Raw genomic sequence first — 87337 nt, forward strand, 5'->3', positions numbered from 1 at the left:
GTGATTCCCGTCATCGCCGTCACGGCTTTCGCGATGAAGGGCGATGAGGAGCGGATCCGCCAGGGCGGCTGCGAAGCCTATGTTTCCAAACCGATCTCGGTTCCGAAATTCATCGAGACGATCAAGACCTATCTGGGCGATGCCTGACGCATCGGAAAGACGCTTATGACTGCGCGAATACTGGTGGTTGACGATATTCCGGCCAACGTGAAGCTGCTCGAAGCGCGGCTGCTCGCGGAGTATTTTGACGTGATGACCGCAGCTGATGGCCACGAGGCGCTGGCGATATGCGAGCGCAACCAGGTGGACCTGATCCTGCTCGACATCATGATGCCCGGTATCGACGGTTTCGAGGTCTGCGAGCGGCTGAAAGCCAGTCAGAAGACCGCCCATATTCCCGTCGTCATGGTCACCGCACTCGACCAGCCGGCCGATCGCGTACGCGGTCTGAAGGCCGGCGCCGACGATTTTCTTACCAAACCGGTCAACGATCTGCAGCTGATCTCGCGGGTGAAGAGCCTGCTGCGGCTGAAGACGTTGAGCGACGAGCTGCGCATCCGCGCCGACACCGCTCATACGATGGGCATGGGCGATCTTATGCGGGCAGGCGAGGGCCGTGGCGACGAGGCCGGCCAGGTGTTATTGGTCGATGGCCGCGCTAATTCGCAAGAGCGCATTGTCAGGGCGCTGAAGCCCCTCGCCGATGTGCTTGCCCTCTCCGATCCGCAGGCCGCCCTTTTCGAGGCGGCCGAGAACACCTTCGATCTCGTCATCGTCAATGCCAATTTCGACAATTACGATCCGCTTCGCCTCTGCTCGCAACTGCGTTCGCTGGAGCGCACACGTTTTCTGCCGATCCTGATCATCACCGAGCAGGGCGCCGACGACATGGTTGTCCGCGCGCTTGATCTCGGCGTCAACGACTACATCGTCCGTCCTGTCGATCCCAACGAGCTTGTCGCCCGCGGCCTGACGCAGATCCGTCGCAAGCGCTACAACGACCGTCTGCGCGCCAGCGTCAAGCAGACGATCGAGCTTGCCGTGACCGATCCGCTGACTGGCCTTTACAATAGACGTTACCTCGACAATCACCTGAACGTGCTTTTCAACCGGTCGATGGCGCGGGGGCGGCCGCTTTCGATGCTGATCACCGATATCGACCGTTTCAAGCAGGTGAACGACACCTACGGCCATGATGGCGGCGACGAAGTGCTGCGCGAATTCGCAAACCGCGTACGTTCGACCATCCGCGGCGCTGATCTCGCCTGCCGTTACGGCGGTGAGGAATTCGTCGTGGTAATGCCGGACACCTCGCCGGAAGTTGCCGCCGCTGTCGCCGAGCGCCTGCGCGCGGCAGTCGAAAGCGCTCCCTTCATGCTGAAGCGCTCATGTGAGGCCCTGAGCGTCACCGCGTCCTTCGGCATCGCCTCCCGCATCGGCGCGGTGCTGACCCCGGACCAGCTGATGAAGCAGGCCGATCTTGCTCTTTACGAGGCCAAGAATACCGGCCGTAATCGCGTGGTCGCAGCGGCTGCCTGACGAATCACTTCGGGCCATACGCGCCATTTGCGGGTTTTCCACTGCGGTAAGCGATTTATTACCGATTTTTAACCTTCGCCTGTGCGACGCAGGCCGAAATTTTTGCAGCCCGGTGGCCAAAATGGACTGCCGGCGTTGCTGTGTATATGGTGCGGCGCGACAGTCTCCGGAATGCCGGAGCCCAGCCCAAGATGAAATGACGACTATAAAAAACGCCCGCCGCCAACAGGGTCAAATAAAGTGAGGCGGCATCACCTCACGTAAGGGGAGGGGCTGCCTAAGTTATTAAGTTATATTATCGAACTTCTTCGAGACCGTCGTCATTAGGCTTTGCCGTCAAGCAGAGCCGTCAAATCCTTATATGTTCCAAAACTGGACTTTTAACCATAGACTCAAGCTCAGAAAATTCATCATTAAGAATTTGTTGATTTTCTTTCATTTCTGCGCAAATTATCGGCTCATAAAAGAAGCGCTCCCGCAGAGGAGCTGTCGATACCCCATGATGCTCAGGTCCGCCGCATCTCCTGGGTCGTGGGGTCGGTCGGCTAGTAGGCAAGTCATAACGGTTCCTCGTGCCGTTTTGCATGCTGGCCGACCCCCTTTCAAGAAAACGCCGCCACTTCCCGAAGATGGAAGGGCGGCGTTTGTCTGTTTGCGCTATCATTTTCCAAGGCCATCCTGCGGGCAATAAAAAACGCGCAACCCAGAGGCGCGCGCTTTTTTGAAATCCCTCAGGCCAAGTGATTACTTGATCTTGGTTTCCTTGAACTCGACATGCTTCTTCGCAATCGGGTCATACTTCGTCTTCGTCATCTTGTCCGTCATCGTACGGCTGTTCTTCGTCGTGACGTAGAAGAAACCGGTGTCGGCTGTCGACAGCAGCTTGATCTTGATTGTTGTAGCCTTGGCCATGGTCGTCCTGCCTTTAAGAAAATGAAAGCCGTGGAAGCCGGATGGGCTCCACGGCAAATTCTGGCGCGAAACTACGAATCCCGCCCGAAAAGTCAAGTCCGTTTTCGAACGAACATCAATCTGATGCCGGAAAGTAGGGCATAAAGACCGAAGAAGGCGGCAATCGCCCAGGCAAAACCATTGTTTCCGGCGACGTCGATTGCTGCGCCGATCACCTGTGGCCCAGCCACGGTTCCCATCGCATAACAGAAGACGAAGGCGGCATTGGCCGCAGCCAGATCGGAGCCCGTTAGCCGCGAACCGAGATGGCTGAGGCCGACTGTGTAGAGGCCGGAGACGCAGCCGCCCCAGAAGAGCAGCATCCCGGCCATCAGCAGCCAGTTGTTGACGAGGATCGGCAGCGTCAGCGAGCCGATAAAGCCCATCAGCGCCATTCCTGCCAGAAGCGGTCGCTTGTCGCGGATGCGGTCGGAGAGCAGGCCGAGGGGAATCTGGAAGATGACGTTGCCAACGCCCATCATGGTGAGCAGCAGCGCCGCCTGCGATTCGGTGAAATGGGCGCGCACGGCAAAAATCGGGAAAAGTGACAGCCCGCCGGCTTCGACCGCGCCGAAGATGAAGACGGCCGCCGTCGCCGTCGGCACCAGCAGGACGTAGCGCATGAAATGCAATTCCGGTTTTTCCTCGAGCACCGGGCTCTCGTCACGGGCGATGAAAATCGGAATGGCGGCAAGCAGGATGGCGCCCGCGCCGACCAGGAAGGGAAAGATGCCGTCGCTGCCGAGTATCGAAAAGAGCAGGGGGCCTGCGGCGAATCCGAGGGAAAGCACGGTCGCATAAATGCCGAGCACAAAGCCACGCTTGGATGGCGGCGAGGCGGCGTTGATCCAGAATTCGGAGAGGATGAACAGCGTCGTCGTTGCGCCATGGAAGGCGAAACGCAGCGGAAACCACATCCAGAAATCCTCGGCATAATAGAAACCGAGCGCACTCAGCGCCGAAATCAGCACGGCCCAGAGCATCGTCGGCGCAACGCCGTATTTGTGAGCGAGCTTGGTGGTAACGGGTGCGGCGGCCATCGCCGAGATCCCGGCCATCGCCGTGTTGAGCCCGATCAAAGTGGATGAGATGCCGCGCTTTTCGAGGATGATGCTGAGAAGCGGTAGTCCGAGACCGATTGCTATGCCGACGGCTGAAATGGACGAGATGGCTGCCACCAGAGAAGGCCAATGGATTTCTTCGACATCGCCCGGTGTGCCGGTTCTCGGCTGAGACATTTATCCATCCTTAGAAAGCTGCGCGAGCGAATCGACCTCTCGCCTCACATAGAAGGGACACAGATGTGCCAAATCCAGGTGACGGGCGGCGTTTCGCAGTATTTCCGATGTGATCTGCGGAATGTAAAGCCTGTTCAGACAAGAAAAGCTTACCGTGTCAAGTCGTTGAAGATCGTTGACTCCCGCGTGTCGGTGGTGGTCGGTGGAGCGCTGGCACTACACGCTAAATATGTCTGGAAGGTGAAGGCGCTCAATCCGGCCGGCGGGGAAGTTCGTAATCATCGGGACTATCGCTCTCGCCGCCGAAACCATGCATGCGCAACGCCCATTGCAGGCCGATGACGCCGCCCTTGATCGGCTGGATCGAGGCGAGCGCGGCGATGACCGTGATCGGCGCCCATATGGCAAGATGGACCCATACCGGCAACACGAAGGTCAGATCGGTCAGCATGTAGCCGCCGACGAGGACGTGGCCGAGGACCAGGATGACGATATAGGGCGGCAGGTCGTCGGAGCGATGGTGATGCATCGCCTCGCCGCAGGCGGCGCAATGATCGACCGGTTTCAGGAAGGCGCGGAAGAGCTTGCCGTTGCCGCAGGCCGGGCAGCGGTTCAACAGACCGCGCATGATGGAACGTCCGAGCGGGCGCTCGGCCTCGGGTCCATCGCCGTAGCGGACGACCGGATCGCTCGGTGTGTTCATTGCATCTTCCTCTTTCAGGCAAAAAGCATGAAGCGCCGCAATGGGACCACTGCTGCTTTCGGCACAGCGGCTTAGCGGCGTCCGCGCGGGGGACGCGTTCCCGGTTTCTTGCGGCCCTGGCCCCTGTCGCGGCGGCCGGCCTTATGGAAGGAACGCACCGCCGTCGGCATCTCGCGTCCTTCGCTCAGCATCTCGAAACGCAACGCCCCGGCAAGCGGGATTGCTTCCGCAAGCTTCACTGTGACGCTGTCGCCAAGACGATAGCCGAGGCCCGTCTTTTCACCCGACAGTGCCTGATGCGCCTCGTCATAGATGAAATAATCGGTGCCGAGCGTAGATATAGGGACGAAACCGTCGGCGCCATAGTCCGGCAAGGTAATAAAGAGCCCGGACTTCGTAACTCCGGAGACGCGGCCGGCAAACTCCTCGCCGACGCGGGTGCTCAAATGATGGGCGATCAGCCGGTCGATGGTCTCGCGTTCGGCCGCCATCGCCCGGCGCTCAAAGGTCGAAATCTCGGCGGCGATATCGTCGAGCGAGGCTTCTTCGTCGGGGGTGATGCCGCCTTCGCCGAAGCCGAGCGATCCGACCAGCGCGCGATGCACGATGAGATCGGCGTAGCGGCGGATCGGCGAGGTGAAGTGGGCGTACTTCATCAGGTTGAGACCGAAATGGCCGATATTCTCAGGGCTGTAGATCGCCTGACTCTGCGAACGCAATACCATCTCATTGACCATGGTCTGGTGCGCCGTGCCGTCCGCCTTGGCCAGGATGCCGTTGAAGCTGTTGGCGCGCATATTGCCGCCTTTGGCGAGCGAGATGCCGAGTGTCGCCAGGAATTCGCGCAGGATTTCCTGCTTGGCAAGCGTCGGGCCGTCATGGATGCGGTAGACCAGCGGCTGGCGCTTCTTTTCAAGGGTTTCGGCGGCGCAGACATTCGCCTGGATCATCATCTCTTCGATCAGCTTGTGCGCATCGAGCCGCGGCGGCACGAAGACCCGGTCGACTGTGCCGTCTGATTTCAGCAGGATCTTGCGCTCCGGCATGTCGAGTTCCAGCGGCTGGCGCCGGTCGCGTCCGCGCTTCATCACTCCATAGGCGTGCCAGAGCGGTTTCAGGATCGGCTCGAGCATCGGTCCGGTCTTATCGTCGGGATTTCCGTCGATTGCCGCCTGCGCCTGCTGATAGGAGAGCTTGGCGGCACTCTTCATCATGATGCGATGAAATGTATGGCCGATCTTGCGGCCTTCGCCCGAGAAGCTCATGCGCACGGTGAGCGCCGGGCGGTCAACGCCTTCCTTCAGCGAGCAGAGATCATTGGAGATGCGCTCGGGCAGCATCGGCACGACGCGATCGGGGAAATAGACGGAATTGCCGCGCTTCAGCGCTTCGCGGTCGAGCGGCGAATTGGGGCGGACATACCAGGAGACGTCGGCAATCGCGACGGTGACGATGACGCCGCCAGGATTGTCGGGCGAGGGGTCGAGCTCGGCGTAAACTGCGTCGTCATGGTCCTTGGCGTCGGCCGGATCGATGGTGATCAGCGGCACGTCGCGCCAATCTTCACGATGCGCCATCGTCGCTGGCTTTGCCGCTTCCGCCTCGGCGATCACGGCCGGCGGGAAGATATGCGGGATACCGTGCGCATGGATCGCGATCATCGAGATCGCCTTTTCCGAGCCGACCGAGCCGACAACCGAGAGAACCTTGGCGCTCGGCAGGCCGAAGCGGCCGAGGCGCGCGACTTCAATCTCCACCAGGTCGCCGTCTTTGGCGCCGCCGGTGAAGTCGGGGTCGATCACCATCTCTTCGCCGCGCCGTTCGATCGGCAACAGGCGGCCGCCACCGCCCGGCGCGCTGCGGAAAACGCCCATCGCCGCACCGCGGCGCCTGTCGATCACCTTGATGATACGCGCCGTATAAGCCGGGCCGCCGCGATCGACGGCCGGGAAGATCTTCGCCAGGATTCGGTCGCCGAGCCCGGCGACGGGCGCCTTGCCCTTACCTTGGCGGCCTGCGGGCGATTGCTGGCGGATGGCGACGGCAGGCGCCACCCCCTGCTCCTCCGGCCATTCTGCCGGCCGGCCGATCAGGTCGCCGTCCTTGTCGCGCGTCGTGATATCGAGAACGGTGACGGGCGGAAGAGCGCCGGGACGAATGAGCGACTTGCGGCTCTTTTGCAGCATGCCTTCCTGCTCGAGCTCCTGCAGCATATGCTTGAGCTCGACGCGGCTGTCGCCTTTCAGCCCGAACGCCTTGGCGAGTTCACGCTTGGAAGCCTTCTGCGGATGATCGGCGATGAAACGCAGGATCACATCGCGCGAGGGCAGCGTGCCATGGACGATGTTCAGCGGTTCGACGGCGGAAGCATCCCTGCCGGCGCGGCCGATCTTGCCCGGGCGCTTGCCCGCGAGGTTCGTTCTGTCGCGCGGTGTCCTGCTCACGTCAGCTCTTTTTCGATTTCGCGGGCGCCTTGGCCTTCGCTGCTTTCGGCTTGGCGGCCGTCTTGGTTGTCTTGGCTTCGGCGGCGGCCGCCTTCGGCTTGGCTTTCCCCCTGGCCGTTTTGCCGGCGGGAGCCTTGCCGGCCTTTTCCGTGATCAGCGCAAGCGCCTCCTCGGTGGTGATCGCTTGCGGATCCTTGCCCTTCGGCAGCGTGGCGTTGACCTTGCCCCAGTTGACATAGGGGCCGTATTTGCCGTCGCGAACAGTAATGGCGCCGCCGTCGGGATGATCGCCGAGGGTCTTCAGCGCCGCCGGCGTACCGCGCGCGCCCCGGCCCGGCGCCTTGTTGGCTTTTTCGGCAATCAGCGTCACGGCGCGGTTGAGGCCGACGGAGAAGACATCCTCAACGGTTTCCAGATTGGCATAGGAACCGTCATGCAGGAGGAACGGCCCATAGCGGCCGATGCCCGACGAGATCATCTTGCCCGTTTCGGGGTGTTTGCCGATATCGCGCGGCAGCGAGATCAGCGCCATCGCCTTTTCATAGTCGATATCCTCAGGCTTCCAGCCCTTCGGTAACGAGGCGCGTTTGGCCTCCTTGCCGTCGCCGCGTTGGATATAGGGACCGAAGCGGCCGGAACGGAGCGTCAGTTCCTCGCCTGTCGTCGGGTCGGTGCCGAGGCTCTTCGGTTCGTTGAGCGCGACACCCTCCGCTTCTCCGCCGTTTTCGGAGGAGAGCTGGCGGGTGTAGTTGCATTCCGGATAGTTCGAGCAGCCAACAAAGGCGCCGTATCTGCCAAGCTTCAGCGAAAGGTTGCCGGTGCCGCAGACCTGACAAATTCTGGGATCGCCGCCATCTTCGCGTTTCGGGAAGACGAGCGGCGCCAGCGCCTCGTTCAGCGAATCGAGCACGTTGGTGACGCGCAGTTCCTTCGTGTCTTCGATCTGCGCGAAGAAATCCTTCCAGAAATCGCGCAGCACCTGCTTCCAATTCAATTCGCCGGCGGAAATCCGGTCGAGCTTCTCCTCGAGGTCGGCGGTGAAATCATATTCGACATATTTGGTGAAGAAGCTTTCGAGGAAAGCCGTCACCAGCCGGCCCTTGGCCTGCGGGATGAGTTTACGCTTGTCGATCGTCACATAGTCGCGGTCGCGCAGCGTAGCCAGTGTGGCGGCATAGGTCGAGGGGCGGCCGATGCCGAGCTCTTCCATCTTCTTGATCAGCGAAGCTTCCGAATAGCGCGGCGGCGGCTCGGTGAAATGCTGGGTCGAATTGATCTTCTGCTTGGCGAGCGTCTCGCGCGCATTGATCTCCGGCAGGCGACCATCCTCGTCGCCGTCGTCGCTCTGCTCGCCGTCCTCCTTCTGGTCGGTATAGGCGGCGATGAAGCCGTCGAAGCGGATGACCGAACCGACGGCGCGCAGGCCGGCCTTCTCGCCCTTATTGTCGGCGGTGATTTCAGCTGTCGTGCGCTCGATCTCGGCCGACGCCATCTGGCTGGCGATGCCACGCTTCCAGATCAGCTCGTAGAGCCGGATCTGGTCGGCGTCGAGGAATTTGCGCACGCGGTCAGGAGAGCGGTAGAAATCGGTCGGGCGGATCGCCTCGTGCGCCTCCTGGGCGTTCTTCGCCTTGGTTGAGTAGAAGCGGGCCTTCTCAGGCAGGTAGCGTTCGCCGAACTGGTCGAGGATGGCACGCCGCGCTGCGTCGATTGCCTCCGGCGCCATCTGCACGCCGTCGGTTCGCATATAGGTGATGAGACCGACGGTCTCGCCGCCGATATCGACGCCCTCATAGAGCTTCTGGGCGATCTGCATCGTGCGGGAGGCGGAGAAGCCGAGATTGGAGGAGGCGGCCTGCTGCAGCGTCGAGGTGGTGAACGGCGGTCCCGGATTGCGCTTGACCGGTTTTGCCTCGACCGTATCGACGATATAGCTGGCGCCTTCGAGCAATGCCTTCAGCCGGCCCGCATCCTCGCCGTTGCCGATCGCCCGCGGCTGCAGCCGCTTGCCGTGCGCCGAAACCAGCCTTGCCTCGAACTCGTCGCCGCGCGGCGTCTTCAGCAACGCCGAGATATTCCAGTACTCTTCCGAAATGAAGCGCTCGATTTCGGATTCGCGATCGCAGACCAGACGAAGCGCGACCGACTGGACGCGGCCGGCCGAACGCGCGCCCGGCAGCTTGCGCCACAGCACCGGCGAAAGATTGAAGCCGACGAGATAGTCGAGCGCGCGGCGCGCGAGATAGGCGTCGACCAGCGGCACGTCGATATCGCGCGGATCGGCCATCGCATCGAGGACGGCCTTTTTGGTGATTGCGTTGAAGACGACGCGCTTGACGGACTTGCCGTTCAGCACCCGCTTCTTGTTCAGCATGTCGAGGACGTGCCAGGAAATCGCTTCTCCTTCGCGATCAGGGTCGGTCGCGAGAAACAGTCCGTCGGAGGACTTCACCGCGTCGGCGATGTCCTTCATCCGCTTGGCCGAAGCGCCGTCGACCTCCCAGAGCATTTCGAAATCCTGATCGGGAAGAACGGAGCCGTCCTTGGCAGGCAGATCGCGCACATGGCCGAAGGAGGCGAGCACTTTGTATCCCGAACCCAGATACTTGTTGATCGTCTTGGCCTTGGCAGGCGATTCCACCACTACAACATTCATGATGATTCTCTAAAAAAACAGCTGCGCCGGCGTGGAAGCCAGCGCAACACGCAGCGCAACATTGGATACCGGCCCTCCGACATGGACAGGGAAATCGCTGCGGTCAAGGGGTTTGCAACAATTTTACCTCTTGCACCCGTTGCAATCGAGGCGAGATTCACGGCATAAAACAATTTAAAATCGCGAAATGGCACTTTTCAACGCACCGTTCCGGCAGTTCGCAAAGCCGCTCCCTCGTGCCGGGCAAGCTTCAATCGGAAAGCGAGACGAGACCGCCCTGATGCCGATGCAGCCTGCCTGATATATCGAGTTCCAGAAGGATGAGATAGACGGCGGATGCCGGAAGGCCGGTGTGGCGGATGACATCGTCGATCTCGACAGGCGTCGGCCCGAGCGCGCCGATGATGCGCATCCGGTCCGAATCGCCGGGTGGCATCGTTATTGCCCGGCTCTCGCGTGCCGGCTCCTCCGCCATCGACAAGGGGAAGAGGTCGAGTTGCGCAAGCGGCGCCAGGGCTTCGATGACATCGGCAGGTTCGGTAACGATCGAGGCGCCGTCCTTGAGCAGGCCGTTGGTGCCGTGACAGCGCGGATCGAGCGGCGAGCCGGGCACGGCAAACACCAGGCGGCCGAACTCGCCGGCGAGGCGTGCCGTGATCAGCGAGCCCGAACGCATCGCCGCTTCGATGATCACCACGCCAAGCGCGATGCCGGCAATCAGCCGGTTCCGGCGCGGGAAATCGCGGGCGCGGGGCTCCCAGCCGAAAGGCATTTCGCTCACCGCCAGGCCGTTGCCGCCGGTTATCTCTTCGATGAGGCCGATATTCTCCGGCGGGTAGGGCTTGTCGAGACCGCCGGCAAGGGCGGCGATTGTGCCCGTGCCGAGGCTTGCCCGATGCGCCGCCGTGTCGATGCCGCGCGCCAGGCCGGAGACAACGGTGTAACCCGCCCGGCCGCAGTCGCGCGCCACCATCGCCGCGAATTTGGTGCCTGCGGCCGACGCGTTGCGGGAGCCGACGATGCCGACGGCCGGTCGTTTGGCGGCAGCAAGCGCGCCCTTGACGGCAAGAAGCGGCGGCGCGCCGTCGATCTGTTTCAGCGCCTGCGGATAGTCCGGCTCGCCGATGCCGACGAAGCGGGCGCCGAAACGATGCGCCGCTTCCAGTTCCCGGTGTGCCTCGGCCTCGCTGGCAATGCGGATGGCCCGTGTCGCGCCGCCACGCGCCGAAAGCTCCGGCAGCGCCGCGAGTGCGGCCTCGGCCGAACCGAAATGATTGATGAGATCGCGAAAGGTTGCAGGGCCGACATTGTCGGAACGGATCAGGCGCAGCCAGGCAATCCTCTGCCTTTCGCTCAGCACCGTACCTGTTGATCCCGCGCTCGGCGCGTCCATTATCCCTTCGCCCCGATCTTGCTTTCTGTTCCGCCCATCAGGCGCGAAATATTCGCCTTGTGCTTCCAGTAGGAGATGATCGTCATGATCGCCATGACGGCCGCGACCTTTTCATTGCCCAGAATCAACAGGGCAACCGGAATGACGAGCATGGCGACGAGGGCCGACAGCGAGGAATAGCGGGTGGTGACGGCGACCGCCAGCCAGACGGCGGCGAAGAGCACCACCATGATCGGCGCGACGCCGAGCAGTGTGCCGATATAGGTGGCGACACCCTTGCCGCCCTTAAAGCCGATCCAGACGGGGAAGAGATGGCCGATGAAGGCGAAGAAGCCGGCAATGATCGCCGCCTCCTCACCGAGGAAATAGCCGACGATCCAGGCTGCCGCCGATGCCTTCAGGGCGTCGAGCAGCAGGGTTGCCGCGGCGAGCTTGCGGTTTCCGGTTCTGAGCACATTGGTCGCGCCGATATTGCCGGAGCCGATGCTGCGCACATCGCCGAGGCCGGCCGCGCGGGTGAGGATCAGGCCGAAAGGGATTGAGCCGAAGAGATAGCCGATGACGGCGGCCGCAAGTGCGATCGGCAGCGTGATCTGCCATGACATGAGATTGGATAACATGTGCCCCCTCAGCCCTCCGTGGCTATCCTCAAGTCCGGCCTTTTTCCCCTCTGGGATGAACGGCGATAGTGTCGATTCTAAACTGCGTGGACAAGCTTTCCCGAGACGTAAGTCGCAACCGCTCGCCCGCTGAAGCGCGCATCCTCGAACGGCGTGTTCTTCGAGCGGGAGAGAAGCATGTCTTTGGCGACAAGCCAAGGTTCATCGAGATCGATCAGCGTGATATCGGCCGCAGCACCCGGCTTCAGCGTGCCGGCTTCAAGGCCGAAGATTTGTGCCGGGCGGGTGGACATGGCGTCGATCAGGCGCATCAGGCCGACCTGACCGCCATGGTGAAGCCTGAGGGCCGCTGCCAGCATCGTTTCCAATCCGACCGCGCCATCGGCCGCCTCGCCGAACGGCAGGCGCTTCGTGTCGACGTCCTGCGGGTCGTGCGAGGAGACGATGATGTCGATCGCACCGTTGGCAAGCGCCTCGGCCATGGCGACCCGGTCGTCCTCCGGGCGCAACGGCGGATAGAGCTTGAAGAAGGTGCGGTATTCGCCGATGTCGTTCTCGTTCAGCGCCAGATTGTTGATCGAGATGCCCGAGGTCACCTTGGCGCCGCGGCTGCGGGCGCGTTCGATGGCCTCGACCGATTCAGGCACGGAGATCATCGCGGCGTGATAACGGCCGCGCGTCAGCTCTGCCACCCTAAGATCGCGTTCGAGTGGGATCAGCTCGGCTTCCTTCGGAATGCCGGAGAGCCCCAGCCAGCTGGCGAAAAGTCCCTCATGCATGACGCCATTGGCGCCGAGATATTTGTCGCGGGTCTCACAGGAGATGACGGCGCCGAATTCGCGCGCATAGGTCATGATCCGGCGCAGCACCTGCGTGTTGTGGACGCTGGAATGGGCATCGGTGAAGGCGACGGCGCCCGCCTGCATCAACAGGCCGATCTCCGTCATCTCCTCGCCTGCAAGACCCTTGGTGAGGGCGGCTGCCGGATAGACGTTGACGGCGGCCGTGTCCCGCGCCGTCTTCTTGACGAATTCGACCAGCGCGATGTCGTCGATGACGGGGTCGGTGTCCGGCATCATGATGATGGAGGTGATGCCGCCGGCTGCCGCCGCCCGGCTCGCCGAGGCGATCGTCTCGCGGTGCTCGCCGCCGGGCTCGCCGATATGGACGCGCGCATCGACGAGACCGGGTGTTGCCACGAGGCCGGTGCAGTCGCGCACGACGGCGCCTTCCGGCGCGCCCTGGTTCTGTGCCTCGCTGCCAGCGGCAAGGATCACGCCACTTTTAGCGATGATCGTTCCGATCTCGTCGAGATTGCGTGAGGGATCGACGATGCGGACATTCTTGAGGACGATCGAGTTGCTCATGCCATCATTCCGTCGGTTCGGGGACCTTGGTTCTGCGAGACGAGCAGCGTCTCCATGACGGCCATGCGCACGGCGACCCCCATTTCCACTTGTTCGGCGATCACGCTCTGCGGACCATCGGCCACCTCGGAGGCGATCTCGACACCGCGGTTCATCGGTCCGGGGTGCATGACCAGCGCATCATCCTTCGCCGCTTTCAGCGTTTCGGCGTCGAGTCCGTAGAAGTGATAATACTCGCGCACCGACGGCACGAAGGCTCCGGACATGCGTTCGCGCTGCAGCCGCAGCATCATCACGACGTCGGCGTCCTTCAATCCTTCCTTCATCGAGTGGAACACCTCGACACCCATCTCGGCGATGCCGGCGGGCAGGAGGGTGGCGGGCGCGACGACGCGCACACGCGCGCCCATCGCGTTCAGCAGCAGGATATTGGAGCGCGCCACGCGCGAATGCAGCACGTCGCCGCAGATCGCCACGATGATGCGCGAAAGCTTGCCCTTGGCGCGGCGGATCGTCAGCGCGTCGAGCAGCGCCTGGGTCGGATGTTCGTGCTGCCCGTCGCCGGCGTTGACGACCGAGCAGGAGACCTTCTGGGCGAGAAGCGCGGCCGCACCGGCGCTTGAATGGCGGATCACCAGCACGTCCGGACGCATCGCATTCAGCGTCATCGCCGTATCGATCAGCGTTTCGCCTTTTTTCACCGAGGAATTGCCGACCGACATGTTCATCACGTCGGCGCCAAGCCGCTTGCCGGCAAGCTCGAAGGAGGCCTGTGTGCGGGTCGATGCCTCGAAGAAGAGGTTGATCTGTGTCAGTCCGCGCAGCGTCGACGTCTTCTTTTCTCTCTGGCGGCTGATCTTGACGGCTTCGTCCGCCTTGTCGAGAAGATAGGTGATATCCTGCTCGGTGAGGCCCTTGATGCCGATGAGGTGGCGGTGGGGGAAAAAGACCATGACCCTGCCTCTTGCTGTCTCTTGCGGGTCTATAATGAGTGCCGCCCGCCGGGGCAAGCACGCGCTGTGGGCAAAGGCTTATGTCCCCATGCATTTTCGCCCAAATTCCGATAGAGCAGAATAATGCGAATCATAACTTCCGGTTTTCCTTGCCGGGTTCTTGCACTAGAAGCGAACAATGACCTCCGCAAACCGGACTGACGACAAACTCGCAGAACTCAACCAGCCGAGCCTGTGGTCCGGCATCAATGCCTATCGATCCGATCCGCTGATTGTCGATCTGACGGCGGCCTTGCCGCGCGGCATCCGTGAAGACCTGGAAAATATCGGCCGCTACGTCACCTCGCCGGAGGCACAGGAGTTGGCGCGCATGGCAAACCAGGGGGCGCCACAGCTGCGCACCCATGGTCCGCGCGGCGAGCGTCTCGATGTCGTCGAGTTTCATCCCGCCTGGCACGCGCTGATGCGCCGCTCCATGTCGGTCGGCCTGCATTCCTCCGTTTGGGATCCACAGGCCGATATCGAGGCGAAGGACGCAGGCCACAGAGTCCGCGCCGCGCGGTTTTACCTGACGGCGCAGCTGGAATCCGGCCATCTCTGCCCGCTGACGATGACGAGCGCTTCGGTGGCCGCGCTGTCGGCGTCCCCTACGGTGCAGAAGGACTGGGCGCCGAAGATCCTGTCGCGCAAATATGATTCGTCCAACCGGCCCGCCATGCAGAAGTCTGCGGTGACGATCGGCATGGGCATGACCGAAAAGCAGGGCGGCACCGATGTCAGAGCCAACCGCAGCGCTGCCGAAAAGGTCAGCGAAGGCATCTACCGGCTCTCCGGCCACAAATGGTTCATGTCGGCTCCGATGAGCGATGCCTTCATCATGCTGGCGCAGACGAAGGAGGGCATGGGCTGCTTCCTCGTGCCGCGCCTGCTGGAGGACGGGTCGGCGAACGGACTGCAGTTCCAGCGACTGAAGGATAAGGTCGGCAACCGCTCCAACGCCTCTTCAGAGGTGGAGTTCACCGACACCTTCGGTTTTCTGCTCGGCGGCCCGGATGCCGGCATCCGCACCATCCTCGACATGGTGACGTTGACGCGGCTCGATTGCGCGCTGGCCTCCTCAGGCATCATGCGCGCCTCGCTGGCCGAGGCCGTGCATCACACGCGCGGCCGCAGCGTCTTCGGCAGGATGCTCGTCAACCAGCCGATCATGACGCGCGTGCTCGCCGACATGGCGCTCGATGTCGCAGCCGCCACCGCGCTGTCCTTCCGTCTTGCCGATGCTTTCGACAAGGCGCGCGGCAATGCCGAAGAAGCGGCCTATGCCCGCGTCATGACGCCGGTCGCCAAATACTGGTGCTGCAAGATCGCGCCCGCGCTGATCTATGAGGCGATGGAATGCATCGGCGGCAACGGTTACATCGAGGAGCGCCCGATCGCCCGCCATTACCGCGAGGCCCCCGTCAACGCCATCTGGGAAGGCTCCGGCAACGTGATGGCGCTGGATGTGCTGCGCGTGCTCAACCGTGGCAAGGACCTCTTCGAGACGGTCTTCGCAGGTCTTGCCCGCGACCTCGGCCCTGCCGGCAAGAAGACGATCGACGTATTACGCGCAGCAATCGCGCTTTGCGAACAGGACGAGGGCGCGGCGCGCCTGCTCGTCGAGCAGCTGGCACTTGCCGCCGGCGCGGCGGAACTCTATCGGCTCGGGGCGGGGCGCATCGCCGATGCCTTTATCGAGACACGCCTTGCCGGCGGCTGGCGCTCCACTTACGGCATGCTCGATTCCCGCTTCGACGCCAGCTACATCGTCGATCTGCTCTACCCGCCGGCGGCCTGATTGTCAGCGGGGGAATGACGTATCTCGTCGAGGTCGCCTTCCCAGCCGATCCCTGCGAGATCTGCGATCGCTTTTTTCTAACGGTGCTTGTCGACGAGGCTTCGCAAGGCCTGTTCGATCGTAGCCTTTTTCGTCGCCAATCCCGTGGCGGCCATTGCCACGTCGAGCAAGCCCCTATCGATATCCGGAGTCGTTCGCACGGTCGCGTCCCATGTGTGTGATCTCAACAATACACATACTCGCACTGCCTTGAAAATCGATGCTGAATGCCGCCATAAAAAATCCGGCCGCGTCGCCGCAGCCGGATCTCATCATTTACGTCCGAAAATCAGCGTTCAGAAGAAGCCACGGCGCTGCCACCAGCCGGCTTTCTTCGGCTTGCCTTCGTCGCTTTCGCCATTTTCGGTGCGGGTGGATTTCACCGTCGGCTCTGAGGAAGAAATATTGGATTCGCGGTTGGCGCGAACCGGCTTTGCTTCTTCCTGCGCGGGCGTTGCGAGATCGGCCGAGGCTTCGACCACCTCCGGCTCTGCTTCTACGGCTGGTGCCGCTTCCGCTACCGGTTCTTCGACCGGCGCTGCGGCGGGCTTCCGGCGGCCGCGGCCACGGGCAGGCTTTACTTCTTCGGCGACGACAGCCACGTCCTCGACGGCAGCCGTTGCAGCTTGGCTCTCGCTGGCCTGTTCGGCAACCGTCTCGACAATTGCGGCTTCACCGGGAGCGACGTCATCCGAAGTGCCGTCGTCTTCATCCTCGCTGCCGCTGTCTTCGCCGGCTTCATTCGCCGTCAGCTCGGAGCCGTCCTCCCGGTTGCGGCGACCGCCGCGCTTGCCGCGGCGACGGCGCTTGCGGCGCTGCGATTCCTCGGTTTCGGCGCGGCTCTCGGGTGCAGCGGCGGCGGTTTCGTCGCCGTCAGCGCCCTCGTCGTCGCCGTCTTCCTCTTCGTCGCCGGCTTCGCCTGCAGCGGCTGCCGGCTGCTCGGCATTGCCGTTGCGGCCACGACGGCGGCGGCGGCGCTTGCGCTTGCGGTTGCCTTCACCTTCGCCTTCCGAACGCGCCGCAGCGGGACGTTCGGTCGCGGCAGCCTTTTCCTCGAGTTCTTCGTCTTCGTCCTCGTCAGCCTCGATGACGATGTCGTCGTCCTCATCCTCGGGGATGGCTGCGAAATTGAAGAGGCTTTCGATCTTGACCGGGTTTTCCACGGGCTCGCCGCGGTCGATCGCGAAGTGCTGCGCGCCGACCGAACCGTCGGCATCGATGATGATCGCTACGCCAAAGCGCGCTTCGTAATCGACGATCGTCTGGCGCTTGTGGTTGAGCAGGTAGAGCGCGATGTCAGGCGTGGTGCGCACGGTGATGTTGTGCGTCGTGTTCTTGAGCAGATATTCCTCAATGCCACGCAGCACATGCAGGGCGACGGAGGACTGTGAACGGACGTGGCCGGTGCCGCCGCAATGCGAGCAGACCTGGGTTGTCGATTCGAGAACCGAAGCGCGGATGCGCTGACGCGACATTTCGAGCAGGCCGAAATGCGAGATCCGGCCGACCTGGATGCGGGCGCGGTCGTTCTTCAGGCATTCCTTCAGCTTCTTCTCGACGGCGCGGTTGTTGCGCTTCTCTTCCATGTCGATGAAGTCGATGACGATCAGGCCGGCGAGGTCGCGCAGGCGAAGCTGGCGAGCGATTTCTTCCGCGGCTTCGAGATTCGTCTGCAGCGCGGTGTCCTCGATCGAGTGTTCGCGCGTCGAGCGGCCGGAGTTGACGTCGATCGAAACCAGCGCTTCCGTCTGGTTCATGATCAGGTAGCCGCCGGAACGCAGCGTCACCTGCGGCTGCAGCATGCGGTCGAGCTGGGCCTCGATGCCGGAGCGCGAGAAGATCGGGTGGATGTCGCGATAGGGCTGAACCACCTTGGCATGGCTCGGCATCAGCATCTTCATGAAGTCTTTCGCTTCACGATAGCCTTCCTCGCCGGCAACGATGATCTCGCCGATATCCTTATTGTAGAGGTCGCGGATCGAGCGCTTGATCAGCGAACCTTCCTCATAGACGAGGCAGGGGGCGGTGGAGGCGAGCGTCAGCGTGCGGACGTTCTCCCACAGGCGCATCAAATATTCGAAATCGCGCTTGACCTCGACCTTGGTGCGGTTGGCGCCGGCGGTGCGCAGGATGACGCCCATGCCTTGCGGCACTTCGAGCATGCGGGCGATTTCCTTCAGGCGCTTGCGGTCCTGCGGATTGGTGATCTTGCGGGAAATGCCGCCGCCGCGCGCCGTGTTCGGCATCAGAACCGAATAGCGGCCTGCAAGCGAGAGATAGGTGGTGAGAGCGGCACCCTTGTTGCCGCGCTCCTCCTTGGCGACCTGAACCAGCAGGATCTGGCGGCGCTTGATGACTTCCTGGATGCGATACTGCTTGCGCGGCTTGCGCTGCACGCGGTCCGGCACTTCTTCCATTGCGTCTTCGGCGCCAACGGATTCGATGACTTCCTCTTCGCCGTGATCATCATCGTCATCGTCGTCATCGTGGCGACGCTTGCTGGTGTCGATTTCCTCGGAGATGGCGTCGGTTTCCACCATCGCGGCCATTGTGCCGCCGGCAGGGGCATCATCGTCGTTATCGACACTCGAAGCGCCTTCCGCTTCGACGTCTGTGGGAACAGCATCCTCGGTCGCGGTTGTTTCGGCGACCTTCTTGCGGCTGCGGCGTGGTTTGGCCTTCTTGGCCGGGGCTTCTTCGGCGGCCTCGGGCGAAGCTACGACCTCCGGCGCTGCAGCAACCTCTTCGGTGGCTGCCTCGTCGGCTGCGGCAAGCGGCTCCGGCGCCTCCGCCGGCACGATGCCGACATCCGGCTGGTCCTGGGTCGAAAGGTCGACCATCGGCGCGGTTTCGACGTGCTCGACGTCTTCGTCGCGACGGTGCTCTTCGGCCTCGGCCCGAAGCAGCGCCTGACGGTCGGCGAGCGGAATCTGGTAATAATCAGGATGGATTTCGGCGAAGGCCAGGAAGCCGTGCCGGTTGCCGCCGTAATCGACGAAAGCGGCCTGCAGCGAGGGTTCGACCCTCGTTACCTTTGCAAGATAGATATTGCCGCGGATCTGCTTCTTGTGCTGCGACTCGAAGTCAAATTCTTCTATGCGGTTTCCGCGAACGACAACGACGCGCGTCTCTTCCTCGTGAGACGCATCGATAAGCATTTTGTCTGCCATGTAAGCTGTGCTCCTCGGCGTGGCCGCGAGAGCGCATTCCCGACTGCTGTTGAAACAGAAAGAATGCGGTCCACCGTGGCCGCGCCGGATAATGAAAGTCGCGCTTGACGCGAAGGGAAGAGCAGCAGCCAGACCGCAGCCGGAACCGTTTCGGTCCGGGGCCTGTACACTTCAGATAAAACCTGCTGCGAAACCATCAACAACCAAGCGTGATCGACAAATACGAAGACCCGGTTCGGGTCCGATGAGGTTGCTCCCTGAGAGCGTGGTGGCTGATCCACCAATGAAGTTCCGACAGAAGCCGGAAAATCAGGATCCAGTTCCCGGGTTGAAGCGCATGAGACGGCGGACGATGACCGATGTGGCGCCAGGTCCAGATCTGGCTGGCAGCCTTTGCGGCGACTCTATCCCGTCAACACTTCTACCCTAAAATGCGTTGTATGTTTTCTCTGTCACAATAGCAAGGGAAAAGCCAAATGTGCCATAATATTGATGGATTTCGAATCGCATAGAAACTGGGGGCAGGTGACCGCGATTCGGCAGGTCGCAAGGCGTTTCGCTCTCGGGCGTCCGTTCCGGCCAATCAGGTCCATCGCGGTTATAAATAGGGTGTGGCGGTTTATTGTTTAAGAGGGCTCGGATCGCGGCGCAGTCCGCAACGCGGCGATCGACATTCGCAAGGCGGGTTCAGACGGCGGTGCTCATTGCAGCTTGCCTCCTGCCTGGCCTCGCGGGTTCGGCCGATACGAAGGATCCGCTGCTCGCTTATGGGGCGCGCATCATCGGCGATGACGCCAGGACGCGGATCGTCATCGATTTCGATCGCGAACCGCGTTTCTCCGTCCATTATATCGCTAATCCGGAGCGGATCGTCGTCGATCTGCCGGCCACCGCCTTCGGTTTTCCGGCGAAGGATTTGGCCGCTCGCGGCCTCTTCAAGGATATCCGCTACGGCAAGATGGATGAGGAGAGCGCCCGCATCGTGCTGACAGCGGCAAGGCCGGTGAAGCTCTCGCTCGCCAAGGTGCAGGCCGACGAGGCGGGCAGGGGCCATCGCCTGGTGCTCGACGCCGAAATGATCGATAAGCAGGCCTTTGCCGAACTGGTGAAAACACAATCCTGGGATGATCGGACCGAGGCGGCCCAGACGACGAGCGCCATTCCGGCGCCAGAGAAAGCCACCCCCGGCGATTTCGTCATTGCCGTCGACGCCGGCCATGGCGGCATCGATACCGGCGCAATCGGCGTCGACACGAAGACCGAGGAAAAGCAGGTGACGCTTGCCTTCGCCAGGGCTCTGGCCGACCGGCTGAACAAGGAGCCTGGCATCAAGGCGTTCCTGACGCGCAGCGACGACGAGTTCCTGTCGCTTTCCCAGCGCGTGCTGATCGCCCGCCAGAACCATGCCGGCCTGTTCATTTCACTGCATGCCGATACGCTGAAACAGAAGGATATCCGCGGCGCGACGGTCTATACGATTTCGGACAAGGCCTCCGACAAGCTCGCAGCCGATCTTGCCGAGCGCGAAAACCTTTCCGACCAGATCGCCGGCAAGGAGGTAGTCGCCGAGCCCCCCGAGGTCGCCGACATCCTGCTCGATCTGACGCGGCGCGAGACGCAGGCCTTCTCGATCTCGCTGGCCGAGAGCGTGCTGAATTCCTTCAAGGACCAGGTCGGCACCATCAACAATCCCCACCGCCACGCCGGCTTCCGCGTGCTGCAGGCGCCTGACGTGCCGTCGATCCTGCTCGAGCTCGGGTTCCTGTCGAATGCCGAAGACGAAAAACGGCTGCTCGACGAAACCTGGCGCATCAGGATCGCCGATCTCCTGACCGAGGCGGTAAAGCGATACCGCACCGGCGTCGTGGCGAATGGCGGATGAAACGCCGCCCCAAAATTCTAACGAGTTCGCCAGGCGACATCAATGAAAACAGAGACTTGGACGTATCCGCTGAATCACGTTCTGAGCGGCTTGCTTAGGTTGTCGGCGGGGATGGGCGTTGCTTGGATGTGACAGTCCTGATGAAACGCTGCCGCGGCGGTGATTGCGGCGGGCAGAGCCCTATTTTGCTCACATTCGCGCCGTTACTCCGGCTTATGTTTCCTAGCTTGAGGCGCGGAATCGGCTTGTGGCGGTAGCGCTCATGGAGTAAGCCGCGCGCAACGTGCAAATTGTCTCGATCTGTGCAATCGTTGCGTCTGCGCCGATTGCAGATCGAAGAGACCGGTAGCTGAAAATATGCTTAGACTTCTTGGATATTTCTTCGGAATGGCCTGCGTCCTGTTTCTGGTCGCGGCGGCGGGTATCGCCATCTATCTCGCCAATGTCGCCAGGGATCTTCCGGACTATGCCGTTCTGAACAGCTACGCGCCGCCGGTGACGACCCGCGTCCATGCCGGCAACGGCGCTCTGATGGCCGAATATGCCAAGGAAAAGCGTCTCTTCCTGCCGATCCAGGCCATTCCCGACCGTGTCAAGGCCGCTTTCCTATCAGCCGAGGACAAGAATTTCTACAACCATCCGGGCGTCGACCTTACCGGTCTCGGCCGCGCAATTCTCGTCAACCTGCAAAATTTCGGTTCCGGCCGCCGTCCCGTCGGCGCTTCCACGATCACCCAGCAGGTGGCTAAGAACTTCCTTTTGAGCTCGGACCAGACGATCGACCGCAAGATCAAGGAAGCAATCCTCTCTTTCCGTATCGAGCAGGCCTACAGCAAGGACAAGATTCTCGAACTCTACCTGAACGAGATTTTCTTCGGGATGAATTCCTATGGCATCGCCGGCGCAGCACTGACCTATTTCAATAAGTCGGTCACCGAACTGACCGTCGCGGAGGCCGCCTATCTGGCATCGCTGCCGAAGGGGCCGGCCAATTATCATCCTTTCCGCCATCCTGAGGCGGCGCTCGAGCGTCGCAACTGGGTTATCGATCGCATGGTCGAGAACGGCTATGTCAGCCAGAGCGACGGCGCGGAAGCCAAGAAGCAGCCGCTCGGCGTTACCGCCCGCAGCAATGGTCCGTCGCTCTTCGCGTCCGATTACTTCGCCGAAGCCGTACGCCGCCAGCTAATCGACCAATATGGCGAGAAGGTCCTCTATGAGGGTGGCCTTTCCGTGCGCACATCGCTCGATCCGCAGATGCAGCTCGCCGCCCGCAAGGCGCTGCAGGATGGCCTGGTGACCTATGACGAGCGCCGTGGTTTTCGCGGGGCCATCAAGCAGATCGACCCAAGCGGCGACTGGGGCAAGGCGCTTGCCGATATTCCCGCGCTATCCGACGTTCCGGAATGGCGGCTCGCCGTCGTGCTCGCCGTCTCCGACGACAACGTCGACATAGGCCTGCAGCCGGCCAAGGACGGGAGCGGCAAGGTTGCGGCGGACCGTCTGCGCGGCACCATCGACGCCAAGAACATGCAATGGGCCTATCGTTCGGCGGATGGCTCGCGCAAGACGGCGAAATCGCCGGCCGGTGTCCTGAGCCCGGGCGATGTCATCTATATCGAGAAGCTCGGTGACGACGCGTCGACCTCCTATCGCCTGCGTCAGCCGCCGAAGGTACAGGGCGGCCTCGTCGCCATGGATCCGAAGACCGGCCGCGTGCTCGCGATGGTCGGCGGCTTCTCCTATGGCCAGTCCGAATTCAATCGCGCCACTCAGGCGATGCGCCAGCCGGGCTCCTCCTTCAAGCCCTTCGTCTACGCAGCGGCGATGGACAATGGCTATACGCCGGCCTCCGTCATCATGGATGCGCCGATCGAGATCGTCTCGGGCGGCCAGGTCTGGAAGCCGGAAAACTACGGCGGCGAATTCGGTGGCCCGTCGACGCTACGCTCGGGCATTGAGCATTCGCGCAACCTGATGACGGTGCGCCTCGCCAACGATCTCGGCATGAATATCGTTGCCGAATATGCCGAACGCTTCGGTATCTACGATCACATGCTGCCGGTTCTCTCGATGTCGCTCGGCGCCGGCGACACGACAGTGCTGCGCATGGTCTCGGCCTATTCGGTCATTGCCAATGGCGGCAAGCAGATCAAGCCGACGCTGATCGACCGTATCCAGGACCGCTACGGCAAGACGATCTTCAAGCATGAGGAGCGCCTCTGCGAGGGCTGCAATGCCGGCGACTGGCAGAACCAGGAAGAGCCCAATGTCGTCGACAACCGCGAAACCGTCCTCGACCCGATGACCGCCTACCAGATCACCTCGATGATGCAGGGCGTCATCCAGCGCGGCACCGCCGCCGGCAAGATCGATCTCGGGGGCCGCGACGTCGCCGGAAAGACCGGCACCACCAATGACGAAAAGGATGCCTGGTTCGTCGGTTTCACCCCGGATCTCGTCGCCGGCCTTTATATGGGCTTCGATACTCCGGCCCCGCTTGGCCGCGGCGGTACCGGCGGCGGTCTCTCCGCCCCGATTTTCAACGAATTCATGCAGGCCGCCGTTAAGGACATGCCGGAATCGAAGTTCGTCATTCCGCAGGGCATGAACCTGATCCCGATCGACCGCAAGACCGGCATGGCCGCCGCCGACGGCGATCCGAACACGATCGTCGAAGCCTTCAAGCCCGGTACCGGACCCGCCGACAGCTTCTCCGTCATCGGCATGGACAGCACCATGGCGCCGGAGGAGATCCTGAAAACCTCGCCGCAGGCCAACCAGGCTGTTCAGACCGGCACGCCAGGCCTCTTCTGAGCCTCATCCAATTTTGGAAGCCCGCCCCGGCTCTTTACATCCGCGGCGGGCGTCTCTATGTCACCAGCACTTGAAGAAGACCGTTACAGAGAAGCAGGGAAATGCGAGCCGAAATCGAAAACGTAGTCGATGAAACCAAGCAGGCTATCACCCTGCTGAGGAGGCATCTTTGACTGGGACCAGGCGATAAGACGACTGGACTGGTTGAACAACAAGGCAGAGGATCCGAACCTCTGGAATGACGCTGCCGAAGCTCAGAAGCTGATGCGCGAGCGCCAGCAGCTCGATGACGGCGTTAGCGGCGTCCGGCAGCTGGAACAGCAGCTGAAAGACAATGTCGAGCTGGTCGAGCTTGGCGAGGAAGAAGGCGACGAAGGTGTCGTCAAGGAAGCCGAGGATGCCTTGAAGGCACTGAAGGCCGAGGCCGCGCGCCGGCAGGTGGAGGCGATGCTCTCCGGCGAGGCCGACAGCAACGACACCTATCTCGAAGTCCATTCCGGCGCCGGCGGCACCGAGAGCCAGGACTGGGCGAACATGCTGTTGCGCATGTACACCCGCTGGGCGGAACGCCAGCGCTTCAAGGTCGAGCTTCTCGAAGTCCATGACGGCGAAGAGGCGGGCATCAAGTCCGCGACCCTGCTCGTCAAGGGCCATAATGCCTATGGCTGGCTGAAGACGGAATCGGGCGTGCATCGTCTGGTGCGCATTTCCCCCTACGACAGCAATGCGCGCCGCCATACGTCCTTCTCGTCGATCTGGGTCTATCCGGTCGTCGACGATTCGATCAATATCGACATCAACGAAAGCGATTGCCGCATCGACACCTATCGTTCGTCGGGCGCCGGCGGCCAGCACGTCAACACGACGGACTCGGCCGTGCGCATCACCCATATCCCGACCGGGATCGTGGTGGCCTGTCAGCAGGAACGTTCGCAGCACAAGAACCGCGCCAAGGCCTGGGAAATGCTGCGTGCCCGTATGTACGAAGCAGAGTTGAAGAAGCGCGAGGAGGCCGCGAGCGCCGAAGCCGCTTCCAAGACGGATATCGGCTGGGGTCACCAGATCCGCTCCTACGTGCTGCAACCCTACCAGCTGGTCAAGGACCTGCGCACCGGCGTTGCCAGCACCGCTCCAGACGATGTGCTCGACGGCGATCTGAACGAATTCATGGAAGCGGCCCTTGCGCACCGCATCAGCGGCGCCGCCGATGCGGTCGTCGAGGATGTCGACTGACAGTCAGCATCGTGGAAATCAGAAAGCCCTGGAGACGGGGCTTTCTTTGTTCAGCCTATCGCGCTGGCGTCGCCGTCATGAAACAGCGCTGCCGATAGAGCGGCAATCTCGTCATGAACCGCCCCGCGTTCGATGCCCGGCGGATCGGTGAAGAGCTCGGCGGCAAAGGCAAGGCCGAGCCCCGTGCCCTCCGGCACAAAGATATAATGCCCGAGGCCGCCGCCGAAGATTTTCAGGGCGCTGCCGGTCAGCCGCTCATGCAGCCAGGAAGAACATTCCTCGGCTGGCGCCGCCTTGTCGGCATCGCCGACAAGGATAAGAGCGGGTGCCTCGACAGTTTTCAGGCTTTCTTCGCTGAAACCGAGAATGGAACGACCTGGTGCGCACAGGAGCGCCGCCGTGATCCGGTCGTCCCGGTAGCATTGCGACATGCGGGACCAAGACTCGCGAAACACCTCGCTGGTGCGGAGCAATGACGGGATATGATCGGCAAGGTCGGGAAATTCCCTTGGGCCGCGTGGACCACCCGGCTTCAGCCTTGACGGTTCGAACTGCGAGAACTGGGTGACTGCGCCGAGAAGCAGCATGACGCTATAGGCTCCGGCCGAGAACCCGGCCGCGAATACACGGTCCGGATCGATCCGACCGGCAAGATCGCCAAGCCAGTCGTGTCGGCGGTCGAGCATCAAGCTCAGATCCGGCGCCCGTTCCCAGAGAGAGGCAAAACCTTCAGCGCGATAATCCTCACTGCCGGTATTGCCGTGATGGTCGACGCCGAGCGCTGCAAATCCGCGATTGACCAGGCGTCGCGCCAGCCATTCCAGTCCGGCCGCAGAACCGCCGGTGCCGTGTGACAGCAGGACGAGGGGATAAGGCCTGTCTGAAGGCCGAATCGGTGCATCGCGAGCGACCGCCGCCTTCCGAAACCAGCTTCTCTCCTGGATTTCGAATTCCAGCGCGTTATCGGCAGCCGGATACCATAGCGACCAGCGGACTGGCCTTGGGCCGGCTGCATCCCAATCCGGTCTCCGGTCGTCATAGAGGACGCCCTCGCGAAAGCCGAGTTTCATCTGCGTCGCCTGCGCGAACAGGGTCTCGCTGCTCAATTGGTCGCTTTCTCGATGGTGATGTCGCCCAGTTCGTCGATCAGCACGGTCCAGCCGTCCGGCTCGGCCGCCGGATCAGTCTTCAGATAGATCGTGGCGAAGAGGCCGGGTTGCTTGATGATGCCGCTCGAGTTTTCCGGACGGATATCGGTCACGTAAGGCTTCAGGTCGCTGATCTCCTGCAGCTCGATGGTTGAGGCAATCATCGGACCGGTCTCGGTCTGGGCAATCTGCTGAAGATAGACTTTCGACGTCCTGTCCGGCTGACGCACGGCAAAGAGCTTATAGTAACCATGGCGCTTTTCCTGGGTGTCGGAAACGCTTTCGGCCTTGGTGGGCGCCCGCTCGACATCAGGCGCGTTGCCGTCGTCCTCCCAGTAGCCGGTGCTGGTCGCAAAAATGACAGAAGCCGGCAGGATGACGTCCTGCGTGGGAGCGGCGATCGCGGCCGAGCATCCGACGAGGAAAATCGTGGCCATCAATGTCAGGCGCATTGCCATCATCTCAATCCTTGAACTGCTCGGCGAGAATGCGGTCGGACCAGGAGCGGTCCGGATCGGAGAGGATACGCGCCGTCATATGCTCCGACTGGGCGATGCGGACATGCAGCACCGATTTGACTTCCGTATTGTCTGCCACCGCATTCACCGGCCGCTTCACCGGCTCGAGCACGTCGATATCGACAGTCACCTTGTTCGGAAGCAGGGCGCCCCTCCAGCGCCGCGGTCTGAAAGCGCTGACCGGCGTCATGGCGAGCAGCGGCGCCTCGAGCGGCAGGATGGGGCCATGGGCGGAAAGATTATAGGCCGTCGATCCGGCTGGGGTGGCCACCATCAGCCCGTCGCAGATCAGCTCCTCCAGACGCACGCGCCCGTCGACCACGACCCTCAGGTTGGCGGCCTGATAAGACTGGCGGAAAAGATAGACTTCGTTGATGGCGAGCGCTGTCGAATTGGTACCGTCGGCATTGGCCGTCGTCATCTTCAACGGACGGAAGGCGTTTTCGACGGCGACGCAGATACGCTCTTGAAGCCGTTCCGTGCTGTAATCATTCATCAGAAAGCCGACCGAGCCGCGATTCATGCCGTAGACCAGCTTGCCCGAGTTCATGGTGCTGTGCAGCGTCTGCAGCATGAAGCCATCGCCACCCAGCGCGACGATGACATCAGCCTTGTCCTGCGGCACGTCGCCATAGATGCGAATCAGCTCTTCGCGCGCTGCGAGCGCCTCCATCGTCGGCGAGGCGATAAAGGAAAGCGTCTGGAATGAACGGCCCATGCAATGCCCTTTGTGAAGCTGCTCTAGCTAAAGGATAAATGGCAGTTGCTACAAGGCCGTTTTGCACGACAAGGCGTTTTGGATACACGCCGACTTGTCCGCGCCGGCACGGATTTTTCTTTACAGGATCGCAGAATCTGTTAGTTGGGCAGCTATTGCCCTTGTAGCTCAGTTGGTAGAGCACCTGATTTGTAATCAGGGGGTCGCGGGTTCGAACCCTGCCGGGGGCACCAGCCTGCGCTCTGTAGGCTCGCTCGGCGAGCCGAAGAGCGCGGCCAAGCAAAGGCCGTCGCGCCGTAGTTCCGTTGGGAACAAGGCGGACTGGTTCCGATAATGCTCCGGCGCTTTTCCTTGATGAACCCTATCTGAAGGACTGCTTCAGCAGCAATTCAGCCGTGGTGGCGCAGTGTCTCCTCATCGTCAATGAGGAAGCAGCCATGAAGTTCGCGCATATTTTCCTGACCGCAGCCATTTCTCTCGGTGCGGCCTTTGCTGCCGTTGCGCCCGCCGCCGCCATGTCTGTCGACCGGCCGCCGCTATCCGTGCGAAGCGACGTCGTCGAGATTCATGACAGCTGGCGACGCGACCGCTGGCGTGACGATCGTGACTGGCGTGACGACCGTGACTGGCGGAGTGATCGTGATTGGCGGGATGGCCGCGATTGGCGCCGGTCCGAATGGCGCTATGAACGCCGCCATTGGCGGCCGTGGCGCTGGGAAGAGCGTCGCGAGTGGCGCCAATTTGATCGCGACATGCCGCGGTTCTATCGCAGCTGAGGATAGTCGTTCGGTTGGGGATTAACGCGCAATCGCCGTCCGCGTTTCTCTCGACCTATTGCACCGGCCCCGGCGTCGCGGGGCCGGGCGCCGTCGGCGACAGGGGGTCGGGCTGGTGGACGGGATGCGACGTGTCCACCCAGATGATGCTGAGGATGATTCCCACAAAGACCGCGATGAAGAGGATACCGAAAATCAGCGGTCGAATGGCCATGATGGGAATCGCTCCTTCTTGCTTGTGACCGGTCGTTACGGATCGGTCGCCGCCAGATCATAATGCTCCAGAAGGTCATTCCAAGGCAAAAAGTGGATTTCTCCGGATCGAGCCCTGCGCCGCGATCAGTGGCGCACGAGCGAAAGCGGCTTGCCGCCTTCTTCGCTGGACTTATCGAAATTGCCGTCGGGGCGCATGTCGAAGCTGAGCGACGAGCCATCATGGCTCATCAGCGTCAGCCCGAAACCTTCGATATTCCAGACGGCGAGCTTGAGCCCGGCGACATTGGCGGCGCAGTCTCGGGAAAGCGATAAGGGTGCATGGCCGTCCGTATCGACGGTGCCGTCGAGTGTCACGCTGCAGAGATTTTCGCCGCCCGGTCTTTGCATCGTCCATGTCCCGGCAAGGCTCCTGAAGGTCGGCAGGCGATCGACACTTTCGGGTGCCGAGATCAGCAGGAGCGGTATTTCGTCTTCCGTCTTCATCGGCGAACCCTCGTTCTCGACGAAACGGGCGATGACCTTGCGCATCGCATCGATCAGAATGAGACCGCCATTGCCGTCGAAATTCCAGGCATAGGACTCGGCAAGCGCCGGCAGCGGCTTAGTGCAGGACTCCTGGCCGGAAAGCGAATAGCCGCCGATCGCTGTACCGGTTTCAAGCGTCATCCGGCATCCCGCGCGGCCGTCTTGCGGGGCAAAGAGATAAGTCCCGGCCTGCGCTTTGAGAATATCGGCATCGATCTCCTGTCCCCGGGCCAGGCCACAGGCAAGGAGGGCTGCTGCCGCAGCCGCGAGCCGGACGACGAAACGGATCATGACACTTCCCCCTTGGCGTGATGACTGCGGTCGTTTGAATTGAGCTGGTCGCCTGTTGCCCGCTTATGGCTTCAGATAGAGCCGCGCCGCGTAGAGCGCGATTGCCGCTGCATTCGAGACGTTCAGCGATTTGATCGCGCCGGGCATGTCGAGGCGGGCAAGCGCGTTGACGGTTTCGCGCGTCTTCTGCCTGAGCCCCTTGCCCTCCGAGCCGAGCACCAGCGCCACCTTGTCACCTGAGAAGGTGCCTTCGAGCGGCGCCGGCCCTTCCGAATCGAGGCCGATGGTGGAGAAGCCGAGCTTGTGCAATTCGCCGAGCGCGTCGGCGAGGTTGGTGATCTGTATATAAGGTATCAGTTCCAGCGCGCCGGAGGCGGATTTGGCGAGCACACCTGACTCGGTCGGGCTATGTCTCTGGGTGGTGATAACGGCGCCGGCATTGAAGGCGACGGCCGAGCGCATGATCGCGCCGACATTGTGCGGATCGGTGACCTGGTCGAGCACGAGCAGGAGAGGGCTGTCCTTCAGCGCTTCGAGCCGGCGCACCGGTAGCGGCCGCGTTTCCAGCATGACGCCCTGATGGATCGCCTCGGGACCGAGCACCTTGTCGATCTCGTGCGGCGAGACGATTTCGAAGGGAATGCCGAGCGTCTCGACGTCGATTTCCAGACGCGTGAGCGCATTCTGCGTCGTAAACAGCTTGATCTTCTTGCGCTCCGGATTGTCGAGGGCGGCGCGCACCGTATGCAGGCCGTAGAGATATACCTGGTCGGGCGCGAGCGCCGGCGGCTTCCAGTCCTCAGCCCCACGCCGGCGCTTCTGTGGCTGGGGTGTCGGGATCTCGCCGCGTTCGCGCTTGGCGTCGCGGTGCGCGCGCCTCAGATTGGCGTAGTGCGTATCCTTGGCGGATGGGTCTGTCGCGGCCTTGCCGCCGGATTTATTGTCTTTGCTCATGCGGCTTTATAGCCATGGCGTTCGCTGCCGCATAGGCTTTCTTTCATGTGCCGGCTTTCGGCGGCGAATGAAATTTTTCGTGTTTTTTCCATTGTCATCGTGTTGACAGACGGAAATGCTCCGGTCATATACGCGGCGCAGACGACGGGCGGCAACGCTTCGAAGTCTGACGAACTTGGTCTTCAAGATCCGGACGAAAAACTGGAGAGATGCCCGAGTGGTTAAAGGGGACGGACTGTAAATCCGTTGGCTCAGCCTACGTTGGTTCAAATCCAACTCTCTCCACCATTCGTCATCGGATCTGACCATCCCGCGGGTATAGCTCAATGGTAGAGCAGCAGCCTTCCAAGCTGAATACGCGGGTTCGATTCCCGCTACCCGCTCCAGTCTTCCTTAAAGCCGGTTGATGCGATCGCAGTCGCGATCGTCGCGTGCGCTGTTTCCAGCCGTGGCGGGGACGCCGACCGCTGTTGCCGCAGGCGAGGGATGTCAATACCGGCGGCCGCGGTTATCCTTGGCGATCCGTGCGATTTTCTCTGAGATTCCAGCGATTTTTGGAGGGGCCGCGGCGAATCGCCTTGCAGGCGGCGAATTGTCTCCCATATGCGCTGTCACGCCAAGATTAGCGTCTGCAATTAAGTCTTGCGCAATTTCGCCGAAAGCCTTAAACGGCGGCACTAAACCGGTTCGCCGGGGCCACCATTTCGTTCACAGGAAGCATTCAAATGGCAAAGAGTAAGTTTGAGCGCAACAAGCCGCACGTCAACATTGGCACGATCGGCCACGTTGACCACGGCAAGACGTCTCTGACGGCAGCGATCACGAAGTACTTCGGTGAGTTCAAGGCGTACGATCAGATCGACGCGGCTCCGGAAGAGAAGGCGCGCGGCATCACGATCTCGACGGCGCACGTCGAGTATGAGACGCCGAACCGCCACTACGCGCACGTCGACTGCCCCGGCCACGCCGACTACGTCAAGAACATGATCACCGGTGCGGCGCAGATGGACGGCGCGATCCTGGTTTGCTCGGCTGCTGACGGCCCGATGCCGCAGACGCGCGAACACATCCTGCTCGCCCGCCAGGTCGGCGTTCCGGCGATCGTTGTGTTCCTGAACAAGGTCGACCAGGTTGACGACGCCGAGCTTCTCGAGCTGGTTGAGCTCGAAGTTCGCGAACTTCTGTCGTCCTACGACTTCCCGGGCGACGACATTCCGGTCGTCAAGGGTTCGGCGCTTGCTGCTCTTGAAGATTCCGACAAGAAGATCGGCGAAGACGCCATCCGCGAACTGATGGCAGCGGTCGACGCCTACATCCCGACGCCTGAGCGTCCGGTTGACCAGCCGTTCCTGATGCCGATCGAAGACGTGTTCTCGATCTCGGGCCGTGGTACGGTCGTGACCGGCCGCGTCGAGCGTGGCATCGTCAAGGTCGGTGAAGAAGTCGAGATCGTCGGCATCCGTCCGACCTCGAAGACGACGGTGACCGGCGTTGAAATGTTCCGCAAGCTGCTCGACCAGGGCCAGGCCGGCGACAACATCGGCGCGCTGATCCGCGGTGTGAACCGTGACGGCGTCGAGCGTGGTCAGATCCTGTGCAAGCCGGGCTCGGTCAAGCCGCACAAGAAGTTCAAGGCAGAAGCCTACATCCTGACGAAGGAAGAGGGCGGCCGTCATACGCCGTTCTTCACCAACTACCGTCCGCAGTTCTACTTCCGCACGACGGACGTGACCGGCATCGTGACGCTGCCGGAAGGCACGGAAATGGTCATGCCGGGCGACAACGTCACGGTTGACGTCGAGCTGATCGTTCCGATCGCGATGGAAGAAAAGCTGCGCTTCGCTATCCGCGAAGGCGGCCGCACCGTCGGCGCCGGTATCGTTGCTTCGATCGTCGAGTAACCTTTCAGGTTATCCACAATCAGGAAAACCCCGCTGGAAACAGCGGGGTTTTTCGTTTTTGATGCATCTAAGCCGTTTAACAGGTGTTGTAAAAATATCGTTAAGAATGCCCGTCACAGTATTTTGTTCATCTCACGTTCAGAAAGCAGTTGTGATTGGCTCATTTTAGTCCAGACTCCTCATTGTAAAGAGGAGAGTCGGGATGATTCCAAAGGCCACATTCGTTGCGACGATATTCGCGATGTATGTTTTCACGATGTTTTTCATCGCTGCGATTCCGCAAGAGGTTGTTCAATCGGCCGGAGTGCAGATCAATGAGGTAAGCGTCGTCAAGTGACGAGCTTTCCAGTTCATCGCACGGGGCTGCGGTGACAGGGCAATAATGGCCAGGTACTCCCGGATAGGGTGCTCCTGGCGCGGCGGGGTGAAACCCCTCGCAAGACGCTCGCTTGCTCTTCGCGCGGAAGCGTCTAACTATGCCTCCGGTTTTTATGATGCGGAGGACTTTTCCATGAAAAAGCGGATTCTGTTCACAGGCGGTTCCGGCAAGGCAGGTCGCCATGCCGTGCCATGGCTCGTCAATGCAGGGTATGAGGTTCACAACCTCGATCTCGTGCCTCTGGATAGCCCCGGCGTCACCAATCTCATCGCCGACATCACCGATAGCGGCCAGGTCTTCAACGCGCTGTCGATGCATCGCGATTTTCCCGATCTGGACGCGGGCAGGGGCGTTCAGCCCTTTGATGCGGTCGTGCATTTCGCCGCGATTCCGCGCATCCTGATCAAGCCGGACAACGAGACCTTCCGCATCAACGTGATGGGCACTTACAATGTCATCGAGGCGGCGGTGAAGCTCGGCATTCGGAAGATCATCGTCGCGTCGAGCGAAACGACTTACGGCGTCTGTTTCGCCGAAGGGCATCGCGACTTCCACCAGTTCCCGCTGGAGGAAGATTACGACGTCAATCCGATGGATTCCTACGGCCTTTCCAAGGTCGTCAACGAAAAGACGGCGCGCGCCTTTGCCGAACGGTCGGGTTTCGACATCTATGCGTTGCGCATCGGCAACGTTATCGAGCCTCATGAATATGAGAGGTTCCCGACCTATTTTGCCCATCCCGAGATGCGCAAGCGCATCACTTGGAGCTATATCGACGCTCGCGACCTCGGGCAGATCTGCCATCTCTGCATCGAGAAGGACGGGCTTGGCTACGAGGTCTTCAACGCCGCTAACGACACGGTTTCGGCCAATACGCCGTCGATGGAGCTGGCGAAGCGATTCTTCCCGAATGTGCCCTTCACCCGCGAGATCGGTGAATATGAGGGGCTGCTTTCCAACCGCAAGATTCGCGAGGTGTTGGGCTTCAAGGAAGAACACGACTGGCGGAAATATGTGAAGGTCTGAATGCTCTCCGGTTACGCGATCGAAAAGCGGACGCTCGCAAATGAGCAGAAGGCTTTGAAAATCGAAAATCGTGCTTGCCAATCCGCTGCCGCCGTCTTAAAGGGAGCGCCATGCATTTCGGCAGCGATTTGCGGGTCTTGGCCCGGGCGCTGAAGGACAGGCATGAAGGGGTATAGCTCAGTTGGTAGAGCGGCGGTCTCCAAAACCGCAGGTCGGGGGTTCGAGCCCCTCTGCCCCTGCCATCTTCCCTGATACGGACAGCGCGGCGTTGCTCGCGGCGTTCCGGCTGGGGATTGATCGGTGGCAACTAATTTCGTTAAACTTCGGTTTCCCTCTTGTGCATTCGGAAATCGGTGTTTATTTAGGGTTCAACAGACACGCGGTGCGTGGGGCTGATAGTTTCAGCTTTACGCGCCGTAATTGCGTGGGCAGTCGATGGCATCCAAATCCAATCCGTTTGCGTTTCTGCAGCAGGTTCGCTCCGAGACGTCCAAGGTCACATGGCCGTCGCGCCGCGAGACGATGATCTCGACGGTCATGGTGCTGGTGATGGTGGTTTTTGCCGCGCTGTTTTTCTTTGCCGCTGACCAGCTGATCGGCTGGGCCCTGAGCTTCGTGCTCAATACCGGCAACTGATACGGGTGGAGATGAAAATGGCGGCACGTTGGTACATCGTCCACGCGTACTCGAATTTTGAAAAGAAGGTGGCTGAAGACATCGAGAACAAGGCTCGCCAGAAGGGGCTTGAGCACCTGTTCGAGAAGATTCTTGTGCCGACCGAAAAGGTTGTGGAAGTGCGTCGCGGCCGCAAGGTCGACAGCGAGCGCAAGTTCTTCCCGGGCTATGTCCTGGTCCGCGCCAATCTGACGGACGAGGCTTACCACCTGATCAAGAATACGCCGAAGGTGACGGGTTTCCTCGGCTCCGACAATAAGCCCGTTCCGATTCCGGATTATGAAGCCGAGCGCATTCTCGGCCAGGTTCAGGAGGGCGTCGAGCGGCCGAAGGCGTCTGTTACCTTCGAGATTGGCGAGCAGGTCCGCGTTTCCGACGGTCCTTTCGCCTCGTTCAACGGCACGGTTCAGGACGTGGACGAAGAGCGTTCGCGTCTGAAGGTGGAAGTGTCGATCTTCGGCCGCGCTACGCCGGTCGAGCTGGAATATGCGCAGGTCGAGAAGGTCTGATCGCAAGAGATAGGAAGCTGGTCCTTGTGGCCCGCTTCTTGCGGACTTTATCCGCATCCGCGTGGAAGGTGAGGGGTCTTAGCCGGACCTTAATGATCCGCACCACGCAACCGCAGCCGCCGGAGAAATCCGGCATCACGGGCCGGGCGACCGGCCGTTCATGAAAGGCAGAGAGATATGGCTAAGAAAGTTGCAGGCCAGCTCAAGCTTCAGGTCAAGGCAGGATCGGCGAACCCGTCCCCGCCGATCGGCCCGGCGCTTGGCCAGCGTGGCATTAACATCATGGAATTCTGCAAGGCGTTCAACGCCGCCACGCAGGAAATGGAAAAGGGTATGCCGATTCCGGTCGTCATCACCTATTATCAGGACAAGTCCTTCACCTTCGCGATGAAGCAGCCGCCGGTCAGCTACTGGCTGAAGAAGGAAGCGAAGATCACGTCCGGTTCCAAGACGCCCGGCAAGGGCGCCAAGGCCGGCTCCCTCACCAAGGCTCAGATCAAGTCGATCGCAGAAGCCAAGATGAAGGATCTGAACGCAGCGGATATCGAAGGTGCAATGGCGATGATCGAGGGCTCTGCCCGCGCCATGGGCCTGGAAGTGGTGGGTTAAGATCATGGCTGGTAAGCGCACGCAGAAGATCAACGAAGGTGTTGATCCCACCAAGCTCTACGCTCTCTCCCTGGCCATCGGGATGGTTAAGGAACGGGCTGTCGCCAAGTTCGACGAAACCATCGAAGTCTCGATGAACCTCGGCGTTGACCCGCGCCATGCGGACCAGATGGTTCGCGGCGTCGTCAACCTGCCTAACGGCACCGGCCGTACGGTCCGCGTTGCCGTTTTCGCGCGCGGCGCCAAGGCTGATGAAGCCAAGGCTGCCGGTGCCGATATCGTCGGCGCTGAAGATCTCGTCGAAATTGTCCAGGGCGGCAAGATCGAATTCGATCGCTGCATCGCCACCCCCGACATGATGCCGCTCGTCGGCCGTCTCGGTAAGGTTCTTGGGCCCCGCGGCATGATGCCGAACCCGAAGGTTGGCACCGTCACCATGGACGTCGCCGGAGCCGTCAAGGCGTCCAAGGGCGGCGCCGTCGAGTTCCGCGTCGAAAAGGCTGGCATCGTTCACGCCGGTATCGGCAAGGCTTCTTTCGACGCCAAGGCTCTGGAAGAAAATATCCGCGCCTTTGCCGACGCCGTCATCAAGGCGAAGCCGGCGGGCGCCAAGGGCAACTACGTCAAGCGCGTGGCGATTTCCTCGACCATGGGCCCGGGCGTCAAGATCGAAGTCGGCTCGGTCACCGCAGCTCCGACTGCATAAGTCGATTGCTGGGCTTCGGCCCGGTCACTGAATTTCCGGCCTCGCAAGGGGCCGGAATATTCCGGAGAAATCCGGAATCCTGTCCGAGATTGCAGGTGGTTTTCCCTTAATCACTTCGCCTGCATGAGACGGGTAAGACCCGAATTGCATGAAGTTCACTTCTCGTAACTCGGTTCGAGCCTTGGATGCCTTGTGCCTCTTTAGCCTTAATTGGCGCGGGAGCGCGGGGGGACAGGATCCTCAAGCGTCGCTTGGGATCTCGCATGATCCCAGGAGGCAAAAGGCAACCCGGCGGGCCCGTTTTCGGTCCCGCCAACTGGAGATAGGCAGTGGAAAGAGCGGAAAAACGCGAATTCGTCACGGAACTGAACGAAGTCTTCAAGGCTTCGGGCTCAGTCGTCGTGGCCCACTATGCTGGTGCTACAGTCGCGCAGATGAACGATTTTCGTTCGAAGATGCGTGCAGCTGGCGGTACCGTCAAAGTCGCGAAGAACCGCCTGGCCAAAATTGCCCTTCAGGGTACGGAAGCGGAAGGGATTACCAATCTCTTCAAGGGTCAGACGCTGATTGCATACAGCACCGATCCGATCACCGCTCCGAAGGTCGTCATGGATTTCGCCAAGACCAACGACAAGATCGTTGTTCTGGGTGGCGCCATGGGAACAACCACGCTCAACGCCGATGCAGTCAAGTCGCTTGCGACCCTGCCTTCGCTCGATGAGCTGCGTGCGAAGCTGCTGGGCATGATCCAGACACCGGCTACCCGCATCGCTGGGGTTGTTGCAGCACCGGCAAGCCAGCTTGCCCGCGTGTTTGCGGCCTACGCCAAGAAGGACGAAGCCGCTTAAGGCGGTTTTTCGCTGTTTATAATCAACCGGTTCGAACCGAACAAAAGGAACTAGTAAAATGGCTGATCTCGCAAAGATCGTTGACGACCTCTCCTCGCTGACCGTTCTGGAAGCTGCAGAACTGTCGAAACTTCTCGAAGAAAAGTGGGGCGTTTCCGCTGCTGCTCCGGTAGCTGTTGCTGCCGCTGCTGGTGGTGCAGGCGCTGCTGCTCCGGCTGAAGAAGAAAAGACCGAGTTCGACGTCATCCTCACGGATGCCGGCGCCAACAAGATCAACGTCATCAAGGAAGTCCGCGCCATCACCGGCCTCGGCCTCAAGGAAGCCAAGGACCTCGTCGAAGGCGCTCCGAAGGCTGTCAAGGAAGCCGTTTCCAAGGCTGAAGCCGCTGACATCAAGAAGAAGCTTGAAGACGCAGGCGCAAAGGCCGACGTCAAGTAATCTTGAACTGCACGTGGGAGGCGGCATTTACTGCCTCCCATTTGCCGTTTTCCTGAACGAATTACCCAAAAGCCGCGTGAAAACGGCTTTTGGGTAATGGGTTCTTCAAGAGCATGGTCTCGAACCGAAGCGCCAAGGCAATCCGGCCTGGCTGTTTCGGGAGGTGGGACGAGGTTGAACTACTCATTGATCGGCGGGATCGACTGGCCATCGGTTCCCGTCCGTTGCAGGCCCGGATGCAATTTTTGAAGGAGCGACGATGGCTCAGACCCTTTCGTTCAATGGTCGCAGGCGCGTACGCAAGTTTTTTGGTAAGATCCCCGAAGTCGCAGAAATGCCGAACCTCATCGAGGTTCAGAAGGCGTCCTACGACCAGTTTCTGATGGTTGAAGAGCCGAAGGGCGGTCGCCCTGACGAAGGCCTTCAGGCCGTCTTCAAGTCCGTTTTCCCGATCACCGACTTCTCCGGCGCCTCGATGCTGGAGTTCGTGTCTTACGAATTCGAACCGCCGAAGTTCGACGTTGACGAGTGCCGCCAGCGCGACCTGACCTATGCCGCGCCGCTGAAGGTCACTCTCCGTCTCATCGTGTTCGATATCGACGAGGATACCGGCGCAAAGTCGATCAAGGACATCAAGGAACAGTCCGTGTACATGGGCGACATGCCGCTCATGACCAACAACGGCACGTTCATCGTCAATGGCACCGAGCGCGTCATCGTCTCGCAGATGCACCGTTCGCCGGGCGTCTTCTTCGACCATGACAAGGGCAAGAGCCATTCTTCCGGCAAGCTGCTCTTCGCCGCCCGCGTCATTCCCTATCGCGGCTCCTGGCTCGATATCGAATTCGACGCCAAGGACATCGTCTACGCTCGTATCGACCGCCGCCGTAAGATCCCCGTCACGTCGCTGCTGATGGCGCTCGGCATGGACGGCGAGGAAATCCTCGACACCTTCTACACGAAGTCGCTCTACAAGCGCGACGGCGAAGGCTGGCGCATTCCCTTCAAGCCGGAAACCCTGAAGGGCGCCAAGGCGATCACCGAGATGGTCGACGCCGATACCGGCGAAGTCGTCGTGGAAGCCGGCAAGAAGCTGACGCCGCGCCTGCTGCGCCAGCTCTCCGACAAGGGCCTGAAGGCGCTGAAGGCCGGCGACGACGACCTTTACGGCAACTACCTCGCCGAAGACATCGTCAACTACTCGACGGGTGAGATCTATCTCGAGGCCGGCGACGAAATCGACGAGAAGACGCTCGGCATCATCCTGTCGAACGGTTTCGACGAGATCCCGGTTCTCGGCATCGACCACATCAATGTCGGCGCCTATATCCGCAACACGCTTTCCGCTGACAAGAACGAGAACCGTCAGGACGCACTGTTCGACATCTATCGCGTCATGCGCCCGGGTGAACCGCCGACGATGGAATCGGCCGAAGCCATGTTCAACTCGCTGTTCTTCGATGCGGAGCGTTACGACCTCTCCGCCGTCGGCCGCGTCAAGATGAACATGCGCCTCGACCTCTCCGTCGAGGACACCGTTCGCATCCTGCGCAAGGACGACATCCTGGCCGTGGTCAAGATGCTGGTCGAGTTGCGCGACGGCAAGGGTGAGATCGACGACATCGACAACCTCGGCAACCGCCGCGTCCGCTCGGTCGGCGAGCTGATGGAGAACCAGTACCGTCTCGGCCTGCTCCGCATGGAGCGTGCGATCAAGGAACGCATGTCCTCGATCGAAATCGACACGGTCATGCCGCAGGACCTGATCAACGCCAAGCCGGCTGCCGCAGCCGTCCGCGAATTCTTCGGTTCCTCGCAGCTCTCGCAGTTCATGGACCAGGTCAACCCGCTCTCGGAAATCACCCACAAGCGCCGTCTTTCGGCCCTTGGTCCGGGCGGTCTGACCCGCGAGCGTGCCGGCTTCGAAGTTCGCGACGTGCATCCGACCCACTATGGCCGTATCTGCCCGATCGAAACGCCGGAAGGCCCGAACATCGGTCTGATCAACTCGCTTGCGACCTTTGCCCGCGTCAACAAATACGGCTTCATCGAAAGCCCGTACCGGCGCATCGTCGACGGCAAGGTGACGAACGACGTGCTCTACCTCTCCGCCATGGAAGAGGCCAAGTATTACGTCGCACAGGCCAACGCCGAGTTGAACGTTGACGGTTCCTTCGTCGACGAATTCGTCGTCTGCCGCCACGCGGGTGAAGTTATGCTCGCGCCCCGCGACAGCATGAACCTGATGGACGTTTCGCCGAAGCAGGTCGTTTCGGTCGCAGCGGCACTCATCCCGTTCCTGGAAAACGACGACGCCAACCGCGCCCTCATGGGCTCGAACATGCAGCGTCAGGCCGTGCCGCTGCTGCGTGCCGAAGCTCCGTTCGTCGGCACCGGAATGGAGCCGGTCGTCGCGCGTGACTCCGGTGCCGCCATCGGCGCCCGCCGCGGCGGCGTCGTCGACCAGGTCGACGCGACGCGTATCGTTATCCGCGCCACGGAAGACCTCGAAGCCGGCAAGTCCGGCGTCGATATCTACCGCCTGCAGAAGTTCCAACGTTCGAACCAGAACACCTGCGTCAACCAGCGTCCGCTGGTCACCGTCGGTGACGTCGTCAACCGCGGCGATATTCTCGCCGACGGCCCGTCGACCGATCTCGGCGACCTGGCGCTCGGCCGCAACGCGCTCGTCGCGTTCATGCCCTGGAACGGCTATAACTACGAAGACTCGATCCTGCTCTCCGAGCGCATCGTTGCCGACGACGTGTTCACCTCCATCCACATCGAGGAATTCGAAGTGATGGCGCGCGACACCAAACTCGGCCCGGAGGAAATCACCCGCGATATTCCGAACGTTTCGGAAGAAGCGCTGAAGAACCTCGACGAAGCCGGCATCGTCTACATCGGCGCCGAAGTTCAGCCGGGCGATATCCTCGTCGGCAAGATCACGCCGAAGGGCGAAAGCCCGATGACGCCGGAAGAAAAGCTTCTGCGCGCCATCTTCGGCGAAAAAGCCTCCGACGTGCGCGATACCTCCATGCGCATGCCGCCCGGCACCTACGGCACGATCGTTGAAGTTCGCGTCTTCAACCGCCATGGCGTAGAGAAGGACGAGCGCGCGATGGCGATCGAGCGCGAAGAGATCGAGCGGCTCGCCAAGGATCGCGACGACGAGCAGGCGATCCTCGACCGTAACGTCTACGGCCGTCTGATCGACATGCTGCGCGGCCAGGTCTCGATTGCCGGCCCGAAGGGCTTCAAGAAGGGCACCGAACTTTCGAACGCCGTCGTCTCCGAATATCCCCGCTCGCAGTGGTGGATGTTCGCCGTCGAGGACGAGAAGGTCCAGAGCGAACTCGAAGCCCTCCGCGGCCAGTACGACGAATCCAAGTCGCGCCTTGAACAGCGCTTCATGGACAAGGTCGAGAAGGTCCAGCGCGGCGATGAAATGCCTCCGGGCGTCATGAAGATGGTCAAGGTCTTCGTCGCCGTGAAGCGCAAGATCCAGCCGGGCGACAAGATGGCCGGCCGTCACGGGAACAAGGGCGTGGTCTCGCGCATTGTGCCTGTCGAGGACATGCCGTTCCTTGAAGACGGCACGCATGTCGACGTCGTTCTGAACCCGCTCGGCGTGCCTTCGCGCATGAACGTCGGCCAGATTCTGGAAACGCACCTGGGTTGGGCTTGCGCCGGCATGGGTCGCCAGATCGGCGAATTGATCGAAGCGTATAAGGCCAATGGCAACATCGAGCCGCTGCGCAAGACCATCGGCGATGTCGTTGGGGACGGTCCCAAGGCCGAACAGGTCCAGGACTTCGACGACGAGTCCGTCCTGCGTCTCGCCGACCAGTGGAAACGCGGCGTTTCGATCGCAACGCCGGTCTTCGACGGCGCCAATGAAGGTGACGTCAACGACATGCTGCGTCTGGCGGGTCTCAAGGACACCGGCCAGTCGACGCTCTATGACGGCCGTACTGGCGAGCAGTTCGACCGCCAGGTGACCGTGGGCTACATCTACATGCTGAAGCTCAACCACCTGGTCGATGACAAGATCCATGCCCGCTCGATCGGCCCTTACTCGCTCGTGACCCAGCAGCCGCTGGGCGGCAAGGCGCAGTTCGGCGGTCAGCGCTTCGGCGAAATGGAAGTCTGGGCGCTCGAAGCCTATGGCGCCGCCTATACGCTGCAGGAAATGCTGACGGTGAAGTCGGACGACGTCGCCGGCCGCACCAAGGTCTACGAAGCCATTGTCCGCGGAGACGACACGTTCGAAGCCGGTATTCCGGAAAGCTTCAACGTTCTCGTCAAGGAAATGCGCTCGCTGGGCCTCAGCGTCGAGCTCGAGAACACCAAGCTCGACGAAGCGCAGGCAGCTCAGCTGCCGGACGCGGCCGAGTAAACATTGATAGGGCGTGCGCTGCCAATGCGGCGCACGCCGGTCCCGCCGGGAGCCGCATCCGTGTCGGCCCGGAAGGGAAGTTTCGCCGCATCTTGCGGTTATTCTCGTTTAAGCGAGGGAGGCGGCTCCCGGGAATTGCCGCCGGCCATCGCATTTTGAGGGCGCTTTAGCCCATGAAGGAGACAGGCATGAACCAAGAGGTCATGAATCTTTTCAATCCGCAGGTGCCTGCACAGAATTTCGATTCCATTCGGATTTCGATCGCGTCTCCGGAGAAGATCCTCTCCTGGTCCTACGGTGAGATCAAGAAGCCGGAAACCATCAACTACCGTACGTTCAAGCCGGAACGCGACGGTCTGTTCTGCGCGCGCATCTTCGGCCCGATCAAGGACTACGAATGCTTGTGCGGCAAGTACAAGCGCATGAAGTACAAGGGCATCATCTGCGAAAAGTGCGGCGTCGAAGTCACGCTGTCGCGCGTTCGCCGTGAGCGCATGGGCCATATCGAGCTCGCTGCTCCCGTTGCCCACATCTGGTTCCTGAAGTCGCTGCCGTCGCGCATCTCGACACTGCTCGACATGACGCTGAAGGATGTCGAGCGCGTTCTCTACTTTGAAAACTACATCGTCACCGAGCCGGGCCTGACCGCTCTCAAGGAGCACCAGCTCCTCTCCGAAGAAGAGTACATGCTCGCCGTCGACGAATACGGCGAAGACCAGTTCACCGCGATGATCGGCGCTGAGGCGATCTACGAGATGCTGGCCTCGATGAACCTCGAAAAGATCGCCGGCGATCTGCGCTCCGAGCTTGCCGACACCACGTCGGATCTCAAGCAGAAGAAGCTGATGAAGCGCCTGAAGATCGTCGAGAACTTCATGGAGTCCGGCAACCGCCCGGAATGGATGATCATGAAGGTCGTTCCGGTCATCCCGCCGGATCTGCGCCCGCTCGTTCCGCTTGATGGCGGCCGTTTCGCGACGTCGGATCTGAACGATCTCTATCGCCGCGTCATCAACCGCAACAACCGTCTGAAGCGCCTCATCGAACTGCGCGCTCCGGGCATCATCATCCGCAACGAAAAGCGCATGCTGCAGGAATCTGTCGACGCGCTCTTCGATAACGGCCGCCGCGGCCGCGTCATCACCGGCGCCAACAAGCGTCCGCTAAAGTCGCTGTCCGACATGCTGAAGGGCAAGCAGGGACGCTTCCGTCAGAACCTGCTCGGCAAGCGCGTCGACTATTCCGGCCGTTCGGTCATCGTCACCGGTCCGGAACTGAAGCTGCATCAGTGCGGTCTTCCGAAGAAGATGGCGCTCGAACTCTTCAAGCCGTTCATCTATGCCCGCCTCGACGCCAAGGGTTACTCCTCGACCGTCAAGCAGGCCAAGAAGCTGGTCGAGAAGGAAAAGCCGGAGGTCTGGGATATCCTCGACGAGGTCATCCGCGAACATCCGGTTCTCCTGAACCGCGCACCGACGCTGCACCGCCTGGGCATCCAGGCCTTCGAACCCACCCTGGTCGAAGGCAAGGCCATCCAGCTGCACCCGCTCGTCTGCACGGCCTTCAACGCCGACTTCGACGGCGACCAGATGGCTGTTCACGTGCCGCTGTCGCTCGAAGCCCAGCTCGAAGCCCGCGTGCTGATGATGTCGACCAACAACATCCTGCACCCGGCAAACGGGGCGCCGATCATCGTTCCCTCGCAGGACATGGTTCTCGGCCTGTACTATCTGTCGATTCTGAACCAGAACGAGCCGGGCGAAGGTATGGCCTTCTCCGATCTCGGCGAGCTGCATCACGCGCTGGAAAACAAGGTCGTGACGCTGCACACCAAGATCCGCGGCCGCTTCAAGTCGATCGGCGAGGATGGCAAGCCCTACTCGAAGATCTATGAGACGACGCCCGGCCGTCTGCTCATCGGCGAACTGCTGCCGAAGAACGGCAAGGTGCCCTTCGACATCTGCAACCAGGAAATGACCAAGAAGAACATCTCCAAGATGATCGACACGGTCTACCGCCATTGCGGCCAGAAGGACACGGTCATCTTCTGCGACCGCATCATGCAGCTCGGCTTCGCCCATGCCTGCCGTGCCGGCATTTCGTTCGGCAAGGACGACATGGTCATTCCGGACACGAAGGCCAAGATCGTCAACGACACCGAAAATCTGGTGAAGGAATACGAGCAGCAGTACAATGACGGCCTCATCACCCAGGGCGAAAAGTACAACAAGGTTGTCGACGCCTGGGGCAAGGCGACCGAAAAGGTCGCCGAAGAGATGATGGCGCGCATCAAGGCGGTCGAATTCGACGAGAACACCGGCCGTCAGAAGCCGATGAACTCGATCTACATGATGAGCCACTCCGGCGCCCGCGGTTCTCCGAACCAGATGCGCCAGCTGGGCGGCATGCGCGGCCTGATGGCCAAGCCGTCGGGCGAAATCATCGAGACGCCGATCATCTCGAACTTCAAGGAAGGCCTGACCGTCAACGAGTACTTCAACTCGACGCACGGCGCCCGTAAGGGACTGGCAGACACCGCCTTGAAGACTGCAAACTCCGGTTACCTGACCCGCCGTCTCGTCGACGTCGCGCAGGATTGCATCGTCACGCACGTCGATTGCGGCACCGAAACCGGCCTGACCATGACCGCCATCGTCGATGCCGGCCAGGTCGTCGCCTCGCTCGGCGCCCGTATTCTCGGCCGCACGGCGCTCGACGACATCGATCATCCGGTGACGGGTGAGCGCATCGTCGATGCCGGCAAGATGATCCTCGAGCCCGATGTCATCGAAATCGAAAAGGCCGGTATCCAGTCGATCCGCATCCGCTCGGCGCTGACCTGCGAAATCCAGACGGGCGTCTGCTCGGTCTGCTACGGCCGCGACCTCGCGCGCGGTACGCCGGTCAACATGGGCGAAGCCGTCGGTGTCATCGCCGCTCAGTCGATCGGCGAGCCGGGAACCCAGCTCACCATGCGTACCTTCCACCTTGGCGGTACGGCAACCGTGGTCGACCAGTCGTTCCTGGAAGCCTCGTATGAAGGTACGGTGCAGATCAAGAACCGCAACGTGCTGCGCAACTCCGAAGGCAGCCTCGTTGCTATGGGCCGCAACATGACCGTCCAGATCCTGGACGAGCGTGGCGTCGAGCGCTCTTCGCAGCGTGTCGCCTACGGTTCTAAGCTGCATGTGGACGAAGGTGACAAGGTCAAGCGCGGCCAGCGTCTGGCGGAGTGGGATCCTTACACCCGTCCGATGATGACGGAAGTCGCCGGTACCGTTCAGTTCGAAGACCTCGTCGATGGTCTCTCGGTTCTGGAAGCGACCGACGAATCCACCGGCATCACCAAGCGTCAGGTCATCGACTGGCGTTCGACCCCGCGCGGCTCGGATCTCAAGCCGGCGATCGTCATCAAGGACGCCAGCGGCAATGTCGCGAAGCTGTCGCGTGGTGGTGACGCCCGCTTCCTGCTCTCCGTCGACGCCATCCTGTCGGTCGAGCCGGGCACGAAGGTCTCCCAGGGTGACGTTCTCGCCCGTTCGCCGCTCGAAAGCGCCAAGACCAAGGACATCACCGGCGGTCTGCCGCGTGTTGCCGAACTGTTCGAAGCTCGCCGTCCGAAGGATCACGCCATCATCGCAGAGATCGATGGTACGATCCGCCTCGGCCGCGACTACAAGAACAAGCGTCGCGTCATCATCGAGCCGGCGGAAGACGGTGTCGAGCCTGTCGAATACCTGATCCCGAAGGGCAAGCCCTTCCACCTTCAGGACGGCGACTATATCGAAAAGGGTGACTATATCCTCGACGGTAACCCGGCTCCGCACGACATCCTGGCGATCAAGGGCGTGGAGGCTCTTGCTTCCTATCTCGTCAACGAAATCCAGGAAGTCTACCGCCTGCAGGGCGTCGTCATCAACGACAAGCACATCGAGGTGATCGTCCGTCAGATGCTGCAGAAGGTGGAGATCACCGATGCCGGCGACTCGACCTACATCGTCGGCGACAACGTCGACCGGATCGAGCTGGAGGACGTCAACGACCACCTGATCGAACAGGGCAAGAAGCCCGCCAGCGGCGAGCCGGTTCTTCTCGGCATCACCAAGGCGTCGCTGCAGACCCCGTCCTTCATCTCGGCCGCGTCCTTCCAGGAAACGACCAAGGTGCTGACGGAAGCTGCAATCGCCGGCAAGACCGACGGTCTGCAGGGTCTGAAGGAAAACGTCATCGTCGGCCGCCTCATTCCGGCTGGCACCGGCGGCACCATGACCCAGATCCGCCGCATCGCCACGTCGCGCGACGAGCTCATCCTCGAAGAGCGCCGCAAAGGCACTGGTGCAGCCGTTGCCACCCCGATGCTGCAGGACATGGCCGAAAACGCCCCGGCTGCGGAATAATCCGCAGCTGAGGTCCACGAATTGAAAAACCGCCCGGAGCGATCCGGGCGGTTTTCGTTTGTGCTAGTCTTTGATTGATAGGGGAGGGAAGGCGTTCCCGTCAGTTGAACCGGATGATCGCGACCTCGCCATCGACCGCGCCCTGGTAGGCCGAGGCGTGCGGCTCTTCCGCCGGAATTTCGGTCAGCATGCCGATCTGGTCGAGATCGGCCTCGATGAAACCCTCCTCGGCAAGAGCGTTCAGGGCTTCGCGCACGGCGGTGTCGTCATCGGGCGCCTGCAGCAGGATGTGCAGGTCGATGCCTTCGCTGGCCTCGGACTCATAGCCTTTGCCGATGATGATGAAGATCATCGGCCCGTCGAAATTATTGTCGTTATCAGGTGTCGTGATCATCGCCTGTCCTCGGTTCCTGGAGATTCGCTTTGTCGAATCCGCTGAGAGGACCTAACGCCGCAATTGCTGATTCCTTAACTGCTTTTGCTGCAAGGCCCAAGTTTTTATCTTGGCGCACGTCCCTGAATGCGTCTAGAAGGATGAAAACAGGGCGTTCGGCCCGCATATCAAGGTGATGCGGCCAAGTTTATTTCTTAACCGGCCTTGACGGGAAGGGTGGAAACCAGTAGTACCCGGCCCATCAGATCCCATGTGAGGCTTGGCTGTTCGGGGCGACGCGCCCTGAAATTCACCTCAAACAAGGTTCTAAACGCACGTTGAAGTCATGATGCTGCACGCATGACGCAGTATTTTATGCGTCCTCTGCTCCTTGTGGTCCATCTGCGGAAGCGGATCGGGCCATATTTTGCGCATTGACGGAAAGCATGCGTCATTGCCGGAGACGGCGTGAGTTCAAGCCCGCAAGGGTACTGAGATAAACGTAAGGGATGGTTGAATGCCTACCGTAAACCAGCTGATCCGCAAGCCTCGCCAGGCGAACGTAAAGCGTAATAAGGTTCCCGCTCTCCAGGAGAACCCGCAGAAGCGCGGCGTTTGCACGCGCGTCTACACGACCACGCCGAAGAAGCCGAACTCGGCTCTGCGTAAGGTCGCAAAGATCCGCCTGACCAACGGCTTCGAAGTCATTGGTTACATCCCCGGCGAAGGTCACAACCTTCAGGAACACTCCGTCGTCATGATCCGCGGCGGCCGCGTCAAGGACCTTCCGGGTGTCCGTTATCACATCATCCGCGGCGTTCTCGATACCCAGGGTGTCAAGAACCGCAAGCAGCGTCGCTCCAAGTACGGTGCGAAGCGTCCGAAGTAATTCGGATTTTGAGTAATCCGGCGCTGCGCGAGGTCCTCCGCGTGATGAAGCGCCTTAACGGTTGAAGAGACGAAAAGTATGTCCAGACGTCATAAAGCAGAAAAGCGCGAGATCAATCCGGATCCGAAGTTCGGTGACCTCGTCGTGACCAAGTTCATGAATGCCATCATGCTCGATGGTAAGAAGTCCGTTGCTGAAAACATCGTCTACGGTGCGTTCGACGCCGTCCAGGGCAAGTCGAAGCAGGAGCCGCTTTCGGTTTTCCATTCTGCGCTCGACAACATTGCCCCGCACGTTGAAGTCCGCTCGCGCCGCGTCGGTGGTGCGACCTATCAGGTTCCGGTCGACGTCCGTCCGGAGCGCCGCCAGGCTCTCGCCATTCGCTGGCTGATTGCCGCTGCCCGCAAGCGCAACGAAACCACCATGATCGACCGTCTGTCCGGCGAACTGCTCGATGCGTCCAACAACCGCGGCTCCGCCGTCAAGAAGCGCGAAGACACGCACAAGATGGCTGACGCCAACCGCGCGTTCTCGCACTATCGCTGGTAATTCCGAACGGTATCGAAAGGCAGTCCACAATGGCTCGCGAATATAAGATCGAAGACTACCGCAATTTCGGTATCATGGCGCATATCGACGCCGGCAAGACCACGACCACCGAGCGTATCCTTTATTACACCGGCAAGTCGCACAAGATCGGCGAAGTCCACGACGGCGCAGCCACCATGGACTGGATGGAGCAGGAGCAGGAGCGTGGCATCACGATCACGTCCGCTGCCACCACGACCTTCTGGAAGGGCCGTGACGGCAAGATGCGCCGCTTCAACATCATCGACACTCCCGGCCACGTCGACTTCACCATCGAAGTCGAGCGTTCGCTGCGCGTTCTCGACGGCGCCATCGCGCTGCTCGACGCCAACGCCGGCGTGGAGCCGCAGACGGAAACCGTCTGGCGTCAGGCCGAGAAGTACAATGTTCCGCGGATGATCTTCTGCAACAAGATGGACAAGACGGGTGCGGACTTCTATCGCTCGGTCGAGATGATCAAGACCCGTCTCGGCGCAACGGCTGTCGTCATGCAGCTGCCGATCGGTGCGGAAACCGAATTCAAGGGCGTTATCGACCTCGTCGAAATGAACGCCCTGATCTGGCGTGACGAATCGCTCGGCGCCCAGTGGGACGTCGTCGAGATCCCGGAAGATCTGAAGGCCAAGGCTGAAGAATATCGCGAAAAGCTGATCGAGACCGTTGTCGAGATCGACGAAGCTGCGATGGAAGCCTACCTCGAAGGCAACATGCCCGACAACGATAAGATCCGCGAACTCGTTCGCCGCGGCACCATCGACGTCAAGTTCCATCCGATGTTCTGCGGCACTGCCTTCAAGAACAAGGGTGTGCAGCCGCTGCTCGACGCCGTCGTCGATTACCTGCCGTCGCCGCTCGACATTCCGGCGATCAAGGGCATCGACTTCAAGACCGAAGCCGACATCGAGCGTCATGCAGACGACGCCGAGCCGCTGTCGATGCTGGCGTTCAAGATCATGAACGATCCGTTCGTCGGTTCGCTCACCTTCGCACGCATCTACTCCGGCAAGCTCGAAAAGGGCTCTTCGGTTCTGAACACGGTCAAGGACAAGCGCGAGCGCGTCGGCCGCATGCTGCAGATGCACTCCAACTCGCGTGAAGACATCGAAGAAGCCTTTGCAGGCGACATCGTTGCTCTCGCCGGCCTCAAGGAAACCACCACCGGCGATACGCTCTGCGATCCGCTGAAGCCGGTTATCCTCGAGCGCATGGAATTCCCCGAGCCGGTCATCCAGATCGCCATCGAGCCGAAGTCCAAGGGCGACCAGGAAAAGATGGGCCTCGCGCTCAACCGCCTGGCAGCTGAAGACCCGTCCTTCCGCGTGAAGACGGACCAGGAATCCGGCCAGACGATCATTGCCGGCATGGGCGAACTGCATCTCGACATCATCGTTGACCGCATGCGCCGCGAGTTCAAGGTCGAAGCAAACGTCGGTGCGCCGCAGGTTGCTTACCGCGAAACCATCACGCGCCAGACCGAAGAAGACTACACGCACAAGAAGCAGACCGGTGGTACCGGCCAGTTCGCGCGCGTCAAGATCATCTTCGAACCGAACCCGGAAGGCGAAGACTTCAAGTTCGAATCCAAGATCGTCGGCGGCTCTGTTCCGAAGGAATACATCCCGGGCGTTCAGAAGGGCATCGAAAGCGTCCTGTCCTCCGGTCCGCTGGCTGGCTTCCCGATGCTCGGCGTCAAGGCGACGCTCATCGACGGCGCCTTCCACGACGTCGACTCCTCGGTCCTGGCGTTCGAAATCGCTTCCCGCGCTTGCTTCCGTGAAGCAGCGAAGAAGGCCGGCGCTCAGCTCCTCGAGCCGATGATGAAGGTCGAAGTCGTCACCCCGGAAGATTACGTCGGCGACGTTATCGGCGACCTCAACTCCCGCCGTGGCCAGATCCAGGGTCAGGAAAGCCGTGGCATCGCGGTTGTCATCAGCGCCAACGTTCCGCTGGCCAACATGTTTAAGTACGTCGACAACCTGCGTTCCATGTCGCAGGGCCGCGCTCAGTACACGATGACCTTCGACCACTACGCGCCGGTCCCGTCGAACGTCGCAACCGAAATCCAGGCAAAGTATTCCGGTCAGAAGTGACCGGAATACCAATTGACCGATAACAAGAATTAGCTCCCCTCGGGGACTAGCAAAACGGAGAGCCGAAAATGGCAAAGAGTAAGTTTGAGCGCAACAAGCCGCACGTCAACATTGGCACGATCGGCCACGTTGACCACGGCAAGACGTCTCTGACGGCAGCGATCACGAAGTACTTCGGTGAGTTCAAGGCGTACGACCAGATCGACGCGGCTCCGGAAGAGAAGGCGCGCGGCATCACGATCTCGACGGCGCACGTTGAGTATGAGACGCCGAACCGCCACTATGCGCACGTCGACTGCCCCGGCCACGCCGACTACGTCAAGAACATGATCACCGGTGCGGCGCAGATGGACGGCGCGATCCTGGTTTGCTCGGCTGCTGACGGCCCGATGCCGCAGACGCGCGAACACATCCTGCTCGCCCGCCAGGTCGGCGTTCCGGCGATCGTTGTGTTCCTGAACAAGGTCGACCAGGTTGACGACGCCGAGCTTCTCGAGCTGGTTGAGCTCGAAGTTCGCGAACTTCTGTCGTCCTACGACTTCCCGGGCGACGACATTCCGGTCGTCAAGGGTTCGGCGCTTGCCGCTCTTGAAGATTCCGACAAGAAGATCGGCGAAGACGCCATCCGCGAACTGATGGCAGCGGTCGACGCCTACATCCCGACGCCTGAGCGTCCGGTTGACCAGCCGTTCCTGATGCCGATCGAAGACGTGTTCTCGATCTCGGGCCGTGGTACGGTCGTGACCGGCCGTGTCGAGCGTGGCATCGTCAAGGTTGGTGAAGAAGTCGAGATCGTCGGCATCCGTCCGACCTCGAAGACGACGGTGACCGGCGTTGAAATGTTCCGCAAGCTGCTCGACCAGGGCCAGGCTGGCGACAACATCGGCGCGCTGATCCGCGGTGTGAACCGTGACGGCGTCGAGCGTGGTCAGATCCTGTGCAAGCCGGGCTCGGTCAAGCCGCACAAGAAGTTCAAGGCAGAAGCCTACATCCTGACGAAGGAAGAGGGCGGCCGTCATACGCCGTTCTTCACCAACTACCGTCCGCAGTTCTACTTCCGCACGACGGACGTTACCGGCATCGTGACGCTTCCGGAAGGCACGGAAATGGTCATGCCGGGCGACAACGTCACGGTCGACGTCGAGCTGATCGTTCCGATCGCGATGGAAGAAAAGCTGCGCTTCGCCATCCGCGAAGGCGGCCGCACCGTCGGCGCCGGTATCGTCGCTTCGATCGTCGAGTAATTCCTTCGGCCACTCCGGTGGGGTGGCCGATTCGATGACAATATTATGATACAGGCGGCGCAAGCCGCTTGCTTATTACAAAGAAATGTAGCAAATGGCGCGCGAGCGCGATTTGCGCGCCGCTTTGGATGACGAAGCGGTGACTGAACAAGCAAATAAGGTGGGCTAGAAGGCCCTGAAGACTGGATAGGGACGCCGGCATCGGCGCCCTCTCGATCTTTGAAACCGGTGGTCCGCCTTAGGAAGAAAGAACAACCCGTGTCTTGTTGAGAGACATGCGGAAAACAAACACAAGGATAACGTCGAATGAACGGCCAAAATATCCGCATTCGCCTGAAGGCGTTCGATCACCGGATTCTCGATGCTTCCACGCGCGAGATCGTGTCGACGGCGAAGCGCACCGGTGCAAGCGTCCGGGGCCCCGTTCCGCTTCCGACCCGTATCGAGAAGTTTACGGTCAACCGGTCCCCGCACATCGACAAGAAGAGCCGCGAACAGTTCGAGATGCGCACGCATAAGCGCCTGCTCGACATCGTAGACCCGACCCCGCAGACGGTAGACGCGCTGATGAAGCTTGATCTCGCCGCCGGTGTCGATGTTGAGATCAAGCTCTGAGCTTGCTCGAGCTGAGTTGGAAGGATTGAACCGATGCGTTCAGGTGTGATTGCACAAAAGGTGGGAATGACCCGCGTCTACAACGACGCCGGTGAGCATGTCCCGGTAACGGTACTGCGTATGGACGGCTGCCAGGTCGTTGCCACGCGCACTGTCGAAAAGAATGGCTATACCGCAGTTCAGCTCGGTGCCGGCCAGGCGAAGGTAAAGAACACGTCGAAGGCGATGCGTGGCAATTTTGCCGTCGCCAACGTCGAGCCGAAGGCCAAGCTGCAGGAGTTCCGTGTTTCGGAAGACAACCTGCTCGAGATCGGCACGGAGCTCAAGGCGGGTCACTTTGCAGCCGGTCAGCTCGTCGACGTGACGGGCACGACCATCGGTAAGGGTTTTGCCGGCGCCATGAAGCGCCACGGTTTCGGCGGTTTGCGCGCCACGCACGGTGTGTCGGTTTCGCACCGCTCGCACGGTTCGACCGGCTCGCGCCAGGATCCGGGCAAGGTTTTCAAAAACAAGAAGATGGCTGGTCACATGGGCCAGACGCGCGTCACGACGCAGAACCTGGAAGTGGTTTCGACCGACGAAGATCGCGGTCTGATCCTGATCAAGGGTGCTGTTCCCGGTTCCAAGGGTGCCTGGATCATCGTGCGCGACGCCGTCAAGTCGGCCGCGAAGTAAGGGAGCCAGATCAATGGAATTGAACGTCAAGACCCTCGAGGGAAAAGACGCCGGGAAGGTCTCCCTTTCGGACGAGATTTTCGGCCTCGAGCCCCGCGAAGACATTCTCGCCCGCGTTATTCGCTGGCAGCTTGCCAAGAAGCAGCAGGGCACGCACAAGGCAAAGGGCCGCGCTGAAGTTTCGCGCACCGGTGCCAAGATGTACAAGCAGAAGGGTACGGGCCGCGCTCGTCACCATTCGGCTCGCGCTCCGCAGTTCCGCGGCGGCGGCAAGGCCCATGGCCCGGTCGTTCGCAGCCACGAGCACGACCTTCCGAAGAAGGTTCGCGCACTCGGCCTTCGCCATGCCCTTTCGGCCAAGATCAAGGCTGATGACGTCATCGTCATCGACAACCTTGTCGCAGCTGAAGCCAAGACCAAGGCTCTCGCGTCCGTTTTCGAGACGCTCGGCCTGACCAACGCCCTCTTCATCGGCGGCGCAGAGCTCGACGGCAACTTCAAGCTCGCAGCGCAGAACATCCCGAACATCGATGTTCTGCCGATTCAGGGCATCAACGTTTACGACATCGTGCGCCGCGGCAAGCTCGTGCTTTCCAAGGCTGCGGTTGAAGCGCTAGAGGAGCGATTCAAGTGACCGATCTTCGCCACTACGATGTGATCGTCTCTCCGGCGATCACCGAAAAGTCCACGCTGGTATCCGAAAACAACCAGGTTGTTTTCAATGTCGCCAAGCAGGCGACAAAGCCGGAAATCAAGGCTGCTGTCGAGGCGCTGTTCGGCGTCAAGGTCACGGCCGTCAACACTCTGCTGCGCAAGGGCAAAACCAAGCGGTTTCGCGGTTTCGTCGGCAAGCAGAAGGACGTGAAGAAGGCTGTCGTGACGCTGGCTGAAGGCCAGACGATCGACGTCTCCACCGGTCTCTGAGGAATAAAAAAATGGCATTGAAAACATTCAATCCGACGACCCCGAGCCAGCGTCAGCTGGTCATCGTGGACCGCTCCTCGCTCTACAAGGGCAAGCCGGTCAAGGCGCTGACGGAAGGTCTGACCAAGAGCGGCGGTCGTAACAACCTCGGCCGCATCACGGCTCGCTTCATCGGTGGCGGTCATAAGCGCAGCTACCGACTGGTCGACTTCAAGCGTCGCAAGTTCGATGTCGAAGGCACGGTCGAACGTATCGAATACGATCCGAACCGCACGGCTTTCATCGCGCTGGTGAGCTATTCGGATGGCGAGCAGGCCTACATCATCGCTCCGCAGCGTCTCGCTGCCGGCGACAAGGTCATCGCTTCGGAAAAGGCTGTCGACGTCAAGCCCGGCAACACCATGCCGCTGCAGTACATCCCGGTCGGCTCCATCATCCACAATGTGGAAATGAAGCCGGGCAAGGGCGGTCAGATCGCTCGTTCCGCCGGTTCCTATGCACAGCTCGTCGGCCGTGACCAGGGCATGGCGATCCTTCGCCTGAACTCCGGCGAACAGCGCCTCGTCAGCGGCGTCTGCCTCGCTTCGATCGGCGCCGTGTCCAACCCGGACCACGCCAACATCAACGACGGCAAGGCCGGTCGTACCGTCTGGCGCGGCAAGCGTCCGCATAACCGCGGTGTCGTCATGAACCCGGTCGACCATCCGCACGGCGGTGGTGAAGGCCGCACCTCCGGTGGTCGCCATCCGGTGACACCGTGGGGCAAGCCGACCAAGGGCAAGCGCACCCGGTCGAACAAGTCGACCGATAAGATGATCATGCGCTCGCGTCATCAGCGCAAGAAGTAAGAGAGGAAGTCTCCAATGGCTCGTTCAGTATGGAAAGGTCCGTTCGTTGACGGCTATCTTCTCAAGAAGGCTGAGAAGGTTCGTGAAGGCGGACGTGCAGAAGTGATCAAGATCTGGAGCCGTCGCTCCACGATCCTGCCGCAGTTCGTCGGTCTTACCTTCGGCGTCTACAACGGTAGCAAACATGTCCCGGTCAGCGTCAATGAAGACATGGTCGGTCACAAATTCGGTGAATTCTCTCCGACCCGCACCTACTACGGTCACGGCGCGGACAAGAAGGCGAAGAGGAAGTAACAATGGGCAAGGCAAAAGCCGAACGCCGGCTGAAGGACAACGAGGCGCAAGCAGTCGCCCGCACGCTCCGCGTCAGCCCCCAGAAGCTCAACCTGGTTGCCGCGGCCATCCGCGGCAAGAAGGTCGAGCGTGCACTCGCTGAGCTGGAGTTCTCCCGCAAGCGCATCGCGGGCGCCGTCAGGAAGACGCTCGAATCCGCGATCGCCAACGCCGAGAACAACCACGATCTCGACGTCGACGCACTTGTCGTCGCCGAGGCCTATGTGGGCAAGTCGATCGTCATGAAGCGTTTCCACGCTCGTGGCCGCGGTCGTGCGTCGCGCATCGAAAAGCCCTTCGCGCACCTGACGATCGTCGTTCGTGAAGTGCAGGCAGCAGAGGAGGCCGCATAATGGGTCAGAAAATCAATCCGATCGGTTTCCGTCTCGGCATCAACCGTACCTGGGATAGCCGCTGGTTTGCGGACAATGCCGAGTACGGCCAGCTGCTGCACGAAGACCTGAAGATGCGCAAGTTCGTCATGAGCGAACTGAAGCAGGCAGGCATCTCGAAGGTGGTCATCGAGCGTCCGCACAAGAAGTGCCGCGTCACGATCCACTCGGCCCGTCCGGGCCTGATCATCGGCCGTAAGGGCGCCGACATCGACAAGCTCCGCAAGAAGCTGTCTGATATGACGAATTCGGAAACGCACCTCAACATCGTCGAAGTGCGCAAGCCCGAAGTCGACGCGACGCTGGTCGCTCAGTCGATCGCCCAGCAGCTCGAGCGCCGCGTGGCTTTCCGCCGCGCCATGAAGCGCGCCGTTCAGTCGGCAATGCGTCTTGGCGCCGAAGGCATCAAGATCACCTGCGCCGGCCGTCTCGGCGGTGCTGAAATCGCCCGTACTGAATGGTACCGTGAAGGTCGCGTGCCGCTGCACACGCTGCGCGCCGACATCGATTACGGCACGGCAGAAGCCGAAACCGCATTCGGTATCTGCGGCATCAAGGTCTGGATCTTCAAGGGCGAAATCCTTGAACACGATCCGATGGCTTCCGAACGTCGCGCGCTGGAAGGCGACGCACAGGGTCCGGCAAGCCGCGAACGCGACCGTGGCGATCGTCGCCGCGAACGCGACAACGCGTAATTAGCGCTGGCGAAAGATAAGCTCGGAGAAGTAAGAAAATGTTGCAGCCAAAGCGTACTAAGTACCGCAAGCAGTTCAAGGGCCGCATCAAGGGCGTCGCCAAGGGCGGTTCTGACCTGGCATTCGGCGAATTCGGCCTGAAGGCTCAGGAGCCCAACCGCGTCAACGCACGCGAGATCGAAGCGGCCCGCCGCGCGATCACGCGTTACATGAAGCGCGCCGGCCGTGTATGGATCCGCGTGTTCCCGGACGTTCCGGTAACCGCAAAGCCGACCGAAGTCCGCATGGGTAAAGGTAAGGGCTCCGTTGAGTACTGGGCATGCAAGGTCAAGCCCGGTCGTATGATGTTCGAGATCGACGGCGTCAGCGAAGAGATCGCCCGCGAGGCGCTTCGCCTCGGCTCTGCCAAGCTCTCGGTCAAGACGCGCTTCGTACAGCGCATTGCAGAGTAAGGGATTGAGCTCATGAAAGCCTCAGACGTTCGCGCGCTCAGCGCCGACCAACTCAAGGACGAGCTTGCCAAGCTGAAGAAGGAGCAGTTCAACCTGCGCTTCCAGAAGGCGACCGGCCAGCTCGAAAAGTCCTCGCGCATCAACGAAGTCCGCAAGGACATCGCCCGCGTCAAAACCATTGCCCGCCAGAAGGCGGCAGAAGTTAAGGCCTAAAGGAAGAAAAACATGCCGAAGCGCATCCTGCAGGGCGTCGTCGTTGGCGACAAGAACGAGAAGACGGTAGTGGTTCGTGTTGAGCGTCGATTCGCTCACCCGCTGCTCCAGAAGACCGTTCGTCGTTCCAAGAAGTACAAGGCCCACGACGAAAACAACCAGTACAAGATCGGCGATACCGTATCCATCGAGGAATGCGCGCCGATCTCCAAGGACAAGCGCTGGACGGTGATTACCGCCCAGGGCAAGTAACAGAATTTTGTGCGAGGCCTTGCGTCTCGCCGAAATATCTGTATGAAGCAGCGTCAGAACGCTCGAATGCCGGGCGTTCTTTTGCTTTGAGCGCACGGAAGGTCCCGTTCGGGAAACCACCCTGGCACGATCGACCCCGCGCTATTCAGCTATGCCGTGTTTTTGCCTGCCGTTACGGCAGGCTGGCCGGCGAACATTTTCATAAGCCGGGGTAGGGGGCTTAGGCCCAACCATTCCGGTAAACCAAGAAGGCGACCTGATATGATTCAGATGCAAACAAACCTCGACGTCGCGGATAATTCCGGCGCACGTCGTGTCATGTGCATCAAGGTGCTGGGCGGCTCGAAGCGCAAGTATGCCTCGATCGGCGACGTCATCGTCGTTTCGATCAAGGAAGCGATCCCGCGCGGCCGCGTGAAGAAGGGTGACGTGATGAAGGCGGTTGTCGTTCGCACCGCCAAGGACATCCGTCGTCCGGATGGCTCGGTCATCCGCTTCGACACCAACGCAGCAGTCCTCATCGACAACAAGAAAGAGCCGATCGGCACCCGTATCTTCGGACCGGTTCCGCGCGAACTTCGCGCCAAGAACCACATGAAGATCATCTCGCTGGCTCCCGAAGTACTGTAAGGAGCGGAAGCGATGCAAAAGATTCGTAAAGGCGACAAGGTCGTCATGCTCGCTGGCAAGGACAAGGGCCGCACCGGCGAAGTCGTTCAGGTCATGCCGAAGGAAGATCGTGCCGTCGTCCGTGGCGTCAACGTCGTAAAGCGCCACCAGCGCCAGACGCAGACCCAGGAAGCCGGCATCATCAACAAGGAAGCCCCGGTTCACCTGTCCAACATTGCAATCGTCGACAAGGACGGCAAGCCGACCCGCGTCGGTTTCAAGGTCGTTGACGGCAAGAAGGTCCGCGTGGCCAAGCGTTCTGGAGAAGTGATCGATGGCTGAGGCAAAATACGAGCCGCGGCTCAAGAAGGAATATGTCGAGCGCATCCGCAAGGCGATGCAGGAGAAGTTCTCCTACGCCAACGAGATGATGATCCCGAAGCTCGACAAGATCGTGATCAACATGGGCGTCGGTGAAGCGACCGCTGACTCGAAGAAGCCGACGGTTGCTGCCGCCGACCTCGCAGCGATCGCCGGTCAGAAGCCGGTCATCACCCGCGCACGCAACTCTATCGCAGGCTTCAAGGTCCGCGAAAACATGCCGATCGGCGCAAAGGTCACCCTGCGCGGCGCCCGCATGTACGAGTTCCTGGATCGCCTGGTCAACATCGCGCTCCCGCGCGTTCGCGACTTCCGCGGCCTGAACCCGAAGAGCTTTGACGGCCGTGGCAACTTCGCCATGGGCATCAAGGAGCACATTGTGTTCCCTGAAATCAACTACGACAAGGTTGATCAGATGTGGGGCATGGACATCATCGTTTGCACGACGGCGACGACCGACGACGAAGCACGGACTCTCCTGAAGGAGTTCAGCTTCCCGTTCCGTCAATAACCGTAACGACGAGCGTAGAAAAGGAACCTGACATGGCGAAGACAAGCGCAGTTGAAAAGAACAAGCGCCGCCGTAATACGGTCGCCAACCAGGCCGCAAAGCGGGCTGCGTTGAAGGCGATTATCATGAACCAGGCTCTTCCGATCGAAGAGCGGTTCAAGGCCTCGATCAAGCTGGCATCCCTGCCGCGCGATGGATCGAAGACCCGCATTCGCAACCGTTGCGAAGTATCGGGCCGTCCGCGCGCATACTACCGCAAACTGCGCATGTCGCGTATCGCGCTGCGTGAACTCGGCAATCTCGGCAAGGTGCCGGGCATCGTCAAGTCGAGCTGGTAAGGAGCAGGTTAGATGACAATGACTGATCCGTTGGGCGATATGCTCACCCGTATCCGCAACGGCGCTTCCCGCCGCAAGTCGTCGGTTTCGACGCCTGCGTCCAAGCTCCGTGCGCGTGTTCTCGATGTCCTGCAGTCCGAAGGCTACATCCGTGGCTATTCCGTTGTCGATTTCGGCAATGGCAAGTCGGAGCTCAACATCGAGCTGAAGTACTATGAAGGCGCATCGGTGATCCGTGAGATCGGCCGTGTGTCGAAGCCGGGCCGCCGGGTTTATGTCTCGGTCAAGTCCATTCCGCAGGTCGCGAACGGCCTCGGCATCACCATTCTTTCGACTCCGAAGGGTGTGATGGCCGATCACCAGGCTCGCGAACAGAACGTTGGTGGCGAGGTTCTTTGCTCGGTCTTCTAAGATCGGGCAGGGATCTCCATAGCGAACAGACAGGATTGAAACATGTCTCGTATCGGTAAGAAGCCCGTTCAGGTGCCTGCTGGGATTACGGCTACGGTCGAAGGCCAGAAGGTCACTGCAAAGGGCCCGAAGGGCGAGCTGTTTTTCGTTGCTAACGACGAAATCAGCCTCAAGCTCGAAAACAACGCGGTCGTCGTGACGCCCGTAAACCAGACCAAGGATGCACGTTCGAAGTGGGGCATGTCCCGCACGATGATCGAAGGCATCTTCAAGGGCGTCAAGGACGGCTTCGAGCGCAAGCTCGAAATCAACGGCGTCGGTTACCGCGCCGCCATGCAGGGCAAGAACCTGCAGCTGGCCCTCGGTTTCAGCCACGACGTGGTCTATGAACCGCCGGTCGGCATCTCGATCGCTGTTCCGAAGCCGACTGAAATCATCGTCAGCGGCATAAACAAGCAGCAGGTCGGTCAGGTTGCCGCCGAAATCCGCGAATATCGCGGTCCCGAGCCGTACAAGGGCAAGGGCGTCAAGTATGCCGACGAGCGGATCGTCCGCAAAGAAGGCAAGAAGAAGTAAGGATCACGCGAAATGGCTAGCAGGAAAGAAGCACTTGCACGTCGTGCCAACCGCGTGCGCCGTCATCTCAAGTCGGTGGCCAATGGCCGTCCGCGCCTGTCGGTTCATCGCTCCTCGAAGAACATCTATGCTCAGATCATCGATGATGTGGCCGGCAAGACGCTTGCGTCCGCCTCCACCCTCGACAAGGATCTGCGCGGTTCTCTGAAGACCGGTGCCGATACCGCCGCCGCCGCCGCCGTAGGCAAGCTCGTCGCCGAGCGCGCCTCCAAGGCCGGTGTTACGGACGTCGTATTCGACCGTGGCGCCTTCATCTATCACGGCCGCATCAAGGCTCTCGCCGAAGCGGCCCGCGAAGGCGGTCTGACCTTCTGATCAGTTTCCGGCCGGCGCTGTCGCTCCGGCCGGAGTTTCGCCGGACCGCAGGCACTCCCCGGCAAGAAGGGGAGGCTGATGCGGTCCACATTCATTTGCCGATTGCACCCGGAAAAGAAAAAGGAAGAGGACAATGGCACAGGAAAGAAGGCCGCAGCGGGAAGACCGCCAGAGCCGTGAAGAGCGCGATAGCGAATTCGTCGACAAGCTGGTCGCGATCAACCGCGTCGCCAAGGTCGTCAAGGGCGGCCGTCGTTTTGGTTTCGCAGCACTCGTCGTCGTCGGCGACCAGAAGGGCCGCGTCGGCTTCGGCCATGGCAAGGCGCGCGAAGTGCCGGAAGCCATCCGCAAGGCAACCGAAGCCGCCAAGCGCGAGCTGATCTTCGTACCGCTGCGTGACGGCCGTACGCTGCATCACGACGTCCACGGCCGCCACGGCGCCGGCAAGGTTCTGCTGCGCTCCGCCAAGGTCGGTACCGGCATCATCGCCGGCGGTCCGATGCGCGCCGTATTCGAAACGCTCGGCATGCACGACGTCGTCGCCAAGTCGACCGGTTCGTCGAACCCCTACAACATGGTTCGCGCCACCTTCGACGCTCTGAAGCACCAGGTTCACCCGAAGGACATCGCAGCTCAGCGCGGCATCAAGTATGCAACGCTGCAGGCTCGTCGTAGCGCCTCCGGCAACGCCTCTGAAGAATAAGAGGAGCTGACCAATGGCCAAGGCTACCAAGAAGGCTGAAGCGAAGACTGTGACGATCGAACAGATCGGCAGCCCGATTCGCCGTCCGGACGTCCAGCAGCGCACGCTGATCGGTCTCGGACTGAACAAGATGCACCGTCGCCGCACGCTGGAGGATACTCCTTCCGTTCGCGGCATGATCCGTGCTGTCCAGCATCTCGTTCGCATCGTCGACGAGAAGTGAGACGGAGGAAACGCTCATGAAACTCAATGAAATCAAGGACAACGAAGGCTCGACCCACAGCCGCAAGCGCCTCGGCCGCGGTATCGGTTCGGGCTCCGGCAAGACGGCTGGTCGCGGTGTCAAGGGTCAGAAGTCCCGTTCCGGCGTCGCCATCAACGGCTTCGAAGGCGGCCAGATGCCGATCTATCGTCGCCTGCCGAAGCGCGGCTTCAACAACATTTTCGCTTCCGATTTTGTTGTCGTGTCGCTCGGCCGCATTCAGGCTGCGATCGACGCCGGCAAGCTCGATGCCAAGGCGACTGTTGACGCAGCTGCCCTGAAGGCTGCCGGCGTTATCCGCCGCGCCAAGGATGGCGTTCGCGTTCTCGCCGACGGCGAGCTCAAGGCCAAGATCACCATCGTCGTCGCAGGCGCTTCCAAGCCCGCCGTCGAGAAGATCGAAAAGGCCGGCGGCACAGTGACGCTGCTTTCGGCTCCGGCTGCAGCAGAATAATATCTGATGATATATCGCCCGGGGTGCTTCACACCGGGCGATTTTGCTCCCATATGTGGGCCTCACAAAAACTTGGCTGGCGCGCCCGCGTCATGCCGGTAAGACTGGAAAACAAGGGTGAGGCATGGGGTTGCGCTGCAATCCGTCCAAAGCCCGGTTTTGAATTATTTTCATACTGATTCCGGGGCCGGTATTTCCCCAGGGACGCCGGAATTGGTAGGGCGGAGAATCGCATGGCTTCTGCAGCGGAACAATTGGCATCCAACCTCAATTTTTCGACCTTTGCCAAAGCCGAGGATTTGAAGAAGCGTCTGTGGTTCACACTGGCAGCTCTCCTCGTGTATAGGCTCGGCACCCATATCCCGCTCCCGGGCCTCAATCCCGAAGCTTATGCCCAGGCGTTCCGCGGCCAGGCAGGCGGTATTCTCGGCCTTTTCAACATGTTCTCGGGCGGCGCCGTTCAGCGCATGGCGATCTTTGCGCTCGGTATCATGCCCTATATCTCCGCTTCGATCATCGTGCAGCTGATGACTTCGGTCGTGCCGACGCTTGAAAACCTGAAGAAGGAAGGCGAGCAGGGTCGCAAGATCATCAACCAGTACACCCGCTACGGCACCGTCATTCTGGGTGCGCTTCAGGCTTATGGCATTGCCGCCGGCCTTGAGAGCGGCCAGGGCCTTGTCGTCGATCCGGGCTGGTTCTTCCGGATTTCCACCGTTCTGACGCTGCTCGGCGGCACGATGTTCCTGATGTGGCTCGGCGAGCAGATCACCTCGCGCGGTATCGGCAACGGCATTTCGCTGATCATCTTCGCCGGTATCGCAGCCGGCCTTCCGAGCGCGCTTGCCGGCACGCTCGAACTCGGCCGCACCGGCGCGCTCTCGACCGGTCTCATCCTGCTCGTCATCATTGTCGCGATCGCCGTCATCGGTGTCATCGTCTTCGTAGAGCGCGCCCAGCGCCGGCTGCTGATCCAGTATCCGAAGCGCCAGGTCGGCAACCGTATGTTCCAGGGCGATACGTCGCATCTGCCGCTGAAGCTCAACACGTCGGGCGTGATCCCGGCGATTTTTGCCTCTTCGCTGCTGCTTCTGCCAGCGACAGTCGCGGGCTTTGCCAACACCACGGCGATGCCTGCCTGGGCGACGTCGATCGTTGCCGCCCTCGGCCATGGCCAGCCGCTCTACATGGTGCTCTACGCGGCGCTGATCGCCTTCTTCGCCTTCTTCTATACGGCCATCGTCTTCAATCCGAAGGACACGGCCGACAATCTGAAGAAGCATGGCGGCTTTATTCCCGGCATTCGTCCCGGTGAGCGCACCGCCGAATATATTGACTACGTGCTGACCCGAATCACGGTGATCGGCGCCATCTATCTCGTCTTCGTCTGCATCCTCCCGGAGATTTTGGTGTCGCAAACCGGCATTCCGTTATCCCTTGGTGGGACTTCGCTTTTGATCGTGGTTAGCGTAACTCTTGATACGGTTGCACAGATCCAGGGTCACCTGATCGCGCAGCAATACGAAGGCCTGATCAAGAAATCGAAGTTGCGAGGAGGAAAGAGGGGGCGATGAGACTTATCCTTTTGGGGCCGCCGGGCGCGGGCAAGGGAACCCAGGCCCAGCGGATCGTGGAAAAGCACGGCATTCCGCAGCTTTCCACGGGAGATATGCTGCGGGCGGCGGTCAACGCCGGCACGGAGGTCGGCAAACGCGCCAAGGCGGTCATGGACGCCGGCAAGCTGGTCTCGGATGAGATCGTCATCGCCATCGTCTCGGAGCGAATCGATCAGCCCGATTGCGCCAACGGTTTCATTCTCGATGGCTTCCCCAGGACCCTTGTTCAGGCGGACGCTACGGAAGCGATGCTGAGAGCAAAGGGTCTCGATCTCTCTATCGTCATCGAATTCCGCGTCGACGACGCTGAGCTCGTCCGGCGCGTTGCCGGTCGCTACTCCTGTGCGCAGTGCGGTAGCGTCTATCACGACACGGACAAGGTCCCGGCCAATGAAGGCGTGTGCGACAAGTGCGGCTCTACCCACTTCAAGCGCCGTCCCGACGACAATCCGGAGACCATGACGGCCCGGCTGCAGGTCTACTACAAAGAGACCTCACCGCTGATCGGTTACTACCATGCCAAGGGCAAGCTCAGGTCTGTCGACGGCATGGCTGAAATCGATCAGGTGACTTCCGAGGTCGAAGCCATTCTTTCCAAGCTGTAAGGCTTGAAAATAAACTTGGCGGAAACGGTTGCTTTTCAGCAGTGATTCCGCTAAACACCGCGCCAACTCGCGACATTCCCTGCGATCGGCGCGGATTTCCCAGGGAAGTCCGGGTGCGGTCGTTTTGACATGTTACGGACGTAAATCTGAACGAGCGGTTCCAAAGACCGCATAACGAAGCCCACTTGCCGGATGGCAACTGGAATGCAAGGAGAACAGGCGTGGCACGTATCGCTGGCGTCAACATCCCGACTGCAAAGCGCGTTGTTATCGCGCTGACCTACATTCACGGGATCGGTCCGAAATTCGCACAGGAAATCGTCGAGAAGGTCGGTATCCCGGCTGAACGTCGTGTGCATCAGCTGACGGACGCCGAAGTCCTTCAGATCCGCGAAGCCATTGACCGCGACTATCAGGTCGAGGGCGATCTTCGTCGCGATACCGCGATGAACATCAAGCGTCTGATGGACCTCGGCTGCTATCGCGGCCTGCGTCATCGCCGCGGCCTTCCGGTCCGTGGTCAGCGCACGCACACCAATGCCCGCACCCGCAAGGGCCCGGCAAAGGCAATCGCTGGCAAGAAGAAGTAATTTCCGGGAAACCGGGGTGGGGAGGCTGGCGGTCTGCGCCGGCCTCTTTTGAGTTTGGAGCGGGACCATATAGGCGCCGTTCCGGTGTAGCCGCTGGCATTACGGCGGTGAAGAGATCAACGAAAGGAATACCATGGCTAAGGAAGCCGTCCGCGTTCGCCGTCGTGAGCGCAAGAATATCTCGTCGGGTGTCGCTCACGTCAACTCGACCTTCAACAACACGATGATCACCATCACCGACGCGCAGGGCAATGCGATCGCCTGGTCGTCGGCTGGCGCCAAGGGCTTCAAGGGCTCGCGCAAGTCGACCCCCTTCGCTGCTCAGATCGCTGCCGAAGACTGCGCCAAGAAGGCCCAGGAGCACGGCATGAAGTCGCTGGAAGTCGAAGTCTGCGGTCCGGGTTCGGGCCGTGAATCGGCTCTGCGCGCGCTCCAGGCTGCAGGTTTCATGATCACGTCCATCCGCGATGTGACTCCGATCCCGCACAATGGCTGCCGTCCGCGCAAGAAGCGCCGCGTCTGATCATCGCTCTCGTCACCGGTGAGCGCCTTGGTGCTCCCGGTGGTTTTCAAGCTCGGTTGTCACGATTGGATGGTGGCAACGAACGGAAGGCAAACTCATGATTCAGAAGAACTGGCAGGAACTGATCAAGCCGAACAAGGTGGAGTTCTCCTCGAGCTCGCGCACCAGGGCGACGCTCGTCGCCGAACCGCTTGAGCGCGGCTTCGGCCTCACCCTCGGCAACGCGCTGCGCCGCGTTCTGCTCTCCTCGCTGCGCGGTGCTGCCGTCACGGCGGTGCAGATCGACGGCGTGCTGCACGAATTCTCCTCGATTCCCGGCGTCCGCGAAGACGTAACGGATATCGTGCTCAACATCAAGGAAATCGCCATCAAGATGGATGGCGACGACGCGAAGCGCATGGTCGTCCGTAAGCAGGGTCCTGGCGTTGTCACGGCTGGCGACATTCAGACGGTCGGCGATATCGAAATCCTCAATCCCGAGCATGTGATCTGCACGCTCGACGAGGGCGCCGAAATCCGCATGGAATTCACCGTCAACAACGGCAAGGGCTATGTTCCGGCCGAACGAAATCGTGCGGAAGATGCTCCGATCGGCCTTATCCCGGTCGACAGCCTCTATTCGCCGGTCAAGAAGGTGTCCTACAAGGTTGAAAATACCCGCGAAGGACAGGTTCTCGACTACGACAAGCTGAACATGACCATCGAAACCGATGGCTCGATCACCGGCGAAGACGCCGTCGCTTTCGCGGCGCGCATCCTCCAGGATCAGCTTGGCGTCTTCGTCAACTTCGACGAGCCGCAGAAGGAAACCGAAGAGGAAGCAGTCACCGAACTCGCTTTCAACCCGGCTCTCCTGAAGAAGGTGGACGAACTCGAACTGTCGGTCCGTTCGGCAAACTGCCTGAAGAACGACAACATCGTCTACATCGGCGACCTCATTCAGAAGACCGAAGCAGAAATGCTCCGCACACCGAATTTTGGTCGCAAGTCGCTGAACGAAATCAAGGAAGTTCTCGCTTCCATGGGCCTGCACCTCGGCATGGAAGTGCCCGCATGGCCGCCCGAGAACATCGAAGATCTCGCCAAGCGTTACGAAGACCAGTACTGAGCGGCGTGAGGAAAAGTGTAAAGCGGTTTTCCGCCCGCACGCCGATCGCAAGAACATAACAAAAGGCAGGCTCTTTCGGCTGCCTTTCCCCGTCAAACAGCAGGCCGATCGCCTGCATGTGCCAGGAAACGGCAGGCCCAATTAACGTAAGGGCACCTGCAATAAAGGAGAATAGCAATGCGCCATGGTAAAGCCGGCCGCAAGCTGAATAGAACTGCAAGCCACCGCAAGGCGATGTTCGCCAACATGGCGGCTTCGCTGATTACCCACGAGCAGATCGTCACGACCCTGCCGAAGGCCAAGGAAATCCGTCCGATCGTCGAGAAGCTCGTCACGCTCGGCAAGCGCGGCGACCTGCATGCTCGCCGTCAGGCGATCTCGCAGATCCGCGATGCTGCTGTCGTTTCGAAGCTGTTCGACACGATCGCAACGCGTTACGCCACCCGCAACGGCGGCTACCTGCGCATCATGAAGGCCGGCTTCCGCCAGGGCGACAATGCCGCCATGGCCGTTGTCGAATTCGTTGATCGCGACACCTTCGCCAAGGGCGCAGCCGACAAGGCCCGCGTCGCTGCCGAAGAGCAGGCCGTCGCCGCTTAAGTCTTCCGCTCCTGCGGATAGAAACAGCCGGGCTCACAAAGCCCGGCTGTTTTCGTTTGTGCAGTGGTCATGGACGAAAATGTCAGCGCCGATCTGCGGCGGCAGACAGCACCTCTCGTAATTCGATATCAACGGGTTGATTGATATAGGCCAGGTCCAATTGCGCGAAATCATTCAAACCTACTCTCAAGCGCGGTTCCTTCGCCTCGCAGCTCTATTTGCGGTGATAGTGCTTGGGCTGGCGCTCAGACGGTTCGGATATGCGGTCGATCTGCCTTTCGTCGTCGTCAAATATGGTGGATCGGCGCTCTGGGGGGCGATGGTCTATCTGCTGGTGGCGCTCATCGTTGCACGGTCCCGGCCGGCAGTCCTTGCCATCATCGCGCTGGTCATCGCGATCTCAGTGGAATTGTTCCGGCTCTATCACACGCCATGGCTCGACACGTTTCGGCTGACCACGGCAGGCGCGCTGTTGCTTGGCCGGATATTCTCACTGTGGAATATCTTGGCCTATGCAATCGGCATCGCCGCGGCCTGTGCTTCTGATCCCACGCGCCGTTGACAGCTGGCTTCAGGAAACCGACGCCGCCGCACGATTGCGTTGCCGCCCCTGGCTTTTCTTCCGACTGCGTGCGATCGGCCGCCAGGAGCGGTAAAGGATGAGCGCGATGATCAACCCCACATAAATAAACTGCTCGAGATTGAGGATCTTGGTCGAAAGCGCAAAATGCAGAGCCCCGGAGGCGGCAATGATGTAGACGAGGCGGTGCAGCCAGATCCAGCGATTGCCGAGGCGACGGATCGAGAAATTATTGGATGTCACCGCCAGGGGAATAAGCATCGCAAGGCCAGCCATGCCGAACATGATGAACGGGCGCTTCAGCACGTCGTTGATGACGGCCTGAATATCCATCGCCTGGTCGAGCACCATGTAAACGGTGAAATGCATCAGCGCGTAGTAAAAGGTCAAAAGACCGAGAGCGCGGCGATAGCGGAGATAGTTCCAGCCGAACAACTCGCGGGCAGGGGACACTGCAAGCGTTGCGATCAGGAAGCGGATCGTCCAGATGCCAAGGAAGAGCTCGAAGGTCTTGACCGGATCGGCACCGAGCTGATCGGTTGCGCCGAGATAGAAGGTCCGGACGGCGGGCACGAGCCCGGCGATATAAAGCAGCCAGACGGAGGCAGGCTGCCAGCGCTTCGGGATGGCGAGCGACAGTTCGGCCATCAGAAATTCGCCTTCAGATCCATGCCGGCATAAAGGCTCGCCACCTCATCGGCATAGCCGTTGAAGGGCAGGGTGGGGTGGCGGCTGGCGCCGAAGAAGCCGCTTTCGCCGATGCGTCTTTCTGTGGCCTGACTCCAGCGCGGATGGTCGACGGCAGGATTGACGTTGGCGTAGAAACCGTATTCCTGCGGATTGGTCACCTGCCAGGTGTTCTTCGGCTGCTGGTCGGTGAGCGTGATCCTGACGATCGACTTGATGCCCTTGAAGCCGTATTTCCACGGCACGACAAGGCGGATCGGCGCACCATTCTGGTTCGGCAGCGTTTCGCCATACAGTCCGACGGCAAGCAGCGTCAGCGGGTGGCGCGCCTCGTCCAGCCGCAGCCCCTCGACATAGGGCCAGTCGAGCGACTGAAAGAAGCCCTTCTGCCCCGGCATCTCCTCCGGCCGCACGACGGTTTCGAAGGCGACATATTTGGCGCTGCCGAGCGGTTCCACCTTGTCGAGCAGCGCTGACAGCGGAAACCCGTTCCATGGAATGACCATCGACCACGCCTCGACGCAACGCATCCGATAGGTGCGCTCCTCGATCGGGAATTCCTTCATCAGCGCCTCGACGTCGAAGGTGCCTGGCTTGTTGACCATGCCGTCGACCTTGACCGTCCAGGGCAGCGGCTTGAAATCGCCGGAGAGAGCGGCGGGGTCGCCCTTGTCGAGACCGAACTCATAGAAATTATTGTAAGTCGTGACGTCCTTGATCGGCGTCGTCTTCTCATCGACCTTGTACTTGCTCTCGACGGCGGAAAGGGCGGCCGCGCTCGCCTTGCCGGCGCCATAGAGCGCCATGGCGCCAAGCGTCGCTGCGCCCAGGAATTCACGGCGGCGCAGATAGACCTGGCGCGGAGTGATCTCCGACGACGCGATCTTCGGGTGGCGATAACTTGGCATGTCGAAAACCTCCAGGGCGGATATTCCGAATATAGTCCTTAAACGAACCGCCCGCATGTTCGGATCAATTTCTATGCCTTGAATATTGCTGACAGGAAGCCAATTTTTTGTGTTCGGCTGTGATGGAATAGGGGTGTAACCAAAGGCCCGCCGAACCGTATATATTCGAATGGCGCTCAACGCGCTTCTCCCGGCAGCGTACCGGATTTGGCCTTGCCGGTAGTGACAGCCCCCATCGATTGGATTAGGACAATTCCAAAAAGCGGCGTTCGCCCGGTCCGCAGGCTTCATTGCCGCCCCGGCTTCGCCTGATGTTTCCGATATGTCGAGGAAGACACCGATGCCAGCTTACCGTTCCAGAACCACGACCCACGGCCGCAACATGGCGGGCGCGCGCGGCCTTTGGCGCGCCACGGGCATGAAGGATTCGGATTTCGGCAAGCCGATCATCGCGGTGGTGAATTCCTTCACCCAGTTCGTGCCGGGCCACGTGCATCTGAAGGATCTCGGCCAGCTCGTCGCCCGCGAAATCGAGGCGGCAGGCGGCGTCGCCAAGGAGTTCAATACGATCGCTGTCGACGACGGCATCGCCATGGGCCATGACGGCATGCTCTATTCGCTGCCTTCGCGCGAGTTGATCGCCGACAGCGTCGAATACATGGTCAATGCCCATTGCGCCGACGCCATGGTCTGCATTTCCAACTGCGACAAGATCACCCCCGGCATGCTGATGGCCTCGCTGCGCCTCAACATCCCCACGATCTTCGTCTCCGGCGGTCCGATGGAAGCGGGCAAGGTCGTGCTGCATGGCAAGCAACACGCACTTGATCTCGTCGATGCCATGGTCGCGGCTGCCGACGACAAGATCTCCGATGACGACGTCAAGGTCATCGAGCGTTCGGCCTGTCCGACCTGCGGTTCGTGCTCCGGCATGTTCACGGCAAACTCGATGAACTGCCTGACGGAGGCGCTCGGCCTGTCGCTGCCCGGCAACGGCTCGACGCTTGCCACCCATGCCGATCGTAAGCGCCTCTTCGTCGAGGCCGGCCACCTGATCGTCGATCTCGCCCGCCGCTATTACGAGCAGGATGATGTCAAGGCGCTGCCGCGCACCATCGCCTCCAAGCAGGCCTTCGAGAATGCCATGGCGCTCGATATCGCCATGGGCGGTTCGACCAACACGGTCCTGCACATCCTGGCCGCCGCTCACGAAGGCGAGGTCGATTTCACCATGGCCGATATCGATGCCCTGTCGCGCCGGGTGCCATGCCTGTCGAAGGTCGCGCCCGCCAAGAGCGATGTGCATATGGAAGATGTCCACCGCGCCGGCGGCATCATGTCGATCCTCGGCGAGCTCGACAAGGGCGGCCTGCTGAACCGCGATTGCCCGACCGTCCATGCCGAGACGCTCGGCGATGCGATCGACCGCTGGGATATCACCCGCACCACGAGCGACACCGTCCGCAACTTCTATCGCGCCGCTCCCGGCGGCATCCCGACCCAGGTTGCCTTCAGCCAGGAAGCTCGCTGGGACGAACTCGACACCGATCGCCAGAACGGCGTCATCCGCTCGGTCGAACATCCCTTCTCCAAGGATGGCGGTCTTGCCGTGCTGAAAGGCAATCTCGCGGTCGACGGCTGCATCGTCAAGACGGCCGGCGTCGATGAATCGATCCTGAAATTCTCCGGCCCGGCCCGCGTCTTCGAAAGTCAGGATGCGTCGGTCAAGGCGATCCTCGCCAACGAGATCAAGGCCGGCGACGTCGTCGTCATCCGCTACGAAGGCCCGAAGGGCGGTCCCGGCATGCAGGAAATGCTCTATCCCACGAGCTACCTGAAGTCGAAAGGCCTCGGCAAGGCCTGCGCACTCATCACCGACGGCCGCTTTTCCGGCGGCACCTCGGGTCTCTCGATCGGCCACGTCTCGCCGGAAGCGGCAAACGGCGGCACGATCGGCCTGGTGCGCGAAGGCGACATCATCGATATCGATATTCCGAACCGCACGATCAGCCTGCGCGTCGGCGAGGCCGAACTCGCCGCCCGCCGCGCCGAGCAGGACAGCAAGGGCTGGCAGCCGACCGAGGTTCGCAAGCGCAACGTCACCACCGCGCTGAAGGCTTACGCAGCCTTTGCGACGAGCGCCGATCGCGGCGCCGTGCGGGATCTGAACGCTCGCTAGTCTCGAATCTATGACCCGCTGATTAAAAGTCAGCTGCTCTACCAAGCCGGCCGCTGTCAAAGCGGCCGGTTGATGTTTTTGTAGGTCTCGCCGAGCTGCTTCATCCGCTCGTCATAGGCAGCCTTGATACAGGCCGCGTCGGCCCCGCATTCCTGTCGCTTCTTCAGCCAGGCGGTCTGCTCGTCCTGCAATGTTCCGCGCGCGCCCATCGCCAGCAGCCCGGAGAGCAGCTCGAAGGTCGTTACCATCTTGACGTCGGCATCGTTGAGGGCGCGGTTGTCGCAGATCGCCTTTTCGTCCGGCTTCAATTCCTTCGCATCACAATCGAAGCTCGCCGACCATGCCGGATCCGATGGGAAAATCAGGATCGCCAAACCGAGCGCGGCCGACATTCGCCATGTCATCATCATCTTCCTTTACTGCCGATCAAATCAGCTTGCGCACTGCCAGAGCCAGAAAGATGATGCAGGCGAGCCAGACGACAAGGATGAAGATCAATCCTGCCCGGCCGGACGGGCGCTCAATCCGCCTTGAGGCCTCCTCGCGAAGCGCAGCCATCACCTCTGCCGGCACAAGTCGCGTCGCCAGCAGGATGCCGAGCGGTACGATGACGAGATCGTCGAGATAGCCGAGCACAGGGATGAAATCGGGGATCAGATCGATCGGCGAAAGCGCATAGGCTGCGACAGCGCCGGCGACCGCTTTCGCATACCAGGGCACGCGAGGATCGCGGGCGGCAAGCCACAGCGCTACGATGTCACGCCTCAGTGACTTTGCCCAGATTTTGGCTTTTGATATCAGTTCCATGGCTGATCTTCCTGAATCAAATTCGCAGCGACTTCAAGGCATTCCCTTGCCTTATTCTTCCATGCTTCCGCCCTCTTTCCTTTCTAGCGTCGGACGCTACAACGTTGCTCAAGAGGATTCAAAAGGGATACCCATGAAAGGCCTGTTCAAGCGCGCCTCCGTTTCGCTGTTCGCTCTCATACTCGTTCTGCCGGCTGCAGCCCAGGCGCAGACGGCAAAGACGGTGCCTGAGAGCCAGATGCAGATGCAGCTCTCCTTCGCGCCGCTCGTCAAGCAGACGTCGGGCGCAGTCGTCAACGTCTATGCGGAAAAGATCATCCAGCGTCAGTCGCCCTTTGCGGGCGATCCCTTCTTCGAGCAGTTTTTCGGCCAGCAGATGCCGAATCGATCCGAAAAGCAGTCCTCGCTCGGTTCCGGCGTCATCGTCGAGGCGAACGGCACCGTCGTCACCAATAACCACGTCGTCGAAGGCGCCGACGACATCAAGGTGGCGCTGTCGGATGGCCGCGAATTTCCCTGCAAGGTGGTGCTGCGCGACGACCGCGTCGACCTCGCCGTGCTGAAGATCGACACCAAGGAGAGCTTCCCGACGCTGCCGATCGGCAATTCCGATACCGTCGAGGTCGGCGATCTCGTACTGGCGATCGGCAATCCCTTCGGTGTCGGCCAGACGGTGACGAGCGGCATCGTCTCCGCGCTTGCCCGCAATCAGGTGGTCAAGAACGAGTTCGGCTTCTTCATCCAGACCGACGCGTCGATCAATCCCGGCAATTCCGGCGGCGCGCTGATGAACATGAAGGGCGAACTGATCGGCATCAATACGGCGATCTTCTCGCGCGGCGGCGGCTCGAACGGCATCGGCTTCGCTATTCCCGCCAATCTCGTCAAGGTCTTCCTCGCTTCCGCCGATGCCGGCGTCAAATCCTTCGAGCGGCCCTATGTCGGCGCGAGCTTCGATGCGGTGACGTCGGAAGTCGCCGAAGCCCTTGGACTCAACAAGGTGCGCGGCGCACTCGTCGTCAAGGTTTCGGAAGGCAGCCCGGCGGCCAAGGCCGGGCTGAAGGCCGGTCAGATCGTCACGTCAGTCAACGGCATCTCCGTCGAGCATCCGGACGCATTGCTCTATCGCCTGACGACAGCTGGCCTTGGCAGATCGGTCAATCTTACCGTCATGGACAACGGCCGCGAGGAGCAGTTATCGCTGGCGCTGGATCGCGCGCCGGAAACCTCGCCGCGCGACCAGCGCGTCATCGGCGGGCGCACACCCTTTACCGGCGCCGTCGTCGAAAACCTGTCGCCGCGTGTCGCAGACGAATTGCGTATGCCCTCGGAATCGGCGGGCGTCGTCGTTGCGGATGTCAAGGAGGATTCGCCGGCAGCCCGCCTTGGATTTGAGCCCAAGGATATCATCGTTTCGATCAACGGGACGGACGTGAAATCGACCAAAGAGCTCTCTGAGATCGCCGATAGCGACCCCGGCCTGTGGCGGGTCGAGATCGAGCGCGACGGCCAGCGCATCAGGCAGTTCTTTCGATGAGCAATGATCTCTTCGCGCCGCGTGTTCCGGAAGAGGTTGCCGCCAGGCGGCCGCTTGCCGACCGGTTGCGGCCGAAGACGCTTGCCGATGTCACCGGTCAGGAACATCTGACCGGTGAGGATGGCGTGCTGAAGAGGATGATCGAAAGTGGTTCGCTCGGATCGATGATCTTCTGGGGTCCGCCAGGCACCGGCAAAACGACGGTGGCGCGGCTGCTTTCCGGTGAAGCGGGGCTGGCCTTCGAGCAGATATCGGCGATCTTTTCCGGCGTCGCCGATCTGAAGAAAGTGTTCGAGGCGGCTCGCATGCGCCGCATGGACGGCCGCCAGACGCTGCTGTTCGTCGATGAGATCCATCGTTTCAACCGCGCCCAGCAGGACAGTTTCCTGCCGGTTATGGAGGACGGCACCGTCATCCTCGTCGGCGCCACTACCGAAAATCCCTCCTTCGAGCTCAACGCCGCTCTGTTGTCGCGCGCCCGCGTCCTCACCTTCAAGTCACACGACGAGGAGAGCCTGGAGGAATTGCTGACGCGCGCCGAGGCGATCGAGCAGAGGCCGCTGCCCCTAACCGGGGAGGCCCGCGCCAGCCTGATCCGCATGGCCGATGGTGACGGCCGCGCGGTGCTGACGCTTGCCGAAGAGGTCTGGCGCGCGGCGCGCGAGGGGGAGAGTTTCGACACTGAAGGCCTGACGCGTATCGTCCAGCGCCGTGCCCCGGTCTACGACAAGGCGCAGGATGGCCATTACAATCTGATTTCGGCGCTGCATAAGTCGGTGCGCGGCTCGGATCCGGATGCTGCGCTCTATTATCTCGCCCGCATGTTCGATGCCGGCGAGGATCCGCTCTATCTCGGCCGGCGTCTGGTGCGCATGGCGGTGGAGGATATCGGCCTTGCCGATCCGCAGGCGCTGGTGATCTGCAACGCCGCCAAAGACGCCTATGACTATCTCGGATCGCCGGAGGGGGAGCTCGCGCTCGCCCAGGCCTGCGTCTATCTCGCCACTGCTCCGAAATCGAATGCCGTCTATACGGCCTTCAAGGCGGCAAGCCAGGCCGCGAAGCAGAACGGCTCGCTGTTGCCGCCCAAACATATCCTCAATGCGCCGACCAAGCTGATGAAGGGCGAGGGCTACGGCGAAGGTTATCGCTACGACCATGACGAGCCGGATGCCTTTTCCGGCCAGGATTATTTCCCGGAGAAAATGGGCCGCCAGACCTTCTACGATCCGCCGGAACGCGGTTTTGAACGCGACATCCGCAAGCGGCTGGAATGGTGGGCGAAGCTTCGCAAGGAGCGCAATCCGCGCTGACCCGTCTAAATGTCAGGAAGAACGCGGCGTCTTCTGATTGGGTGGCGCGGCGATCACCTTGACGGCAGATTCGGCAAGGCCGTGGTGGCCTTCCATATCGACGACGACGTGCCAGTGGCCGCTTTCCGGAACGGTGAGCTTGACTGGCGACTTGCGCGCCACGCCGCCGATATATTTGAAATCGAGAACCTCGGTAAAACGCTGGAAGTTCGGCGCGGTCATCAGACGAACATTGTTCACCGCATTCAGCGACACCTCGACGATCGTTCCGGCGCGTTGTTCCTTGAGATCGTAATGGGTGAAGCGGAAATTCGGTTTCGGCATCGGTCTCGCAGCGTCTGATAACTTGGCGAGATTTTATCAGCATGCCGGTTAACGAAAAGTTGGAAATCGGCCCCCTTCAGCCCTTGTCAGTTGCCGCGCCGGTTTTCCCGATCCAGTTGCGTCACCAGCGCCAGGATCGTCTCCGATACCGGTGTCGGCACGGCGGTCAAGCGTCCAAGCGCCACCAGCATGCCCACAAGCGGCGTAATTTCGAGCGCCTTGCCGCCGATCAAATCCTGCAGCATCGAGGTTCGAACGCCGCCGATGTAGCGCGATTGCTCCAGCCGCTGCTCGACTGACATGGCGAAATCCGCGCCGACCGCGACGCCGACGGCGCGCACTTCCTTCATGACCTTGCTGACCATATCCATGAGCGCCGGATCCGCCATGATGTCGGTCATCAGCGCCCGTGTCAGAGCACTGATCGGGTTGAAGGCGGCGTTGCCCATCAACTTGCTCCAGATTTCACTGCGGATGTCCGCCGTGGTCGTAATGCTGAGGCCGGCGCCGGTCAGCACCGCTGCTATGGCCGAAAGATCGGCAGACATTTCGCCGGAGGGCTCGCCAAGCACGAAGCGGCCGTTATGAGAAAGCCGGATCTCGCCCGGGCTGACAACTTCCGCACCTTGATAGGCGACGCAGCCAGCCACGCGGTCCGGCCCGATCAGCCGCCAGAGCCTGCCGCCGGGATCGAGCTCATCAAATTGCAGCTCCGCATGTCCGCTCCTGGTATCGCGATGGAAATACCACCACGGAATGCCGTTGAGGATCATGACGACGCGGGTGCCTTGCTTGAGCAGACCGGCGATCCCTTCGGCGGCAGGCGGCAGCTGATGTCCCTTGAGGCCGGTGATGACGAGATCCTGCCGCGGCAATGTCTTTGGATCGTCGGTTGCCGTCACGCGCACCTTGAGCGGGGTTTCCGCATCGGCCTCGCGCAGGCTGATACCGTGGCTGCGGATCGCATCGAGATGCGCCCCACGCGCGACGACGGAGACGTCGACGTCGTTATCTTCCCTGCCTGCGAGCTTGGCGGCGATGGCGCCGCCAAGGGCGCCGGCGCCATAGATACAGATGGTCTTGATGGACATGTGTTGCCTCTTCAGGGGTCACGGTCTGACTTACATCTAGGCCATCCCCGGCGAGAGGCGAATGCCAATTTGCCGCAAGGCGTTCTTTGCACCGTCTCCATGGCGCTGCCGCCGCATGCCCAAAGCCGAATGTGGCGGCATTGGTCTTGGCTGCTCAGGCCCCAGCGGTTGCCTGGTTTGCAAAATCCGTGGAGACGGCGAGCTCGCGCCAGGCGGCCAATTCCCTTTCGATACTCGCATGCTGCGCCGCGATCATGGTGACCGTATCGCTGCCGAACGGCATGCGCAGCGGCGGTTTGGCCGAGTTGACCATCGTCATGATACCGGCAGCGAGCTTGGCGGGGTTGCCGGGCTGGGCGTGATTGGCGTCGACGGCGAAATTGCGCATGTTTCCGGCCGGCGTGCCTTCGTAATCGGCGATCGAGGCCGGGCTTATTGCCAGGGAGCTGTCGGCGAGGAAGTCGGTACGGAAGAAGCCGGGCTCGACGATCGTCACCTTGATGCCGAAGGGTGCGAGTTCGGCGGCTATGGATTCCGACAGTCCCTCGACGGCGAATTTTGTCGAGCCGTAGACGCCCCAGCCGGGATAGCCGAAATAGCCGCCGATCGAGGAGAAATTCAGGATATGGCCGGAACGCTGGCGACGCATATAGGGCAGCACGGCGCGTGTCACCTTCAGGAGACCGAAGACATTGGTGGCATAGATCCTTTCGATCTCTTCGGCTGAGGCTTCCTCGACGGCGCCGAGCAGGCCGTAGCCGGCATTGTTGGCGAGAACGTCGATGCGGCTGAAGCGGGCGATGCCGGCGGCCGCAGCCTTCTTCGCCTGCGTCTCGTTGGTGACGTCGAGGGCGACGGCCAACAGGTTCGGATGGTCCCCGAATTGCTCGATGATGGTCTTGGGGTTGCGGGCGGTGGCGATGACGGCATCGCCTGATGCAAGCGCTTCCTTGGTCATCAGCGCGCCGAAACCGCGGGATGCACCAGTGATAAACCAGACTTTCATGACGAATTCCTCTGTTGGCGTCGCATCTCTGTGCTGACAGAGTGAATTTGACCGAAATGTTGATGCTGTATAAGATTTGTTATTATTGAAACTATGATGAGCAAAATTCAGCAATGCGGGCGACCGAACTTTCCGAACTGGCGGCCTTCGCGGCCGTGGCGCGGCACAAGAGCTTCCGCAAGGCGGGGGAGGAGCGGGGCGTCACGGCCTCTGCCGTCAGCCATGCCGTGCTCAATCTGGAAGACCGAATTGGCATCCGCCTGCTCAACCGTACGACACGCAGCGTTTCACTGACGGAGGCCGGCGATCTCCTAGTCTCACATCTCGCCCCGGCTTTCGGGGAGATGGCGGCCGCGCTCGATGCGCTGAACCGCTACCGCGATACGCCCTTCGGCAGGGTGAGGATCAACGTGCCGAATTCGATCGGTCCTTTCGTCATCGGCCGTGTCATCGCCCCGTTGATTGAGCGTAATCCCAATTTACAGCTGGAAATCAACGCGACCGACCGGCTGGTCGACATCGTCGAAGAAGGTTTTGATGCCGGCATCCGTTTCGGCGAACGTGTCACGGAAGGCATGATCGCCTTGCGCATCAAGCCGCGCATCCGCTTGGTCGTTGTCGGTTCACCTGCCTATTTCGAGAGGCGCCCGAGGCCGCGAACGCCTCACGATCTCAAGCGCCATCTTTGCATCCAGAACATGTTTCCCTCCGGTGCGCGTTATGCCTGGGAATTCGAGAAGGACGGCCAAACGTTGAGTTTTCAGCCGACCGGACCGCTGTCGCTCGACGATCACGAACTGATGATGAAGGCTGCGCTCGGCGGCGTCGGTCTTGCCTATATCTGGGAGCCTCGCGTCGAAAAGGCCATTGCCGACGGCGAACTCATCCAGGTGCTCGATGACTGGTGTCAGCCGGAGGAACCGCTCTATCTCTACTATCCCAGCCGCCGCCACATGTCTGCGGGCTTCAGGGCGGTGATCGACGCGATCAGGGCGGAGTAAAGGGCGCAATTCCTACCCACGCAGGCCAGCGATCGTCTGAAGCGCCTGAATATAAACCGCCAGGTCGCGTGCAGGATCCGCCGGCAGAGCGGTCGCACGGAATACCTTGCCTCCCGCCGCCTCGACGCCTCCGTCGATCATCAGATTGTCAGCCATACCGTGATTTTCGATAGCGATGCCGTCCGGCCCGCGCGGACGTCCGCTCGTCTCATCGATCTCCATTCCCGCATACCAGATCGAGCGGACGCGCAGCCCATAGTCGTCGGGGTGGTTGGTATAGGCGAAGACCGATTTGCCGAGAGCAATCATGAAGCCGATCTCGTAGACCGTACCCGGATCGGCGCTGACGCCGCGAAAGGGTGTGATGTTGGCGAGGCAGATTTCCGCCTTGCGCATGGCGACGTCATTGCGGGCGTAGATCTCTGCAGCCGTCCGCTTTATCGGCGTCTGGTTTTCGTCGCTGCCGGGACCGGTCGGTTCGAAGCCGAACTGACGCGCCAATCGGCGTTTCTCGGCCATGATGGGCAGCGCATCGGGAAGAAAGACTTCCGGGCCGGCAAGGTAAATGGTGGTCATCGGTATCCTTCATTCCTACGCGAGCCGAAGCATTGGAGTTAAGGGCAGGGCGGGAGCCTATTTCCGATGGAACCCTGGCAGATGGCAAGCAGCGCCGGCAACAATTGTCGATTTCTTCCAATGATAGTCCGGTCAGCCCGCAGCAGTCCGGCAGCTGCCGCGCCGGCCGGCATCAGCCTGCTCGTTGGAGAAAAAAGCGGAAGGTTGCGTTCGTCACCCTTTTGACTCCGCTGGGCGAAGCGGCCAAAGATACGGCCATCGGCAGCATCATCGGGAGAGATTGATGAAGGGGCGGATTTTGTCAAATGCTGATCGAAGAGCGCCGAAGCGGCTCGGATATCTGTTTCCCGCCTTGGCCGCGCTGATCCTGTCGGCACCGCTGGCGCTGGGAGAGGACATCGGGCCGCAAAGCCAGTCCTCGCGTGCCCAGGTCGAAAAACTGCTCGGCCTGTGGAAGGAGCACTTTGCCGGCGCCGACAGCCTGCAAGAGCGCAGGGCTGCTTTCGCCAGGCTGATGGAAACGATGCCGGGGCCGACGCGCATCCAGGTCAGGCAGGTCGATGCCGACGGTGTGGATGGCGAGCTGATGTGGCCCGCCCGGCTCCATCACCCGATCGGCAAAAGGGCGATTCTCTACATCCATGGCGGCGGCTTTTCCGGCGGTTCCATCCGCACGCACGGCTTGTTCGCCGGTTCGCTCGCCAAGGCCGCATCCAGCGACGTGCTTCTGATCAATTATCGGCTGATGCCGGAATATACCTATCCGGCCCAGATCAACGACTCGCTGACGGCCTATCGCTGGCTTCTCGATAACGGTTATAGCAACGAGAACGTCGTGGTGGCAGGAGACGGCGCCGGTGGCAACATTGCGCTCGAGGCGGTGCTGCGGCAGAAGCAGGCGGCCAAACCCTTGCCGGCGGCGGTGATTGCGCTGAGCCCGATCACCGATCTTGCAGCGACGGGCGGATCGATCACGGCGAATGCCGGCAGCGACCCGCTGGTCGATAAGGCGTGGATCGAGACCTTGCGCAAGACCTATCTCGGCAGCCGGCCTGCGGCCGATCCTCAGGCATCACCGCTTTATGCCGATATGACCGGATTCCCGCCGCTATTGCTGCAGGTCGGTTCCGGCGAAGCCTTGCTTGATGACACGCTGCGCCTCGCCGACAAAGCGCGCGGGGAGGGCGTGGATGTCACCACCGAGGTCTGGCCGGGCATGCCGCATCAGTGGCAGCTGTTTCCCGCGCTGCTCGATGATGCCGATCGCTCGAGCCAGACTATTGCCGAGTTTGCGATCCGGCATTTTGCCGATAAGCCGGAAGAGTAGGGGCCACAGCCGCTGGCGTCAGCCGACACGCATTATTGCGATGCGCCGCCGGCCGGCGAGGGCGCCAAAGGCCGCTCGACCTCGCGGCCGACACTGAGCGCCTTTCGCACATTCGGCTCCAGCCGCTCGATATAGGCATGGTCGGGGGCCGCACCGAGCGCATCCAGCATTTTCGAGAAGAAACACCGGGCCGCTGTGGCGGCCGTAACGTCGAAGATTTCGGCATCGCTCAGTCCGTGTTTCTTCAATCCGTCTATATCCTGCTGCGTGACCGATGTCGCATCGCGCGCCACCTTGGCCGCAAAGGCCATGATCGCACGTTCGCCGGCATCGATCGGCGCCTTTTCCGTCTCGTTGACAATCGCCGTCAGCCCGTCGGTGGTAAATCCCTCGCGCAGCAGCACCGAGCCGTGCGCCAGCATGCAATAAGAGGATTTGAGTTCCTTGGCCGCCGCCAGCGTCACCAGTTCGTAGCGCCTGAGGCTCATATGGCCGCGAATGCTCGAAAGCAGCCCCGCCCAGCTCTCCATCACCTCCGGCCGGTGGCCGAAGGCACGATACATGTTCGGCAGATAACCATAATTCGCCTCGGCCGACGCGTACATCGACGTCGTCCTCTCGCTGGCGAATGCATCCGGGGTGTGAATGAAAGCCATGGCATGGTCCTCCTCTATTGCGAGAATGATAGGGTAGATATGCCGGACAGCAATCCTGCGCCGTCAGTTCGGGAACGAGCAATCGGCCTTACGGGACGCCATTTGAGGGCCTGAATGGTCAGGCAACGTCGTTGCTCGCCAGAACGTCAGCGGCTCTCTTGATTGGAAGAGTGACGGTGAAGGTGGATCCGCACCCTCTTGCACTTCGCACCTCTATCGAGCCTTGATGCAGTTCGATGATCTGCTTCACAAGATTGAGGCCGATACCTGTTCCGGCAATCCCGGTCGAGGTCCGTGCGCGGAAATAGCGCTGAAACAACCGGGGCACGTCTTCAGCATCGATCCCCACGCCGTCGTCGCTGATCGAAACCTTGATATTGCCCGTCTCCTCCCATGCCGCAACACGAATTTCGGAGGTTCCTGGCGCGTATTTCACCGCATTCGAGAGCAGATTGGTGAAGACCTGGCTTAAGCTGCGGGGATCAGCATCGATGAATTCCGGCAACCCGTCTATGTCGAGCACGAAGCCATGCGTCTTCGAGATCGCCGACTGCCGCTCGCAGCAGGTTCTGATCAACGCTCCCACCGCGCAGGCGTCATAACTGATATCGATCTTGCCGGTATCGAGGCGTCCGGCCGACAGGATGCTCTCCATGAGATCGACGATCCGGCTCACCGATGCACGGATCTGCTCGACCTTGTCGTTGAGAAATTCGGGCTCGACCGCGCCCCCTTTCCGCAGCAGCCGCTGAGCGGCAGCATCGATGATTGCAAGCGGGGTGCGGAATTCATGTGATGCCATCGCCACGAACTGGCGCTGCAATTCGTTGATGCTCCGCTCCTGGGCGAGCATCCGCTCAAGCTCGCGCGCCTGCCGTTCGACCTCCGCCGTTCGGCTTTGCACGGTAGCTTCGAGCTGATTGTGATGGCGGCGCAGTTCTTCCGCCAGCCGCACGGTCTTGGTGACGTCCTCGTGGGTCGCCACATATCCGCCGTTCTGCATCGGATTGTGGGTGATTTTGATGATGCGCCCGTCGGTGAGCGCGATGTTCTGGCTCGCCGGCGCGCCGAGTGCCGTCGCTTCGAAGACGACGTCAAAATAGGTGGCGGTATCGGCCGGACCATTTCCCTGCCGGCTTCGATAGGCGAGGATGTCCACCAGCGACGTTCCGGGCTGAGTCAGGAAATCCGGCAGATCGTACATCCGTGCATAGGATGCGTTGCACAATATCAGCTTCTTCGTCGCGTCGAACATGCACAGCCCATGCGGCATATTGCTGAGAGCTGCGTCGAACCGGTGATGCTGTTTCGTCAGATTGTCTTCTACGCGGATATGGGTGGAAATGTCTTCATAGCTGAGGATCCAGCTTCCCGCTCTCCACGGGGCGCAGGTCAATGAGATCATCCGTCCGTCGGCCAGTGCAAACTGCGAGGTGTGCGGCCTGCCGGTCGTCAACCCTGAACAAGCCGCTGTACGGCAGTCGGCGGTGCCGGGCAGGCCGTCGATATTCATTCCTCTGCGCAGAGTGTCATCGGAAAGGCCGAGAATGTCGAGCGCGCGGGAATTGAAAGCCGTCACCGTATCGGCAGAATCAAGGAGAACAATGCCCTGCGGCAAGTTCTCCAGAATGGCTTCAAACGAATGCGGCATTTCCGGCCCCGCTTTAGATCTGGCACGTCGCCTATCCGTAGCATTAGCCACAAACGATAAAGTTTCGCTAATGCCTCTGGGCGGGAGTTCCTTGGGAGCAATTCCAGCAAAACTGCATCGCGATTCTGCGTCAGGCTATTGGATCCACGAGGCCGCGATTCATCCTCGTCAGAGATTTCGCAGGCTGGCCCGAGCTCGCAACGTTGGGAAAAGCCTGTCGGGTTGATTCCACCATTTAAATCGTTCCAAAAATAAGATCCCCGCTCGCGACGTGATGGGGAGAGGGAAAGGTCAATAAAGGGCAGCTTTAATTGAAATGTCTCTTGACATATTTGGAACGTTCCAAATAATTAGGCATCAGTCGACAATGACGTCGGGAGGGTGAAGTGACAAAGGCGCGGGTGACCGTCATCGACATTGCGAAGGCCGCCAACGTCTCCAAGTCAACGGTGTCGCTCGTGCTTCAGGGCTCCTCCCTGGTCAATGAGGCGACGCGTGCCAAGGTCAGTGCGGTGATGCGCGAGCTCGGATACGTCTATAATCGCGGCGCAGCCAATCTTCGGCAGGCCGGTTCCAAATCGAGGATTATCGGTGTCGTCGTGAACGATCTGACGAACAGCTTCTTTGCGGAGTTGGCGGTCGGCGTCGACATGGTCGTTCAGTCGGCCGGTTTCGTGCAGTTCCTATCGAATACCGGTGAGAGCATCGACAGGCAGCGTGAGGTCGTCGCATCGATGCGCGAACATGGCATTTCGGGCCTGATCGTCTCGCCGGCGCGCGCCACCGATGCCGCCGACTTCAAGCCGCTGGTTGCGGCAGGGATTCCCGTCGTGGTCGTCGTACGAAATCTGCCCGGCGCCAAGGTCTCGTCCATAGTCTCCGACAACCGGGCCGGCATGATGTCCGCCGTTCAGCATCTGGTGGGTCTCGGTCATAAGCGCATCGCATTTCTCGGCGGCTTTCCCGATACCGCTGTCTTCGATGATCGCCTTGCCGGTTACCGCAGCGGAATAGAGGCGGCCGGGCTCGGATACGACGAGGCACTCGTGATCTCGTCCGCCCCGTCCCGAGCGGGCGGGGTGGAGGCGATCGGAAAAGCGATCGCTATTGGCGACCGGCCCACCGCAGCCGTCTGCTTCAACGATGCCGTCGCTTTCGGAGTCTGCGACGGATTGCGTGCGCGTCGTCTGGAGCCTGGCGCCGACTTCGCTGTCGTCGGCTTCGACGACGTCATCGAGGCGCAGGCGGCAGTTCCCGCGCTGACGACGGTCTCGGTCGATCCGCAGGGCATCGGGCGCCGCGGCGCACAGATGCTCCTCAAGCAGATCAATGCCGGCAAGGCCGAAGCGGAGACGGTAACGACAGCCGTTCGGCTCGTCGTCCGCGAAAGTTGCGGCGCCGGCACAGCCGCGCCGGTAATGGCCAGTAGAGCGTGAAATTGAAACAGGGTTCGAAGTGACTCACATGAAGAAGCATCTCACACCAGCCGAAGCGGCCGCGCTGATCCCGGATGGCGCCGTGGTCACGGTGTCGTCGTCGAGCGGTCTCGGCTGTCCCGACCTGATGCTGAAGGCGATCGGCGAGCGTTTCGATGCGACCGGTCATCCCAGTCACATTACCACCCTTCACCCGATCGCTGCCGGCGACATGAGCGGCATCAAGGGCGTCGACTATATCGCCAGGAAAGGTCTGCTCAAGCGCATCATCGGCGGTTCCTATCCCTCGGGCCCGTCATCGGCCGAGCCGCCGTTGATCTGGCAGATGATCACCGACAACGAGATTCCGGCCTATAATATTCCCTCCGGCATATTGTTCGACATCCATCGCGAGGCCGCAGCCAAGCGACCTGGTGTGTTGACCAAGGTTGGCATCGACACCTTCGTCGATCCGCAGCGGCAGGGCTGCGCGATGAACGCTCTCGCTTCGGACGATCCGGTGGTCAAGCGGGTCAGCTTTGAGGGCGACGACTGGCTGTTCTTCCCCTCGATCGTCCCGCAGGTCGCCATCATTCGGGCCACCACCGCCGATGAACGCGGCAACCTCACCTATGAACATGAAGGCGCCTATCTCGGCGGCCTCGATCAGGCGCTTGCCGCCCGCAACAATGGCGGCATCGTCATCGCGCAGGTCAAGCGGATCACCACGGAAGGCTCGCTGAAACCGCACGACGTCCGGGTGCCGGGAATGCTGGTCGACTATGTCATCGTGGATCCCGATCAGAAGCAGACGACGCAGACGGGTTATGATCCCGCCATTTCGGGAGAGATCTTCCGGCCGCTCGATAGCTTCCGCGTTCCGGAATTCAATGTCCAGAAGGTCATCGCACGCCGTGTCGCGCAGGAGCTTGAGATCGGAAGCTGCGTCAATCTCGGCTTTGGCATCTCGGCCAACGTGCCGCGGATCCTGCTGGAGGAGGGGCTGCACGGCGCCGTCACCTGGGTCATCGAGCAGGGCGCGGTCGGCGGTGTGCCGCTGCTCGACTTCGCCTTCGGTTGTGCCTCCAACGCCGACGCCTATATGCCGTCTCCCTATCAGTTCACCTATTTCCAGGGCGCTGGTTTTGATGCGTCGCTCTTGTCCTTCCTCGAAATCGGCAAGGACGGATCGGTCAACGTCTCGAAGCTGTCGTTCCGGCCCCATGTCACGGCCGGCGCCGGAGGCTTCGTCGACATCACGGCGCGGGCGAAGAAGATCGTCTTCTCCGGCATGTTCAACGCCGGAGCGAAGCTTTCGATCGCCGACGGGACGCTTCTCATCGAGAAGGAAGGCAAGCTGAAGAAGCTGGTGAACGAGGTCGAACACGTCACCTTCAGCGGCAGGCGCGCAATCGAGCAGGGTCAGGACATCACCTATGTCACCGAGCGGTGCGTCATGAAGCTGACGCCTGAGGGCATCGTGTTGACCGAGATCGCGCCCGGCGTCGATCTGCAAACCCAAATCCTCGAGCAGTCCGAATTCCGGCTGATCGTCGCGCCCGACCTGAAGGTGATGGACGCCGCACTGTTCCGGGAGGCTGAGATCGGACTCTCGCTTCCGGCAAAGAGGGAGCGGACATTGGAGGGCACCTTCAATGGCTAGCGGAACAGTCAAGATCGATATCGAAGGTCACGTGGCAACGCTGACGATCTCTCGTCCGGAGAAGTCGAACGCGCTCGATCTCGATATGCTGAAAGCCTTGGCGGAGGCGGCCGACGCGGTGGAGGCGAACCAGAATGTGCGCGCTGCCGTTCTGACCGGCGAAGGGAAAGGCTTTTCCGCCGGAGGCGATATCAAGGCCTGGGGCGGAATGCAGCCTCAGGAGTTCGGTCACGCCTGGGTTCGCCACGGTCATCGCATCTTCGAAAGACTGGCGACGCTTAGGATGCCGCTGGTCGCGGCCCTCAACGGCCACGCCCTGGGAGGCGGGCTCGAACTGGCCGGCGTTGCCGACATTCGCCTCGCAGAGGAACACATCAAGATCGGCCTGCCGGAGACCGGCCTCGGAATGGTGCCGGGCTGGTCCGGCACCCAGCGTCTCGTGCGCCGGTTTGGCGCGCAGGCCGTCCGGCGCATGGCGCTCGGCGGCGAGATTTTTACCGCCGAGGAGGCGCGTCTGCTCGGGATCGTCGACGCGGTGGTTCCAACGGGAAACGCGCTGGCGGCCGCCAGGGACTATGCTGAGCGGATTGCTGCAAGGGGTCCCGCGGCCATCGAGATCGCAAAGTTGATGATTGCATCGGCGAACGGCGAAGACAATGGAACCGCGGTCGAAGCCCTGGGCTCGATCCTCGCCGCCAAGACCGGCGATCTGAAGGAGGGCGTCGCGTCGTTCAGCGAGAAGCGCCCGGCAACATTCAAGGGAGAATGGTAATGACGGTCCTCGTCAACCCCACCGCACTGAGCAACCACAAAGCGCGTGATTTCAGGATGCTCATCGACGGCAGATGGGAGGCCGGCGCCGCCGATTCGATCGAGCGTGTCGCGCCGAGCCATGGGGTCGTGGTCAGCCGCTTCCCGACCGGCTGCAAGGCGGATGCCGAACGCGCCATTGCTGCCGCGCGCAAGGCCTTCGACCTCGGGCCGTGGCCGCGGATGACGGCTTCCGAACGGTCCGCTATTCTGCTCAAGGCTGCTGATCTGATCGCCGCACGTGCCGAAGAGTTCGCATTCCTCGATGCGATCGAGGCAGGAAAGCCGATCACGCAGGTGCGGGGTGAAATCGCCGGCTCCGTCGACATATGGCGGTACGCGGCGGCCCTTGCCCGTGACCTCCACGGCGAAAGCTACAACACGCTTGGCGACGGCACGCTCGGCGTCGTCCTGCGCGAAGCGATCGGCGTGGTATCGATCATCACGCCCTGGAATTTTCCGTTCCTGATCGTCGGCCAGAAACTGCCCTTCGCTTTGGCCGCAGGCTGCACGACCGTCGTCAAGCCCTCGGAACTGACGTCGGGATCGACCCTCGTGCTCGGTGAAATCCTGCAGGAAGCAGGCATTCCCGAGGGCGTCGTCAACATTGTCACCGGTACGGGACCTGAGGTCGGCGCGGTCATGACGTCCCATCCCGACGTCGATATGGTCTCCTTCACCGGCTCGACCGGTGTCGGAAAACTGACGATGTCGAATGCGGCGCAGACGCTGAAGAAGGTCTCGCTGGAACTCGGCGGCAAGAACCCGCAGATCGTATTCCCGGATGCCGATCTCGACGCCTTCATCGACGCTGCGGTCTTCGGTGCCTATTTCAATGCCGGCGAGTGCTGCAACGCCGGGTCGCGGCTGATCCTGCACAAATCGATCGCTGCCGACGTCGTCAAACGGATTGCGGAACTATCGAAGAATGTGAAGGTCGGTGACCCGCTCGATTCTTCGACGCAGGTCGGCGCGATCATAACGCCGCAGCATCTGGAGAAGATCTCGGGCTATGTCGCCGGCGCCAGGAGCAGCGGCGCCCGGATTGCCCATGGCGGTGAGAGGCTCGACCTCGGCATGGGGCAGTTCATGTCGCCGACGATCCTCGAAGCTGTCACGCCTAACATGGCGGTGGCGCGCGAGGAAGTCTTTGGCCCTGTCCTGTCGGTCCTGACATTCGAAACGACTGCCGAAGCGATCCGGATTGCCAATTCCATCGACTACGGCCTGTCGGCCGGTGTCTGGAGCCGCGATTTCGATACCTGCCTGACCATCGGCCGATCGGTGCGGGCGGGCACGGTCTGGATGAACACCTTCATGGACGGCGCCTCGGAACTGCCCTTCGGCGGCTACAAGCAGAGCGGCCTTGGCCGGGAGCTCGGCCGCCACGCGGTCGAGGATTATACGGAGACCAAGACGCTGAACATGCATATCGGCAAGCGCACCAACTGGTGGATGCCGCGAACCTGAGGCTGGCTTCGCCGGCGACGAAACTACGCCTGAGGAGGGCGGGTGATCGGGTGCGGGAATGGTCCCGCATCTCCAAACGGGAACTGGGAGGTTCTTCGATGAATAAGTTCATGAGCTCGGCAGCTGTTGCTGTCGTGATGCTGGCTGGTTTGGGTGCGGCGCAGGCTGCTGACGTCAAGGAAGTGCAGATGCTGCACTGGTGGACGTCGGGCGGC

General features: G+C 61.0%; 86 protein-coding genes, 4 tRNA genes and 1 pseudogene (1 of these 91 running past the window's edge). 63 read left to right on the forward strand and 28 right to left on the reverse strand.

Annotated features, from left to right (window positions below; all coding sequences use genetic code 11):
• A protein-coding gene (locus QWJ46_RS20835) for a response regulator (RefSeq protein ID WP_003547430.1) crosses the window boundary here: on the forward strand, positions 1-147 show its final stretch. Its footprint begins 225 nt before the window's first position; 147 of the gene's 372 nt are visible here — the last part of the coding sequence; its start codon lies off the left edge, out of view; its stop codon occupies positions 145-147.
• Between the two features lie 18 nt (positions 148-165).
• Positions 166-1539 (forward strand): PleD family two-component system response regulator, encoded by a 1374-nt coding sequence (locus QWJ46_RS20840; protein ID WP_302753476.1) that lies wholly within the window; start codon positions 166-168, stop codon positions 1537-1539.
• A 744-nt stretch (positions 1540-2283) separates the two neighbouring features.
• Here QWJ46_RS20840 and rpmG read toward each other — a convergent pair.
• The 9 genes from rpmG to QWJ46_RS20885 all read right to left on the reverse strand — a co-directional run bounded on the left by rpmG (position 2284) and on the right by QWJ46_RS20885 (position 13864).
• On the reverse strand, positions 2284-2451 hold the full coding sequence (gene rpmG / locus QWJ46_RS20845) for a 50S ribosomal protein L33 (protein ID WP_003587245.1): 168 nt from the start codon (positions 2449-2451) through the stop codon (positions 2284-2286).
• A 92-nt stretch (positions 2452-2543) separates the two neighbouring features.
• Positions 2544-3728, reverse strand: coding sequence for an MFS transporter (locus tag QWJ46_RS20850; RefSeq protein WP_302753485.1), 1185 nt, complete (start codon positions 3726-3728; stop codon positions 2544-2546).
• Positions 3729-3978: 250 nt separating this feature from the next.
• The gene (locus QWJ46_RS20855) at positions 3979-4431 is read right to left on the reverse strand and encodes a DUF983 domain-containing protein (protein WP_302753487.1); all 453 of its coding nucleotides are present in this window, start codon (positions 4429-4431) and stop codon (positions 3979-3981) included.
• A gap of 71 nt (positions 4432-4502) precedes the next feature.
• Positions 4503-6875: a ribonuclease R gene (gene rnr / locus QWJ46_RS20860; protein WP_302753488.1), complete on the reverse strand. Its 2373-nt coding sequence runs from the start codon at positions 6873-6875 to the stop codon at positions 4503-4505.
• Position 6876: 1 nt separating this feature from the next.
• Positions 6877-9531, reverse strand: coding sequence for a type I DNA topoisomerase (gene topA, locus QWJ46_RS20865; RefSeq protein ID WP_302753489.1), 2655 nt, complete (start codon positions 9529-9531; stop codon positions 6877-6879).
• A 250-nt stretch (positions 9532-9781) separates the two neighbouring features.
• Entirely contained in the window at positions 9782-10924 is a 1143-nt protein-coding gene (gene dprA, locus QWJ46_RS20870; protein ID WP_302753491.1) for a DNA-processing protein DprA, read from the reverse strand.
• Entirely contained in the window at positions 10924-11544 is a 621-nt protein-coding gene (gene plsY / locus QWJ46_RS20875; RefSeq protein WP_302753493.1) for a glycerol-3-phosphate 1-O-acyltransferase PlsY, read from the reverse strand. Before plsY ends, dprA begins: the two co-directional genes overlap by 1 nt.
• Before the next feature lie 77 nt (positions 11545-11621).
• Entirely contained in the window at positions 11622-12911 is a 1290-nt protein-coding gene (locus QWJ46_RS20880; RefSeq protein ID WP_302753495.1) for a dihydroorotase, read from the reverse strand.
• Positions 12908-13864, reverse strand: a complete 957-nt coding sequence (locus QWJ46_RS20885) for an aspartate carbamoyltransferase catalytic subunit (RefSeq protein ID WP_064801874.1) — start codon at positions 13862-13864, stop codon at positions 12908-12910. The genes QWJ46_RS20880 and QWJ46_RS20885 overlap by 4 nt, the downstream gene beginning before the upstream one ends.
• 178 nt (positions 13865-14042) lie before the next feature.
• Between QWJ46_RS20885 and QWJ46_RS20890 the strand changes: the two genes are divergently transcribed.
• The gene (locus QWJ46_RS20890; protein ID WP_184452900.1) at positions 14043-15701 is read left to right on the forward strand and encodes an acyl-CoA dehydrogenase family protein; all 1659 of its coding nucleotides are present in this window, start codon (positions 14043-14045) and stop codon (positions 15699-15701) included.
• Here QWJ46_RS20890 and QWJ46_RS20895 read toward each other — a convergent pair.
• Both QWJ46_RS20895 and QWJ46_RS20900 read right to left on the reverse strand, forming a co-directional pair.
• Positions 15683-15901 (reverse strand): annotated as a pseudogene (locus QWJ46_RS20895) (type II toxin-antitoxin system VapB family antitoxin). The gene QWJ46_RS20890 and the pseudogene QWJ46_RS20895 sit on opposite strands and share 19 nt — an antisense overlap.
• 135 nt (positions 15902-16036) lie before the next feature.
• Positions 16037-18910: a ribonuclease E/G gene (locus QWJ46_RS20900; protein ID WP_302753499.1), complete on the reverse strand. Its 2874-nt coding sequence runs from the start codon at positions 18908-18910 to the stop codon at positions 16037-16039.
• A gap of 622 nt (positions 18911-19532) precedes the next feature.
• Between QWJ46_RS20900 and QWJ46_RS20905 the strand changes: the two genes are divergently transcribed.
• From QWJ46_RS20905 to prfB, 3 genes are all read left to right on the forward strand, one after another.
• Positions 19533-20792 carry an N-acetylmuramoyl-L-alanine amidase gene (locus QWJ46_RS20905; protein ID WP_302753501.1) on the forward strand — a complete coding sequence of 420 codons (1260 nt, stop codon included), beginning with the start codon at positions 19533-19535 and terminating at the stop codon, positions 20790-20792.
• Between the two features lie 357 nt (positions 20793-21149).
• Positions 21150-23609, forward strand: a complete 2460-nt coding sequence (locus tag QWJ46_RS20910) for a penicillin-binding protein 1A (protein WP_184452892.1) — start codon at positions 21150-21152, stop codon at positions 23607-23609.
• A gap of 101 nt (positions 23610-23710) precedes the next feature.
• Positions 23711-24842, forward strand: a protein-coding gene (gene prfB / locus QWJ46_RS20915; RefSeq protein ID WP_164517776.1) for a peptide chain release factor 2 whose coding sequence is annotated in 2 segments (ribosomal slippage) — positions 23711-23779 and positions 23781-24842 — 1131 coding nt in all. Because the reading frame shifts where the segments join, the coding sequence is not laid out codon by codon here.
• A 50-nt stretch (positions 24843-24892) separates the two neighbouring features.
• On the opposite strand, the gene QWJ46_RS20920 is transcribed toward prfB, so the two are convergent.
• From QWJ46_RS20920 to QWJ46_RS20930, 3 genes are read right to left on the reverse strand one after another with little or no spacing between them, the layout of a single operon-like run.
• Entirely contained in the window at positions 24893-25912 is a 1020-nt protein-coding gene (locus QWJ46_RS20920) for a dienelactone hydrolase (RefSeq protein ID WP_302753660.1), read from the reverse strand.
• Between the two features lie 32 nt (positions 25913-25944).
• Positions 25945-26448: a hypothetical protein gene (locus QWJ46_RS20925; protein WP_302753504.1), complete on the reverse strand. Its 504-nt coding sequence runs from the start codon at positions 26446-26448 to the stop codon at positions 25945-25947.
• 4 nt (positions 26449-26452) lie between these two features.
• The gene (locus QWJ46_RS20930; RefSeq protein WP_011424966.1) at positions 26453-27226 is read right to left on the reverse strand and encodes an NAD kinase; all 774 of its coding nucleotides are present in this window, start codon (positions 27224-27226) and stop codon (positions 26453-26455) included.
• Between the two features lie 157 nt (positions 27227-27383).
• Between QWJ46_RS20930 and QWJ46_RS20935 the strand changes: the two genes are divergently transcribed.
• Positions 27384-27459: transfer RNA gene (locus QWJ46_RS20935), tRNA-Thr, on the forward strand.
• Positions 27460-27591: 132 nt separating this feature from the next.
• Positions 27592-28002, forward strand: coding sequence for a hypothetical protein (locus QWJ46_RS20940; protein WP_302753661.1), 411 nt, complete (start codon positions 27592-27594; stop codon positions 28000-28002).
• A 55-nt stretch (positions 28003-28057) separates the two neighbouring features.
• Here the strand turns inward: QWJ46_RS20940 and QWJ46_RS20945 are convergent, their stop codons facing one another.
• From QWJ46_RS20945 to rlmB, 3 genes are all read right to left on the reverse strand, one after another.
• Positions 28058-28216, reverse strand: a complete 159-nt coding sequence (locus QWJ46_RS20945) for a hypothetical protein (RefSeq protein WP_184452888.1) — start codon at positions 28214-28216, stop codon at positions 28058-28060.
• Positions 28217-28341: 125 nt separating this feature from the next.
• Positions 28342-29034 (reverse strand): AprI/Inh family metalloprotease inhibitor, encoded by a 693-nt coding sequence (locus QWJ46_RS20950; protein ID WP_184452886.1) that lies wholly within the window; start codon positions 29032-29034, stop codon positions 28342-28344.
• 63 nt (positions 29035-29097) lie between these two features.
• The gene (rlmB, locus tag QWJ46_RS20955; protein ID WP_184452884.1) at positions 29098-29988 is read right to left on the reverse strand and encodes a 23S rRNA (guanosine(2251)-2'-O)-methyltransferase RlmB; all 891 of its coding nucleotides are present in this window, start codon (positions 29986-29988) and stop codon (positions 29098-29100) included.
• Positions 29989-30191: 203 nt separating this feature from the next.
• On the opposite strand from rlmB, the gene QWJ46_RS20960 reads away from it, so the two are divergent.
• The 14 genes from QWJ46_RS20960 to rpoC all read left to right on the forward strand — a co-directional run bounded on the left by QWJ46_RS20960 (position 30192) and on the right by rpoC (position 45876).
• Positions 30192-30276: transfer RNA gene (locus QWJ46_RS20960), tRNA-Tyr, on the forward strand.
• A 24-nt stretch (positions 30277-30300) separates the two neighbouring features.
• Positions 30301-30374: transfer RNA gene (locus tag QWJ46_RS20965), tRNA-Gly, on the forward strand.
• Positions 30375-30713: 339 nt separating this feature from the next.
• On the forward strand, positions 30714-31889 hold the full coding sequence (tuf, locus tag QWJ46_RS20970) for an elongation factor Tu (RefSeq protein ID WP_184452874.1): 1176 nt from the start codon (positions 30714-30716) through the stop codon (positions 31887-31889).
• 202 nt (positions 31890-32091) lie between these two features.
• Positions 32092-32226: a hypothetical protein gene (locus tag QWJ46_RS20975; protein WP_257784632.1), complete on the forward strand. Its 135-nt coding sequence runs from the start codon at positions 32092-32094 to the stop codon at positions 32224-32226.
• 174 nt (positions 32227-32400) lie between these two features.
• Positions 32401-33294, forward strand: a complete 894-nt coding sequence (locus QWJ46_RS20980; RefSeq protein ID WP_184452882.1) for an NAD(P)-dependent oxidoreductase — start codon at positions 32401-32403, stop codon at positions 33292-33294.
• A gap of 166 nt (positions 33295-33460) precedes the next feature.
• Positions 33461-33536, forward strand: a tRNA-Trp gene (locus QWJ46_RS20985).
• A 193-nt stretch (positions 33537-33729) separates the two neighbouring features.
• Positions 33730-33930: a preprotein translocase subunit SecE gene (secE, locus tag QWJ46_RS20990; protein ID WP_003547514.1), complete on the forward strand. Its 201-nt coding sequence runs from the start codon at positions 33730-33732 to the stop codon at positions 33928-33930.
• Positions 33931-33947: 17 nt separating this feature from the next.
• On the forward strand, positions 33948-34478 hold the full coding sequence (gene nusG, locus QWJ46_RS20995; RefSeq protein WP_007791989.1) for a transcription termination/antitermination protein NusG: 531 nt from the start codon (positions 33948-33950) through the stop codon (positions 34476-34478).
• A gap of 177 nt (positions 34479-34655) precedes the next feature.
• A complete protein-coding gene (gene rplK / locus QWJ46_RS21000) occupies positions 34656-35087 on the forward strand; it encodes a 50S ribosomal protein L11 (protein WP_003547518.1) in 432 nt (143 codons plus the stop codon).
• Between the two features lie 4 nt (positions 35088-35091).
• Positions 35092-35793, forward strand: a complete 702-nt coding sequence (rplA, locus tag QWJ46_RS21005; protein WP_184452880.1) for a 50S ribosomal protein L1 — start codon at positions 35092-35094, stop codon at positions 35791-35793.
• A gap of 329 nt (positions 35794-36122) precedes the next feature.
• Complete coding sequence (gene rplJ, locus QWJ46_RS21010) at positions 36123-36641, forward strand: 50S ribosomal protein L10 (RefSeq protein ID WP_064801896.1); 519 nt, start codon at positions 36123-36125, stop codon at positions 36639-36641.
• 58 nt (positions 36642-36699) lie between these two features.
• Positions 36700-37080, forward strand: coding sequence for a 50S ribosomal protein L7/L12 (gene rplL / locus QWJ46_RS21015; RefSeq protein ID WP_064801898.1), 381 nt, complete (start codon positions 36700-36702; stop codon positions 37078-37080).
• A 259-nt stretch (positions 37081-37339) separates the two neighbouring features.
• Entirely contained in the window at positions 37340-41479 is a 4140-nt protein-coding gene (gene rpoB / locus QWJ46_RS21020; RefSeq protein WP_302753526.1) for a DNA-directed RNA polymerase subunit beta, read from the forward strand.
• A 188-nt stretch (positions 41480-41667) separates the two neighbouring features.
• Positions 41668-45876 (forward strand): DNA-directed RNA polymerase subunit beta', encoded by a 4209-nt coding sequence (gene rpoC / locus QWJ46_RS21025; RefSeq protein WP_064801902.1) that lies wholly within the window; start codon positions 41668-41670, stop codon positions 45874-45876.
• Positions 45877-45976: 100 nt separating this feature from the next.
• Here rpoC and QWJ46_RS21030 read toward each other — a convergent pair whose 3' ends face one another.
• Entirely contained in the window at positions 45977-46270 is a 294-nt protein-coding gene (locus QWJ46_RS21030; protein ID WP_064801904.1) for a hypothetical protein, read from the reverse strand.
• A 496-nt stretch (positions 46271-46766) separates the two neighbouring features.
• Between QWJ46_RS21030 and rpsL the strand changes: the two genes are divergently transcribed.
• The 32 genes from rpsL (at position 46767) to QWJ46_RS21190 (ending at position 66683) form a co-directional block, all read left to right on the forward strand.
• Positions 46767-47138 (forward strand): 30S ribosomal protein S12, encoded by a 372-nt coding sequence (gene rpsL / locus QWJ46_RS21035; RefSeq protein ID WP_003547537.1) that lies wholly within the window; start codon positions 46767-46769, stop codon positions 47136-47138.
• 78 nt (positions 47139-47216) lie between these two features.
• Positions 47217-47687, forward strand: coding sequence for a 30S ribosomal protein S7 (rpsG, locus tag QWJ46_RS21040; RefSeq protein WP_004669085.1), 471 nt, complete (start codon positions 47217-47219; stop codon positions 47685-47687).
• A 29-nt stretch (positions 47688-47716) separates the two neighbouring features.
• Positions 47717-49816: an elongation factor G gene (gene fusA, locus QWJ46_RS21045; RefSeq protein WP_184452876.1), complete on the forward strand. Its 2100-nt coding sequence runs from the start codon at positions 47717-47719 to the stop codon at positions 49814-49816.
• 68 nt (positions 49817-49884) lie between these two features.
• Entirely contained in the window at positions 49885-51060 is a 1176-nt protein-coding gene (gene tuf / locus QWJ46_RS21050) for an elongation factor Tu (protein WP_184452874.1), read from the forward strand.
• Between the two features lie 306 nt (positions 51061-51366).
• Positions 51367-51675: a 30S ribosomal protein S10 gene (gene rpsJ / locus QWJ46_RS21055; RefSeq protein WP_003547547.1), complete on the forward strand. Its 309-nt coding sequence runs from the start codon at positions 51367-51369 to the stop codon at positions 51673-51675.
• A gap of 33 nt (positions 51676-51708) precedes the next feature.
• Positions 51709-52350, forward strand: coding sequence for a 50S ribosomal protein L3 (gene rplC, locus QWJ46_RS21060; RefSeq protein WP_008521348.1), 642 nt, complete (start codon positions 51709-51711; stop codon positions 52348-52350).
• Between the two features lie 13 nt (positions 52351-52363).
• Entirely contained in the window at positions 52364-52984 is a 621-nt protein-coding gene (gene rplD, locus QWJ46_RS21065) for a 50S ribosomal protein L4 (protein WP_010028977.1), read from the forward strand.
• A complete protein-coding gene (locus QWJ46_RS21070; RefSeq protein ID WP_003547550.1) occupies positions 52981-53274 on the forward strand; it encodes a 50S ribosomal protein L23 in 294 nt (97 codons plus the stop codon). Before rplD ends, QWJ46_RS21070 begins: the two co-directional genes overlap by 4 nt.
• Before the next feature lie 11 nt (positions 53275-53285).
• Positions 53286-54122, forward strand: coding sequence for a 50S ribosomal protein L2 (rplB, locus tag QWJ46_RS21075; protein ID WP_302753586.1), 837 nt, complete (start codon positions 53286-53288; stop codon positions 54120-54122).
• Positions 54123-54137: 15 nt separating this feature from the next.
• Positions 54138-54416 (forward strand): 30S ribosomal protein S19, encoded by a 279-nt coding sequence (rpsS, locus tag QWJ46_RS21080; RefSeq protein ID WP_007531666.1) that lies wholly within the window; start codon positions 54138-54140, stop codon positions 54414-54416.
• 2 nt (positions 54417-54418) lie between these two features.
• Complete coding sequence (gene rplV / locus QWJ46_RS21085; RefSeq protein ID WP_064801907.1) at positions 54419-54808, forward strand: 50S ribosomal protein L22; 390 nt, start codon at positions 54419-54421, stop codon at positions 54806-54808.
• On the forward strand, positions 54808-55542 hold the full coding sequence (gene rpsC, locus QWJ46_RS21090) for a 30S ribosomal protein S3 (RefSeq protein ID WP_003573793.1): 735 nt from the start codon (positions 54808-54810) through the stop codon (positions 55540-55542). Before rplV ends, rpsC begins: the two co-directional genes overlap by 1 nt.
• Before the next feature lie 38 nt (positions 55543-55580).
• Positions 55581-55994, forward strand: coding sequence for a 50S ribosomal protein L16 (rplP, locus tag QWJ46_RS21095; protein ID WP_003573792.1), 414 nt, complete (start codon positions 55581-55583; stop codon positions 55992-55994).
• A 12-nt stretch (positions 55995-56006) separates the two neighbouring features.
• Positions 56007-56207 carry a 50S ribosomal protein L29 gene (gene rpmC, locus QWJ46_RS21100; RefSeq protein ID WP_008521335.1) on the forward strand — a complete coding sequence of 67 codons (201 nt, stop codon included), beginning with the start codon at positions 56007-56009 and terminating at the stop codon, positions 56205-56207.
• A 12-nt stretch (positions 56208-56219) separates the two neighbouring features.
• On the forward strand, positions 56220-56459 hold the full coding sequence (gene rpsQ, locus QWJ46_RS21105; protein ID WP_302753595.1) for a 30S ribosomal protein S17: 240 nt from the start codon (positions 56220-56222) through the stop codon (positions 56457-56459).
• 261 nt (positions 56460-56720) lie between these two features.
• Complete coding sequence (gene rplN / locus QWJ46_RS21110) at positions 56721-57089, forward strand: 50S ribosomal protein L14 (protein WP_003573790.1); 369 nt, start codon at positions 56721-56723, stop codon at positions 57087-57089.
• A gap of 12 nt (positions 57090-57101) precedes the next feature.
• Entirely contained in the window at positions 57102-57410 is a 309-nt protein-coding gene (gene rplX / locus QWJ46_RS21115; RefSeq protein WP_004674929.1) for a 50S ribosomal protein L24, read from the forward strand.
• Entirely contained in the window at positions 57403-57960 is a 558-nt protein-coding gene (rplE, locus tag QWJ46_RS21120) for a 50S ribosomal protein L5 (protein WP_011424985.1), read from the forward strand. Before rplX ends, rplE begins: the two co-directional genes overlap by 8 nt.
• A gap of 32 nt (positions 57961-57992) precedes the next feature.
• A complete protein-coding gene (gene rpsN / locus QWJ46_RS21125; protein WP_018115514.1) occupies positions 57993-58298 on the forward strand; it encodes a 30S ribosomal protein S14 in 306 nt (101 codons plus the stop codon).
• Between the two features lie 12 nt (positions 58299-58310).
• Positions 58311-58709 (forward strand): 30S ribosomal protein S8, encoded by a 399-nt coding sequence (gene rpsH / locus QWJ46_RS21130; protein WP_004674934.1) that lies wholly within the window; start codon positions 58311-58313, stop codon positions 58707-58709.
• A gap of 42 nt (positions 58710-58751) precedes the next feature.
• Positions 58752-59285, forward strand: a complete 534-nt coding sequence (gene rplF, locus QWJ46_RS21135) for a 50S ribosomal protein L6 (protein ID WP_302753604.1) — start codon at positions 58752-58754, stop codon at positions 59283-59285.
• A gap of 12 nt (positions 59286-59297) precedes the next feature.
• Positions 59298-59660, forward strand: coding sequence for a 50S ribosomal protein L18 (rplR, locus tag QWJ46_RS21140; RefSeq protein ID WP_302753606.1), 363 nt, complete (start codon positions 59298-59300; stop codon positions 59658-59660).
• A 133-nt stretch (positions 59661-59793) separates the two neighbouring features.
• Positions 59794-60363: a 30S ribosomal protein S5 gene (gene rpsE / locus QWJ46_RS21145; RefSeq protein ID WP_003573784.1), complete on the forward strand. Its 570-nt coding sequence runs from the start codon at positions 59794-59796 to the stop codon at positions 60361-60363.
• 13 nt (positions 60364-60376) lie between these two features.
• Positions 60377-60586, forward strand: a complete 210-nt coding sequence (gene rpmD / locus QWJ46_RS21150; protein WP_011424988.1) for a 50S ribosomal protein L30 — start codon at positions 60377-60379, stop codon at positions 60584-60586.
• Positions 60587-60602: 16 nt separating this feature from the next.
• Positions 60603-61079, forward strand: a complete 477-nt coding sequence (gene rplO / locus QWJ46_RS21155) for a 50S ribosomal protein L15 (protein ID WP_064801911.1) — start codon at positions 60603-60605, stop codon at positions 61077-61079.
• A gap of 233 nt (positions 61080-61312) precedes the next feature.
• Complete coding sequence (gene secY, locus QWJ46_RS21160; RefSeq protein ID WP_085777822.1) at positions 61313-62653, forward strand: preprotein translocase subunit SecY; 1341 nt, start codon at positions 61313-61315, stop codon at positions 62651-62653.
• A complete protein-coding gene (locus QWJ46_RS21165; RefSeq protein ID WP_302753609.1) occupies positions 62650-63300 on the forward strand; it encodes an adenylate kinase in 651 nt (216 codons plus the stop codon). The genes secY and QWJ46_RS21165 overlap by 4 nt, the downstream gene beginning before the upstream one ends.
• Positions 63301-63521: 221 nt before the next feature.
• Positions 63522-63890 carry a 30S ribosomal protein S13 gene (gene rpsM / locus QWJ46_RS21170; RefSeq protein ID WP_003573772.1) on the forward strand — a complete coding sequence of 123 codons (369 nt, stop codon included), beginning with the start codon at positions 63522-63524 and terminating at the stop codon, positions 63888-63890.
• Between the two features lie 133 nt (positions 63891-64023).
• Entirely contained in the window at positions 64024-64413 is a 390-nt protein-coding gene (gene rpsK, locus QWJ46_RS21175) for a 30S ribosomal protein S11 (RefSeq protein WP_003547577.1), read from the forward strand.
• A 97-nt stretch (positions 64414-64510) separates the two neighbouring features.
• Positions 64511-65521, forward strand: a complete 1011-nt coding sequence (locus QWJ46_RS21180; RefSeq protein ID WP_003547579.1) for a DNA-directed RNA polymerase subunit alpha — start codon at positions 64511-64513, stop codon at positions 65519-65521.
• Between the two features lie 177 nt (positions 65522-65698).
• The gene (rplQ, locus tag QWJ46_RS21185) at positions 65699-66121 is read left to right on the forward strand and encodes a 50S ribosomal protein L17 (protein ID WP_003573769.1); all 423 of its coding nucleotides are present in this window, start codon (positions 65699-65701) and stop codon (positions 66119-66121) included.
• A 160-nt stretch (positions 66122-66281) separates the two neighbouring features.
• Entirely contained in the window at positions 66282-66683 is a 402-nt protein-coding gene (locus QWJ46_RS21190; protein ID WP_302753630.1) for a DUF2809 domain-containing protein, read from the forward strand.
• A gap of 9 nt (positions 66684-66692) precedes the next feature.
• Here the strand turns inward: QWJ46_RS21190 and msrQ are convergent, their stop codons facing one another.
• Both msrQ and msrP read right to left on the reverse strand, forming a co-directional pair.
• Positions 66693-67349 (reverse strand): protein-methionine-sulfoxide reductase heme-binding subunit MsrQ, encoded by a 657-nt coding sequence (gene msrQ / locus QWJ46_RS21195; protein ID WP_302753632.1) that lies wholly within the window; start codon positions 67347-67349, stop codon positions 66693-66695.
• A complete protein-coding gene (gene msrP, locus QWJ46_RS21200) occupies positions 67349-68296 on the reverse strand; it encodes a protein-methionine-sulfoxide reductase catalytic subunit MsrP (RefSeq protein WP_302753633.1) in 948 nt (315 codons plus the stop codon). The genes msrQ and msrP overlap by 1 nt, the downstream gene beginning before the upstream one ends.
• 340 nt (positions 68297-68636) lie before the next feature.
• On the opposite strand from msrP, the gene ilvD reads away from it, so the two are divergent.
• The gene (gene ilvD, locus QWJ46_RS21205) at positions 68637-70475 is read left to right on the forward strand and encodes a dihydroxy-acid dehydratase (protein ID WP_302753635.1); all 1839 of its coding nucleotides are present in this window, start codon (positions 68637-68639) and stop codon (positions 70473-70475) included.
• A gap of 56 nt (positions 70476-70531) precedes the next feature.
• Here the strand turns inward: ilvD and QWJ46_RS21210 are convergent, their stop codons facing one another.
• Both QWJ46_RS21210 and QWJ46_RS21215 read right to left on the reverse strand, forming a co-directional pair.
• Complete coding sequence (locus tag QWJ46_RS21210) at positions 70532-70882, reverse strand: lysozyme inhibitor LprI family protein (RefSeq protein WP_302753663.1); 351 nt, start codon at positions 70880-70882, stop codon at positions 70532-70534.
• 19 nt (positions 70883-70901) lie between these two features.
• The gene (locus tag QWJ46_RS21215) at positions 70902-71282 is read right to left on the reverse strand and encodes a YkvA family protein (RefSeq protein WP_184452857.1); all 381 of its coding nucleotides are present in this window, start codon (positions 71280-71282) and stop codon (positions 70902-70904) included.
• 133 nt (positions 71283-71415) lie between these two features.
• Between QWJ46_RS21215 and QWJ46_RS21220 the strand changes: the two genes are divergently transcribed.
• Together QWJ46_RS21220 and QWJ46_RS21225 are read left to right on the forward strand one after the other, a co-directional pair.
• Positions 71416-72819: a DegQ family serine endoprotease gene (locus tag QWJ46_RS21220; RefSeq protein ID WP_302753638.1), complete on the forward strand. Its 1404-nt coding sequence runs from the start codon at positions 71416-71418 to the stop codon at positions 72817-72819.
• A complete protein-coding gene (locus QWJ46_RS21225; RefSeq protein ID WP_184452853.1) occupies positions 72816-74132 on the forward strand; it encodes a replication-associated recombination protein A in 1317 nt (438 codons plus the stop codon). The genes QWJ46_RS21220 and QWJ46_RS21225 overlap by 4 nt, the downstream gene beginning before the upstream one ends.
• Before the next feature lie 12 nt (positions 74133-74144).
• On the opposite strand, the gene QWJ46_RS21230 is transcribed toward QWJ46_RS21225, so the two are convergent.
• From QWJ46_RS21230 to QWJ46_RS21240, 3 genes are all read right to left on the reverse strand, one after another.
• Positions 74145-74456: a DUF1883 domain-containing protein gene (locus tag QWJ46_RS21230; protein WP_064801929.1), complete on the reverse strand. Its 312-nt coding sequence runs from the start codon at positions 74454-74456 to the stop codon at positions 74145-74147.
• Positions 74457-74542: 86 nt separating this feature from the next.
• Positions 74543-75547: a ketopantoate reductase family protein gene (locus QWJ46_RS21235; protein ID WP_302753640.1), complete on the reverse strand. Its 1005-nt coding sequence runs from the start codon at positions 75545-75547 to the stop codon at positions 74543-74545.
• A 154-nt stretch (positions 75548-75701) separates the two neighbouring features.
• A complete protein-coding gene (locus QWJ46_RS21240; RefSeq protein ID WP_302753642.1) occupies positions 75702-76553 on the reverse strand; it encodes an SDR family NAD(P)-dependent oxidoreductase in 852 nt (283 codons plus the stop codon).
• A gap of 113 nt (positions 76554-76666) precedes the next feature.
• Here QWJ46_RS21240 and QWJ46_RS21245 point away from each other — a divergent pair, with 113 nt between their 5' ends.
• Complete coding sequence (locus QWJ46_RS21245) at positions 76667-77554, forward strand: LysR family transcriptional regulator (RefSeq protein WP_302753644.1); 888 nt, start codon at positions 76667-76669, stop codon at positions 77552-77554.
• Positions 77555-77566: 12 nt separating this feature from the next.
• Here the strand turns inward: QWJ46_RS21245 and QWJ46_RS21250 are convergent, their stop codons facing one another.
• Positions 77567-78130, reverse strand: coding sequence for a nucleoside 2-deoxyribosyltransferase (locus tag QWJ46_RS21250; protein WP_302753645.1), 564 nt, complete (start codon positions 78128-78130; stop codon positions 77567-77569).
• A gap of 352 nt (positions 78131-78482) precedes the next feature.
• On the opposite strand from QWJ46_RS21250, the gene QWJ46_RS21255 reads away from it, so the two are divergent.
• Positions 78483-79457 (forward strand): alpha/beta hydrolase, encoded by a 975-nt coding sequence (locus tag QWJ46_RS21255; RefSeq protein WP_302753665.1) that lies wholly within the window; start codon positions 78483-78485, stop codon positions 79455-79457.
• Between the two features lie 32 nt (positions 79458-79489).
• Here QWJ46_RS21255 and QWJ46_RS21260 read toward each other — a convergent pair whose 3' ends face one another.
• Entirely contained in the window at positions 79490-80113 is a 624-nt protein-coding gene (locus QWJ46_RS21260) for a carboxymuconolactone decarboxylase family protein (RefSeq protein WP_302753646.1), read from the reverse strand.
• A 118-nt stretch (positions 80114-80231) separates the two neighbouring features.
• On the reverse strand, positions 80232-81764 hold the full coding sequence (locus QWJ46_RS21265) for a PAS-domain containing protein (RefSeq protein ID WP_302753648.1): 1533 nt from the start codon (positions 81762-81764) through the stop codon (positions 80232-80234).
• Between the two features lie 386 nt (positions 81765-82150).
• On the opposite strand from QWJ46_RS21265, the gene QWJ46_RS21270 reads away from it, so the two are divergent.
• The 4 genes from QWJ46_RS21270 to QWJ46_RS21285 are packed head-to-tail and all read left to right on the forward strand — an operon-like array spanning position 82151 to position 87122.
• Complete coding sequence (locus QWJ46_RS21270) at positions 82151-83200, forward strand: LacI family DNA-binding transcriptional regulator (RefSeq protein ID WP_302753649.1); 1050 nt, start codon at positions 82151-82153, stop codon at positions 83198-83200.
• A 28-nt stretch (positions 83201-83228) separates the two neighbouring features.
• A complete protein-coding gene (locus QWJ46_RS21275; protein ID WP_302753651.1) occupies positions 83229-84842 on the forward strand; it encodes an acyl CoA:acetate/3-ketoacid CoA transferase in 1614 nt (537 codons plus the stop codon).
• Positions 84835-85614 carry an enoyl-CoA hydratase/isomerase family protein gene (locus QWJ46_RS21280; protein WP_302753653.1) on the forward strand — a complete coding sequence of 260 codons (780 nt, stop codon included), beginning with the start codon at positions 84835-84837 and terminating at the stop codon, positions 85612-85614. Before QWJ46_RS21275 ends, QWJ46_RS21280 begins: the two co-directional genes overlap by 8 nt.
• Positions 85614-87122, forward strand: coding sequence for an aldehyde dehydrogenase family protein (locus QWJ46_RS21285; protein WP_302753655.1), 1509 nt, complete (start codon positions 85614-85616; stop codon positions 87120-87122). The genes QWJ46_RS21280 and QWJ46_RS21285 overlap by 1 nt, the downstream gene beginning before the upstream one ends.
• Positions 87123-87337: the final 215 nt, after the last annotated feature.

Origin of the sequence: Rhizobium sp. CBN3, from assembly GCF_030518245.1 — a bacterium.
GTDB lineage: Bacteria > Pseudomonadota > Alphaproteobacteria > Rhizobiales > Rhizobiaceae > Rhizobium > Rhizobium aethiopicum_A.

What these genes read in the sequence shown, in the direction of transcription:
- QWJ46_RS20840 (WP_302753476.1), top strand. Translation starts at nt 166, where the DNA reads ATGACTGCGCGAATACTGGTGGTTGACGATATTCCGGCCAACGTGAAG.
- rpmG (WP_003587245.1), bottom strand. Translation starts at nt 2,451, where the DNA reads ATGGCCAAGGCTACAACAATCAAGATCAAGCTGCTGTCGACAGCCGAC.
- QWJ46_RS20850 (WP_302753485.1), bottom strand. Translation starts at nt 3,728, where the DNA reads ATGTCTCAGCCGAGAACCGGCACACCGGGCGATGTCGAAGAAATCCAT.
- QWJ46_RS20855 (WP_302753487.1), bottom strand. Translation starts at nt 4,431, where the DNA reads ATGAACACACCGAGCGATCCGGTCGTCCGCTACGGCGATGGACCCGAG.
- topA (WP_302753489.1), bottom strand. Translation starts at nt 9,531, where the DNA reads ATGAATGTTGTAGTGGTGGAATCGCCTGCCAAGGCCAAGACGATCAAC.
- dprA (WP_302753491.1), bottom strand. Translation starts at nt 10,924, where the DNA reads ATGGACGCGCCGAGCGCGGGATCAACAGGTACGGTGCTGAGCGAAAGG.
- plsY (WP_302753493.1), bottom strand. Translation starts at nt 11,544, where the DNA reads ATGTTATCCAATCTCATGTCATGGCAGATCACGCTGCCGATCGCACTT.
- QWJ46_RS20880 (WP_302753495.1), bottom strand. Translation starts at nt 12,911, where the DNA reads ATGAGCAACTCGATCGTCCTCAAGAATGTCCGCATCGTCGATCCCTCA.
- QWJ46_RS20885 (WP_064801874.1), bottom strand. Translation starts at nt 13,864, where the DNA reads ATGGTCTTTTTCCCCCACCGCCACCTCATCGGCATCAAGGGCCTCACC.
- QWJ46_RS20890 (WP_184452900.1), top strand. Translation starts at nt 14,043, where the DNA reads ATGACCTCCGCAAACCGGACTGACGACAAACTCGCAGAACTCAACCAG.
- QWJ46_RS20900 (WP_302753499.1), bottom strand. Translation starts at nt 18,910, where the DNA reads ATGGCAGACAAAATGCTTATCGATGCGTCTCACGAGGAAGAGACGCGC.
- QWJ46_RS20910 (WP_184452892.1), top strand. Translation starts at nt 21,150, where the DNA reads ATGCTTAGACTTCTTGGATATTTCTTCGGAATGGCCTGCGTCCTGTTT.
- QWJ46_RS20920 (WP_302753660.1), bottom strand. Translation starts at nt 25,912, where the DNA reads ATGAAACTCGGCTTTCGCGAGGGCGTCCTCTATGACGACCGGAGACCG.
- QWJ46_RS20925 (WP_302753504.1), bottom strand. Translation starts at nt 26,448, where the DNA reads ATGGCAATGCGCCTGACATTGATGGCCACGATTTTCCTCGTCGGATGC.
- QWJ46_RS20930 (WP_011424966.1), bottom strand. Translation starts at nt 27,226, where the DNA reads ATGGGCCGTTCATTCCAGACGCTTTCCTTTATCGCCTCGCCGACGATG.
- QWJ46_RS20945 (WP_184452888.1), bottom strand. Translation starts at nt 28,216, where the DNA reads ATGGCCATTCGACCGCTGATTTTCGGTATCCTCTTCATCGCGGTCTTT.
- QWJ46_RS20950 (WP_184452886.1), bottom strand. Translation starts at nt 29,034, where the DNA reads ATGATCCGTTTCGTCGTCCGGCTCGCGGCTGCGGCAGCAGCCCTCCTT.
- rlmB (WP_184452884.1), bottom strand. Translation starts at nt 29,988, where the DNA reads ATGAGCAAAGACAATAAATCCGGCGGCAAGGCCGCGACAGACCCATCC.
- tuf (WP_184452874.1), top strand. Translation starts at nt 30,714, where the DNA reads ATGGCAAAGAGTAAGTTTGAGCGCAACAAGCCGCACGTCAACATTGGC.
- QWJ46_RS20975 (WP_257784632.1), top strand. Translation starts at nt 32,092, where the DNA reads ATGATTCCAAAGGCCACATTCGTTGCGACGATATTCGCGATGTATGTT.
- QWJ46_RS20980 (WP_184452882.1), top strand. Translation starts at nt 32,401, where the DNA reads ATGAAAAAGCGGATTCTGTTCACAGGCGGTTCCGGCAAGGCAGGTCGC.
- secE (WP_003547514.1), top strand. Translation starts at nt 33,730, where the DNA reads ATGGCATCCAAATCCAATCCGTTTGCGTTTCTGCAGCAGGTTCGCTCC.
- nusG (WP_007791989.1), top strand. Translation starts at nt 33,948, where the DNA reads ATGGCGGCACGTTGGTACATCGTCCACGCGTACTCGAATTTTGAAAAG.
- rplK (WP_003547518.1), top strand. Translation starts at nt 34,656, where the DNA reads ATGGCTAAGAAAGTTGCAGGCCAGCTCAAGCTTCAGGTCAAGGCAGGA.
- rplA (WP_184452880.1), top strand. Translation starts at nt 35,092, where the DNA reads ATGGCTGGTAAGCGCACGCAGAAGATCAACGAAGGTGTTGATCCCACC.
- rplL (WP_064801898.1), top strand. Translation starts at nt 36,700, where the DNA reads ATGGCTGATCTCGCAAAGATCGTTGACGACCTCTCCTCGCTGACCGTT.
- rpoB (WP_302753526.1), top strand. Translation starts at nt 37,340, where the DNA reads ATGGCTCAGACCCTTTCGTTCAATGGTCGCAGGCGCGTACGCAAGTTT.
- rpoC (WP_064801902.1), top strand. Translation starts at nt 41,668, where the DNA reads ATGAACCAAGAGGTCATGAATCTTTTCAATCCGCAGGTGCCTGCACAG.
- QWJ46_RS21030 (WP_064801904.1), bottom strand. Translation starts at nt 46,270, where the DNA reads ATGATCACGACACCTGATAACGACAATAATTTCGACGGGCCGATGATC.
- rpsL (WP_003547537.1), top strand. Translation starts at nt 46,767, where the DNA reads ATGCCTACCGTAAACCAGCTGATCCGCAAGCCTCGCCAGGCGAACGTA.
- rpsG (WP_004669085.1), top strand. Translation starts at nt 47,217, where the DNA reads ATGTCCAGACGTCATAAAGCAGAAAAGCGCGAGATCAATCCGGATCCG.
- fusA (WP_184452876.1), top strand. Translation starts at nt 47,717, where the DNA reads ATGGCTCGCGAATATAAGATCGAAGACTACCGCAATTTCGGTATCATG.
- tuf (WP_184452874.1), top strand. Translation starts at nt 49,885, where the DNA reads ATGGCAAAGAGTAAGTTTGAGCGCAACAAGCCGCACGTCAACATTGGC.
- rpsJ (WP_003547547.1), top strand. Translation starts at nt 51,367, where the DNA reads ATGAACGGCCAAAATATCCGCATTCGCCTGAAGGCGTTCGATCACCGG.
- rplC (WP_008521348.1), top strand. Translation starts at nt 51,709, where the DNA reads ATGCGTTCAGGTGTGATTGCACAAAAGGTGGGAATGACCCGCGTCTAC.
- rplD (WP_010028977.1), top strand. Translation starts at nt 52,364, where the DNA reads ATGGAATTGAACGTCAAGACCCTCGAGGGAAAAGACGCCGGGAAGGTC.
- rplB (WP_302753586.1), top strand. Translation starts at nt 53,286, where the DNA reads ATGGCATTGAAAACATTCAATCCGACGACCCCGAGCCAGCGTCAGCTG.
- rpsS (WP_007531666.1), top strand. Translation starts at nt 54,138, where the DNA reads ATGGCTCGTTCAGTATGGAAAGGTCCGTTCGTTGACGGCTATCTTCTC.
- rplV (WP_064801907.1), top strand. Translation starts at nt 54,419, where the DNA reads ATGGGCAAGGCAAAAGCCGAACGCCGGCTGAAGGACAACGAGGCGCAA.
- rpsC (WP_003573793.1), top strand. Translation starts at nt 54,808, where the DNA reads ATGGGTCAGAAAATCAATCCGATCGGTTTCCGTCTCGGCATCAACCGT.
- rplP (WP_003573792.1), top strand. Translation starts at nt 55,581, where the DNA reads ATGTTGCAGCCAAAGCGTACTAAGTACCGCAAGCAGTTCAAGGGCCGC.
- rpmC (WP_008521335.1), top strand. Translation starts at nt 56,007, where the DNA reads ATGAAAGCCTCAGACGTTCGCGCGCTCAGCGCCGACCAACTCAAGGAC.
- rpsQ (WP_302753595.1), top strand. Translation starts at nt 56,220, where the DNA reads ATGCCGAAGCGCATCCTGCAGGGCGTCGTCGTTGGCGACAAGAACGAG.
- rplN (WP_003573790.1), top strand. Translation starts at nt 56,721, where the DNA reads ATGATTCAGATGCAAACAAACCTCGACGTCGCGGATAATTCCGGCGCA.
- rplX (WP_004674929.1), top strand. Translation starts at nt 57,102, where the DNA reads ATGCAAAAGATTCGTAAAGGCGACAAGGTCGTCATGCTCGCTGGCAAG.
- rplE (WP_011424985.1), top strand. Translation starts at nt 57,403, where the DNA reads ATGGCTGAGGCAAAATACGAGCCGCGGCTCAAGAAGGAATATGTCGAG.
- rpsN (WP_018115514.1), top strand. Translation starts at nt 57,993, where the DNA reads ATGGCGAAGACAAGCGCAGTTGAAAAGAACAAGCGCCGCCGTAATACG.
- rpsH (WP_004674934.1), top strand. Translation starts at nt 58,311, where the DNA reads ATGACAATGACTGATCCGTTGGGCGATATGCTCACCCGTATCCGCAAC.
- rplF (WP_302753604.1), top strand. Translation starts at nt 58,752, where the DNA reads ATGTCTCGTATCGGTAAGAAGCCCGTTCAGGTGCCTGCTGGGATTACG.
- rplR (WP_302753606.1), top strand. Translation starts at nt 59,298, where the DNA reads ATGGCTAGCAGGAAAGAAGCACTTGCACGTCGTGCCAACCGCGTGCGC.
- rpsE (WP_003573784.1), top strand. Translation starts at nt 59,794, where the DNA reads ATGGCACAGGAAAGAAGGCCGCAGCGGGAAGACCGCCAGAGCCGTGAA.
- rpmD (WP_011424988.1), top strand. Translation starts at nt 60,377, where the DNA reads ATGGCCAAGGCTACCAAGAAGGCTGAAGCGAAGACTGTGACGATCGAA.
- rplO (WP_064801911.1), top strand. Translation starts at nt 60,603, where the DNA reads ATGAAACTCAATGAAATCAAGGACAACGAAGGCTCGACCCACAGCCGC.
- secY (WP_085777822.1), top strand. Translation starts at nt 61,313, where the DNA reads ATGGCTTCTGCAGCGGAACAATTGGCATCCAACCTCAATTTTTCGACC.
- QWJ46_RS21165 (WP_302753609.1), top strand. Translation starts at nt 62,650, where the DNA reads ATGAGACTTATCCTTTTGGGGCCGCCGGGCGCGGGCAAGGGAACCCAG.
- rpsK (WP_003547577.1), top strand. Translation starts at nt 64,024, where the DNA reads ATGGCTAAGGAAGCCGTCCGCGTTCGCCGTCGTGAGCGCAAGAATATC.
- QWJ46_RS21180 (WP_003547579.1), top strand. Translation starts at nt 64,511, where the DNA reads ATGATTCAGAAGAACTGGCAGGAACTGATCAAGCCGAACAAGGTGGAG.
- rplQ (WP_003573769.1), top strand. Translation starts at nt 65,699, where the DNA reads ATGCGCCATGGTAAAGCCGGCCGCAAGCTGAATAGAACTGCAAGCCAC.
- msrQ (WP_302753632.1), bottom strand. Translation starts at nt 67,349, where the DNA reads ATGGCCGAACTGTCGCTCGCCATCCCGAAGCGCTGGCAGCCTGCCTCC.
- msrP (WP_302753633.1), bottom strand. Translation starts at nt 68,296, where the DNA reads ATGCCAAGTTATCGCCACCCGAAGATCGCGTCGTCGGAGATCACTCCG.
- ilvD (WP_302753635.1), top strand. Translation starts at nt 68,637, where the DNA reads ATGCCAGCTTACCGTTCCAGAACCACGACCCACGGCCGCAACATGGCG.
- QWJ46_RS21210 (WP_302753663.1), bottom strand. Translation starts at nt 70,882, where the DNA reads ATGATGACATGGCGAATGTCGGCCGCGCTCGGTTTGGCGATCCTGATT.
- QWJ46_RS21215 (WP_184452857.1), bottom strand. Translation starts at nt 71,282, where the DNA reads ATGGAACTGATATCAAAAGCCAAAATCTGGGCAAAGTCACTGAGGCGT.
- QWJ46_RS21220 (WP_302753638.1), top strand. Translation starts at nt 71,416, where the DNA reads ATGAAAGGCCTGTTCAAGCGCGCCTCCGTTTCGCTGTTCGCTCTCATA.
- QWJ46_RS21225 (WP_184452853.1), top strand. Translation starts at nt 72,816, where the DNA reads ATGAGCAATGATCTCTTCGCGCCGCGTGTTCCGGAAGAGGTTGCCGCC.
- QWJ46_RS21230 (WP_064801929.1), bottom strand. Translation starts at nt 74,456, where the DNA reads ATGCCGAAACCGAATTTCCGCTTCACCCATTACGATCTCAAGGAACAA.
- QWJ46_RS21235 (WP_302753640.1), bottom strand. Translation starts at nt 75,547, where the DNA reads ATGTCCATCAAGACCATCTGTATCTATGGCGCCGGCGCCCTTGGCGGC.
- QWJ46_RS21240 (WP_302753642.1), bottom strand. Translation starts at nt 76,553, where the DNA reads ATGAAAGTCTGGTTTATCACTGGTGCATCCCGCGGTTTCGGCGCGCTG.
- QWJ46_RS21245 (WP_302753644.1), top strand. Translation starts at nt 76,667, where the DNA reads ATGCGGGCGACCGAACTTTCCGAACTGGCGGCCTTCGCGGCCGTGGCG.
- QWJ46_RS21250 (WP_302753645.1), bottom strand. Translation starts at nt 78,130, where the DNA reads ATGACCACCATTTACCTTGCCGGCCCGGAAGTCTTTCTTCCCGATGCG.
- QWJ46_RS21260 (WP_302753646.1), bottom strand. Translation starts at nt 80,113, where the DNA reads ATGGCTTTCATTCACACCCCGGATGCATTCGCCAGCGAGAGGACGACG.
- QWJ46_RS21265 (WP_302753648.1), bottom strand. Translation starts at nt 81,764, where the DNA reads ATGCCGCATTCGTTTGAAGCCATTCTGGAGAACTTGCCGCAGGGCATT.
- QWJ46_RS21275 (WP_302753651.1), top strand. Translation starts at nt 83,229, where the DNA reads ATGAAGAAGCATCTCACACCAGCCGAAGCGGCCGCGCTGATCCCGGAT.
- QWJ46_RS21280 (WP_302753653.1), top strand. Translation starts at nt 84,835, where the DNA reads ATGGCTAGCGGAACAGTCAAGATCGATATCGAAGGTCACGTGGCAACG.
- QWJ46_RS21285 (WP_302753655.1), top strand. Translation starts at nt 85,614, where the DNA reads ATGACGGTCCTCGTCAACCCCACCGCACTGAGCAACCACAAAGCGCGT.